The sequence below is a fragment of the Arthrobacter sp. TJ-217 genome, from assembly GCF_058269255.1.
Genome location: NZ_JBZCNJ010000003.1, coordinates 56398 through 168600, shown reverse-complemented (window position 1 = coordinate 168600; position 112203 = coordinate 56398). Strand labels below are relative to the sequence as shown.

107 protein-coding genes, 5 tRNA genes, 1 other RNA gene, 2 pseudogenes and 1 riboswitch (1 of these 116 only partly in view) are annotated in these 112203 nt (G+C 67.3%); of the genes and pseudogenes, 64 read left to right on the top strand and 51 right to left on the bottom strand.

Annotated elements, in window-relative coordinates; translation table 11 throughout:
* Both AC4D2R_RS06640 and AC4D2R_RS06635 read right to left on the bottom strand, forming a co-directional pair.
* Positions 1 to 740, bottom strand: the 5' portion of a protein-coding gene (locus AC4D2R_RS06640; RefSeq protein WP_490938665.1) for a spermidine synthase. It extends 58 nt beyond the left edge of the window; the window shows 740 of its 798 coding nt (coding positions 1-740); it begins with the start codon at positions 738 to 740; the stop codon falls past the left edge of the window.
* A gap of 10 nt (positions 741 to 750) precedes the next feature.
* Positions 751 to 1989 (bottom strand): aminotransferase class I/II-fold pyridoxal phosphate-dependent enzyme, encoded by a 1239-nt coding sequence (locus tag AC4D2R_RS06635; RefSeq protein ID WP_490938663.1) that lies wholly within the window; start codon positions 1987 to 1989, stop codon positions 751 to 753.
* Positions 1990 to 2058: 69 nt separating this feature from the next.
* Here AC4D2R_RS06635 and coaD point away from each other — a divergent pair.
* Together coaD and AC4D2R_RS06625 are read left to right on the top strand one after the other, a co-directional pair.
* Positions 2059 to 2581 (top strand): annotated as a pseudogene (coaD, locus tag AC4D2R_RS06630) (pantetheine-phosphate adenylyltransferase).
* A gap of 59 nt (positions 2582 to 2640) precedes the next feature.
* A complete protein-coding gene (locus tag AC4D2R_RS06625) occupies positions 2641 to 2874 on the top strand; it encodes a hypothetical protein (protein WP_490938661.1) in 234 nt (77 codons plus the stop codon).
* Positions 2875 to 2955: 81 nt separating this feature from the next.
* Here the strand turns inward: AC4D2R_RS06625 and AC4D2R_RS06620 are convergent, their stop codons facing one another.
* Genes AC4D2R_RS06620 through AC4D2R_RS06605 form a run of 4 tightly spaced genes read right to left on the bottom strand, consistent with a single transcriptional unit; the run spans position 2956 to position 6027 of the window.
* Positions 2956 to 3993 (bottom strand): sulfate/molybdate ABC transporter ATP-binding protein, encoded by a 1038-nt coding sequence (locus AC4D2R_RS06620; RefSeq protein ID WP_490938659.1) that lies wholly within the window; start codon positions 3991 to 3993, stop codon positions 2956 to 2958.
* A complete protein-coding gene (locus tag AC4D2R_RS06615) occupies positions 3990 to 4835 on the bottom strand; it encodes an ABC transporter permease (protein WP_490938657.1) in 846 nt (281 codons plus the stop codon). The genes AC4D2R_RS06620 and AC4D2R_RS06615 overlap by 4 nt, the downstream gene beginning before the upstream one ends.
* Positions 4832 to 5620: a molybdate ABC transporter substrate-binding protein gene (gene modA / locus AC4D2R_RS06610; protein WP_490938655.1), complete on the bottom strand. Its 789-nt coding sequence runs from the start codon at positions 5618 to 5620 to the stop codon at positions 4832 to 4834. Before modA ends, AC4D2R_RS06615 begins: the two co-directional genes overlap by 4 nt.
* On the bottom strand, positions 5617 to 6027 hold the full coding sequence (locus AC4D2R_RS06605; protein ID WP_490938653.1) for a TOBE domain-containing protein: 411 nt from the start codon (positions 6025 to 6027) through the stop codon (positions 5617 to 5619). Before AC4D2R_RS06605 ends, modA begins: the two co-directional genes overlap by 4 nt.
* Positions 6028 to 6310: 283 nt before the next feature.
* On the opposite strand from AC4D2R_RS06605, the gene AC4D2R_RS06600 reads away from it, so the two are divergent.
* The 5 genes from AC4D2R_RS06600 (at position 6311) to AC4D2R_RS06580 (ending at position 10019) form a co-directional block, all read left to right on the top strand.
* A complete protein-coding gene (locus AC4D2R_RS06600) occupies positions 6311 to 6877 on the top strand; it encodes a YceD family protein (RefSeq protein ID WP_490900475.1) in 567 nt (188 codons plus the stop codon).
* Positions 6878 to 6879: 2 nt separating this feature from the next.
* On the top strand, positions 6880 to 7083 hold the full coding sequence (gene rpmF / locus AC4D2R_RS06595; protein ID WP_120165325.1) for a 50S ribosomal protein L32: 204 nt from the start codon (positions 6880 to 6882) through the stop codon (positions 7081 to 7083).
* A gap of 63 nt (positions 7084 to 7146) precedes the next feature.
* Positions 7147 to 7845 carry a ribonuclease III gene (rnc, locus tag AC4D2R_RS06590; protein ID WP_490938651.1) on the top strand — a complete coding sequence of 233 codons (699 nt, stop codon included), beginning with the start codon at positions 7147 to 7149 and terminating at the stop codon, positions 7843 to 7845.
* A gap of 7 nt (positions 7846 to 7852) precedes the next feature.
* Entirely contained in the window at positions 7853 to 8818 is a 966-nt protein-coding gene (gene mutM / locus AC4D2R_RS06585; protein ID WP_490938649.1) for a bifunctional DNA-formamidopyrimidine glycosylase/DNA-(apurinic or apyrimidinic site) lyase, read from the top strand.
* Between the two features lie 123 nt (positions 8819 to 8941).
* Positions 8942 to 9119, top strand: a riboswitch (cyclic di-AMP (ydaO/yuaA leader).
* 3 nt (positions 9120 to 9122) lie between these two features.
* Positions 9123 to 10019: a C40 family peptidase gene (locus AC4D2R_RS06580; RefSeq protein ID WP_490938647.1), complete on the top strand. Its 897-nt coding sequence runs from the start codon at positions 9123 to 9125 to the stop codon at positions 10017 to 10019.
* A 56-nt stretch (positions 10020 to 10075) separates the two neighbouring features.
* Here AC4D2R_RS06580 and AC4D2R_RS06575 read toward each other — a convergent pair whose 3' ends face one another.
* Genes AC4D2R_RS06575 through AC4D2R_RS06565 form a run of 3 tightly spaced genes read right to left on the bottom strand, consistent with a single transcriptional unit; the run spans position 10076 to position 14747 of the window.
* Positions 10076 to 11050 (bottom strand): NAD-dependent epimerase/dehydratase family protein, encoded by a 975-nt coding sequence (locus AC4D2R_RS06575; RefSeq protein WP_490938645.1) that lies wholly within the window; start codon positions 11048 to 11050, stop codon positions 10076 to 10078.
* Positions 11047 to 13728, bottom strand: a complete 2682-nt coding sequence (locus AC4D2R_RS06570; RefSeq protein ID WP_490938643.1) for an alpha/beta fold hydrolase — start codon at positions 13726 to 13728, stop codon at positions 11047 to 11049. Before AC4D2R_RS06570 ends, AC4D2R_RS06575 begins: the two co-directional genes overlap by 4 nt.
* Positions 13722 to 14747 (bottom strand): 3-oxoacyl-ACP synthase III, encoded by a 1026-nt coding sequence (locus AC4D2R_RS06565; RefSeq protein WP_490938641.1) that lies wholly within the window; start codon positions 14745 to 14747, stop codon positions 13722 to 13724. Before AC4D2R_RS06565 ends, AC4D2R_RS06570 begins: the two co-directional genes overlap by 7 nt.
* Before the next feature lie 223 nt (positions 14748 to 14970).
* Between AC4D2R_RS06565 and smc the strand changes: the two genes are divergently transcribed.
* Positions 14971 to 18567, top strand: a complete 3597-nt coding sequence (gene smc / locus AC4D2R_RS06560; protein WP_490938639.1) for a chromosome segregation protein SMC — start codon at positions 14971 to 14973, stop codon at positions 18565 to 18567.
* Between the two features lie 18 nt (positions 18568 to 18585).
* Here smc and AC4D2R_RS06555 read toward each other — a convergent pair whose 3' ends face one another.
* A complete protein-coding gene (locus AC4D2R_RS06555; protein WP_490939068.1) occupies positions 18586 to 19857 on the bottom strand; it encodes an MFS transporter in 1272 nt (423 codons plus the stop codon).
* 101 nt (positions 19858 to 19958) lie between these two features.
* On the opposite strand from AC4D2R_RS06555, the gene ftsY reads away from it, so the two are divergent.
* The 3 genes from ftsY (at position 19959) to AC4D2R_RS06540 (ending at position 23043) form a co-directional block, all read left to right on the top strand.
* Entirely contained in the window at positions 19959 to 21161 is a 1203-nt protein-coding gene (gene ftsY / locus AC4D2R_RS06550) for a signal recognition particle-docking protein FtsY (protein ID WP_490938637.1), read from the top strand.
* A gap of 239 nt (positions 21162 to 21400) precedes the next feature.
* Entirely contained in the window at positions 21401 to 22708 is a 1308-nt protein-coding gene (locus AC4D2R_RS06545) for an ammonium transporter (RefSeq protein WP_490938635.1), read from the top strand.
* Entirely contained in the window at positions 22705 to 23043 is a 339-nt protein-coding gene (locus tag AC4D2R_RS06540) for a P-II family nitrogen regulator (RefSeq protein WP_490899982.1), read from the top strand. The genes AC4D2R_RS06545 and AC4D2R_RS06540 overlap by 4 nt, the downstream gene beginning before the upstream one ends.
* Before the next feature lie 85 nt (positions 23044 to 23128).
* On the opposite strand, the gene AC4D2R_RS06535 is transcribed toward AC4D2R_RS06540, so the two are convergent.
* Complete coding sequence (locus AC4D2R_RS06535) at positions 23129 to 24571, bottom strand: glucose-6-phosphate dehydrogenase (RefSeq protein ID WP_490938632.1); 1443 nt, start codon at positions 24569 to 24571, stop codon at positions 23129 to 23131.
* A 128-nt stretch (positions 24572 to 24699) separates the two neighbouring features.
* Here AC4D2R_RS06535 and ffh point away from each other — a divergent pair, with 128 nt between their 5' ends.
* From ffh to AC4D2R_RS06475, 12 genes are all read left to right on the top strand, one after another.
* Positions 24700 to 26280 (top strand): signal recognition particle protein, encoded by a 1581-nt coding sequence (gene ffh, locus AC4D2R_RS06530; RefSeq protein ID WP_490938630.1) that lies wholly within the window; start codon positions 24700 to 24702, stop codon positions 26278 to 26280.
* A 76-nt stretch (positions 26281 to 26356) separates the two neighbouring features.
* Positions 26357 to 27052, top strand: a complete 696-nt coding sequence (locus AC4D2R_RS06525; protein ID WP_490938628.1) for an alpha/beta fold hydrolase — start codon at positions 26357 to 26359, stop codon at positions 27050 to 27052.
* 77 nt (positions 27053 to 27129) lie between these two features.
* Entirely contained in the window at positions 27130 to 28050 is a 921-nt protein-coding gene (locus AC4D2R_RS06520) for a VOC family protein (protein ID WP_490938626.1), read from the top strand.
* A gap of 130 nt (positions 28051 to 28180) precedes the next feature.
* Positions 28181 to 28588: a 30S ribosomal protein S16 gene (gene rpsP, locus AC4D2R_RS06515; RefSeq protein WP_490899987.1), complete on the top strand. Its 408-nt coding sequence runs from the start codon at positions 28181 to 28183 to the stop codon at positions 28586 to 28588.
* A gap of 1 nt (position 28589) precedes the next feature.
* Positions 28590 to 28835, top strand: a complete 246-nt coding sequence (locus tag AC4D2R_RS06510; RefSeq protein WP_490899988.1) for an RNA-binding protein — start codon at positions 28590 to 28592, stop codon at positions 28833 to 28835.
* A 192-nt stretch (positions 28836 to 29027) separates the two neighbouring features.
* Entirely contained in the window at positions 29028 to 29606 is a 579-nt protein-coding gene (gene rimM / locus AC4D2R_RS06505) for a ribosome maturation factor RimM (protein WP_490938624.1), read from the top strand.
* Positions 29606 to 30403 carry a tRNA (guanosine(37)-N1)-methyltransferase TrmD gene (gene trmD, locus AC4D2R_RS06500; protein ID WP_490938622.1) on the top strand — a complete coding sequence of 266 codons (798 nt, stop codon included), beginning with the start codon at positions 29606 to 29608 and terminating at the stop codon, positions 30401 to 30403. Before rimM ends, trmD begins: the two co-directional genes overlap by 1 nt.
* Positions 30404 to 30611: 208 nt before the next feature.
* Entirely contained in the window at positions 30612 to 30971 is a 360-nt protein-coding gene (rplS, locus tag AC4D2R_RS06495) for a 50S ribosomal protein L19 (RefSeq protein ID WP_490899991.1), read from the top strand.
* Between the two features lie 87 nt (positions 30972 to 31058).
* Entirely contained in the window at positions 31059 to 31664 is a 606-nt protein-coding gene (gene lepB, locus AC4D2R_RS06490; RefSeq protein ID WP_490938620.1) for a signal peptidase I, read from the top strand.
* Positions 31665 to 31752: 88 nt separating this feature from the next.
* Positions 31753 to 32568, top strand: coding sequence for a signal peptidase I (gene lepB, locus AC4D2R_RS06485; protein ID WP_490938618.1), 816 nt, complete (start codon positions 31753 to 31755; stop codon positions 32566 to 32568).
* Positions 32565 to 33293 carry a ribonuclease HII gene (gene rnhB / locus AC4D2R_RS06480; protein WP_490938615.1) on the top strand — a complete coding sequence of 243 codons (729 nt, stop codon included), beginning with the start codon at positions 32565 to 32567 and terminating at the stop codon, positions 33291 to 33293. The genes lepB (AC4D2R_RS06485) and rnhB overlap by 4 nt, the downstream gene beginning before the upstream one ends.
* A 7-nt stretch (positions 33294 to 33300) precedes the next feature.
* Positions 33301 to 33627, top strand: a complete 327-nt coding sequence (locus tag AC4D2R_RS06475) for a DUF2469 domain-containing protein (RefSeq protein WP_490899995.1) — start codon at positions 33301 to 33303, stop codon at positions 33625 to 33627.
* A gap of 70 nt (positions 33628 to 33697) precedes the next feature.
* On the opposite strand, the gene AC4D2R_RS06470 is transcribed toward AC4D2R_RS06475, so the two are convergent.
* The 3 genes from AC4D2R_RS06470 to AC4D2R_RS06460 all read right to left on the bottom strand — a co-directional run bounded on the left by AC4D2R_RS06470 (position 33698) and on the right by AC4D2R_RS06460 (position 35245).
* On the bottom strand, positions 33698 to 33919 hold the full coding sequence (locus tag AC4D2R_RS06470) for an Rv3202a family protein (RefSeq protein ID WP_490938613.1): 222 nt from the start codon (positions 33917 to 33919) through the stop codon (positions 33698 to 33700).
* Positions 33920 to 33969: 50 nt separating this feature from the next.
* Positions 33970 to 34488 (bottom strand): VOC family protein, encoded by a 519-nt coding sequence (locus tag AC4D2R_RS06465; protein ID WP_490938611.1) that lies wholly within the window; start codon positions 34486 to 34488, stop codon positions 33970 to 33972.
* A gap of 238 nt (positions 34489 to 34726) precedes the next feature.
* On the bottom strand, positions 34727 to 35245 hold the full coding sequence (locus AC4D2R_RS06460; protein ID WP_490938609.1) for a hypothetical protein: 519 nt from the start codon (positions 35243 to 35245) through the stop codon (positions 34727 to 34729).
* Between the two features lie 274 nt (positions 35246 to 35519).
* Between AC4D2R_RS06460 and AC4D2R_RS06455 the strand changes: the two genes are divergently transcribed.
* The 6 genes from AC4D2R_RS06455 (at position 35520) to AC4D2R_RS06430 (ending at position 41121) form a co-directional block, all read left to right on the top strand.
* Positions 35520 to 35876, top strand: coding sequence for a YraN family protein (locus AC4D2R_RS06455; protein WP_490938607.1), 357 nt, complete (start codon positions 35520 to 35522; stop codon positions 35874 to 35876).
* 2 nt (positions 35877 to 35878) lie between these two features.
* On the top strand, positions 35879 to 37417 hold the full coding sequence (locus tag AC4D2R_RS06450) for a YifB family Mg chelatase-like AAA ATPase (protein WP_490938605.1): 1539 nt from the start codon (positions 35879 to 35881) through the stop codon (positions 37415 to 37417).
* Between the two features lie 2 nt (positions 37418 to 37419).
* Positions 37420 to 38607 (top strand): DNA-processing protein DprA, encoded by a 1188-nt coding sequence (gene dprA, locus AC4D2R_RS06445; RefSeq protein ID WP_490939066.1) that lies wholly within the window; start codon positions 37420 to 37422, stop codon positions 38605 to 38607.
* A gap of 99 nt (positions 38608 to 38706) precedes the next feature.
* On the top strand, positions 38707 to 39351 hold the full coding sequence (locus AC4D2R_RS06440) for a methylated-DNA--[protein]-cysteine S-methyltransferase (RefSeq protein ID WP_490938604.1): 645 nt from the start codon (positions 38707 to 38709) through the stop codon (positions 39349 to 39351).
* A gap of 36 nt (positions 39352 to 39387) precedes the next feature.
* Positions 39388 to 40341, top strand: a complete 954-nt coding sequence (locus tag AC4D2R_RS06435) for a tyrosine recombinase XerC (protein ID WP_490938602.1) — start codon at positions 39388 to 39390, stop codon at positions 40339 to 40341.
* Positions 40342 to 40617: 276 nt separating this feature from the next.
* A complete protein-coding gene (locus AC4D2R_RS06430; RefSeq protein WP_490938600.1) occupies positions 40618 to 41121 on the top strand; it encodes a DUF3145 domain-containing protein in 504 nt (167 codons plus the stop codon).
* Between the two features lie 127 nt (positions 41122 to 41248).
* On the opposite strand, the gene fabF is transcribed toward AC4D2R_RS06430, so the two are convergent.
* The 6 genes from fabF to aceE form a co-directional block, all read right to left on the bottom strand.
* Entirely contained in the window at positions 41249 to 42484 is a 1236-nt protein-coding gene (gene fabF, locus AC4D2R_RS06425; RefSeq protein WP_490900004.1) for a beta-ketoacyl-ACP synthase II, read from the bottom strand.
* Positions 42485 to 42603: 119 nt separating this feature from the next.
* Positions 42604 to 42849, bottom strand: coding sequence for an acyl carrier protein (locus AC4D2R_RS06420; RefSeq protein ID WP_133402200.1), 246 nt, complete (start codon positions 42847 to 42849; stop codon positions 42604 to 42606).
* A gap of 77 nt (positions 42850 to 42926) precedes the next feature.
* Positions 42927 to 43988, bottom strand: coding sequence for a beta-ketoacyl-ACP synthase III (locus AC4D2R_RS06415; protein WP_490938598.1), 1062 nt, complete (start codon positions 43986 to 43988; stop codon positions 42927 to 42929).
* Positions 43985 to 44950: an ACP S-malonyltransferase gene (locus tag AC4D2R_RS06410; RefSeq protein WP_490938596.1), complete on the bottom strand. Its 966-nt coding sequence runs from the start codon at positions 44948 to 44950 to the stop codon at positions 43985 to 43987. The genes AC4D2R_RS06415 and AC4D2R_RS06410 overlap by 4 nt, the downstream gene beginning before the upstream one ends.
* A 99-nt stretch (positions 44951 to 45049) precedes the next feature.
* A complete protein-coding gene (locus AC4D2R_RS06405; protein ID WP_490938594.1) occupies positions 45050 to 46294 on the bottom strand; it encodes a PucR family transcriptional regulator in 1245 nt (414 codons plus the stop codon).
* A gap of 147 nt (positions 46295 to 46441) precedes the next feature.
* Positions 46442 to 49192 carry a pyruvate dehydrogenase (acetyl-transferring), homodimeric type gene (gene aceE / locus AC4D2R_RS06400; protein WP_490938592.1) on the bottom strand — a complete coding sequence of 917 codons (2751 nt, stop codon included), beginning with the start codon at positions 49190 to 49192 and terminating at the stop codon, positions 46442 to 46444.
* Between the two features lie 358 nt (positions 49193 to 49550).
* Here aceE and AC4D2R_RS06395 point away from each other — a divergent pair, with 358 nt between their 5' ends.
* From AC4D2R_RS06395 to AC4D2R_RS06380, 4 genes are all read left to right on the top strand, one after another.
* Positions 49551 to 49970 carry a DUF3052 domain-containing protein gene (locus tag AC4D2R_RS06395; RefSeq protein ID WP_490938590.1) on the top strand — a complete coding sequence of 140 codons (420 nt, stop codon included), beginning with the start codon at positions 49551 to 49553 and terminating at the stop codon, positions 49968 to 49970.
* A 1-nt stretch (position 49971) separates the two neighbouring features.
* Positions 49972 to 50445 (top strand): redoxin domain-containing protein, encoded by a 474-nt coding sequence (locus AC4D2R_RS06390; protein ID WP_490938588.1) that lies wholly within the window; start codon positions 49972 to 49974, stop codon positions 50443 to 50445.
* The gene (locus AC4D2R_RS06385) at positions 50442 to 51377 is read left to right on the top strand and encodes an NAD-dependent protein deacetylase (RefSeq protein ID WP_490938586.1); all 936 of its coding nucleotides are present in this window, start codon (positions 50442 to 50444) and stop codon (positions 51375 to 51377) included. The genes AC4D2R_RS06390 and AC4D2R_RS06385 overlap by 4 nt, the downstream gene beginning before the upstream one ends.
* Before the next feature lie 93 nt (positions 51378 to 51470).
* Positions 51471 to 51546 (top strand) — tRNA-Val (locus AC4D2R_RS06380).
* Between the two features lie 180 nt (positions 51547 to 51726).
* Here AC4D2R_RS06380 and rlmN read toward each other — a convergent pair.
* Positions 51727 to 52953 carry a dual-specificity RNA methyltransferase RlmN gene (gene rlmN, locus AC4D2R_RS06375; RefSeq protein WP_490938584.1) on the bottom strand — a complete coding sequence of 409 codons (1227 nt, stop codon included), beginning with the start codon at positions 52951 to 52953 and terminating at the stop codon, positions 51727 to 51729.
* 202 nt (positions 52954 to 53155) lie between these two features.
* Here rlmN and gnd point away from each other — a divergent pair, with 202 nt between their 5' ends.
* Positions 53156 to 54592, top strand: coding sequence for an NADP-dependent phosphogluconate dehydrogenase (gnd, locus tag AC4D2R_RS06370; protein WP_490938582.1), 1437 nt, complete (start codon positions 53156 to 53158; stop codon positions 54590 to 54592).
* A 121-nt stretch (positions 54593 to 54713) separates the two neighbouring features.
* Here the strand turns inward: gnd and epsC are convergent, their stop codons facing one another.
* The 3 genes from epsC to msrA form a co-directional block, all read right to left on the bottom strand.
* Positions 54714 to 55301 carry a serine O-acetyltransferase EpsC gene (gene epsC / locus AC4D2R_RS06365; protein ID WP_490938580.1) on the bottom strand — a complete coding sequence of 196 codons (588 nt, stop codon included), beginning with the start codon at positions 55299 to 55301 and terminating at the stop codon, positions 54714 to 54716.
* Between the two features lie 40 nt (positions 55302 to 55341).
* Entirely contained in the window at positions 55342 to 56277 is a 936-nt protein-coding gene (gene cysK, locus AC4D2R_RS06360) for a cysteine synthase A (protein ID WP_490938578.1), read from the bottom strand.
* A 111-nt stretch (positions 56278 to 56388) separates the two neighbouring features.
* A complete protein-coding gene (msrA, locus tag AC4D2R_RS06355) occupies positions 56389 to 56913 on the bottom strand; it encodes a peptide-methionine (S)-S-oxide reductase MsrA (protein ID WP_490938576.1) in 525 nt (174 codons plus the stop codon).
* A gap of 104 nt (positions 56914 to 57017) precedes the next feature.
* Here msrA and AC4D2R_RS06350 point away from each other — a divergent pair, with 104 nt between their 5' ends.
* The 3 genes from AC4D2R_RS06350 (at position 57018) to AC4D2R_RS06340 (ending at position 59712) form a co-directional block, all read left to right on the top strand.
* Positions 57018 to 57908 (top strand): Nif3-like dinuclear metal center hexameric protein, encoded by an 891-nt coding sequence (locus tag AC4D2R_RS06350; RefSeq protein ID WP_490938574.1) that lies wholly within the window; start codon positions 57018 to 57020, stop codon positions 57906 to 57908.
* An 89-nt stretch (positions 57909 to 57997) separates the two neighbouring features.
* Entirely contained in the window at positions 57998 to 58738 is a 741-nt protein-coding gene (locus AC4D2R_RS06345) for a zinc ribbon domain-containing protein (RefSeq protein WP_490938572.1), read from the top strand.
* A gap of 80 nt (positions 58739 to 58818) precedes the next feature.
* Complete coding sequence (locus AC4D2R_RS06340) at positions 58819 to 59712, top strand: reverse transcriptase-like protein (protein ID WP_490939064.1); 894 nt, start codon at positions 58819 to 58821, stop codon at positions 59710 to 59712.
* Positions 59713 to 59731: 19 nt separating this feature from the next.
* On the opposite strand, the gene AC4D2R_RS06335 is transcribed toward AC4D2R_RS06340, so the two are convergent.
* Positions 59732 to 60496, bottom strand: coding sequence for a YaaA family protein (locus tag AC4D2R_RS06335; RefSeq protein WP_490938570.1), 765 nt, complete (start codon positions 60494 to 60496; stop codon positions 59732 to 59734).
* Positions 60497 to 60564: 68 nt separating this feature from the next.
* On the opposite strand from AC4D2R_RS06335, the gene rnpB reads away from it, so the two are divergent.
* An RNA gene (gene rnpB, locus AC4D2R_RS06330) (RNase P RNA component class A) lies at positions 60565 to 60963 on the top strand.
* 151 nt (positions 60964 to 61114) lie between these two features.
* Positions 61115 to 62386 (top strand): MFS transporter, encoded by a 1272-nt coding sequence (locus tag AC4D2R_RS06325; RefSeq protein ID WP_490938568.1) that lies wholly within the window; start codon positions 61115 to 61117, stop codon positions 62384 to 62386.
* 4 nt (positions 62387 to 62390) lie between these two features.
* Here the strand turns inward: AC4D2R_RS06325 and def are convergent, their stop codons facing one another.
* From def to orn, 4 genes are all read right to left on the bottom strand, one after another.
* On the bottom strand, positions 62391 to 62963 hold the full coding sequence (gene def, locus AC4D2R_RS06320) for a peptide deformylase (protein WP_490938566.1): 573 nt from the start codon (positions 62961 to 62963) through the stop codon (positions 62391 to 62393).
* A 51-nt stretch (positions 62964 to 63014) separates the two neighbouring features.
* On the bottom strand, positions 63015 to 64169 hold the full coding sequence (locus tag AC4D2R_RS06315; protein WP_490938564.1) for an acyl-CoA dehydrogenase family protein: 1155 nt from the start codon (positions 64167 to 64169) through the stop codon (positions 63015 to 63017).
* A 142-nt stretch (positions 64170 to 64311) separates the two neighbouring features.
* A tRNA-His gene (locus tag AC4D2R_RS06310) sits at positions 64312 to 64384 on the bottom strand.
* A gap of 147 nt (positions 64385 to 64531) precedes the next feature.
* Entirely contained in the window at positions 64532 to 65134 is a 603-nt protein-coding gene (gene orn, locus AC4D2R_RS06305; protein WP_490938562.1) for an oligoribonuclease, read from the bottom strand.
* A 370-nt stretch (positions 65135 to 65504) separates the two neighbouring features.
* Here orn and mptB point away from each other — a divergent pair, with 370 nt between their 5' ends.
* The 3 genes from mptB (at position 65505) to AC4D2R_RS06290 (ending at position 67682) form a co-directional block, all read left to right on the top strand.
* On the top strand, positions 65505 to 67007 hold the full coding sequence (gene mptB / locus AC4D2R_RS06300) for a polyprenol phosphomannose-dependent alpha 1,6 mannosyltransferase MptB (protein ID WP_490938560.1): 1503 nt from the start codon (positions 65505 to 65507) through the stop codon (positions 67005 to 67007).
* A gap of 83 nt (positions 67008 to 67090) precedes the next feature.
* Entirely contained in the window at positions 67091 to 67510 is a 420-nt protein-coding gene (locus tag AC4D2R_RS06295; RefSeq protein WP_490938558.1) for a DUF3224 domain-containing protein, read from the top strand.
* A gap of 99 nt (positions 67511 to 67609) precedes the next feature.
* Positions 67610 to 67682 (top strand) — tRNA-Arg (locus tag AC4D2R_RS06290).
* A gap of 62 nt (positions 67683 to 67744) precedes the next feature.
* Here the strand turns inward: AC4D2R_RS06290 and AC4D2R_RS06285 are convergent.
* The 3 genes and pseudogenes from AC4D2R_RS06285 to AC4D2R_RS06275 form a co-directional block, all read right to left on the bottom strand.
* Positions 67745 to 68119, bottom strand: coding sequence for a VOC family protein (locus AC4D2R_RS06285; protein WP_490938556.1), 375 nt, complete (start codon positions 68117 to 68119; stop codon positions 67745 to 67747).
* A 73-nt stretch (positions 68120 to 68192) separates the two neighbouring features.
* On the bottom strand, positions 68193 to 68366 hold the full coding sequence (locus AC4D2R_RS06280) for an SGNH/GDSL hydrolase family protein (RefSeq protein WP_490939082.1): 174 nt from the start codon (positions 68364 to 68366) through the stop codon (positions 68193 to 68195).
* 58 nt (positions 68367 to 68424) lie between these two features.
* Positions 68425 to 68964: pseudogene (locus tag AC4D2R_RS06275) on the bottom strand (SGNH/GDSL hydrolase family protein); the annotation flags it as partial.
* 199 nt (positions 68965 to 69163) lie between these two features.
* Between AC4D2R_RS06275 and AC4D2R_RS06270 the strand changes: the two are divergent.
* The 4 genes from AC4D2R_RS06270 (at position 69164) to ettA (ending at position 72651) form a co-directional block, all read left to right on the top strand.
* A complete protein-coding gene (locus tag AC4D2R_RS06270; protein ID WP_490938554.1) occupies positions 69164 to 69748 on the top strand; it encodes a single-stranded DNA-binding protein in 585 nt (194 codons plus the stop codon).
* A gap of 112 nt (positions 69749 to 69860) precedes the next feature.
* Positions 69861 to 70409: a GNAT family N-acetyltransferase gene (locus AC4D2R_RS06265; protein ID WP_490938552.1), complete on the top strand. Its 549-nt coding sequence runs from the start codon at positions 69861 to 69863 to the stop codon at positions 70407 to 70409.
* Positions 70409 to 70918, top strand: a complete 510-nt coding sequence (locus tag AC4D2R_RS06260; RefSeq protein WP_490938550.1) for a hypothetical protein — start codon at positions 70409 to 70411, stop codon at positions 70916 to 70918. Before AC4D2R_RS06265 ends, AC4D2R_RS06260 begins: the two co-directional genes overlap by 1 nt.
* A 50-nt stretch (positions 70919 to 70968) precedes the next feature.
* Positions 70969 to 72651 (top strand): energy-dependent translational throttle protein EttA, encoded by a 1683-nt coding sequence (gene ettA, locus AC4D2R_RS06255; protein WP_490900031.1) that lies wholly within the window; start codon positions 70969 to 70971, stop codon positions 72649 to 72651.
* 291 nt (positions 72652 to 72942) lie between these two features.
* Here the strand turns inward: ettA and AC4D2R_RS06250 are convergent, their stop codons facing one another.
* Complete coding sequence (locus AC4D2R_RS06250; RefSeq protein ID WP_490938548.1) at positions 72943 to 73839, bottom strand: acyl-CoA thioesterase; 897 nt, start codon at positions 73837 to 73839, stop codon at positions 72943 to 72945.
* Positions 73840 to 74063: 224 nt separating this feature from the next.
* Here AC4D2R_RS06250 and AC4D2R_RS06245 point away from each other — a divergent pair, with 224 nt between their 5' ends.
* Both AC4D2R_RS06245 and AC4D2R_RS06240 read left to right on the top strand, forming a co-directional pair.
* A complete protein-coding gene (locus tag AC4D2R_RS06245; RefSeq protein ID WP_490938546.1) occupies positions 74064 to 74525 on the top strand; it encodes an acyl-CoA thioesterase in 462 nt (153 codons plus the stop codon).
* A gap of 6 nt (positions 74526 to 74531) precedes the next feature.
* Positions 74532 to 75197, top strand: a complete 666-nt coding sequence (locus tag AC4D2R_RS06240) for a DUF8185 domain-containing protein (RefSeq protein ID WP_490938544.1) — start codon at positions 74532 to 74534, stop codon at positions 75195 to 75197.
* A 57-nt stretch (positions 75198 to 75254) separates the two neighbouring features.
* Here the strand turns inward: AC4D2R_RS06240 and AC4D2R_RS06235 are convergent, their stop codons facing one another.
* The 4 genes from AC4D2R_RS06235 to pepN all read right to left on the bottom strand — a co-directional run bounded on the left by AC4D2R_RS06235 (position 75255) and on the right by pepN (position 79474).
* Positions 75255 to 75683, bottom strand: a complete 429-nt coding sequence (locus AC4D2R_RS06235) for a globin (RefSeq protein ID WP_490939062.1) — start codon at positions 75681 to 75683, stop codon at positions 75255 to 75257.
* A gap of 62 nt (positions 75684 to 75745) precedes the next feature.
* Complete coding sequence (locus AC4D2R_RS06230) at positions 75746 to 76387, bottom strand: mechanosensitive ion channel family protein (RefSeq protein ID WP_490939060.1); 642 nt, start codon at positions 76385 to 76387, stop codon at positions 75746 to 75748.
* A 56-nt stretch (positions 76388 to 76443) separates the two neighbouring features.
* Positions 76444 to 76917 carry an OsmC family protein gene (locus AC4D2R_RS06225; RefSeq protein ID WP_490938542.1) on the bottom strand — a complete coding sequence of 158 codons (474 nt, stop codon included), beginning with the start codon at positions 76915 to 76917 and terminating at the stop codon, positions 76444 to 76446.
* Between the two features lie 4 nt (positions 76918 to 76921).
* Positions 76922 to 79474, bottom strand: coding sequence for an aminopeptidase N (gene pepN / locus AC4D2R_RS06220; protein WP_490938540.1), 2553 nt, complete (start codon positions 79472 to 79474; stop codon positions 76922 to 76924).
* Positions 79475 to 79673: 199 nt separating this feature from the next.
* On the opposite strand from pepN, the gene AC4D2R_RS06215 reads away from it, so the two are divergent.
* Both AC4D2R_RS06215 and AC4D2R_RS06210 read left to right on the top strand, forming a co-directional pair.
* Positions 79674 to 80147, top strand: a complete 474-nt coding sequence (locus AC4D2R_RS06215; protein WP_490938538.1) for a ribose-5-phosphate isomerase — start codon at positions 79674 to 79676, stop codon at positions 80145 to 80147.
* A 41-nt stretch (positions 80148 to 80188) separates the two neighbouring features.
* Positions 80189 to 81079, top strand: coding sequence for an Fpg/Nei family DNA glycosylase (locus AC4D2R_RS06210; protein WP_490938536.1), 891 nt, complete (start codon positions 80189 to 80191; stop codon positions 81077 to 81079).
* Between the two features lie 90 nt (positions 81080 to 81169).
* On the opposite strand, the gene AC4D2R_RS06205 is transcribed toward AC4D2R_RS06210, so the two are convergent.
* Positions 81170 to 81243: transfer RNA gene (locus tag AC4D2R_RS06205), tRNA-Gly, on the bottom strand.
* A 111-nt stretch (positions 81244 to 81354) separates the two neighbouring features.
* On the opposite strand from AC4D2R_RS06205, the gene AC4D2R_RS06200 reads away from it, so the two are divergent.
* From AC4D2R_RS06200 to AC4D2R_RS06175, 6 genes are all read left to right on the top strand, one after another.
* Positions 81355 to 81428 (top strand) — tRNA-Pro (locus AC4D2R_RS06200).
* A gap of 90 nt (positions 81429 to 81518) precedes the next feature.
* On the top strand, positions 81519 to 82952 hold the full coding sequence (tig, locus tag AC4D2R_RS06195; RefSeq protein WP_490939058.1) for a trigger factor: 1434 nt from the start codon (positions 81519 to 81521) through the stop codon (positions 82950 to 82952).
* Between the two features lie 226 nt (positions 82953 to 83178).
* Positions 83179 to 83802 (top strand): ATP-dependent Clp protease proteolytic subunit, encoded by a 624-nt coding sequence (locus tag AC4D2R_RS06190; protein ID WP_490900039.1) that lies wholly within the window; start codon positions 83179 to 83181, stop codon positions 83800 to 83802.
* A gap of 49 nt (positions 83803 to 83851) precedes the next feature.
* Positions 83852 to 84526: an ATP-dependent Clp protease proteolytic subunit gene (locus AC4D2R_RS06185; protein WP_490900040.1), complete on the top strand. Its 675-nt coding sequence runs from the start codon at positions 83852 to 83854 to the stop codon at positions 84524 to 84526.
* 147 nt (positions 84527 to 84673) lie between these two features.
* A complete protein-coding gene (gene clpX, locus AC4D2R_RS06180) occupies positions 84674 to 85966 on the top strand; it encodes an ATP-dependent Clp protease ATP-binding subunit ClpX (RefSeq protein ID WP_490900041.1) in 1293 nt (430 codons plus the stop codon).
* A gap of 122 nt (positions 85967 to 86088) precedes the next feature.
* A complete protein-coding gene (locus AC4D2R_RS06175; protein WP_490938534.1) occupies positions 86089 to 86703 on the top strand; it encodes a mycothiol-dependent nitroreductase Rv2466c family protein in 615 nt (204 codons plus the stop codon).
* A gap of 83 nt (positions 86704 to 86786) precedes the next feature.
* Here AC4D2R_RS06175 and valS read toward each other — a convergent pair whose 3' ends face one another.
* Complete coding sequence (valS, locus tag AC4D2R_RS06170; protein ID WP_490938532.1) at positions 86787 to 89408, bottom strand: valine--tRNA ligase; 2622 nt, start codon at positions 89406 to 89408, stop codon at positions 86787 to 86789.
* Between the two features lie 81 nt (positions 89409 to 89489).
* Between valS and AC4D2R_RS06165 the strand changes: the two genes are divergently transcribed.
* The 6 genes from AC4D2R_RS06165 (at position 89490) to AC4D2R_RS06140 (ending at position 97383) form a co-directional block, all read left to right on the top strand.
* Complete coding sequence (locus tag AC4D2R_RS06165) at positions 89490 to 90290, top strand: SDR family oxidoreductase (RefSeq protein WP_490938530.1); 801 nt, start codon at positions 89490 to 89492, stop codon at positions 90288 to 90290.
* A 381-nt stretch (positions 90291 to 90671) separates the two neighbouring features.
* Positions 90672 to 93992: an isoleucine--tRNA ligase gene (gene ileS / locus AC4D2R_RS06160; RefSeq protein ID WP_490938528.1), complete on the top strand. Its 3321-nt coding sequence runs from the start codon at positions 90672 to 90674 to the stop codon at positions 93990 to 93992.
* On the top strand, positions 93989 to 95365 hold the full coding sequence (locus tag AC4D2R_RS06155; protein WP_490938526.1) for a bifunctional folylpolyglutamate synthase/dihydrofolate synthase: 1377 nt from the start codon (positions 93989 to 93991) through the stop codon (positions 95363 to 95365). Before ileS ends, AC4D2R_RS06155 begins: the two co-directional genes overlap by 4 nt.
* A 4-nt stretch (positions 95366 to 95369) precedes the next feature.
* Positions 95370 to 95813, top strand: a complete 444-nt coding sequence (locus tag AC4D2R_RS06150; protein ID WP_490900047.1) for a DUF4233 domain-containing protein — start codon at positions 95370 to 95372, stop codon at positions 95811 to 95813.
* A 79-nt stretch (positions 95814 to 95892) separates the two neighbouring features.
* Positions 95893 to 96309 (top strand): nucleoside-diphosphate kinase, encoded by a 417-nt coding sequence (ndk, locus tag AC4D2R_RS06145; protein ID WP_490900048.1) that lies wholly within the window; start codon positions 95893 to 95895, stop codon positions 96307 to 96309.
* 96 nt (positions 96310 to 96405) lie between these two features.
* Positions 96406 to 97383, top strand: coding sequence for an aldo/keto reductase (locus AC4D2R_RS06140; protein WP_490938524.1), 978 nt, complete (start codon positions 96406 to 96408; stop codon positions 97381 to 97383).
* A gap of 250 nt (positions 97384 to 97633) precedes the next feature.
* Here AC4D2R_RS06140 and AC4D2R_RS06135 read toward each other — a convergent pair whose 3' ends face one another.
* The 9 genes from AC4D2R_RS06135 to AC4D2R_RS06095 all read right to left on the bottom strand — a co-directional run bounded on the left by AC4D2R_RS06135 (position 97634) and on the right by AC4D2R_RS06095 (position 107794).
* A complete protein-coding gene (locus AC4D2R_RS06135; RefSeq protein ID WP_490938522.1) occupies positions 97634 to 99757 on the bottom strand; it encodes a 3-hydroxyacyl-CoA dehydrogenase NAD-binding domain-containing protein in 2124 nt (707 codons plus the stop codon).
* Positions 99754 to 101040 carry a thiolase family protein gene (locus tag AC4D2R_RS06130; RefSeq protein ID WP_490939056.1) on the bottom strand — a complete coding sequence of 429 codons (1287 nt, stop codon included), beginning with the start codon at positions 101038 to 101040 and terminating at the stop codon, positions 99754 to 99756. Before AC4D2R_RS06130 ends, AC4D2R_RS06135 begins: the two co-directional genes overlap by 4 nt.
* Positions 101041 to 101186: 146 nt before the next feature.
* The gene (locus AC4D2R_RS06125; RefSeq protein WP_490938520.1) at positions 101187 to 102545 is read right to left on the bottom strand and encodes an HRDC domain-containing protein; all 1359 of its coding nucleotides are present in this window, start codon (positions 102543 to 102545) and stop codon (positions 101187 to 101189) included.
* A gap of 32 nt (positions 102546 to 102577) precedes the next feature.
* Positions 102578 to 103213: a DUF3000 domain-containing protein gene (locus AC4D2R_RS06120; RefSeq protein ID WP_490938518.1), complete on the bottom strand. Its 636-nt coding sequence runs from the start codon at positions 103211 to 103213 to the stop codon at positions 102578 to 102580.
* A 124-nt stretch (positions 103214 to 103337) separates the two neighbouring features.
* Complete coding sequence (locus AC4D2R_RS06115; RefSeq protein WP_490938516.1) at positions 103338 to 104408, bottom strand: threonine aldolase family protein; 1071 nt, start codon at positions 104406 to 104408, stop codon at positions 103338 to 103340.
* Between the two features lie 24 nt (positions 104409 to 104432).
* A complete protein-coding gene (locus AC4D2R_RS06110) occupies positions 104433 to 105185 on the bottom strand; it encodes an SDR family NAD(P)-dependent oxidoreductase (protein ID WP_490938514.1) in 753 nt (250 codons plus the stop codon).
* A complete protein-coding gene (locus tag AC4D2R_RS06105) occupies positions 105182 to 106576 on the bottom strand; it encodes a DUF6421 family protein (protein ID WP_490938512.1) in 1395 nt (464 codons plus the stop codon). Before AC4D2R_RS06105 ends, AC4D2R_RS06110 begins: the two co-directional genes overlap by 4 nt.
* Before the next feature lie 274 nt (positions 106577 to 106850).
* The gene (gene msrB, locus AC4D2R_RS06100; protein ID WP_490900056.1) at positions 106851 to 107288 is read right to left on the bottom strand and encodes a peptide-methionine (R)-S-oxide reductase MsrB; all 438 of its coding nucleotides are present in this window, start codon (positions 107286 to 107288) and stop codon (positions 106851 to 106853) included.
* 14 nt (positions 107289 to 107302) lie between these two features.
* Positions 107303 to 107794, bottom strand: a complete 492-nt coding sequence (locus tag AC4D2R_RS06095; protein ID WP_490938510.1) for a hypothetical protein — start codon at positions 107792 to 107794, stop codon at positions 107303 to 107305.
* A 125-nt stretch (positions 107795 to 107919) separates the two neighbouring features.
* Between AC4D2R_RS06095 and AC4D2R_RS06090 the strand changes: the two genes are divergently transcribed.
* Positions 107920 to 109197: an alpha/beta hydrolase family protein gene (locus AC4D2R_RS06090; protein ID WP_490938508.1), complete on the top strand. Its 1278-nt coding sequence runs from the start codon at positions 107920 to 107922 to the stop codon at positions 109195 to 109197.
* On the opposite strand, the gene AC4D2R_RS06085 is transcribed toward AC4D2R_RS06090, so the two are convergent.
* Together AC4D2R_RS06085 and AC4D2R_RS06080 are read right to left on the bottom strand one after the other, a co-directional pair.
* A complete protein-coding gene (locus AC4D2R_RS06085) occupies positions 109178 to 109618 on the bottom strand; it encodes a SufE family protein (protein ID WP_490900059.1) in 441 nt (146 codons plus the stop codon). The two genes, AC4D2R_RS06090 and AC4D2R_RS06085, sit on opposite strands and share 20 nt — an antisense overlap.
* Complete coding sequence (locus AC4D2R_RS06080; protein ID WP_490938506.1) at positions 109615 to 110568, bottom strand: sulfurtransferase; 954 nt, start codon at positions 110566 to 110568, stop codon at positions 109615 to 109617. Before AC4D2R_RS06080 ends, AC4D2R_RS06085 begins: the two co-directional genes overlap by 4 nt.
* A 185-nt stretch (positions 110569 to 110753) precedes the next feature.
* Here AC4D2R_RS06080 and zapE point away from each other — a divergent pair, with 185 nt between their 5' ends.
* Complete coding sequence (zapE, locus tag AC4D2R_RS06075; RefSeq protein ID WP_490938504.1) at positions 110754 to 111782, top strand: cell division protein ZapE; 1029 nt, start codon at positions 110754 to 110756, stop codon at positions 111780 to 111782.
* An 84-nt stretch (positions 111783 to 111866) separates the two neighbouring features.
* Here the strand turns inward: zapE and AC4D2R_RS06070 are convergent, their stop codons facing one another.
* Positions 111867 to 112121 carry an antitoxin gene (locus AC4D2R_RS06070; protein ID WP_490938502.1) on the bottom strand — a complete coding sequence of 85 codons (255 nt, stop codon included), beginning with the start codon at positions 112119 to 112121 and terminating at the stop codon, positions 111867 to 111869.
* Positions 112122 to 112203: the final 82 nt, after the last annotated feature.

Here is a 112203-nt window from a genome sequence, read left to right as displayed (position 1 = left end):
GTTGCGGGGTGTGGTCCTGCCGCAGTGAGCAGACCGGTCCAGGCCGCGGGCCAAGCTTCCGTGGTTGCAGCGAGCACGATGTTTCCCGGGTAACGGCCGCTGAACATCCCGCTCTCGCCGAGGGCCGCGTAACCGCCGGCCACTTCGGCCAGCGCCCGCGCCTGACGACGGACGAACGCCAGCGGCGGATCATCTCCCACGTTCACCAGCACCACGCCCCCCGGTGCGGTGAGCCCCAGCAGTTCCCTGTAGAACGGGGCGCCGGTCAGGTGCGCCGGGGCGTCGGCACCGGCAAAGACATCAAGCACGACGACGTCGAATGCGCCGTCCGGAAGATCTGCGACAGCCGCGGCGGCGTCGTCGACGATGATCCGGCAGCGGGTGCCGTCGGCCAGCGGCATGTGCTCGAGGACGAAGTCGAGGAGCTCCCTTTCAATTTCAACCGCCGTCTGCTCCGACCCGGGCCTCGTGGCCTCGACGTAACGCACCAGGGTCAGGGCACCTGCCCCGAGGTGGAGCACCCGCAGCGGCTCACCGGGCTGCCCGGCGAGGTCGATCACGTTCGCGATCCGGCGCAGGTACTCGTAGAAGACGCGGTCGGGCCGGGCGAGGTTCACGTGCGACTGCTGCGCGCCCCCGATGCTCAGGATGTAGGCCCCTTCGATGAACGCGTCCTCATCGAGCTCGGCGTGGGCGCCTGCAGCGCGCAGCCAGCGGGACGGGACGGAGGAGCGTTTCACGGCTTGGTCCTCACAGCTGATCCCTTACGGCTCCGAGGCGGGCCACCGCTTCTTCGAGGACGTCGTGCTTCTTGCAGAAGGCGAAACGCAGGAGCGTGCGGGTTTCGCGGGCGCCCTCGGCATGGCAGAAGACGGGTACCGGAATTGCCGCAACTCCGGCGAGGGCGGGCAGGCGGCGGGCGAACTCGGTGGCGTCGGTGACGCCCAGCGGGGCCGCATCGGCGACAACGAAGTAGGTGGCCTGCGAGTCGAAGACACGGAACCCGGCAGCTCCCAGCCCCGCGGTGAGGAGGTCGCGTTTGGCGGCAAGCACCTGGGCGATGCCGTCGAAATAGGAGTCGGGCAAGGCGAGGCCGAGTGCGACGGCGCCCTGGAAGGGGGTGCCCGAACTGTAGGTGAGGAATGACTTCACCGTCCGCACCCGGCCCACCAGGGAGGCGGGTCCGCTGAGCCAGCCGATCTTCCAGCCGGTCACCGAAAACGTCTTCCCGGCCGAGGAGACGGTGAGAGTGCGCTCGCCGGCGCCCGGGAGGGTTGCCACAGGCACATGCTGCCGGCCGAAGGTGAGGTGCTCATACACCTCGTCGGTCAGCAGGATGGCATCGTACCTGGCCGCGAGTTGAACAATCCGCTCGAGCGCCTCCCGGGAAAACATCGAACCCGTGGGGTTGTGCGGATTGTTGATGAGGATGAGCTTGGTGCGTTCACTCAACGCAGCCTCGAGGGCATCGAGATCCGGTTGGAAGTCCGGGGCGCGGAGGGGCGCCGTGGTGTGCGTTGCACCCGAAAGGCCGATCACTGCCCCGTAGGAGTCGTAGAACGGCTCGAAAGTGAGCACCTCGTCCCCCGGCCCCGCAAGGGCAAGGACCGCCGCGGCGATGGCCTCGGTTGCCCCGGTGGTGACGATGATCTCCGTTTCGGGATCGGGTTCGAGACCGTAGAACCGTTGCTGGTGGGCGGCGATCGCTTCGCGGAGGGCAGGCACTCCCTTTCCCGGCGCATACTGGTTCGCGCCGGAGGCGATTGCCGCGCGCGCGGCCTCGAGGATCGCGGCGGGCCCGTCCTCATCCGGGAACCCCTGGCCGAGGTTGATCGCACCTTCGCGGGCAGCCAGGCCCGTAATCTCCTCGAAGATCGTAATGCCCAGCTCGCCGCCCGGCCCGAGGATATTGGCGCCGCGGGCGGTACGCTCCCAGGCCTCGGGTTGGCTCTTGGGGCCCGGCCCCTGGGCGGTGCGGAAGGAGGTCATAACTTCAAGTATCACCGCTGCGTGGAGTGCCTTCCCGCATCAACCCTCACAGGTGGGTAGTTTAGAGGAATGCGCCGTGCCGTCTGCCCCGGATCCTTCGACCCAATCCACAACGGGCATGTGGAGGTGATTGCCCGGGCCGCAAGCCTTTTCGACGAGGTCATCGTTGCCGTTTCAACGAACTACTCAAAGAAGTACCGCTTCGACCTCGAGGAACGGCTTGAAATCGCCAGGGAAACCCTCACCTACCTGCGGGGCGTTTCTGTGCTCCCATTGGGCAACGGGCTGCTCGCCGAGTTCTGCCGCAGCCATGGCGCAAACGTCATTGTCAAAGGCCTGCGGTCGAGCCACGACCTCGACTACGAGCTCCCCATGGCGACGATGAACCGCCAGCTTGCCGGCGTCGAAACCGTTTTCCTTCCCGCCGAGAGCAGCTACATCCATCTGTCCTCCACGCTGCTCAAGGAAGTTGCAGCGCTCGGCGGTGACATCTCTCCTTTCGTCCCCAAAGCGGTGCTCCGGCGCCTGCGTCAACAGGAGTCCGCCTAGCACCGCCGGTGCTAAGGGTACTGAATGTCGCCGGCTCCTTTAGTGCGTATGATCGGGTCTTCACGTTTGCCTGCTTTTTTCACAAGAAAGAGAGTTCACGCTGTGGGAGATCGGACCCGGATTTCGCCTGATGAGGATTTCCCTGAGGAACTGGAAACGCTCCAGGACGAAGAAGTCGAGGTCCTCAACAGCAAGGTGCACCGCCAGCTCGACAAGGAATATGTCGAAGAGGGCGAGCCGGACCCGGAAACCGACGCCCGCCACGAAGAACTCACCGAGGAACTCGACCGCCGCGAAGGCGAGGAATCCGGCGCCGGGGAGAAGTCGGCGGTCTGACCTGCTCCCCGGTCCCCCGCACCAAGGGCACCCAACGCGCTGAGTATGCGCGGCCGCGCGGGTCCGTCCGGGCAGCGGGGGCTAGAGCGGGTAAAGGCTGACTGCGGCCGCCTTCACAACGAACCAGGCAGGCGAGCCCGGCCCGAGGTCCAGTTCGGCTGCCGCCGCCGCGCTCACCTCCGCGCTCAGGTGCCCGGCATGCACGATGACGAAGCTGCCCCGGGGTTCGAGGTCGGTCACGGTGACCGGGAGGACATTGCGCGGGCTGCCCGCCGGTGGCGCAAGGAAAACCGAAACGGACCGCGGGCTGAACACCGCGGCTGCCGGTGACCCTGGCCGCAGGAGGGGCTCCGCACCCGCTTCGATCGCGACGCCGTCCTGGCCTCGAAGTCCCGGACCTGTGCTCTGGCCCGAAACGAAGTTCAGGCCTGCAAGCCCCGCCGCGAATGCGCTGCGCGGACGCTCGAGCACCGCCCGGACATCGCCTGCCTCGGCGACCCGGCCCTTCTCCAGCACGGCCAGGGTGTCGGCGAGCATCAGCGCGTCGAGGACATTGTGCGTTGCGATGATTGCCTTGCGTCCCGTGAGGACCCGGCGGAGCATCCTCCGCAGGGCGGGGGTGACGGCGGCATCCACCGAGGCGAACGGCTCATCGAGAAGCAGCAGTTCGGGTTCGGCGGCAAGGGCCCGTGCTACGGCGACGCGCTGGGCCTGGCCGCCAGACAGTTCCGCCGGCCGTCCCTCTGCGAGGTCGAGCGCTTCGGCTTCGCCCAGCCAGTGCAGGGCCCGCTCCCGTGCCGCCCCCCTCGATGCCCCGGCGCTCCGCGGGCCGAACGCAACATTGTCGAGCACGCTCATGTGAGGGAAAAGCAGTGCGTCCTGGGACAGCAGGCAGATCCCACGTTTGTGCGGCGCCCGGAAGAAGTGGCCGTCAAAGAGGGTAAGCCCGTTCAGTTCCGCCCGGCCGGCGTCGGGGCGCAGGAGTCCCGCTGCGACGGCAAGGAGCGTGGACTTGCCCGCACCGTTGGCACCCAGGAGGGCAAGGGTCTCACCGTCCTCAATTGAGAACCGTACGTCGAAGCTCCGTGCGGCAACAGAGGCGGAGAAGGTAAAACTCACTGCCGGCCTGCCGCAGCGGACCGGTGGACCAGTGACACGACGATTCCCGCAACGACGACAAGCACGAGCGACAGCGCAACGGCCGCGTCAGGATCGGTTTCGCGCTGCAGGTAGATTTCGAGAGGGAGGGTGCGGGTGACCCCCTGCAGGCTGCCTGCGAATGTCAGGGTCGCGCCGAATTCGCCAAGCGCACGGGCGAAGGAGAGGACCGCGCCCGAGAGCAGGCCGGGCAGGACGAGGGGCAGGCTCACCCTGCGCAGGATCGTTGAGGGCGAGGCTCCCAGCGTCGCGGCCACTGCCTCATACCGGCCGCCTGCGCTGCGCAGCGCCCCCTCGAGGCTGAGCACCAGAAAAGGCAGTGCGACAAAGGTCTGGGCAAGGATAACGGCGGTGGTTGAGAAGGCGATGTCGATCCCGAGTGCCCCGAACGTCCCGCCCAGCAGCCCCTGGCGCCCGAAGACGTAAAGGAGGGCGATGCCGCCCACCACCGGGGGCAGCACAAGCGGGAGCAGGACCAGCGACCGGAGGATCTTCTGGCCCGGAAACGTGCTCCGCGCGAGCACCAGGGCCATGGGGGTTCCAACGACCACGCAGAGGACGGTCGCCGCAGCCGAAGTCTTTGCGCTGAGCACCAGGGCGGCCCGAGAGGATTCCGAGGTCACCAGGGGGATGAACCGGCTCCAGTCGACCTGCAGCAGCATCGCGGCGAGGGGAAGGAGGATGAACAGTGCGCCGAGTCCGGCTACGGCGAAGACCCATCCTGGGACGCCCGGGGCCCGGGTGCGGGCCGGGGGAGGAGCGCTGCCGTCCCGGTAGCTGCGGCTGAAGCCGCGAGCCCTCATCCGGATTCCTCCGGCGGCCGGAAGCCCGCCTCGCGAAGCAGCCGGTCACCTGACGGGCTCAGGACGGCGGCAATGAAGCGGCGCGCGTCTTCGGTGTTTCCGCCGCGCACCGCCGCAATCGGGTAGGTGGTCCTCCCCGCTGCGGAGTCGGCCAGCTTCACCTCCTCGACCTTCGTTCCGGCCGTGGCCACATCGGTCACATAGACCAGGCCGGCGTCTGCCTCACCGGAGACGACCTTGCCGAGGACATCAGTGACCGAGGACTCCTCGCTGACGGGCGAGAGCGGCACTCCCTGCTGCTGCTGCACCTTTTGAGCAGCGGTGCCGCACGGCACCTGGGGGGCGCATGCCACCACCTTCACCGCGGGACGCGCGAGGTCCGCGAAACTGGTGATTCTCTTCGGGTTTCCGGGCGGAACAGCGATGGTCAGGGTGTTGCCGGCGAAGTTGGAGGGCGGCCCGTCGATCAGCCCTTCGTCAACGAGGCGCTGCATGACCGCCGTATCGGCCGCAGCAAAGACGTCGGCCGGTGCCCCGGCCGTGATTTGGGTTGCGAGATCGGACGAACCGGCGAAATTGAGGACCACGTCAGCCCGGGGATTGTTCTCTTCGTAGTTGGCCGCCACCTGCTCGAACACTGCGCGCAGCGATGCCGCGGCGAAGACGTTCACCGGGCTCCGCTCACCATTTCCTGATGGCTCCGGGCCGGCGGCGCAGCCCCCGGACGCCAGGGCCGCCACGAGTCCGGCGGCAAGGACGCCGCGGCGCAGTCTGCGGGCTGTCACGGCCGCCGCTGCCCCAGCGGAGTTTCGACGATGACTGCGGTTGCCTTCACGACGGCCACTGCGACGCTCCCCGGTTCAATGCCCAGTTCCCGGACTGCTTCGGAGCTCATCAGGGACACAACGCGGTGCGGCCCGCACTGCAGTTCGACCTGGGCCATGACGGTGTCTGCGGTCACCTTCGTGACCAGGCCGACGAACCGGTTGCGCGCGGAGCTTCCCCCCTGGGAGGGGTCGCCGAGCACCACGGCCCGTTTCCGCGCTAGCGCGGCAAGCTCCACACCGTCGACCTCCAGGATTCCCGACCCGGACCGGCGGGCCTGGAGGGTTCCGTCCTCGACCCAGCGGCGGACGGTGTCATCGCTCACGCCGAGGTAGTTCGCTGCGTCGCGTATCCGTATATGCGGCATGGAAAGGACATTACTCCCTCAGATCAGGCGAGGTAAGGCGGTGGGGCATCTATTTCGGGGCCGTGCCGTATCCTCGGGAGGAGGCGGTGACGGGCAAGAAGTGGCGCCCGTGCCTCCGAAGCCGCCCATGGCTATTCGAGCCGGTCGACCGCCGGCCGGTGCGGGATGGGTGGGGCTGGGCCGGAGAGTACGCGTTTTGGGCTGAGGGAGCATGTCAGGCTAGGATGATATGTCGGTCATATGTTCTACAGGAGTCACCATTAAAAGCGATCTCAGTTCGCCTTTGATCTTTAGTGTCAAAGACCTCGGGCGCAGCCCGGGAAGCATGCGGACAATCGAAGAACATGTACCCGCACCCAAGGATTTCGGCGTGGCGCTGATCGGCGTGCAGGAAGGTTCCACAATGGAACTGGACCTGCGGCTTGAAGCGGTTCATGAGGGAATTCTGGTATCGGGCACCGCGGACGTCGAGGTAACGGGCGAATGCGGCCGCTGCCTGACTCCCATCCGATACACAAGTGATGTGGAGATTCAGGAACTCTTCTACTACGGCGACTCCGAGTCGCTCGACGCTGAAGATGAAGAAGAGCTGCACCGGGTTGAGAGCGATGCGATCGATCTTGAACCAGTGCTGAGGGACGCAGTTGTTACATCGCTGCCGTTCCAGCCGGTGTGCCGGGAGGACTGCAAGGGCCTGTGTTCCGAATGCGGAGCGCGCCTTAATGACGACCCGGACCATCATCACGAAATTTTGGATCCTCGCTGGTCCGCCCTTGCAGGGCTGGCCGGCACTGTCGCTGAGAATGATGCGGCACCACGTACAGAGTCAGACGAGAGAGAAGAGAGTTAGTCGTGGCTGTTCCCAAGCGGAAAATGTCCCGCGCCAATACACGCGCACGCCGGTCCCAGTGGAAGGCAACTGCCCCCAAACTGGTGAAGACCGTTGAGAACGGCCGCGTCACCTACAGCCTTGCCCACCAGGCAAAGGTAGTAACCGACTCCGCCGGCACCCCGCTGTTCCTTGAGTACAAGGGCCGCAAGGTAGCCGACGTCTAACATGGTCGCTGCGACCGGCCCGCATCAGGGCTTTATCGAGTCGCTGCGGAAGCGCAGGTAGACGTGCCTCCCATCGAAGAACTCGCGAAGCGTCTCGGCGTCGAAATCGACGCCGAGACGCTTCGTCTTGCACTCACGCACCGCTCCTATGCCTATGAGCAGGGAGGAATCCCCACCAACGAGCGTCTCGAATTCCTTGGGGATTCGGTGCTCGGGCTGTCGGTGACCGATGCCCTCTACCGGGACAACCCGGAACTCTCCGAGGGCGATCTGGCCAAGCGCCGCTCCGCCGTGGTGAGTACCCGCGCCCTTGCCGGCGTCGCGCGCGGCTTGAACCTTGGCCAGCACATCCTGCTCGGTCAGGGGGAGAAGCTGACCAACGGACGCGACAAATCCTCGATCCTTGCCGACACCATGGAGGCCGTCATCGGCGCCGCCTACCTTAGCCACGGCATAGAGACGGCACAGGCCCTGGTGATGCGCCTGATCGGACCGCTGCTCAAGGACTCCGATGCGCTCGGGGAAGGCACCGACTGGAAGACCCGCATCCAGGAGACCGCCGCGGCACGGCGCCTGGGGCTGATCGACTACCAGGTCACGGGCACCGGGCCCGACCACGCGCGCTCCTTCGAGGCGCTGCTCGTCATCGGGGGCACCCCCTACGGAACCGGAACAGGCCACTCAAAGAAGGAAGCAGAGCAGGCAGCAGCCGCCGCTTCCTGGAAGATCCTCGGCGACACCGCACCGGTCGAAGGGCGCTAGGCACAGTTTGCCCGAACTCCCGGAAGTTGAAGTCGTCCGGCGGGGTCTGGCCCGCTGGGCCCTTGGTCGCTCCGTGGAGCGTGTGGAGGTCCTCGACCCCCGTTCCCTGCGCCGCCACCCATTGGGGCCCGAGGACTTCGCCGGGAATCTGACCGGCGCACGCATTGTCGACGTCGTCCGCCGGGGGAAGTTCCTGTGGATGCCGCTGCTCCCCGCCGACGCACCCGAGGACAAGACACCCGACGTGGCGCTCATGGCGCACCTCGGGATGAGCGGCCAGATCCTGATGCAGGAACCGTGGGTACCGTCCGAAAAACACCTGAAGGTCCGGCTCGAGCTTTCGTCCGCCGTCGACGGTCTGGGTGCGCCGCTGCCCTCGGAACTGCGCTTTGTGGATCAACGGATCTTCGGTGGGATGTTCCTCACCGACCTCGAGCCCACCCAGGACGGACACATTGGCGGAACGAGTGAGATTAATCTCGCCCTGATTCCCCGTGAGGCTTCTCACATCGCCCGCGATCCGCTCGATCCAGCCTTTTCATTCGACGCCTTCCACGAGCGGCTTCGGAAGCGGCGGGTGGGCCTCAAGCGGGCGCTGCTCGACCAGGGGCTCATCTCGGGAATCGGGAACATCTACGCCGACGAAGCCCTGTGGGCAGCCCGCCTCCACTTCGCGCGCCCCACCGAGACAATGCGCAGGCCAGACACGCTTCGGCTCGTGGAGGCGGTGCGGGATGTGCTCCTGCGGGCCCTCGATGCCGGGGGCACAAGCTTCGATTCCCTCTACGTCAACGTCAACGGGGAGTCGGGTTACTTCGTCCGCTCACTCAACGCCTACGGACGGGGCGGGCAGCCCTGCAGGCGCTGCGCGGCGGAGGGGGTGGCCTCCCTGATCCGGCGCGATGCCTTCATGAATCGCTCTTCCTACACCTGCCCGCGTTGTCAAAAAGCCCCGCAGAGGCCGCGTCGTTAGTCAACGTTTACCGGGCTGTGATCCAAATGTGACAATCCGATATCTCGCAGGTAGCCTTGAGTCTGCGCCGGGCCACTCGGCATCGGCGCCCTTCGTCAGACTGCCTAACCCTGTCGGTGACTGAAGGACCGTTCGCTTAACATTTCCGACAGGGGCGGGGGAACCGATAGCGGACCTTTCTTGAAAGGTCCTTGGGGTTAAGACGCATGACGGACATCTGCTGGGGAGATGTCCAACTTCGTGTGTCCGGGTGTCCCATCCGAACCCGACAGCTAACTCCGCAGGCATCGGGAGAGGCAACATCATGTCGAAGAATCGTTCAATCGCGCGCCACCGTGCAACCCCGGTCCGCTCGAATCCCCTTAAGACAGCATCACGTGCAGTATCCGCTGGCGCCAGTGTCGCGGGTCGCCCCGCAGCCGTTGTCGTCGCTGCATCGGGCATCATGCTTGGCGCCGCGCTTCCGGCAAGCGCCGCAGGCGAGGTCAACCTGTCGGCCCAGGCCGCACCGGCACCCGTCCAGCAGGCAGCTCCGGCTCCCGCCCCCGCACCGGCTCCTGCCAACGGCGGCTCAGTGACCCACACTGTCCGCGCCGGTGACACCCTCGGCCTCATTGCGGCCAACTACGGCGTCAGCCTCGATGCGATCTTCGCAGCGAACGGCCTCAGCTGGTCATCGGTTATCTACCCGGGACAGTCCGTTGTGATCTCCGGTGAAGGTGTCGCAGCGGCACCGGCTCCGGCCGCTCCGGCCCAGCCTGCAGCTCCGGCACAGCAGGCTGCGCCGATCCAGACCGCCGCAGTCACCACTGCCGGCCAGATGGGCATCAGCAGCCAGAGCGCGAACATCCAGCCCATCGGCGTTGCAGCCAAGAGCGGCATCGTCGCCACGGCCATGCAGGGCGTCGGCGCAGGCTACGTGTACGGCGGCACCGGGTTCGGTACCTGGGACTGCTCCAGCTTTGTCCAGTGGGTCTACGCCCAGCACGGCATCGACCTGCCCCGCACCACCTGGGCCCAGTTCGCTGCCCTGAAGCCGACCAGCAACCCGCAGCCCGGTGACCTGGTCAGCCAGAACGGTGGAGGCCACGTTGGCATCTACCTCGGCGGCGGCAAGATGATCAGCGCCCTCAACCCCTCGCAGGGCACCCTCGTCCACGACGTGAGCGCCATGCAGGTTGACGGGTACTACACCCGCTAAGCGCACGGAATGAAGCAAGAAGGCCGGTGCCCCTGGGCGCCGGCCTTCTTTGTGTCTTATCTGGACCGGCTGTAGTAGCCGGCGAGCCTTTCAAGGCCCTGATCGATGGATACGGCCGGCGTCCAGTCCAGCAGCTTCCGGGTCCGCCGCTGGTCGAACCAGTGGGCGGTCGAGAGCTGCTCGGCGAGGAAGCGGGTCATCGGCGGCTCGGAGGTCCAGCCGGCTCCCTGCCACAGCCGCTCCACGGCCGACCCGGCGGTACGCGCCAGGGAGCCGGGCACGTGCCAGCGGGGAGGGCTCACTCCACCGGCGGTGCAGATTCCGGCGATCAGCTCCCCGATCGGCCTCGGTTCGCCGTTCGTGACGACGACGGCTTCGCCCTCGACGTGCTCGATGCGGTGCAGTGCGGCAACGATCGCGGCGGCGGCGTTGTCGACATAGGTTGTGTCGATCATCGCCATCCCGGCGTCGAGCCGGGGGAGCCGGTGGGCGCGGGCGCGTTCGAGCACCCGTTCCACGAGCTGCGTGTCGCCGGGACCCCATACGACGTGAGGGCGCACCGCGGCAACCCGGAGGTCCGGCCCCGAGCCTTGGAGCGCGAGGAGCTCCGCCCGCGCTTTGGTACGGGCGTAATCGCCCCGCACCCGCTCCGGCGTCGCAGGGGTTGTACCGATGCCCATGAGGGAGGTTCCGGTGTGCGCGACCGAGGGTGAGGAGACGAACACGAAGTCCCGTACGCCGGCCCGCCGGGCCGCTTCAAGGACAATGCGGGTGCCCTGGACGTTGATCTCCTCGAACTCGGATGGCTTCCCGGCGAAGGAGACCTTGGCGGCGAGGTGGATCACCGCATCCGTTCCGCGCACGGCCCGCTCCGCCGCCGCCGGGTCGGTTACCGAGCCGAGCAGGTCCTCAATGCCCTCAAGTCCCGCGGGGCGGCGCTGGAAGCTGCGCACCGTGTGCCCCTGTGCCCGCAGCAGCACGGCGACGGCGCCGCCAAGGAGGCCGCTCGCGCCGGTCACGAGAACCCTCATGGGCGGGTGACGCGGCCGCCGGCGAGCGTTTTGGCGGCCCAGCGGGCCAGCCGTGAGCGGTCGAGCTTGGAGTTGTGGCGGATGTCCACGGGCAGCGACGGCACCGTCAGCACGGCCGCGACCTGCGTGCCCGCCGCAAGGGCGGCCGCACGCACCTTGGCGGCGAGGGCCGACGGGGCGAGGGCTGGTTTGTCCCGGCGCCGCGCCGGTTCGGCCAGTTCGACGACGGCGACGACGGCCTGGGTGCCCTCGGGGCCCACACCGACCGCTGCCGCGAGCCGGACGTCGTCAACGGCCTCGACCGCGTGTTCGATACCGACGGGCGTGAGCACGCCGTCAGGAGTGGTGATGATGTGCCCGAGGCGTCCCTCGACCCACAGCCGTCCGGCGGCGTCGAAGTGCCCGACGTCCCCGGTGCGGTGCCACGGCGCAGTCCGCGAGGACTCGTGCTCCGTCCGCCACAGGCGGTAGTAGCGGTCCTTCACGTGCGGAGCGTCAACAAGGATTTCGCCGGTGACCCCGGGCTCGGTCGATGGTTCGCCATCCGCCGAGCCGTCTGCGGAAAGGGGGCTGACCGCCACCCTGGCGCCGTGGACGGCCGTTCCAACGCACACACCGTTTCCCGCTCCGGGCATGCCCGAGGCGGCGTCGGCTTCGGCCGCGCGGATCTGGAGGAGGTCGACGTCGGTGACCGGCAGCGCCTCCGTCATGCCGTAGGGGGTGTGGAGGGAGGCGGCCGGAAGCAGTTCCTTGACGGATTCCAGCAGCGGGGCAGGGATGGGAGCACCGGCCGAAAGCAGCAGTTCAACATTCCGCAGGGCTTCAGCGCCCGAGGGGTTCAGGTCCGCCGCGGTTGCAAGGACGTTCCGCAGCGCTGCCGGGGAGGCAAAGACGGCGGTAGCTCCGACGGCCGCAGCGGCGTCGGCCAGGGCGGATGCCGTCAGCGTGCGCGGCGCCGTCACGTCCATATCGGGGGTCACCGATACCAGGCCTAGGGCGGGCCCGAGCAGGGCGAAGGGCGCGAATCCTGCGACGAGCGCGCCGCCGGGGGCAAGCCCGAACGTCTCGGCAACGGTGTCGCGCATCGCCGAGAGCTGCCGGTGCGTGTAGACAACGCCCTTCGCCGGGCCGGTCGAGCCGGAGGTGAAGAGGATCGCTGCGTCGTCATCGGGGCCCGGTGCAGACGGGCCGGAGCCTACAGTGTCGGCCGGCCGCGGCACCTGACGCAGTTCCTGCAGCGAGGTTTCAACCCCGAGCGCCCCGCGACGGGGCGCATCGAGCTTTTCGATGCTGACCCGGCGGCCGGGCCAGCCCAGGACGCGGGCCGCGGTGAGGGCCCGGTCGATGCCGATCAGGAGATCGGGGGAGCTTCCCTTGACCGCGCGCGAAAGGCCCCGTGTGCCAAGCCCTGCATCAGCGACGACGACGACGGCGCCGATGCGCAGGCACGCGTAGAGGACAACGGTGAGGTCGACGCCGGGGGGAACCATGAGGCTGACGCGGCTGCCGGCGCCCACGCCGAGTCCCCGGAGGCCGGCGGCCACGGTTTCAACTTCGCCCGCCAGCTCCGACCAGGTGAGGGTGCGGCGGACGGCTCCGTCGGCGCCCATCTCTGCGACGGCAGGGGTCGCCCCTGCTGCCCCTGCTGCTGCCTGGAGGAGCCTGTGCTCCAGCGGGGTGAACCCGGTGCCGCCCGTAGCTCGTCGTGCTGCGCCATCACCATCCGGGGAAGGGGCTTCCGCCGTGGCACCGGCTGTGGTGCCGAGCCGCGTGTGAAGCCAGGAGAACAGTGTTCCTGCGACGTCGGCGTCCTCGTGGACGAGATGGCCGGCGTCCTCGAACCGGTGCACGTCGGCATCCGAAAGCCGCTGTGCGAGGTCCTCGAGGTAGGTATCGGAGAAGATGGGATCGTGGGGGCCCCACAGCAGCAGCGAGGGAACCTCGAGGCTCCGGATGCCCTCGGCGATTTCCGCAAGGGCGGGATAGCTGGGGTGGGCCTCGTTGCGGGGAATATCGGACACGAAATCCGCTATGCCCGTGCGGTCGGCCGACCTTCGGTAGGGCGCCCGGAAGGCCGCCCTCACTTCCGGGTCCAGCTTCGGCCGGGCGAGGGCGAGCGTCACATCGAGGAAGGCGGAGGTTGAACGGGTTCCGGTCCGGTGCACCCCGGGCAGCAGTGCGAGCCTCAGCGGAGCGGGAATGGGCCGGGCATCACTCTGGTGCACGGCGGTGTTGGTCAGGATTACTCCGCGCAGGCGCTCGCGGTTGCGGTGGGCATATCCGAGACTGACCACTCCGCCCCAATCGTGGCCGGCGGTGACGAGCGGCCCCGACAGCCCGAGCGCCGTGGTGAAATCCTCAAGGTCGCCCACCCTGTCGGCAAGCCTGCGGAACACGCCGGTGCGGGCGGAGAAGCCCATGTTCAACTGGTCGACGGCGACTACGCGCCAGCCGGCTGCCGCCCCGGGGGCCAGCAGCGACCTCCACAGGTAGGACCAGGTGGGGTTTCCGTGGACGCAGAGGATCGTTCCCCGGGGAGTAGCACCGGATGCCTCGAGGAGCGCCGTGTTGTCCAGGTAGTGCCAGGTGAAGGAGCTGCCGGAGGCATCGGCCGGGCTTGAGGAAGGCACGTCGATGTACCGTGACCACGACGGGTCAAGGCCGGGAAGTGCTACCACGCAATCTCCATCATGGAGGTGTTGAGCCCCGAGCCAACTCCGAGGCACAGGACGCGGTCGCCGGCGTTGAGCGACTGCCCCTCCTGGGCGAGGGTCATGGGCAGGGAGGCGGGCCCTACGTTTCCCCACCGGGGGAACGTGATCGGCACGCGGTCGCGCACGAGGTTGACCGCCTTGATGATGGCGTTCGTGTAGGAGTTGGATACCTGGTGGGTCACGTAACGGTCCATGGCGTCCCATTTCCACCCGTCGGCCTGCGCCTCGTGCCAGGCGGTCACCACCAGCTCAAGGCCGCCGTCGAGAAGGCCCTTGGTGTCGGTGTACATCCCGTCGACGCCGCCCACGCACAGCTCGTGGTGCTGGGTTCCGGCCCGCGACACACCGCCGAGGATCCGGTGCGAACCGGGATGCAGGTCTGCAGGGCCGATGACGGCGGCCGCAGCGCCCGAGCCGAGGGTCAGCGTGGCGAATTCGCTGAGGAAGTCCTGGCGGGTCGAATCGGGACGGTTCAGCCGCGCGAAGGTCGCTTCCTGGGTGCCCTGCGCATCCTCGCCGGCAACGATCAGGGCGTACTTGATCTGCCCCGAATCGATCATGTTCGCAGCGAGGGTGATGCCGTTGACGAAGCCGAGGCAGGCGTTGGCGAGATCGAAGTTCATCGCTGAGGAGGGAAGGCCAAGCGAGTGATGGATCTTCACCGCCACCGAGGGTTCGAGGTTCCGCCGGGTGACGGATGTGTTGATCAGCAGCCCCACCTCTCCGGGTTCGATGCCGGCCTCGGCCATCGCCTTGGCGCCTGCCTCGATCGCCGCATCATCGAATCCCGTCCCGGGGGACCACCAGCGGCGTTCCGTCACTCCGGCAACGCGCTCAAGCAGCCTCTTGGACAGGCGCAGCCGTTTGAGGCTGGGCGCCAGGCGTTCGTCGAACTCCGCGGAACTGACGACTACCGGGGCCTCCACGCTCGTGACGGCAAGCAGTGCCGTGTTCTCATGTCGAAACGTCGCGTTACCGGTCAAATTTCCTGCCTCATCAACTGTTCAGCTCCCTGAAACGGACGCCGTGACCCGCGTGCGGGCCGGCCAGGGAGCTCGGGATTCTTTCGAACCTTTGGAAAGCCTACTTCGTAATTTGTGCCATTGTTCGATTTTCGTTGGCACGCTCACACTGTGAATGCCGCTTGTTGGTCTCACGACCCAGTAGATTGGGGAGACCCGCCCCCTCCTGGAGATCCTGACCACTGTGCATTTGAAGAGTCTAACCGTGCGCGGCTTTAAGTCCTTCGCCTCAGCGACGACTTTCAACTTCGAACCCGGCGTTACCGCGGTCGTTGGGCCCAACGGCTCCGGAAAGTCCAACGTTGTCGACGCACTTGCCTGGGTTATGGGCGAACAGGGGGCGAAAACCCTCCGCGGCGGGAAGATGGAGGACGTCATTTTCGCCGGTACGTCAGGGCGCGCGCCGCTCGGCCGTGCCCAGGTGACGCTGACAATTGACAACGCCGACGGCGCCCTGCCGATTGAATATTCAGAGGTGACGATCTCCCGGACGTTGTTCCGCGCGGGAGGTTCGGAATATGCGATCAATGGCAGAAACTGCCGATTGCTTGACATTCAGGAGTTATTGTCGGACTCCGGCCTCGGCCGTGAGATGCATGTGATTGTGGGGCAGGGCCAGCTCGACCGGGTACTTCATGCAACACCCGAGGACCGGCGCGGATTCATCGAGGAAGCCGCAGGTATCCTCAAGCACCGGCGGCGCAGGGAAAAGACCGTGCGGAAGCTCGAGTCGATGCAGGCCAATCTTGCCCGGCTCACAGACCTCACCGGTGAACTGCGCCGGCAGCTGACGCCGCTGGGCAGGCAGGCCGACGTCGCCCGGCGTGCCCAGCAGGTGCAGTTCGAAGTGCGCGATGCGCGGGCGCGCCTTCTTGCCGACGAGCTCGTCGGACTCCGCGCCGATGTCGAGAGGGAAGCCGCCGAGGAGGCGGCGCTGAAGGAGCGCCGCGCCGACGTCGAGCTGCAGCTCACCGGTTCCCGGACGCGCCTGGCGGAGCTGGAGCGTCTCGCGGCGGAGGCCACACCCGCCGTCAACGGAGCCCGTGACACCTGGTACCGCCTCACCTCCACCCGCGACCGCTTCGCGTCGCTGGGAACGCTGGCGGCCGAACGGCGCAAACTGCTTGGCTCCGCGGATGCCCCGGCCGAATCCGGGCGCGACCCGCAGGAACTCGAACGGTCTGCCGCACGGCTGCGGGCCGAGCAGGCGGAGCTCGCCAAGCGGGTCGATGAACAGCGTTCCGGGCTCCAGGAAGCGGTACGGCGCCGCACCAACGCCGAGGCCGCCGCGGCGGACGAGGAAAAACGGCTCGCCGCGCTCCTTCGCGCTGCCGCCGACCGCCGCGAAGGCGTGGCCCGCCTCGCCGGGCAGGTGGGCGCCGCGCGGTCGAGGGTTGAATCCATCGAAGCCGAACTGGGCCGCCTGCGCAGCTCAATCGCCTCGGCGGGGGAGCGGAAGAACGCCGCCAAGGCCGAATATGCGGCCCTTGAGGCGCAGGTGGCCGGCGCCGAGGAGGGCGAGGAAGGGCTCGACGCGGAATACGAGGAGGCACGGGCAGCCGTCGATGCCCTTGCCGCCCGGACCGCCGGGCTGCGCGAGGAAGCGCGATCCGCCGAGCGGGAACGTGATGCGCTCGCGGCCCGGCGCGAGGCCCAGCTGGAGGGCCTGCAGCAGCGCGACGGATCGGGGGCGCTCCTTGCCTCGGGGCTCTCCGGGGTCCTTGAACCCTTCGCAGGCCTGCTCCGGGTTGAACCCGGATTCGAAACGGCTGTCGCGGCGGCGCTCTCCGGCCTCGCCGAAGCCGTCGCCGTTGCCGATCTTGCCAGCGCCGTCGAGGCGCTCGACCTGATGAAACGGGAGAACTCGGGCCAGGTTGCGTTGATTGTCGCCGACGAAGCCGCAGCAGCGCCCGGGCAAGGAAACCCGGCCGGTCCCGCCGGAACCGCCGCGGCTGGAATCGGCCGCCGAGCCACCGACCTTGTCACCTGCAGCCCATCCCTCGCCCCGGCCCTCGCCGCCCTGCTGGCGGACATCGTCGTCGTCGAGGACGGCAGCGAAGCCCGGGCGGTGGTTGAGGCCAACGGCGTGTTCACCGCGGTCACCCGTGACGGCGACATCGTCTCCGCCCACACCGCGCGCGGCGGATCGCCCGGTGCACCCGGTGTCCTCGAACTGCGCGCAGCCGCCGAGGAGACCGAGAACCGCCTCCGCAACGCCTCCGGGCAGCTTGAACAGCTGAAGTTCCGGCTCGCCGCAGTGGCCGCCGAACGCACCGAAGCGGAGTCGCGGGCCACTGCTGCCCTGGAGCGGCTCCACGAATCCGATGCGCGCCTTGCCGCCGTGTCCGAGCAGCTTGGCCAGCTCGGGTCGGCCCTCCGGTCCGCCGACGGTGAGGCGGAGCGGCTCGGACAGCTCGCCCGTGCCGCCGAGGTGAACCTTGCCGCCGAGCAGTCGAAGCTCCACGATGCGGCTGAACGCCTCGCCGCGGTCCAGGACCTGCCGGCCGACCCGGACCCCTCGGTCGCCGAAAGGGACCGGCTCGCCCAGGCAGCGGTGCAGTCCCGCCAGGCCGAAATGGACGCCCGCCTTGCCCTGCGCGGTTCCGAGGAGCAGCTGAACGCCCTGACGAACCGCGCAGCCTCGCTTGAACGTGCCGCCGCTGCGGAGCGCGCCGCACGCGAGCAGGCCGCCGAACGGGCGCGGATCCGCGCCCGCCAGGCCGCCCGTGCCGCCGCCGTTGCGGCGGCCGTCCAGCAGATGCTTCCCTTCATCGAGCTTTCAATCGCCGAAGCTGCTGCCAAGCGCGACGAAGCCGAGCGGATCCGCACCCAGTGGGATGCCGAGCTCGGCGCGGTCCGCACCACTATCGACGGACTTGCCGCCGAACTGGCCCGGCTGACCGAGTCGGTGCACCGCGACGAACTTGCCCGGGCCGAGCAGCGCCTGCGCATCGAGGCGCTTGAGAACCGTTCGATCGAAGAGCTCGGGCTCACCCCGGAACACCTCACCGCCGAATTCGGTCCCCACCTTCCGGTGCCGGCCGGCGCGGCCGAAGGCGACAAGTGGGCCGAACTGCGCGCCCCTGTCGACGAGGACGGCACACCGATTCCCGAAGGCATCCCCTTCGTGCGGGCCGAGCAGGAAAAACGGCTCAAGAAGGCCGAACGGGATCTCAGCGCCCTCGGCAAGGTCAATCCCCTCGCCCTTGAGGAATTCGAAGCGCTTGAGGAGCGGCACTCCTTCCTCACCACCCAGCTCGAAGACCTCAAAGCGACACGAAAGGACCTGCTCGACATCATCCGGCAGGTCGACGAGCACGTCGAGCAGGTCTTCACCGCTGCCTACCGTGACACCGCGATCCAGTTCGAGCGGGTCTTCGCCACGCTCTTCCCCGGCGGCGAGGGGCGCCTGGTGCTCACCGACCCCGACGACATGCTGGCCACCGGCATCGAAGTCGAGGCCCGCCCGGCGGGGAAGCGCATCAAACGGCTGTCGCTGCTGTCAGGCGGTGAGCGCTCCCTCACGGCGGTCGCGCTCCTCGTCGCGATCTTCAAGGCCCGGCCGTCGCCGTTCTACGTGATGGACGAGGTCGAGGCCGCCCTCGACGACACCAACCTGGGCCGGCTGATCTCCATCTTCGAGGAGCTTCGCGAATCGAGCCAGCTCATCATCATCACCCACCAGAAGCGCACCATGGAGGTCGCCGACGCCCTGTACGGGGTGACCATGCGCGGTGACGGCGTCTCAACGGTGATCAGCCAGCGCCTGGTCGAGGCCTGAGCGGCCCCGCCGAAGGGGTCAGCTCTCCGTAGCAGGAGAGGCCGGGCCGGCCGGCGGCGCAGCGGCCGCCCGCCCGGGCAGGGTTTCCCGCGCGGCCACCCAGACGGCGAACGCGACGGCGCCGGTGGCTCCGGTGACGGCAAACGCCAGCCCGTACGAGCCGTAGGGGAGGACATCGATGATGACCCCCGCAAGGATCGGGCCGAGGATGGCCCCGGTGTCGGCGCTCATCTGGAAGGCGGCGAGCACCTTTCCGCCGCTTCGCGTATTGCCGACGACGTCGGCCACTGCCGCCTGCTGGGCGGGATTCAGGATCCCAGCACCGAGCCCCCCGATCGCACACACGGCGAGGAAGGCCGGGACGCTGCCCGTGAAGCCCAGGGCGGCCATGGCAAGTCCGTTGACGGCAAGGCCGGTGAGGATCAGCGGCCGCCGGCCAACCGTGTCGGCAAGGCGTCCAGAGAACGGAAGGGCTATCGCGGTTCCGGCGGCGAAGAAGGCAAGGGAGATGCCGGCGATTTCGGGTCCGGCGCCCAGCACGGCCGTCGCGAACAGCGGCACCAGCGCCATGCGCACCCCGAAGGACGACCACCCGTTGGTGAAGGCGGAAACCAGGGATGCCCGGTACGCCGAATCCGTGAGCGCCTCGCGGAACGGCAGCACCGCCGGCGCCTCACCCGACCGCCGCTCGGCGAGCGTTGTGTCCTTCAACCTGAGGAACACGACCGCCGAGGCAAGGAGCAGTGCGGCGGCGTAGACAAGGAACGGCACCCGCAGCCCGAAGCCGGCGAGCAGCCCGCCGAGGAGCGGGCCGCCGATGCTGCCCAGCAGGAAGGCCGACGCGTAGGCGCTTGAAACGCGGCCCCGGATGCTGGGCGGTGCCAGCCGGACGATGAGGCCCATGGCCGACACGGTGAACAGGGTTGATCCGATACCGCCGAGGCCCCTAAAGACAAGCAGCTGCCAGTAGCTGCCGGCGAAGGCGCAGGCCGCCGTCGACAACGCAACGATCAACAGCCCCATCACGTAGACCGGGCGCTCCCCGAGGCGTTCGATGAGACGCCCGCCGGCCGGGGCGAACACGAGCCGGGTGAACGCGAAGGCGCTGACGATGATCGAAGAGGCCGCCACTCCCACATCGAAGCTCTGGGCGAACTGGGGGAGGACCGGGGCAACAAGCCCGAAGCCGAGGGCGATGACGAAGGCCGCCGCGATGAGGACCCGGATCTCCTGCGGAATACGCACCGCTTCGGGCTTCCCTCCGGCACCCGGGGGTGCCGCTCGGAACATCGCAGGGAAGGGGAGCCGCCGGGGAAGTCTGACCATAATGCATTGAGTCTTTCATTGGGTGCGGGAAGATGCTCAATCGGCTCGTGTGAGAAGCTGGAACCGTGAATGAGACTCTCCAGATCGTAATCTTCGTAGCCCTTGCCATCGCGGTTCTCGGCTCCCTGGCGGTGCTTCTTCTGAAAGGCCGCAGGACGCCCCCGGGCACCTATCAGGCAGTCCGCGACGCAGACGACACGGGCGGGCTCAAGGCGTCCGGATCGACGTCGACGGCCCTGCTGGACAACCCCTCCGACACCGACGCACCGCCGCACGTTGTTGTCCCCGATGACCTGAGCGACCTCGACGAGGCGATCGCCGAGCCGATCCCCGTCGACGTACCGGACCCGGTGCAGGGCAGGCTGGCACGGCTGCGGGCCCGCCTCATCCGCTCCAACAACGCCCTGGGCAAGGGACTGCTCGCCCTCCTCTCACGCGACACGATCGACGAGGACGTGTGGGACGAAGTCGAGGAGACCCTCCTGTTGGCCGACCTCGGCACCGAGCCGACCCTTGAGCTTGTCTCGGCCCTGCGCCAGCGGGTCAAGGTGGCGGGCAGCAGGAGCCCCGCCGAGGTCAAGAGCATGCTCCGCGAAGAGCTCATCCGCCTCGTCGACCCCTCCATGGACCGAACACTGGCCACCGAGCGCCACCTTGACCGCCCCGCCATCGTCATGGTCGTCGGCGTCAACGGTGTCGGCAAGACGACGACCGTCGGCAAGCTTGCCCGGGTGCTCGTCGCCGACAACAAGGACGTCCTGCTCGGGGCAGCCGACACCTTCCGCGCCGCCGCCGCGGAGCAGCTGGCCACCTGGGGCCAGCGCGTCGGGGTGCCGACGGTGAAGTCCGATATCGACGGCGCCGACCCTGCCTCAGTTGCCTTCGAGGCCGTGAAGGCGGGAATCGACCAGGAGGTCGACGTCGTGATGATCGACACCGCCGGACGCCTCCAGAACAAGATCGGTCTCATGGACGAACTCGGCAAGGTCAAGCGCGTCATCGAGAAGCAGGGGACGGTCGATGAGGTTCTCCTCGTCCTTGACGCGACAACCGGGCAGAACGGGCTCAACCAGGCGAAGGTCTTCTCCGAGGTCGTGAACATCACGGGCATCGTGCTGACGAAGCTCGACGGCACAGCCAAGGGCGGGATCGTCGTGGCGATCCAGCGCTCCCTCGGGGTACCCGTGAAGCTGGTGGGCCTTGGCGAGGGCGCCGACGACCTCGCGCCCTTCGACGCCGAAAGTTTCGTTGACGCACTGCTGAACTGAGCCCCGCCGAACCGGCTCTCCGCCGAACCGGCTCTGAGCTCGACTTGCTGGACTGACCCGGCCGGACCTGCACGGGAGGCCCGGCGCACGAAACACCGCCGAAACAACCGCGTCATCGGCCTTTAACGTTACCCGCGGGTACGTAACGTGGCCGCAATCAAAGCTCCTCCGGGCTGAAACACCGGAGCGTCACTCTGGGAAGTGCGGGAAGTGCCCGCCACCTCTGAGAGGACGTGAAAATGGATCTGACAGCAGGTCACGTCTGGGTAATGGTTTCGGCCGCCCTGGTACTGCTAATGACGCCGGGTCTTGCCTTCTTCTACGGCGGCATGACCCGTGCCAAGGCTGCATTGAACATGATGATGATGAGTTTCATCGCGGTCGGCCTCGTGGGAATCGTGTGGGTCCTGTGGGGGTACTCAATGACCGGCGGTGAGGGCGTAGCCCAGCTGTTTGGAAATCCCTTCGCCGCTTTCGGCCTGCAGGGACTGATTGGTACCGAGGACCTCATCGGAGCCGGTTACGGTGTGACGTTCGCGATCATCACCGTCGCCCTGATCAGCGGGGCGATCGCCGACCGGGCGAAGTTCGGGGCATGGTCCCTGTTCGTCCCCATCTGGGTGACTGCCGTCTACTGCCCGCTTGCCTTCATGGTGTGGGGCGGTGGACTGCTCAGCGCCGACGGAGCCATCGGAGGCGCCGTCGGTGAAGCGATCGACTTCGCCGGCGGAACGGTCGTCCATATCAGCGCAGGCGTAGCCGCACTCGTCCTCGCCGTGATCCTCGGCAAGCGCCAGGGATTCGGCAAGGACCCAGCACAGCGCCCGCACAACATCCCCCTGGTGATGCTCGGTGCGGCCCTGCTCTGGTTCGGCTGGTTCGGGTTCAACGGTGGAGCGGCCGGAACCGCAGAGGAAGCGGGACTCATCTGGGTCAACACCATGGCAGCTCCTGCCGCGGCAATGGTCGGCTGGCTCGTCACCGAACGGTTCCGCGACGGCCGGCCCACCTCCCTCGGTGCCGCCTCCGGCATTGTCGCGGGCCTTGTTGCGATCACACCGGCATGTGCCAACGTCAGCCCGATCGGCGCCATCTGCCTCGGCCTCGTGGCCGGCGCCCTGTGTGCGCTCGCCGTCGGCGTCAAGTACAAGCTCGGCTTCGATGACTCCCTCGACGTCGTCGCGGTTCACCTCGTGGCGGGCATCGCCGGCACCCTGGCCCTGGGCTTCATCGCCCTTCCGGTCGACGGTGCGGGCGGAGGCATCCTCTACGGCGGCGGCGGTGCTCAGCTCCTCGCCCAGTCCGTCTCGGTCCTCGTCGCGATCACCCTGTCGGCCGTCATGACGGCGATCATCGGCCTGGGCATCCACAAGACCATCGGGTTCCGCATCACCTCCGACAACGAGGTGGCAGGCGTTGACCTGTCGGAGCACGCGGAGACGGCCTACGAGTTCGGCGGCCTCGGCGTCGGCGGGTCCTTCCACCCCTTCGCGGATCAGTTCCGCGAGAAGAAGCACATCGAGCAGACGGAGAGCGTAAACTCATGAAACTCGTGACAGCGATTGTCCGTCCGGACAAACTCGACAACGTGCGCGGCGCCCTTGAGGACTATGGGGTGCAGGGGCTTACGGTCAGCGAGGCCAGCGGCTACGGACGCCAGCGCGGGCACACCGAGGTCTACCGGGGTGCCGAGTACACAGTCGACCTGCTGCAGAAGGCGCGGGTTGAGGTCCTCGTGGCCGATGACTGGGTCACCGACATCGTCAACGTGCTTGTCTCAACCGCCAATACGGGAAACGCCGGCGACGGCAAGGTCTGGGTTATTCCGGTCGAGGACGCCGTGCGTGTCCGCACCGGAGAACGCGGCGAGGCCGCGATCTGACGGATCCCTACGCAAGACAGGCCACCCCCGGCCGCATGGGTCCGTTCGGCTCCTGCGGACCGGGGGTGGCCCGCGTGGGCCTCGGTCAGAGCGACGCGCAGCTCTGCCAGTCCGTGGGGCCGCGCGTGCCGGCCGGATATTCCTCCATTGGCACCTCGTTGGCAGCCCACGCCGCAAGGACGGGCTCAACGATCCGCCAGCAGTCCTCGGCGATGTCCCCGCGCACCGACAGGGTCGGGTCGCCGGCGAGCACGCCGTCAAGGACCTCGCCGTAGGGCAGCAGGTCGGTGGCGTTCAGCTCGGCGGTGAGGGTGGCCCGGTCGAGGGAGAAGATGTCACCGGGCCCGTTGACATCAAGCTCGAGCTGCAGGGTGTCGGGGCCGAATCCGATGCGCAGCCGGGTGGGGGAGTCCTGGCCGGTGAAGCCGGCGGGGACGTGGCTGACGGGTTTGAAGGTGATCACCGCCTCCTTGCGCCTGGTGCCCATCCCCTTGCCGGAGCGGAGAATGAAAGGCACTCCGGCCCACCGCTGGTTGTTGATCGACACAACAACCTCGGCGAGGGTCTCGGTTCCCCGGCTGCCGTCGACGCCCGGTTCCGCGACGTAGTCGGGAACCTCGCGGCCGTTGATGCTGCCCGCTGTGTACCTGGCCCGCCGGGTGTTTCCCGGGACGGAGACGTCGATCGAGCTCGCCCGAAGCACCGAACCGATGTGGTCGCGCAGGTCCCGCTCGTGCAGGGTTGACGGAGCGTTGAGGGCCAGCAGCGCCATGACGTGAAGCAGGTGGCTCTGGATCATGTCGCGCAGGGCGCCGGCTTTGTCGTAGTAGCGCGCACGGTTCTCGAGGGCGAGGTCCTCATCGAAGATGATCTCGACCTTCTCGATGTGGAGGTTGTTCCACACCGGCTCAAGGATCCGGTTGGCGAAGCGCATGCCAAGGATGTTGAATACCGTCGCCTTGCCCAGGAAGTGGTCGACCCGATGGATGTGCTCCTCGGGAACCATCATGGCCAGGTTCTGGTTGAGCGCGTGGGCCGAAGCCTGGCTGGTGCCGAACGGCTTCTCCATCACCAGCCGGGTTCCCACGGGCAGCCCCAACGGGGCCATGGCAGCACAGGCCTGCTGGCTGATCGCCGGGGGGAGCGCGAAGTAGATGGCGACAGGCCCTTCAAGGGTCTGGACCAGCTCGCCGAGCGCACCCGGCGCGGTGACGTCGAGGGCATGGTAGGTGCTTGCGTCGCGCACCTCCTTGAGGGCGGCCCGTCCGGCGTCGTCACTCTTGCCCATGGCAAGGGCGAAGGAGGAGTCGAGGCGTTCGCGCCACTGCTCGTCGGTCCAGCTGTCCGACCCAGCGCCCACCAGGCGCAGTCCGGGAGCACGGCCGAGGCGGATGAGCCGCGCGAGCCCGGGAAGCAGGAGACGCCCGGTGAGGTCCCCCGAAGCACCGAGGATCAGGAGGGTTTTCACCCGGCGCTCGGTGCCTCCGCGGGGAAGGGTCTGGGGTTCGGCTAATGAAGTAGTATCCACCCCTTTAGACTGCCACTTTCGCCCGCCAATGTCCCACGATGTCGTCGCCTTCGGGTTTCGCCGTGGCCACCAGTTGATACCCTTGAGCTTGAGTTCCTCCAACCTCCGATGAAAGTAGTTTCCGGCCCGTGTTCAATTCACTCTCCGACCGGCTGACCACGACGTTCAAGAACCTCAAAGGCAAGGGGCGCCTGAGCGAGGCGGACATCGACGCAACAGTGCGGGAAATCCGCCGCGCGCTCCTTGACGCCGACGTCGCCGTCCCCGTGGTGCGCGCCTTCACCGCCAGCGTGAAGGAACGTGCGCTCGGCCTTGAGGTGTCCCAGGCCCTCAACCCGGGCCAGCAGGTCGTCAAGATCGTCAACGAGGAACTGGTGGGGATCCTCGGCGGTGAGACCCGCCGCATCCGACTCGCGAAGACGGCCCCGACCGTCATCATGCTCGCCGGCCTCCAGGGTGCCGGCAAGACGACGCTTGCCGGAAAGCTCGCCAAATGGCTCAAGGGCCAGGGCCACAGCCCCCTGCTCGTCGCCGCCGACCTCCAGCGCCCCAACGCCGTACGCCAGCTCCAGGTCAACGGTGAGCGCGCCGGCGTACCCGTCTTCGCGCCTCACCCCGGGGTGAGCTCCGAGTTCGAGTCGGCCACGGGCGATCCCGTCGCCGTCGCCCGCCAGGGCGTCGCCGAGGCGCGGACGAAACTGTACGACGTCGTCATCGTCGACACCGCCGGACGCCTCGGCGTCGACGCCGAACTGATGCAGCAGGCTGCGGACATCCGGACCGCCATCAGCCCCGACGAGGTGCTCTTCGTCATCGACGCCATGATCGGCCAGGACGCAGTGAACACGGCGCTGGCGTTCAACGAAGGCGTCGACTTCACCGGCGTCGTGCTGACCAAGCTCGACGGCGATGCCCGCGGCGGCGCCGCACTCTCCGTGGCCTCGGTTACGGGCAAGCCGGTCATGTTCGCCTCCACCGGCGAGGGCCTTGGCGACTTCGAACTGTTCCATCCCGACCGCATGGCCTCGCGCATCCTCGACATGGGCGACATCCTCACCCTGATCGAGCAGGCGGAGCAGTCCTGGGACAAGGACGAAGCGGCACGGATGGCGAAGAAGTTCGCCGACCAGGAAGACTTCACCCTCGACGACTTCCTCGCCCAGATGCAGCAGATCCGCAATATGGGTTCAATGAAGAAGATGCTCATGATGATGCCCGGCGCCGCCGGCATGCGCGAGCAGCTCGAGAACTTCGATGAGCGCGAAATCGACCGGGTCGAAGCCATCGTGCGCTCCATGACACCGCACGAGCGCCTCGCACCGAAGATCATCAACGGTTCCCGCCGTGCCCGCATCGCCCGTGGGTCCGGGGTGCACGTCTCCGAGGTCAACGGCCTGCTCGAGCGGTTCGGCCAGGCCCAGAAGATGATGCGCAAGATGGCCTCCGGTGGCGGAATCCCGGGCATGCCGGGCATGGCCGGTCCCGGCGGGTTCGGCGGCGCGCGCAAGAAGGCAGTCGCGGCGAAGGGCAAGAAGAAGGCCCGCTCGGGAAACCCCGCCAAGGCAGCCCAGGAGCTCGCAGCAGCCGAGGCAAAGCGGAGCGCAGCCCGCTCCGCCGCACCGACGGGCGCCGCGTTCGGCGGACAGAACGACTTCGACCCGGCGTCCTTGAACCTCCCCAAGGGCTTCGAGAAGTTCCTCGGCAAGTAGCGGACCCCCTCCCGGGGACGGCCGGTGGTTCGTCCGCCGGTGGACCGTGCAGTGAGCGATGGCAAAGATTGGCAGCATGACGCAGGAACGCATTGTCTTCGTTCACGGCAGCGGCGCGTTCGGCTCCGCAGCCTGGCCGCGCCAGCACGGACTGTCCCTCGATTACGACAGCCTGTTCCTTCGGCGGCACGGCTTCGACCCCGTGGCCGAGCCGCTTCCCACCGACTACGGCGAAGACCAGCGCATCGTCATTGAGGCGCTCGGTACCGGCGGGCACGTCGTCGCCCATTCGCAGGGAGCAATCGCAGCGATGCTTGCAGCGGTGGAGCGGCCCGACCTTGTCACGTCCCTGACCCTCGTCGAGCCGGCGTGCTTCTCGCTGACCGCCGATCTGCCTGCCACTGCCGCACACATCGACCTCGTGGCTCCCCTCTACGCCCGTCGGGACACCCTTTCCGACGAGGGATTCCTCCGCCAGTTCGTCCGGCTGGTGTTCTCGGCCGAGGCGGAGCGGCCCGCCACCGAGGACGCCCGCCGCACCGCCCGGAGGCTGCGCCTCCAGGCGCCGCCCTGGTCGGCGCCGCTCCACATCGTCCCCGGCGTGCCGACCCTTGTCCTCACCGGAGGCTGGGAACCCCTGTATGAAGAGATTGCCGAATACCTCGCCGGCACGGGAGCCGTGCACCGGGTGACGGGCGGGGGACACCGGCCCCACGACACAGCGGAGGGCAACCGGGTCATCCGCAGTTTCCTCCGCACCGGGCAAGCCTAGACGCTGGGCGCCCTTCCGGAATAAGTTGAATCTTCAACTAGTTGTACCGGTAAGGACGTCACCACGAGGAGGATTTCATGCTGAACCAGGATCTGCTGCCCGCCGGAACCGGAATGGGCACTGTTTCGCTCAAGGTCGGCAACCGGAAGATCATGACCGACTACTACACGGAGGCGCTGGGGCTCGAGCCCGTCGCCGAAACCGCTGACGGTCTTTATCTGGGCCGCGGCGACACGGCCCTCGTGCATCTCGCGCCCGCCGAGGGGCTGCGCCTTCCCGCCCCGAGCGAAGCCGGCCTGTTCCACACCGCACTGCTGTTCGCCGACCGCGCAGGGCTCGCCGCCACCGTGGCCTCCGCTGCCCGCCACAACGCGGGCCGGTACGTCGGAAGCGCCGACCACCTCGTCAGCGAGGCCTTCTACTTCGCCGACCCGGAAGGCAACGGGGTTGAACTCTACTTCGACAAGCCCCGCGATACGTGGCAGTGGACCGGTTCCGGGAAGGAGCGCACGATCGTCATGGACAACGTCGCCCTCCCACCCCGGCAGTACCTTGAGGAACACCTGACCGAGCAGGCAGTTGCCGACCTGACCGGGTCGGCAGCCGATGTCGGGCACGTCCACCTCCAGGTGGGGGACATAGACACGGCCCGGAAGTTCTACGTCGAAACCCTCGGCTTTGAGCGGACGGCCGGCTGGCACGATCAGGCCCTTTTCGTTTCCGCCGGCGGATACCACCACCACATGGCGATGAACATCTGGAACAGCAGGGGAGCGGGGCCCCGCCGCGACACCCTCGGGCTGGGCGAGGTGCTCATCCGCGTGCCCCGCGCCGAGGAGGTCGATGCCCTGACCGACCGGCTGAAGGCGGCCCGGATCGAGCACCTTCACACCGGCAGTGAACTGCGCTTCGCAGACCCGTGGAACAACCGGATCCGGGTCGCGGTTGGCGCGCCCGGCACAGGAATCGCACAAATGACCGACGGTCTGGCACAATAGATTCGTACTCGATCCGTGCAGCCCCTCTCTCTGCGCGTGAATTGTGTCCTTTGAACCCCTCTGATTGGCCCGCCCCACGGGAGCAGGACGAGGGGTTCGCCCCTTTCATTTACAAGGAGTGACCACACAAGTGGCCGTAAAGATTCGCCTGAAGCGCATGGGTAAGATCCGCGCACCTTTCTACCGTGTCGTCGTCATGGATGCGCGCGCCAAGCGTGATGGCCGTGCCCTCGAGGAAATCGGTAAGTACAACCCCACCGAGGAGCCCTCGTTCATCGAGATCAACTCGGACCGTGCGCAGTACTGGCTCGGAGTCGGCGCACAGCCGACCGAGCAGGTCTCCGCGCTGCTGAAGATCACCGGCGACTGGCAGAAGTTCAAGGGCCTTGAAGGGCAGGAGGGTACCCTTCGGACGAAAGCACCGAAGGAAGCCTTCGTTGCTCCCGAAAAGGGTTCGGTGATCGTTCCTGAGGCAATCACGCCGAAGGCCAAGAAGTCCGACGCTGACGACGCCGCGGAAACCACCGAGGCCGAGTAAGTTGCTTGCCGAAGCGCTGGAGCACCTCGTCCGCGGCATTGTGGACAACCCTGACGACGTTCAGGTTTCCGCAAAGAGCAACCGCCGGGGCGAGACCCTCGAAGTGAGGGTTCACCAGGAGGACCTTGGGAGGGTGATCGGCCGCCAGGGCCGCACCGCCCGGGCGCTCCGCACCGTTGTCTCAGCGCTTGCCGACGGCGAACCCGTCCGCGTGGACGTCGTCGACACGGATCGCCGCCGCGGTTAGCCGCGATCCACCAGCTTCACGATCTGCCGGTTTTTCCGGTACATCTGCTTCGCCGTTCGGCCCCGCACCAGAGGATGGTGGTGGGGCCGAACTGCTTTCCGGGGCGTCCGGCGGGGCCCGGCCGGACGCCCTGAACATCTCTTCGATTTCCCCCTTCCCTCACTTTTCTTCAGAGCAGCAGGAGCAGCGCACATGGACGTACTTGTCGCAAGGATAGGCAAGCCCCACGGAATCCGCGGGGAGGTAACCGTCCAGCTGTTCACCGATGCCCCCGAGGACAGGTTCGAACCGGGAGCCGTTTTCCGTGCCGAAGGCATTCCCACCCCGGAGCTCACCGTCACCAGCGCGCGGTGGAACAAGGAGATCCTGATCGTCGGATTCGAGCAGGTGCCCGACCGGAATGCGGCCGAGACGCTGCGCGGCGGAAACCTGTTCATCGACAGCGACGACGCCGATGATGACGACGATGACGCCTGGTACGAGCACGAACTGGTCGGGCTGGAGGCGCGCGTCGAAGGCAAGAGCGTTGGCAAGGTGACCGCCCTGCGCACCATGGCCGTCCAGGATCTGCTGATCGTGGAGTTGGCCGACGGACACGAAGTGCTTGTTCCCTTCGTCGGCGAGATCGTCCCCGAGGTGAACCCGGAGGGCGGTTACGTGACGATCGTTCCTCCCGCCGGCCTGCTCGAACTCAACCTGCCCGGTTCCAACTCCGCCCCCGACGACGGGGACGAACTGGCGGGCGGCGGCGCCGGGGCGGCCCGGCGCTGATGCGTATCGACATCGTCACCATCTTCCCCGAGTACCTTTCCGCCCTTGACGTCTCACTGATCGGCAAGGCGCGGCAGGACGGCCTGCTCGACGTGAGGGTGCACGACCTGCGTGGCTATACGGTGGACAAGCACCGCACCGTCGACGACACCCCCTACGGGGGCGGAGCCGGAATGGTGATGAAGCCCGAGCCCTGGGCTCAGGCCCTCAACGCGATCGCGGGGGAGAGCCCCGGAGGCGCCCGCCCGGTGCTCATCGTGCCTTCACCCGCCGGGGCAGTGTTCAACCAGGCGATGGCCCACGAGTTCGCCGGGCGCGAGCATCTGGTCTTCGCCTGCGGACGGTACGAGGGCATCGACGAGCGCGTGCTCGACTGGGCCTCCGAGGCCTATGACGTACTGCCCGTCAGCCTCGGCGACTATGTCCTCAACGGCGGTGAGGTGGCGGTGCTCGCCATCGTCGAGGCCGTCGGGCGGCTCATCCCCGGGGTCGTGGGCAACCCCGTATCCCTCGTCGAGGAGTCCCACGCGGACGGGCTGCTCGAATACCCCGTCTACACGAAACCGTCATTCTGGAGGGGCCGGGGCATCCCTCCGGTGCTGCTGAGCGGCAACCACGCCAAGATCGCCCAGTTCCGGCGCACCGAGCAGTTCCTCCGGACGGCAGCCCGGCGCCCGGACCTGCTCGAGGCCGTGGACGCCGCCTCCTTGAGCAAGGATGACCGCGCCGCGCTGGAACGGGCGGGCATCGACGTCGTTGACGGGCGGCTTGTTCCGCGGGCCGAGCCGCGGGATTAGCTCCTCCCGCGGAGGGTGTGGAATAATTGGGGCTTGTGCCTGCTGGACGGGCCCCTGCCACAGGGGGAGCGCAGTCAACAGCCAGGCACGCCGGCCCCGAGCATCGGCGCAGCCGGTATCTCTTCTTCGGCGGTAATTGCCCTGCTTCACCGGCCTTGACCGCTGTGACCAACGTGAATGACCTGTGGCGTTCACCAGGAGTATAAAAATGCATATTCTCGACATGGTCGACACCGGATCACTCCGGAACGACATCCCGGACTTCCGCGCCGGCGACACCATCAACGTCCACGTGAACATCATTGAAGGCAAGAACACCCGTGTTCAGATCTTCAAGGGCTTCGTTCTCGGACGCCAGGGTGACGGCATCCGCGAAACCTTCACCGTCCGCAAGGTCAGCTTCGGTGTCGGTGTGGAGCGTACCTTCCCGGTTCACTCCCCGGTCCTCGACAAGATCGAGGTCGTCTCCAAGGGTGACGTCCGCCGCGCAAAGCTTTACTACATGCGCGATCTCCGCGGCAAGGCTGCCAAGATCAAGGAAAAGCGCGACCCCAAGACGGTCAAGTAATTCTCTTTGGCACCCGAAGAATCAGTTTCCCGGCATTCCGCCGGGGAACACGCAAAACGCCGGCCCAGGTTTCGGGGCTGGCGTTTTGTGCTACCGGCGGCCGTTCTCGCCGTCATCCTGGCCGGAATCCTGCGGATGACGGTCATCGACGTCTACTTCATCCCCTCGGCGTCGATGGAGCCGCTGCTCGCCGAAGGCGACCGGGTGCTGGTCAGCAAGACCGGGGGCAGCGACGGCGGAATCCACCGGGGTGACGTTGTGGTGTTCGATGGGAGGGGATCGCTCGCTCCGATCACCGAGGACCGCAGCCCCGCCGCGAAAGCCGGGGCGGCGCTTGGGCAGTGGCTGGGGATCAGCGGCAGCGACACCGTCTACGTCAAACGCGTCATTGGAGTGGCAGGTGACCGGGTTGCGTGCTGCACCGATGACGGCCTGGTTTCCGTCAACGGGCACGCCTCCGAGGAACCGTACGTTTATGCCGGTGATGCGCCAAGCGAAATACGCTTCGACGTTGTGGTCCCAGAGGGTAGGTTGTGGTTGATGGGTGACCACCGCTCCCAGTCCGTCGACTCGCGGTCCCTCCTCGGAGCGCCCGGCGGCGGGCTTGTCTCAACCGACCGGGTTCTGGGCCGGGCCGTCCAGCTCATCTGGCCGCCCGACAGGGCACGGCCGATCGACCGGCCCGCGGGGTAGGAAACTTCTTGAAACGAATTGAGCACGGACAGTGAGTATGGACGACGGTACGGCAGCCCAGCCGGCCACTGAGCAGAGGAATCAGCGCATGGCACGACACTTCCAGGGGAAGTCCCCCGATGATGCCGACGCTTCGCAGCCGGCGGATTCCTCCTCCGCTGCTTCCGAGCCGACCGCCGCGTCGGCGAAGGGCGGATCGCGGAAGGGCGGGGCCGCCCGGGGCTTCGGGAGCTGGCTCAGGGAAATCGCCACGATCGTGATCATCGCCCTCGTTCTCTCCTTCCTCATCAAGACCTTCCTCTTCCGTGCGTTCTTCATCCCGTCGGGGTCGATGGAAAACACCCTCCAGATCGACGACAGGATCTTCGTCAACCAGCTTGTCCCGGAGCCGTTCGGTCTTCAGCGCGGCGACATCGTGGTCTTCCGCGATACCGAGGGCTGGCTCCCGGACCAGGTGCAGCAGGAAACCGAGCAGAACTGGCTCGCCGAAGCGCTGGTCTTCGTCGGCCTGGCACCCGACCAGTCCCAGCAGCACCTCGTGAAGCGCGTGATCGGGCTCGCCGGCGACCGGGTTGTCTGCTGCGACGCGGACGGAAGGGTCACCGTCAACGGGGAACCCCTCAACGAGCCGTACCTGTTCACCGGAGCAAGCCCCTCCGACGTTCCGTTCGACGTGACAGTTCCCGAGGGCAAGATCTGGGTCATGGGCGACCACCGCAACGCATCGGCCGATTCGCGGGCCAACCAGGACAAGGAAGGCGCCGGATTCATCGACGTCGACGACATCGAAGGCAAAGCGGCAGTGATTGCCTGGCCGCTGGGCCGTGCGGGAGTTCTGGGGAACTACCCCGAGGTCTTCGACGGCATCCCCGAACCAGCGGAAGCGGCGACAGGCGCGAAGTGAGCCCGATCCGCACCGCCGCCCGGACCAAGGCCCCAAGCCTGACCCTCGAACGCTCGTTCACCCAGGCCGGCCACCGGTACATCGCCGGGTGCGACGAAGTGGGCCGCGGTGCGCTGGCCGGACCCGTATCGGTGGGCCTCGTCGTCATCGACCTCGAGGCGGTGAAAGGCCTGCGCGGAGTGCGCGACAGCAAACTGCTCGCACCGGCTGAGCGCGAAGCCCTCGTACCGCGGATCCGCAGGTGGGCGGCCGCCTACGGCGTCGGCCACGCCAGCGCCGCGGAGATTGACGCCGTAGGGCTGATGGAAGCGCTGCGCGCAGCCGGGAACCGGGCGTGGACCCAGGTGCTCGAGACGGTGCGTCCGCAGGCAGTGATCCTCGACGGCAACCATGATTGGCTTTCGGCGAACGGCCAGGGTTCCCTCTTCGGTGAAGCCGATGCGAGCCCCGGCTGCGACGCTCCGGTGCACACTCGGATCAAGGCCGATCTCCAGTGCCTGAGCGTTGCCGCAGCAAGCGTTTTGGCGAAGGTGGAACGCGATGCGATGATGATCGCGCTGGCCCGGGACCATCCGGGCTACGGCTGGGACGTCAACAAGGGGTACGCGACCGCCACGCACCGCGCGGCAATCGACGCCACCGGAGCCAGTGAATACCACCGCAGGTCGTGGCGGCTGGGAAGTACCGAAAGGCCGGACCTGCCGAGCCTCGGAATTGGGGGATGATTGACACATGAGCGCCGAAGATCTTGAGAACTACGAAACCGACATGGAGCTCCAGCTGTACCGGGAGTACCGCGACGTCGTCGGTCTGTTCAGCTACGTCGTCGAGACGGAGCGGCGGTTCTACCTTGCCAACCACGTCGACCTTCAGGCCCGGTCCGCTGACGGCGAGGTGTACTTCGACCTGACCCTTCAGGATGCATGGGTGTGGGACGTCTACCGTTCAGCCCGCTTCGTCAAGAATGTCCGGGTCATCACGTTCAAGGACGTGAACGTCGAGGAGCTCGCGAAGTCCGACGATATTGCCCTGCCCAAGGACGGCACCCTGGGTGGTTAGCCCGGTTTCAATGACCGCGTCTCGCGGGTTTCAGTAGTGGGCGTTCCTTTGGTCCATAACTGTCTTGCGCTTACGGCTCGTCTTCGTCGCCGCGCGGGTAGTCGCTGTCCCCGTCGTCCGGGACTGCGGCCGCCTGCTCAAGCAGATCCGCCTCGGAGCCGCCGGTGCCCAGACCGGTCGCCTCGCCCCTGACGCTGTACGTGTCGTCGGCGGAATCCGGAACGGCCGGTTCCTGCTGCTCAAGGTTGTCGGCCTCGGATCCACCGGTGAGCTTGTCGCCAATCGGAGTCATTGCCTTTCCTTCCTGCAGTTGGCGGAGGGGATTGATAGCCAGCAAGCGTACTAGAGACCCGCCTCTTCCGGACCCCATTCACCGGAGCCGCTTGCCTCGGAATCCGCCGCCTTGGAATCCCCGTCCACGGCGTCCCGGGGGCCGGAATGGTCCGCGGGTTCATCGAGTTCCTGGAAGAGCGTGAGCTGGAGGCCGCCCGGGGCGTTGAGCCGGGAGTTCAGCGACCGCCACGGCGTTTCCCGCGGGGCGGCAACCAGTTCCGCCCCGGAGTTCACGGCGTCGCGGGTCGCCGTCGCCGAGTCCGCCACCTCGAGTGCCACCCGAAGCTTCCGGCTGGGCTGCCCCTCCGCCTCCACTCTGTCGATGAAGCGCACCTGGGCCGGATTGGAGAGTTCGAGGGTGGCCCGGCCGGCGTCGAGGATGGTGACGCGCGCGCCGTCCTCGCCCTCGAACGCCTCTTCCTCGGGAAGGCCAAGGACATCACGGTAGAACGCGAGGGCCTCCTCGTAGTCCTCGGCCTCGACGACGAGGCGAAGCTGCCGGACACGGGGCGGGGGCGGTGTGCTCATGATTCACCCTAAGACTCGTTCAACCACAGACCTGTTCACCTTCTGACTTGTGCATCCGGCGCCCGCGACTCTTGATGCGGCGGCCCTCGGTCCTAATCACCAGTCGGTGCCGCAACGGGTTTACTGGCACGGGCCTGCTGAACCGGCGGCCGGAACCGGCGGAATTGCCGCCAGGGCCCCTCCCGAATCGCTGGAGGGGCCCTGACGGAAGGGCGGCTGCCCTGGTATGGAAAGCGGATCAGCCGCCTTCGGTCTCGGTTTCCGCCTCGGCGGTCTCGGCGCCGGTGCCGCCGGTTTCGGTGCCGCCGGGGCCCGTCGCATTGCTGATCGGCTGGCACGCATCAACCACGTCACCGCCGTCACCGGTGCCTTCGGTTGCCGCTTCCGTGCTGCCTGCTTCAGCACCACCGGTCTCGGTACCGCCCGTTCCTTCGCCGCCGCGTGGTTCCCCGCCTTCGGTCCCGGTTCCGCCGCCTTCACCGTCTTCGCCGGTGCCTGGGGACTCGGTTACCTCAGTCTCCGGTGCCGGTCCCCCCAGCCCGGTTTCTTCGTCCGTGGCTTCGGTCTCGGTTCCCGCTCCGGTGGTCGGCCCGCAGGATGCGGTTTCCGTTCCATCAGGGGTCTCGAGGGTTGTCGTCTGCTGCTGGGGCGCTTCCTCGGCCGGTGCATCTTCTCCGCCGCCTCCGCCGCAGCCCACCAGAAGGAGTGCGCTGATGCCCAGGACCGCCGGCATGCTCTTCAGGTTTCTTCTGTCCATGAATTCACCTCCCCCGATCCTCGCTCCGTACCCCTCAACGGTAGGCAGGGCAAAAAGTGCGGGCAACGACAAAGACCCCCGCTGCTAATGCTTCCCCGCCCGGAAACCGGGGCGTATAAGGCCGCTGCGAGGAGCGTGCCCGGCGGCCTGCTCTTCACCGGGACGGGTCGACTTTTCCTCCACAGCGGGCTGGTTGCGCTGGTTGTGCACATAGGGCTGTCGGTCCGGCACCGGCGGCGCGGCCGCCTTCAGGCTGGGGTGTGGAGGTGGTGAGATGCTGGCGAAGGATCAGCTGGGCCGGGCGGGTGAGGCGGCCGCCGCGGAGTTCCTCGAGCGGGAGGGCTTGCAGATCGTTGACCGCAATTGGCGGTGCCCGGTGGGGGAGATCGACCTGGTGGCCGTTGAGGGGTCGACGCTCGTGATTGTTGAGGTGAAGACCCGGTCCTCGGAGGATTACGGCCACCCGTTCGAGGCGATCGGCGCCGAGAAGCTCCAGCGGTTGTTCGTGCTGGCCTCGAAGTGGGCCAGGGCACACGGGCAGCGGTTCGCCGGGATCCGCATCGATGCGGTCGCGGTGCTCGATGACGGGTCGGGCCGGCCGCGGATCGATCACCTAAGGGGAGTGGTCTGAGGATGCTGGGGCGCACCTACTCCATTGCCCTCGTCGGACTCAACGGCCACCTCGTGGAGGTCGAGGCCGACATCGGCCAAAGCCTTCCCGCCTTCGTGCTGCTCGGACTTCCAGATGCCTCCCTCAACGAGGCCAAGGACCGGATCCGGGCCGCCGCGCGGAACGCTGGGCTTCCCCTGAGCCGGCGCAAGATCACGGTCAATCTGATTCCGGCGTCACTGCCCAAGCGGGGATCGGCGTTCGATCTGGCCATCGTAATGTCGGCCCTTGCCGCCGCCGGTGATGTCCGCGGGTGCTCGGACACCGTCTTCCTCGCCGAACTCGGCCTCGATGGACAGCTCCGGCCCGTCCGCGGCGTCCTTCCCGCAGTGATGGCCGCGGTCCGGGCAGACCACCCCCGGATTGTCGTGGCCGCTGGAAACCATGCCGAGGCGGCGCTTGTCCCCGGTGCCGAGGTGCGCGCGTTCACTTCCCTCGGTGAGGTCTTCCTCGCCTTCGGGGCCGACCCTGCCACGGTGCACCTTCCGCCGCCCGCCGGGCCGCCCGCGCAGGGCCGGCCTGGGGCCGGGCCACCGCCGCAGCCCCTCCGAGACATGTCCGAGATCGCAGGGCAGGCCGAGGCCCGGTTCGCCGTCGAGGTCGCCGCGGCGGGGGCGCACCACCTGATGATGGTCGGACCGCCCGGTGCCGGCAAAACGATGCTTGCCGAGCGGCTGCCGGGCATCCTTCCCGATCTCAGCGACGAGCACGCGATGGAGGTCACGGCCATCCACTCGCTGAGCGGAGACGTCCCGTGTGATTCCCTGCGCCGCCGTCCTCCCTTCGAAAACCCACACCACACGGCCACCACGGCGGCGATCATCGGCGGGGGAAGCGGGATTCCCCGGCCCGGGGCGGCCTCACGCGCCCACCGGGGCGTCCTGTTCCTCGACGAGGCACCCGAGTACGAGCGCCGCGTTCTTGAAGCGCTGCGGGAGCCGCTGGAGAGCGGAACCCTTGTTCTGCACCGCTCCGCCGGCACGGCCGCCTACCCGGCCCGGTTCCAGCTCGTGCTGGCCTCCAATCCATGCCCCTGCGGTCTCGCCCACGGCAAGGGGGTGGAATGCATGTGCACCGCACAGCAGCGCAGGCGGTATTTCCACCGGTTGTCCGGTCCGTTGCTCGACCGCGTCGACCTGCAGCTCGTTGTGCACCGGGTCGCGTTGAACGACTACGTGGGCGGCGGCACCGCCGAGACAAGCGCTGTCGTGGCGCGGCGCGTTGCCTCGGCGCGAGCGGCGCAGGCGCAGCGGCTTGCACCGTGGGGCTGCTCGACCAACGCCGAGGTGCGCGGACGCGTCCTGCGAACCGACCTCGGGCTCGCCCGCTCCGTCACTGCGGCCCTGGACCGGGCCCTCGAACGCAACCTGGTGAGCGCCCGGGGCTGGGACCGCGTACTGCGGGTCGCCTGGACCATCGCCGACCTCGGCGGCCACACCTCGCCCGATGCCGATGACGTCGGCCTGGCCCTCGGGTTCCGTCTGCAGGAGCAGGCGGCGTGAATATGTCCCCGGATCCTTCACCGCTCACTGCCAGGGCTGCCCTCTCCCGGCTCTTCGAACCCTCGGACGCCGTCGGACTGGCGCTCACGGCCGCCGCAGGGCCCGTCGACGCGCTGCGGATAGCCACCGGCGCCGCGAAGCCGGGCCGCGAGTTGCAGCGCGAACTCACCGAGTACCTTTCCCCCGGGGTTGGCGCCGGGAAGATCCTGGCCGAAGCGCTCGAACGCTGGGCACCGCGGCGCAGGGATCTGGCGCCGGAGCGCGACCTTGCCACCCTGGACAGGCTTGGCGGCAGGCTGCTGACCCCGGAGTCGGCGGAATGGCCTGAGGCGCTGGCCGACCTGCAACTCTCCGCTCCGCTGTGCCTCTGGGTTCGCGGGCGGGCGGCGTTGCCTGCCCTGAACCGGACGGTTGCCCTGGTCGGCTCGCGCGACAGCACGAACTACGGAACGGCCGTGGTCGCGGACCTCGCGGCCGGACTGGTTGGCCGCGGATACTCAGTGATGTCCGGCGGCGCCTACGGCATCGATGCCCAGGCGCATCGGGCGGCCCTCGCCGTGGCCTCCGGTCCAGCACGTCCGCCGACACTGGCCGTGCTGGCCTGCGGGGTTGACCGCTACTATCCGGCCGGGAACGAGGAGCTGCTGCGCGGCATTGCGGAGGAGGGGCTGCTCGTGTCCGAGGTACCTCCCGGATCATCACCCACCCGGTGGAGATTCCTCCAGCGGAACCGGCTGATCGCGGCGCTCAGCGCGGTGACCGTCGTCGTCGAGGCCCGCTGGCGCTCCGGAGCCCTGAACACCGCCCACCATGCGGCAGGGCTGGGACGCTCGGTTGGTGCCGTTCCGGGATCGGTCTATTCCGCCAACTCCGCCGGGTGCCACCGCCTGCTGCGCGACGGCAGCGCCGTCTGCGTCACCGACGCCGCGGAAGTGGCCGAGCTCGCCGGTCCGATCGGGGCCGCGCCGGCACCGGAACCTGACACCCCACCCCGGGACCATGACGGACTGACAGTGCCGGACCTGCTCGTCCTCGATGCGCTGCCGGTCCGGGTGTCCTCAACCGTTGAGAAGCTCGCAACAGTCGCAGGGGTGAGCGAAAGGGATGTCCTCGCAGGCCTCGCCCGGCTGGAAATTGAGGGACTCGCCTCACGGAACGCGGGCGGGTGGCGAAGAACAACGAGATCCTGACTAGCCCCCATCCGCCCGCTTCATGAATGCTTCGATCCGCGGCACGGGGCTCCCCATTCGCGGCAGCGGAGAGCCACACATCACAGAAGGGAAAACGACATGAGGGAACACCGCAGAATCCAGAGCCCGGTCGGCGACCTCTTCCTCGTCGCCGCCGAGGGAAAGCTCGTGGGCATCTACCACCTGCGGCACGACCCGCCACCGGGGGAGGTCCTCCTCGGGAAACGACTCGACGACGGGCCTCCAACGGCCGCCGCCGAGCTGCTTGCGGCAGCGGCCATCCAGTTGGAGGAGTACTTCTCGGGTGCCCGGCGGCGCTTCGATCTGCCCATGGACCCGACCGGAACGGGCTTCCAGCACCGGGTGTGGGACGCCGTCCTTGAGATTCCCTACGGCGAGACACGCACCTATCGAAGCGTGGCTGCCCTGCTTGGGAACCCCGCCATGGGCAGGGCTGTCGGAGCAGCGATACGCCTGAACCCGCTGTCCATCCTCATCCCCGGACACAGGGTCGTCTCCGGCAGGGGCACCTTGACCGGCTACGCCGCCGGGGTGGAGGCCAAACAATTCCTCCTCGTCCTTGAATCCGCGAATTCAATTCCGGGGCAGCATAATGACCCTGAGCCGAATAATAAAACTCAGCGGCACAATATGGCGTTGCGTGGCACCACCTTCCGGAATGGAACAATGGGAACCACAGTGAACGTTCCGGCCTTGCCCGCACCCCGCCCCACGCCGCGCTGAAGCTTCGACACCGCCTCGAGACCCGAAAGGAGGGACATGGCCGCTCCACCCTCCAGCAGCGACGTCGCTGTACCGGCCCTGCCGACCTCCTTTCGGGAGGCGGTCGACGCCTACCGCCTTCACTTGTCGGCAGAGCGGAACCGGTCGGCCCACACGCTGCGGGCCTACACAACCGATCTCGAGCAGCTGTTCCGCTTCGCCCAGGCGCAGGGTGCCGAGCGGCTCGAGGACATCGAACTGCGGCACTTCCGCGGATGGCTTGGGAGCCTCGACGGTTCCGGGCTGGCGCGGGCAACCATTGCCCGCAGGGCCGCGACGGCGAGAAGCTTCATGGCGTGGGCCGTGAACGAGGGTCTTCTTGAGACGAATCCTGCCCTGCGCCTGAGGGCACCCAAGCGGGAAAAATCGCTTCCGCACGTCCTGACCCGCGCCCAGCTCGACAGCATCTTCGCGTCGCTGTCCGCGGCGGCCGAAGAGGGCGAAGGCGGCGCACTGCAGGCACGGGCCCTCGTGGAGATCCTCTACGGCACCGGCATCCGGGTCGGAGAGCTGACGGGGTTGGACATCGACGACCTGAATATGGAACGGCGCACGCTGCGGGTCATTGGCAAAGGGGACAAGGAGCGGACGGTTCCCTTCGGCGTGCCGGCCGCCCATGCCCTCGATGCGTGGCTGCGCCGGGGCCGCCCGCAGTTCTCCACCTCCGCAAGCGGGCCCGCCGTCTTCCTGGGGCTCAGGGGAGGGCGCATCGACCAGAGGACGGTTCGGCACCTGCTGCAGAGAATCTTCGCCGACCTTGGCGGAACGTCAGCCTCGGGACCCCACGCCCTTCGGCACAGCGCGGCTACCCACCTGCTTGACGGCGGGGCGGACCTGCGGGCTGTTCAGGAAATTCTCGGGCACAGCAGCCTCGCCACCACCCAGCTCTACACCCATGTCTCAGTGGACCGGCTCCGCCGGAGCTACGAGCAGTCGCATCCTCGCGCCTGATCACACTTCCGTCAACAACGCACCCGAACGCCCGAAATTCAACAGCGCATAATAGTGAGCGCATTGACTTTGACAGGGTCCCAAACGAAAACCAAGTAGTTTTTCGATTTTGGCGAGTAGTTACAGTGGCGTTATCGGAACTTGTACGGCACAATGAAGACTAGTCATCCGGCGTCTATCAATTTCGGATGTCGACACCACTGGAAGCGAACAGCAAACCATTACTTCAGCATGAGGGTCGTAGGGGAAGACGTACCTAAAGCTATGGAGGATGGAATGTCTGTTGTGATGGCGCGCGGCGTTTTGTACGTGCACTCGGCTCCTTCTGCGTTGTGCCCTCATGTCGAGTGGGCCATTGGCTCGGTCCTCGACAAGCGGGCCGACCTCGAGTGGAGGCCGCAGCCTGCCGCGCCCGGAATGCACCGAGCCGAGCTCTCCTGGGTCGGACCCCAGGGCTCGGGAGCGCAGCTGGCCTCCGCCCTCCGCGGGTGGGCCCACCTCCGCTACGAGGTGACCGAGGAACAGAGCGCCGGGGTCGACGGAGGACGCTGGTCCCACACCCCCGAGCTCGGGATCTTCCACGCCACAACCGACGTCCACGGGAACATCATGGTGTCCGAGGACCGCATCCGTTACGCCTATGAAGCCGGAGCGGGCGACCCCTCGGCCGTCTACCACGAACTCTCGCTCGCGCTTGGAGAGTCCTGGGACGAGGAGCTCGAGCCCTTCCGGCACGCCGCCGAGGGTGCCCCGGTCCGCTGGCTCCACCAGGTCGGCTAGCACCGCCACCAGACAACCCGCCATCCCCGCCGGCCGGTGATACGTCCACCGGCCGGACACAGAAAAGGCGCCCCCGCTTCCGGGAGGCGCCTTTTCTGTGTCTGTTCCCTGTGTCCTGTTGCCGGTCCTAGACGTTGCGGATGACGACAACGGCGTTGTGTCCGCCGAAACCGAACGAGTTCGACAGAGCCACGATGTCGCCCGAAGGCAGCTTCCGCTCGGAGGTCACGACATCGAGGGGGATCTCGGGATCCTGGGTCTCAAGGTTGATCGTCACAGGTGCGCTCCGCTCGTAGACGGAAAGCACTGTCATCACCGCTTCGACGGCACCGGAAGCGCCAAGGAGGTGCCCGGTCTGGGACTTCGTGGCGGAGACCGCGATGTTGCCGACGTGGTCGCCCATCGCCGCCTTGAGCGCGGTGTACTCCGGCTTGTCGCCGACCGGCGTCGACGTTGCGTGCGCGTTGACGTGAACCACGTCGGAGGGCAGGGCCCGCGCGTCGAACAGTGCCGCCTTCAGGGCGCGTGTGGCGCCAAGCCCCTCCGGGTCGGGTGCCGTGATGTGGTACGCGTCGGCGGTCACCGAGGTGCCGGCGAGCTCGCCGTAGATGCGGGCACCCCGGGCCAGGGCGTGCTCCTCGGCTTCGATGACCAACGCACCGGCGCCTTCACCCATGACGAAGCCGTCACGGTTGACGTCGTAGGGCCGTGAGGCGTGCTCGGGGTCGTCATTGCGCCGTGAGAGGGCCTGCATCGAGGCAAACGCGGCGATCGGCATGGGGTGGATCGCCGCTTCGGCGCCACCGCACATCACGACGTCGGCCTTGCCGGAGCGGATGAGCTCAAGCCCCTGGTGGAGCGCCTCGGTGCCCGAGGCGCAGGCCGACACCGGGGTGTGCGCGCCTGCGCGCGCCCCAAGGTCAAGGCTCACCGCAGCGGCCGGACCGTTGGGCATCAGCATGGGCACGGTCATGGGGAGCACGCGGCGCGGGCCCTTGTCCCGAAGCGTGTCCCAGGCGTCGAGCAGGGTCCAGACACCACCGATGCCGGTGGCGAAGGCGACGGCGAGGCGGTCCTTGTCGACCTCTTCGATGCCGGAATCACGCCAGGCCTCCCGTGCCGCGACGACGGCGAACTGGGTGGAGGGGTCCATCCGCTTGGCTTCGACCCGGGAGAGCACTTCGGTGGCGGGCGTTGAGATCTGCGCGGCAAAGGTGACGGGGAGCTCGTACTGCTTCACCCAGTCGGCTTCGATGGTCCGGGCACCCGAGACTCCCTTGAGGGCATTGGCCCACATCGTGGGAACGTCACCGCCGATCGGCGTTGTTGCACCGAGACCGGTGATGACTACTTTGCGTGGCATGGTGTCACTCTTTTCGAAGCGTTTGGTTAGCACCGTGCGAAACGGGTGCTGGGTGTAAAGAAGGCGGCCGCCCCGGTTGGTTTGCCGGCACGGCCGCCGATGCTCCCGCGGAGCAGGTACTAGGCCTGTGCGCCAGCGATGAAGGTTACGGCGTCGCCTACGGTCTTCAGGTTCTTGACCTCTTCATCGGGGATGCGCACGCCGAACTTCTCCTCGGCGTTGACCACGATGGTCATCATGGAAATGGAGTCGATGTCCAGATCGTCGGTGAAGGACTTGTCCATCTCGACGGACTCAGGAGCGAGGCCTGTCTCCTCGTTGACGATCTCTGCCAGACCGGCCAGGATTTCTTCGTTGCTAGCCATTGTGGCTCCTTTTCTGTTGATGCCGGCGAACCCCGGCGTGGTTGGTCAACCGCGCTCTGCGGTCTGTGCGTGTAAACCTAGGGAAGTACTACAACCTGCGCCCCGAAGACGAGACCCGCACCGAACCCGATCTGCAGGGCAAGGCCGCCGCTGAGGGAGGGTTCTTCCTTGAGGAGGCGGTGCATCGCCAACGGGATTGAGGCCGCCGAAGTATTGCCGGCATCGACGATGTCGCGGGCGACACTCACATGCTCGGGCAGCTTCAGTTGTTTGACCATCTCATCGATAATACGGATGTTCGCCTGATGGGGCAGGAACGCAACGAGGTCATTGGCGGTGATTCCGGCGGCGTCCAGTGCCTGCTGGGCCACCTTCGCCATTTCCCAGACCGCCCACCGGAAGACAGTTGGCCCGTCCTGGCGCATCGTTGGCCACAGGTCGGAGCGCCCGTCGGCTGAGTCCCCGGCGCCGTCGTCGTCGGCCGCGGCGGTGCCGAGGGCGAAGTCGCGCACATCGATGAGCGAGCGCGTCATCCGGATGGACTCGTGCTTGCTTCCGTCCGAACCCCACACCGACGGGCCGATGCCCGGTGCGTCGGCAGGGCCGACAACAACCGCTCCCGCGCCGTCGCCGAGCAGGAAGGAGATGGTGCGGTCGGAGTTGTCGATGAAGTCAGACAGTTTCTCGACGCCGACAACGAGGACGTACTCGGCGGTTCCGGCGTGTACCAGCGCATCGGCCTGCGCAATCCCGTAGCAGTAGCCGGCGCACGCGGCGGAGATGTCGTATGCCGGAGCGGGGGTCGCACCGAGGCGGTCCGCAAGCTGGGCGGCGGCCGAGGGGGTGGCGTACGGGTGGGTCACCGTCGAAACGAGGACGGCGCCAAGCTGCTTCGGGTCGACTCCGGCGCTGGCCAGGGCGTCGCGGGCGGCCGCTTCGGCCATGTCGATGACGCTGACCTCGCGCGGGGCGCGGTGCCGGGTGACGATGCCGGTCCGTTGGCGGATCCACTCATCAGAGGAGTCGATCCACTGGACGATGTCGTCGTTTGTGACGATCACCTCGGGACGGTAGGCGCCGACGCCGTGAATGCGTGTGTGTTCACGCAGGGGAGCCTGCTGTATCACCGGAGTGCTCACTGATTTCCTTCTGCAATAAGGGATGAATCCGAATCCAAGGTGCGCCAGTGTTCGTCGAGGAACGCGCGCGCCGCTTCTAGGTCCTCCGGAGATTTTACGGGCAATGCCGCGGTACCGCGCATTCCGCGTTTGGCAAGGCCGGTGAGCGTGCCCGCCGGGGCCAGTTCAACCAGCCCGGTGACCCCCATTTCCAGCATTGACGCCATGCACAGGTCCCAGCGAACCGGACGCGACACCTGGGCGATCAGGCTGTCAAGGTTCTTTTCACCGGTGCTTACCGGCTGGCCGTCGTAGTTCGAAAGGAGGGTTGGCACCGGATCCGCGGGGGAGAGGGATGGGCGCAGTTCCTCAAGGGCCGTCATCGCCGGCTCCATGTGTGCCGTGTGGAACGCTCCCGCCACCTTCAGGGGGATGACCCGGGCCTTGGCCGGAGGATGGGCTGCCAGTGCTGCAAGCTGTTCGAGGGTGCCGGCGGCCACCACCTGCCCGCCTCCGTTGGCGTTCGCGGCGGTCAGGCCGAACCCGGCGAGGGTCCGCTCGACGTCGGCTGGATCGCCGCCGAGGACGGCGCTCATGCCCGTCGGGACGGCCGCGGCGGCAGTGGCCATCGCGGTTGCGCGGGCGCGGACGAAAGCGATCGCGTCGGCTTCGGACAACGCGCCGGCGATCGCGGTTGCGGTGAGCTCACCGACCGAGTGGCCGGCCACAACGGTACCGGCGGTCATCGAACGGCCCTCGAGCAGCACGCGGGCGGTCACCAGCCCCGCCGCGACGATCAGCGGCTGGGCGACGGCGGTGTCCTTGATCGTCTCTTCGTCGGAGGTCGTGCCGTGGCGGACGAGGTCGACGCCGGCCCTGTCACTGAGGGTTGCGAGGTGCTCGGCGACGCCCGGCAGTTCGAGCCACGGGCTGAGGAATCCTGGTGACTGGGACCCCTGGCCGGGGCAGACGATTGCGAGCACGTTTCCACCTTTCCAAATGAGGTGTGCTTTCTCGGGTGTTTACTCGAACGAAGCTCTTTGGCCCGTTTTGTAGGAAGTCTACAAGGTGGGCCGGCCGCGCTAGCGTTGGGATTGGCGTTCGGAAGGGGTTGCCCCGGGCTGGTAGAGCCGTCCGACGACAAGCGCCGTCTGCAGCACGTATGCCTCCCGGGGGAGCAGCGGATCCCATCCGGTGACGTCGCACACCCTCCGCAGGCGGTACCGGACTGTGTTGGCGTGGACGAAGAGTTCGCGCGACGTGGCCTCGAGTGAGTGGCCGAGCGCGAGGTAGGCCGAGAGGGTCTCTTCGAGGCCGTTTGAGGCGTTGACGAGGGGCCGGTAGATCTGGCGCACCAGCGCTTTGCGCGCGGTGTCGTCGCCTGACACAACCCGCTCCGGCCAGAGGTCCTCCGCCGAAACAGGGCGCGGGGCCGAGGGCCAGGCCTTTGCCGCGGTCAGCCCGGCGAATGCCGCCTGCGCGGAACTGCTCGCGGCCACCAGGGATTCAGCTTCGGGCCCGTAGACAACCGGCCCCGGCCCGAACAGTTCGCTGAGGCGCGCGTAGGCAACATCCCGGTCGTGGATCCCGCCGAGTACGAGGATCAGGCGGTCGCCCTGGATGCCGACGAGCGTGTCTTCAGCCAGCCGCCCGGTGATGCGGCGCAGTTCGTTGAGGAATGCCGCGTTGGGCTCCGGCGGGGAACTGCCCACCATAACGGTGATCCGGCCCTGTGACTTCCAGCCGACGGCGGCAATCCGGGACCGGAGGGCGTCGGAGCTCTCGCCGCGCAGGATCGCGTCGACAACGAGGGCCTCGAGGCGGGTGTCCCACGAGCCGCGGGTCTCAGCCGCCCGGGCGTAGACATCGGCAGCGGCGAAGGCCACCTCGCGCGAGTAGCGCAGGACCGCCTCGCGCAGGGGTGCCTGATCGGCGACCGGCGCAAGGAAGGGGACCTGGTCCTCGACGACCTGAACGACGACGCGGATGAGCTGGAGCGCCTTCTGGAGGCTGATCGAGCGCGTGAGTTCGGTGGGGGCGGTGCCGAAGACATCGCTGAGCACCCAGGCGGGGGAGACCGGACGCTGGTACCAGTTGACGAAGGAGGCAATTCCCTTCTGAGCGACCATCCCCAGGGCAGACCGCTCGTCGGGACGGAGACTGCGGTACCACGGGAGGTCCGACTCGAGCTGCTTCAACGTCGCGGTCGACAGGGCCCCGATTTTACCGCGCAGCCTTTCGACGGTATCTGGATCGGGAGCCGCAGCGGACCCGCCCGCTGCGCCGCCGTTTCGGGACGGGGTCACTGGCGTTTGGGAGAGCGGCATGCACTGAGCATACGGTTTTCCCTGGTGAAGCTCCATTTGTGCGAAGGCTACAAAAGAAGCCGGTGGACAACGACGGCGGGGAGCGGGCTTCCGCCCACTCCCCGCCGTCGTTCCCGGCGCGCTTTGCAGCCGCCGGTCAGTGGCTGATCAGCTTTCGCCGCCAGCGTTTCCGGTGGTTCCGGCGTTGACATCGAGAAGCGAGTACTTTTCGATGGCTTCTCGCGGCGCCTCGGCGTCGACTTCACCGCGGCGGGCAAGCATCTCCAAGGCCCGCACCACCACGGAGTGGCTGTCGATCTTGAAGAAGCGGCGTGCCGCGGCGCGGGTGTCCGAGAAGCCGAAGCCGTCGGCGCCGAGGGTGGCGAACTCGTTCGGCAGGAACTGCCGGATCTGGTCCGGCACGGCCTTCATGTAGTCGCTGACCGCAACGATCGGGCCCGTTGCGCCCTCGAGCTGCTGGGTGACGAAAGGCTTGCGCGCTTCACCGCCGGGGTTGAGGAAGGCCTCCTCCTCGGCTGCGAGGCCGTCCCTGCGCAGTTCGTTCCACGAGGTCACCGACCAGACGTCCGCTGAAACGCCCCAGTCCTCGGCGAGGATCTGCTGCGCCTCGAGAGCCCACGGCACAGCGACGCCCGAGGCGAGGAGCTGCGTGCGGGGGCCGTCGACCTTGGCCGGGGCCAGCAGGTAGATGCCCTTGAGCAGTCCGTTGACGTCGAGTTCCTCGGGTTCGGCCGGCTGCACGATCGGCTCGTTGTACACGGTGAGGTAGTACATGAGGTTCCGTGAGGACTCAGGCCCGGAGTTCTTGCCGTACATGCGCTCGAGGCCGTCGCGCACAATGTGGCCGATCTCGTACCCGTAGGCCGGGTCGTAGGTGACAACGGCCGGGTTGGTCGAGGCGAGGATCGGGGAGTGTCCGTCGGCGTGCTGCAGGCCCTCACCCGTCAGCGTCGTCCTTCCGGCGGTGGCTCCGATGATGAACCCGCGGGCCATCTGGTCGGCGGCCGCCCAGATGGAGTCGCCGGTGCGCTGGAAACCGAACATCGAGTAGAACACGTAGACCGGGATCAGCGGCTCGCCGTGCGTGGCGTAGGCGGTGCCGGCGGCGGTGAAGGCCGCAACGGAACCGGCCTCGTTGATGCCCGCGTGGAGGATCTGGCCCTGGATCGACTCCTTGTAGGCCAGCACAAGGTCGCGGTCGACCGACAGGTAGTTCTGGCCCTTTGGGTTGTAGATCTTCGCCGTCGGGAAGAACGAGTCCATGCCGAAGGTCCGTGCCTCATCGGGGATGATGGGCACGATGCGGTTGCCGAACTCCTTGTCGCGCATAAGGTCCTTGAGCACGCGCACGAACGCCATGGTGGTGGCGGCCTGCTGCTTGCCCGAGCCGCGCTTGGCAACCTCGTAGGCCTTCTCCGGCGGCAGCGCGACCTCCGCGTGCTTGGTCCGGCGCTCCGGCACGAAACCGCCGAGCTCCCTGCGGCGCTCAAGCAGGTACTTGATCTCCGGTGCGTCGGGGCCCGGGTGGTAGTACGGCGGGTTGTAGAGGTCGTTGTCGATCTGCTCATCGGAGATGGGGATGCGCAGGTGGTCGCGGAACTTCTTGAGGTCCTCGAGGGTGAGTTTCTTCATCTGGTGGGTCGCGTTGCGGCCCTCGAAGTGCGGGCCCAGGCCGTAGCCCTTGACGGTCTTCGCGAGGATGACGGTCGGCTTGCCCTTGAACTCGGTTGCGGCCTTGTAGGCGGCGTACACCTTGCGGTAGTCGTGGCCGCCGCGCTTCAGCTTCCAGATTTCGTCGTCGCTCAGGTCGGCGACCATGTCCTTCGTCGCAGGGGACTTGCCGAAGAAGTGCTCCCGGACGAATCCGCCCGACTCGGCCTTGTAGGTCTGGTAGTCGCCGTCGGGGGTGCTGTTCATGATCTCGACGAGCGCACCGTCGGTGTCCTTCTGGAGCAGGGAGTCCCACTCGCGGCCCCAGACGACCTTGATGACGTTCCATCCGGCGCCGCGGAAGAACGCTTCGAGCTCCTGCATGATCTTGCCGTTGCCGCGGACGGGACCGTCGAGGCGCTGCAGGTTGCAGTTGATGACGAAGTTCAGGTTGTCAAGGTTTTCATTAGCGGCGAGCTGCAGGAGGCCGCGCGATTCGGGCTCGTCCATTTCGCCGTCGCCGAGGAATGCCCAGACCTGCTGGTCCGAGGTGTCCTTGATCCCGCGGTTGTGCAGGTACCGGTTGGACTGCGCCTGGTAGATGGCGTTCATCGGGCCGATGCCCATCGACACGGTGGGGAACTCCCAGAAGTCCGGCATGAGGCGCGGGTGGGGGTAGGAGGACAGTGCGTGCCCTTCCTTCGACTTCTCCTGGCGGAACCCGTCGAGGTCCTCCTCGGTGAGCCTGCCTTCAAGGAAGGCGCGGGCGTACATGCCGGGGGAGGCGTGGCCCTGGAAGAACACCTGGTCGCCGCCGCCGGGGTGGTCCTTGCCGCGGAAGAAGTGGTTGAACCCTACTTCGTAGAGTGTTGCGGCGCCGGCATACGTCGAGATGTGCCCGCCGACTCCGACCTCAGGGCGCTGGGATCGGTGCACCATGACCGCGGCATTCCACCGCAGCCACGCCCGGTACTTGCGCTCGACCTCCTCGTCGCCGGGGAACTCGGGTTCCTGGTCCGCCGGGATGGTGTTGACGTAGTCCGTGGTGGTCACCATCGGAACACCAACGCTCTGGGCACCCGCCCGCTGAAGCAGCGAACGCATGATGTACTGCGCGCGCTCCGTTCCCTGGGTCCGGATCAGCTGGTCGAGGGACTCGACCCACTCTGCCGTCTCCTCAGGATCCGCATCCGGCTTGCCCACGGTCAGACCGCTGAGAATATCTGCCGTACCTTGTTCTGCAGCCACGCGAAAACCTCTCCACTTGTCGCCGATTATGTCTGCGACGCTTATGACTTTGTGCTTCGGATCGATTGCCCGAAAGATTGTGCAGGTCCGGCCGGGGGCTGTTGAACCGAGGCCGTTCACCGAATCACTCTATCTCCGGTACGGCAATGATGCGTAGCCGGGAGTTCGCCGCCCCCGGTGAGTGGGATGGATGTGACTGCTGAGTAGGGTTGCCTGCGCCTTCGAATCCCATGGGTTCCCCAATTGGTCGTGCTGGCTTGATGCGTGGCGTATAAAGGTGTTGGCTGGTAGTAATGCATGACTACCTTTTTGTGGAACCGCCATCTGGGCGGTTCCCGTGTTTCTCAGGAGGAACTAAGTGAGCGAGGCCGAAGCCGCCACTGCAGTAACCGTGGCGGGCAAGTTGGGTTTCAAGTCCGGCGACCTTGTTCAGGAGCTCGGATACGACGAGGATGTCGACTTCGACTTCCGCGACGACCTCGAAGCGGATATCGCCTCGGAACTGCTCACTGAAGATGATCAGGAGGTCGTCGACGGGGTGATCCTGTGGTGGCGCAGTGGCGACGGCGACCTGGTCGACGCTCTTGTTGACTCGCTCACCGCCCTCGACGTCGGCGGCGTCGTCTGGGTCCTGACCCCGAAGCCCGGCCGCGAAGGCTACGTAGCGCCGTCCGAGATCCAGGAGGCCGCACCCACCGCGGGCCTGTACTCGACGTCGTCTGCCGGTGTCTCAAAGGAATGGGCGGCCACCCGGCTGGTGCGAGGGCGGAAACAGTAACGTGCCGCGGCTCCCTTCCCGGGGTGAGCGTGCTCCCGAAGTCGAGCTGCTGAACCAGCACGGCGAACCCGTGGAATTGTCCGGGCGCCGCGGGGAGCGAGTGCTGCTCGTCTTTATCCCCTTCGCCTTCTCGCGGATCTGCACGGCGGAACTTGCCGACCTTCAGGCAAAGGTCCGCCCGGCGGCCCTACCAGGGGTCCGGCTTGTCGCCGTCTCAACCGACTCGAAGTACACGCTGCGCGCTTACGCGGAGGCCGAGGGCCTCAGCTTCGATCTCTGCTCCGACTTCTGGCCGCACGGCGCAGCGGCACGGGCCTATGGCGTGTTCAACGCTGAGTCCGGCCATGCGGAGCGATACAGCTTCGCGATCGACGAGAACGGTATCGTCTCCTCGGTATTCGGCTCGGCGCCGGGTGAACCGCGGAAGGTATCGGACTACACCGACGCCCTCGCCCGGTTGGACGGTGCCGCATGAGCGGGGCGCCGGAAACACCCGGGCCCGAGGCGAATCCCGGCTTCGGCCTCACCGGGTTCAGGACATCGGGACCGGCAGTGCCGGCACCGCTCGAGCCCCGGATACGGGAGCGGCTCGATGAAGTGGTTGAACTGCTGTCCGGCCGCCGGCTCGCAGTGCTCACCGGCGCGGGCCTGAGCACAGATTCCGGCATCCCCGACTACCGCGGGCCGACGGCGGTGCCGCGAAACCCGATGACCTACCAGCAGTTCGTCGGCGACGAAGTCCTCCGCCGGCGCTACTGGGCGCGCAACCACGTCGGATGGCGGCACCTGCGCCACGCGGACCCCAACGCGGGCCACGCGGCGCTCGTGAAGCTGGAACAGCGCGGACTGATGGTCGGGCTCATCACGCAGAACGTCGACCGTCTCCACTCGACCGCAGGCAGCACGGCCGTGGTCGACCTCCACGGCACCTACGACACAGTGATCTGCCTCTCCTGCGGCTCATCCTTCCCGAGAGCGCGCATCGCTGAACTTCTCGAAGAGCTCAACCCGGGCTACCTCGAGCGGGTCTCCGATGCCGGTGATATCGCCCCTGACGCCGACGCGGACATCACCGAGACCGAAGACTTCGTCGTCGCTCCCTGCCCGGTCTGCGGCGGGATGCTCAAGCCGGACTTCGTGTACTTCGGCGAGAACGTTCCCAAGCCCCGGGTCGCGACCGCGTACCAGATCGTCGACGACGCCGACGCGCTGCTCGTCGCCGGCTCCTCCCTGACCGTGATGAGCGGGCTCAGGTTCGTCCGCCACGCGGTGAAGACGGGCAAACCGGTGGTGATCATCAACCGGGGCAAGACGCGGGGCGATGACCTCGCCACGCTGCTAGTTGACGCCGGCGTTTCCGAGGCGCTGACCTATCTCGCCGAGAAGCTTCCCGACCTCGAGGCCTAGCCGATTGGCGCCGTCGGCCGTTGATCGGGTAGAGTCTTCCTTCGGAATGAGGCGTGTTTCGGGGAAATCCCGGGCGGCGCTGAAACTCTCTTCGGGTCTTTAGCTCAGCTGGTAGAGCGCCACGTTTACACCGTGGATGTCATCGGTTCGATCCCGGTAGGACCCACCACCGCAAAACCCCGCCGCTCCAGGCCAAGGCCTTGGAGCGGCGGGGTTTTTGCTTTCAGCCGGCGCACCACCTCGCGGTGAACGCACCCTTAAACGGGCGAGCGCACCCTTAAACGACGGACGCACCGGAAGAATCCGGTGCGTCCGTCGTTATCGGGTGCGCTGGGCGCTCCGCGGTGAGTTAGTCGGCCGCGGCGAGCTGCCCGCAGGCGCCGTCGATCTCCTCGCCGCGGGTATCGCGCAGCGTCGTGGGGATACCGGCGGCCCGGAGCCGGTTGATGAATTCGGCGGTGACGTCCTTCTCCGAGGCCGTCCAGATGGAGCCGGGGGTCGGGTTCAGCGGAATCGGATTGACGTGGACCCAGCCGCGGCCGCGCTTGTTGAGCTTCTTCGCCAGGAGGTCGGCACGCCAGGCGTGGTCGTTCATGTCCTTGATCAGGGCGTACTCGATGCTGACCCGCCGGCCGGTGGTGGCGTAGTAGTTGTACGCGGCGTCGAGGGCCTCATCCACCTTCCACTTCGTGTTCACCGGAATGAGCTCGTCGCGCAGCTCGTCGTCGGGCGCATGCAGGGAGAGGGCGAACGTCACGGGGACTTCCTCCGCGGCAAGCTTATTGATGGCCGGCACCAGGCCCACTGTCGAGACGGTGATGTGGCGCGCAGACATGCCCAGGCCCTCGGGGGAGTCGTCGACGAAGCGGTGGACGGCGGCCATCACGCGCTTGTAGTTGGCCAGCGGTTCACCCATGCCCATGAACACGATGTTGGTGACGCGGTCGGCGTCGTGGCCGCCGTCGGTGCGCTTGCCACCGAGGGCACCCTCGGCGAGGGCGCGGTTGGCGGCGACAACCTGGTCGACGATCTCCGCCGTGGACATGTTCCGGGTGAGCCCGGCCTGCCCCGTGGCGCAGAACGGGCAGTTCATGCCGCAGCCGGCCTGGGAGGAAACGCAAAGGGTCACCCGGCCCGGATAGCGCATGAGGACCGACTCGACCAGGGCGCCGTCGAAAAGCCGCCAGAGGAACTTGATCGTGTCGCCGTTGTCGGTGGTCAACCGCTTCACCTCGGTGAGCAGCGGCGGGAACACGGCCTTGACCAGTTCCTCGCGTCCGTCCTTGGGCAGGTCGCTCATCAGCGCGGGGTCGGTGGTGTAGTGGCTGAAGTAATGGGTCGAGAGCTGTTTCGCCCGGAAGGCCGGGTGTCCCAGTTCCTTCAGCCGCTCCTGCCGCTCAGCAAGGGTCAGGTCCGCCAGGTGTACCGGCGGCTGCTTGACCCGGGAGGACTTGAACTGAAGGAGCGGGCGGCCGTCGGTTGCGACAATAGGCGTTGCACCTTCCACCTCCGGGCGAACCTGGGGACGGGAAGAGGCGGGGGCGGGGGAGAGCGTTACATCAGACATTGCCTCCATTGTTTCATGGACGGCGCAGGGGCGGGTGAGGGCGGTCCAGGGTGTGCTGGTCGGCTTCCCGCTGGAATGTTACTGAGCGCACAGTGCGCGTTATGGCTTCAGGCTGACGGTCGGTAATAGGCTGAGTTTTACGGGATGGGCGCGTTGAGGCGCACATCCAGCACAGGCGCGTATGAGGCGCCCCGACTCATCGGAGAGATCATTGAGTGCACAAATTGGTGTGACCGGACTGGCTGTCATGGGCGCAAGCCTTGCTCGCAACCTTGCCCGCAACGGGTACACGGTGGCCCTGCATAACCGATCGGTCGAAAAGACCGACGCCCTGCTTGAGAAGCACGGCCATGAAGGGAACTTCATCCGCACCGAATCCCTCCAGGAGCTCGTGGATTCGCTCGAAAAGCCGCGCCGGGTCCTGATCATGGTCAAGGCCGGCAAGCCCGTTGACGCGGTGATCGAGCAGCTGGTGCCGCTGCTCGAGCCTGAAGACATCATCATCGACGCCGGCAACTCGCACTACGAAGACACCCGGCGGCGCGAAGCTTCCCTTGCCGAAAAGAACCTCCACTTCGTCGGTGTCGGAGTCTCCGGCGGTGAGGAGGGGGCGCTGCTCGGGCCCTCCATCATGCCCGGCGGATCCCGCAAATCCTATGACTCGCTCGGACCGATGCTCGAGAAGATCTCCGCGAAGTACAAGGGCGAGGCCTGCTGCTCCTGGATCGGCACCGACGGCGCCGGCCACTTCGTCAAGATGGTCCACAACGGCATCGAGTACGCCGATATGCAGGTCATCGGCGAGGCCTACGACGTCCTCCGCTCGGCAGCCGGCATCGAACCGGCCGAGCAGGCGGAGATCTTCAAGGAGTGGAACAAGGGAACGCTTTCCTCATTCCTGATCGAGATCACGGCCGAGGTGCTCGGGCACACCGATGTGCGCACCGGAAAGCCCTTCGTTGACATCCTCGTCGATGCCGCAGGCCAGAAGGGAACCGGCCGCTGGACCGTCGTTTCCGCACTTGAACTCGGCAGCCCGACGTCGGGCATCGCCGAATCGGTGTTCGCGCGCGGGCTGTCCTCCCAGAAGGAACAGCGCCTTCAGGCCCAGGAGGCACTGCAGGGCAGGGAGGCGGAGGTCGAGCTTCCGGAATCGTTCGTCGAAGACGTGCGCCTTGCCCTCTACGCCTCGAAGCTCGTCAGCTACGCGCAGGGCATGGATATGCTGGCCGCTGCCGCGAAGGAGTACGGCTGGGAGCTCAAGCTCGATGAGATCGCCGCACTGTGGCGTGCCGGGTGCATCATCCGCGCCGAACTGCTTGACGACATCATGAAGGCCTACAAGGGCGGTGACCACCCGGTGAACCTGCTGCTGGCTCCGGCGTTCACCGCGGCGATCGCCGAGGCAGTCCCGGCCTGGCGCCGGGTCATCGCGACAGCAGTCCAGCTTGGGATTCCGGTGCCCGTCTTCTCCGCATCCCTTGCCTACTACGACGGACTGCGCCGCAAGCGCCTCCCCGCGGCCCTCACCCAGGGCCTCCGCGACCTCTTCGGCGCCCACACCTACAGCAGGGTCGACGCCGAGGGCACCTTCCACACCCTGTGGGGCGAGGACCGGTCCGAGGTCGAAGCGGTCGACACCCACTAACCGAAGGCGTGCCGCATCCCCAGCGGCACGTCCATGAAACGGCGAAAGGCCCCGGTTGCCCGGGGCCTTTCGCGTTACCGCCTTCGCGTGTCATGAGGGAGCGGAGCGGGATCCGCCGGCGCTAGATGTAGATCGCGGGGTCCACGTATTCGGCAGGGTCGACGGCAGGGAGGTTCTCCCGGGTCGAGTCGCGGTGGCGGTGCGTTGCCGGTATGCCGGTGATGATCGAATCCGGCGGGGCGTCCTTGACGACGACGGCGTTGGCACCGACGGCGCTTCCGGTCCCGATCGTGATCGGGCCGAGCACCTTGGCGCCGGCGCCGATGGTGACCCGGTCGCCGATCGTCGGGTGGCGCTTGACCTTCTCAAGGGAGCGCCCACCGAGGGTGACGCCCTGGTACATCATGACGTCGTCGCCGATCTCTGCGGTGCCGCCGATGACGACGCCCATGCCGTGGTCGATGAAGAACCGCCGGCCGATCGTGGCGGCCGGATGGATTTCGATGCCCGTGGCAGAGCGGGCCAGCTGGGCAAGGACCCGGGCCGGAAACCGCAGTCCGGGACGCGACCACATGCGGTGGGTAAGCCGGTGCGTCCAGATGGCGTGGAGCCCCGAGTAAACGATCGCGTTCTCCACCGGGCCGCGTGCGGCGGGATCGTGGTCGCGCGCGGTCTGAAGATCCTCGCGGAGTCTGCTGAAAAAGCTCACCGATGCATCCTGTTCGCTGGTGGTCGGTCGGCCGGGCTGGTCAGCCGCGGATATCGTCGAACAGTACCGTGGAGATGTAGCGCTCACCGAAGTCGCAGACAATGGCGACAATGAGCTTGCCCGCGTTTTCCGGCCGCTTGGCGAGCTCGAGTGCCGCCCAGACGATCGCGCCGGAGGAGATTCCGCCGAGGATTCCCTCCTTCGTCCCGAGGGCACGCGCGACGCGCACCGAGTCCTCGACGGAGGCGTCAATGACTTCGTCGTAGATGGAGGTGTCGAGGATATCCGGAACGAAGTTCGCCCCGAGGCCCTGGATCTTGTGCGGGCCGGGAGAGCCGCCGTTGAGGATCGGCGAGTCGGCCGGTTCGACGGCGACAATCTGCACCCCGGGCTTGCGCTCCTTGAACATCTGGCCGACGCCAGTCACGGTTCCACCGGTGCCCACTCCGGCGACGAAGATGTCAACCTCGCCGTCGGTGTCTTCCCACACCTCTTCGGCGGTGGTGGTCCGGTGGATCTCGGGGTTTGCGGCGTTCGCGAACTGCTGCGCCCAGATTGCGTTCTCGGTTGTCGCGACGATTTCCTTCGCGCGTTCGACCGCCCCGCGCATTCCTTCGGAACCGGGGGTGAGGATGATCTCGGCCCCGTAGGCGCGGAGCATCACGCGCCGCTCGGTGGACATGGTCTCGGGCATGGTCAGGATGACCTTGTACCCGCGGGCCGCTCCGACCATCGCGAGCGCGATCCCCGTGTTGCCCGAGGTGCCCTCGACGATTGTTCCGCCCGGACGCAGCGCGCCCGACTTCTCTGCTGCGTCGACGATTGCGACGCCGATCCGGTCCTTGACGCTGTTCGTCGGGTTGTAGAACTCAAGCTTCACCGCAACCTGGGCGGGCAGGCCCTCGGCCAGGTGGTTAAGGCGCACCAGGGGAGTGCGTCCGACCAGCTGCGTGACGTTGTCGTAGATACGTGCCATGAGAAAGCCTGCCTAAGGGAGGTGAGCCGAGGGACGGTGGCTTCGGCCGGGCACCGTCATCCGGTGCCCGGCCGTGCCCATGGTCAGCTTAACGACGCCGGTCTTGACAGCCTATGCGACAAGCCATTCAGCGTAATATTTGCGCGCCTTGGCCAGCTTCGGGTTGATAATCACCTGGCAGTAACCCTGCTCGGGATGTTTCGCGTAGAAATTCTGGTGATATTCCTCAGCGACGAAGAACTCGGGAAGCCGCGAGATTTCCGTCACGATTGGATCGTCCCAATTCTTCTGGTTGCGCTGCAGGGCCGCTTCGAAAAGCGCCTTCTGCTCGGAGTCCTCGTAGTACATCGCTGAGCGGTACTGGGTTCCGACGTCGTAGCCCTGCCGGTTCAGCGTTGTGGGGTCGTGGGAGACGAAGAACATGTCGAGGATCACGTCTTCGGGGATGACCGTCTCGTCGAAGGTCACAGCCACGACTTCAGCGTGGCCCGTGATACCCGAGGAAACGGTTTCGTAGTTGGGGCTCCGGTCGTGTCCGCCCGTATAACCGGAAAGAACTTCCTTCACACCGACGGTTTTCTGATAGATGGCGTCGAGGCACCAAAAGCACCCGCCGCCAAGCACAAATGTCTTCATGCTATATACAATGCGCCTGCCCTCCGGAACATTCCCCATCGGGGGCCCAGATGACCTTCCGGTTAATTGGTCGGCGGTGCGGAGCCCGGGGTACAACTGGTGCTATGGAAGATGACCAGCAGACATCCCCCGCCGCCCCGTCCGGCCCCGGGGCGGTTCCGACGGTCGGAGAAGTTCTCCTCGCGATCGAAGAGCTGTGGCCTGAATCGCTTGCCGAGGACTGGGACTCCGTTGGCCTCGTCGCAGGCAGGGCCGGCGCCGAGGCCGGACGCATCCTATTCGCGGTCGACCCGACCACCGCGGTCCTCGACGAGGCGCTCGAGTGGGGCGCACAGCTCATCATCACGCACCACCCGCTGCTCCTGAAGCCCGTGAATTCGATCGCCGCATCGAACCCGAAGGGAGATGTGCTTCACCGGCTCATCGAGAGCGGCTGCGCGCTGGCGACTGTCCACACGAACGGGGACAGCGCGGTCGGTGGGGTCTCGGACGTCCTCGCCGACGCCTTCGGCCTGACCAACGTGCAGCCCCTGGTCCGCGCGCAGGACGGCCTGCCCGAGGAAGGAATCGGCCGGGTGGGTGACCTCCGGGAGCCCACCACACTGGGTGGCTTTGCCGAGGCCGTCTTCTCGATCCTTCCCGCCGTCGCCGGCGGCGTACGCGTTGCGGGCGACAAGGACGGCCTGGTGCGCCGCGTTGCGGTGTGCGGCGGCGCCGGCGACTCATTGCTGGGTCAGGCGCGCCTCAGCCAGGCCGACGTCTACGTCACCGCGGATCTGCGCCACCATCCGGCCTCGGAAGCCCGCGAAGGCGCAATCAGCGGACGTCCCTACCTCATCGACGTCTCCCACTTCGGCAGTGAGTGGCTGTGGCTGACCCCCGCCGCGGCGGCGCTCGGCAACGTCCTCACCGACCAGGGCTTCGCCTCCGACATCCGTGTCAGCTCCGTCAACACCGATCCATGGGACTTCGTGCTGACGCCCGGCCGCTCCTAAGCGGGGGCGCTCCGGCGCCGACCGGTTCCGCCTGCCGCCCGGTGCAATAGGCTAGAAGGAAAGTCATCGTCCACAACGCGGAGGTACACGTGGCTAAGGCTGCACCAGAGGAACAACTGCGCCTGCTCGATCTGCAGGCGCTCGACTCGCGCCTGAACCAGCTCCAGCGGCAGGCGGCAACGGTCCGCAACAACCCCGAAATCGCGGCGCTCGCAGCACGGGCCGCAACAGCGGACGGTGAGCTCGTGAAGGCGACGACCGAGCTCGCCGATCTCGAGCGTGAGCTCACCCGTGCCGAGGACGACGTCCAGGCCGTTGTGACCCGGTTGGAGCGCGATGAGCAGCGGCTCAACAGCGGCACCGGCACCTCGAAGGACCTCACGGCCCTCCAGAGCGAGGTCGCCTCCCTCACGCGCAGGCGCTCGGCGCTTGAGGACGTTGAACTCGACGTCATGGAGCGCGTTGAGGCTGCGCGTGCGCGGCAGGAAACCGTTCGACAGGCCACCGACGGCGTCCGCAGCGAACTTGCTGCCCTCGAAGCGGCGCGTGACTCCAAGCTCGAGGCCCTGAAGGTGCAGCGCGACGAGGTCCAGGCGCAGCGCGACGAGCTTGCCGGGAGCTTCGAGGCGGGCCTGCTTGGCCTCTACGAGAAGACGCTCGCCAAGCGCGGCGTCGGCGCCGCCCGGCTGTTCCACGGGAAGTCGGAAGGCTCCGGCATGCAGCTGAGCCCCGGCGACCTCGCGGACATCTCCCGGTCCGCACCCGACGACGTCGTCATGTGCCCCGACTCCGGGTGCATCCTCGTCCGCTCAAGCGAGTGGGGACACTGAAACCGGTGACGGCCGACCCCTTCCTCTTCCCCGCCGCCTACGGGAACGACACCGCGGTCGCGGCCGCCCAGGACGCCCCCCTGCTCGTTGTCGAGGCGGACGGCGGCTCCCGCGGCAACCCCGGCCACGCCGGATACGGCGCCCTCGTCCGTGATCCGGCCACGGGCACGATCCTCGTTGAGAAGGCCGAATACATCGGCAAGGCGTCGAACAACGTTGCCGAATACTCGGGCCTCGTTGCGGGCCTCGAACTCGCGCACGAACTCAATCCGGCGAGCCGGATCCACGTCAAGATGGACTCGAAGCTCGTTGTGGAGCAGATGTCGGGCCGCTGGCAGATCAAGCACGCCGACATGCGGGTGCTGGCAGCGAAGGCGCGGAAGATCGTCGACCCCCGCCGGGTGACCTACGAGTGGATCCCGCGGGAGCGCAACAAGGACGCCGACCGGCTGTCCAACGAAGCGATGGACGCCGGCATGGCCGGGGTGCCCTGGGCTCCCAAGGGCAACGCCGCAGCGAAGGCGGCGAAGACTCAGGTCCCGGATCAGGGTGCAACTGAGGTGGCGGAACCGGCCCGCGCCCGCGGCAGGCTGCACCACGTTGAGGTGTGGGTGCGGGACCTCGAAGCAGCGAAGGCCAGCCTCGGCTGGCTCTTGGAGCGGCTCGGATTCATCGTCAAGGACACCTGGAAGGACGGCCTGAGTTATGCGGGGGACGGGTGCTACATCGTCCTCGAAGCCGGGCCCGACGTCGCGGCCGAGCTGCATCAGCGGCGGCGCCCCGGAGTGAACCACCTTGCATTCGACGCCGGAACCCGCAGCGAGGTCGATCTATTGGCCCGGCGCGCGGCCAGCCATGGGTGGACGCTGCTTTTCGCGGACCGCCATCCGTACGCCGGGGGGGCCGAGCATTACGCGGCGTACCTCGAGAACGCCGACGGGTTCGAGATCGAGCTGGTTGCCGGAACGTCCTGACCCGGGGCTTCCCGCCGCTTCAGGGGGCCAGGATGATGTTCAGGCGGGCGGGCTTGGTGGCCGAAGCCGGCTCAAGTTCCGCCGTCCACCGCTCCTGCGCCGCCTTCAGCAGCTGGGCTGGCGTTGACGGCGCCTTGCCCCGCCGTGTGAGCAGGTGCCGGGCGAGCTCGCCGCGGGTGTGCTTGGCAAAGTGCGAGACGACTGTGCGTTTCCCGTTCCGCTCCTGGAAGACGTGCACCGCCGCGGTGCCCTCGGCAGGGGGAGCCCACGCCTGCGCGTAGGTGCTTGAGCGGCAGTCGACGATGAGGTTTCCCTCGGAGTGGGCGCGCAGCGACCCATCCAGTTCCCGCTTCCAGAACGCGCCGAGCCTCCCGGTGCCCGGAAGGTCAACCGACATCGACAGGCGGTACGCGGGGATGGGGTCCCCGAACCGGACGGCGCCCCAGAGCGCCGAGACGACGACGATGTGTTCGCGTGCCTTCCGCCGCTGGGCCGGCGTCATCCCCTGGTAGTCGAGGGCGTCGTAGAGGACGCCGGAATACACGCTGTGGGCGGGGGCGGCCGGTTCGGCCTCGAGTTCTGCGTTCCGCAGGACCTCGGCGTGAAGCGTGGCTCCGACTCCCAGGACTGCGAGGGCGTCGGGGGCTTTGCTCGCCCGTTGAAGTGCCGTGAGCACCACCCGGCGTGCGGCGTTGAGCTCCGGGAAGTGGAGGTCCTCAAAGGACAACGGGAGCCCCCGGGAGGCTGCGGTTTTTCCTTCGGACGGGGGCAGCAAAATCAGCACTGGTCCACTTTACCTTCCGGGCAGCGTGCCTCTTCCCGCTCCACCGGCAACGTAGAATGGCTTTCGGATGGGTTGACCAGGCGGTCGCGTTGGGCCCCGGTTGCAAGACCGGAACGCCCACCGAGGAACGTCCGGGCTCCGCAGAGCAGGGTGGTGGGTAACGCCCACTCGGGGTAACCCGCAGGCCAGTGCCACAGAAAAGAGACCGCTTCCTCTCGGTTCCGCCGGGGTGGAAGTAAGGGTGAAACGGTGGTGTAAGAGACCACCAGCGTGCCGGGTGACCGGCACGGCTCGGTAAACCCCACCCGGAGCAAGGCCAGACAGGACGCGCTTGAGGGCTGCTCGCCCGAGTGTCCGGGTAGGCCGCTGGAGGGCACCGGCAACGGTGTTCGTAGATGGATGGCCGCCACTCCCGCGCCGGCAACAGCGCGGGATGACAGAACCCGGCGTATCGGTCAACCCATCCACCCAAACACCCCGGAAACCTGCGTAAAACCGGCGCAGATATGACTGCGGAGCTATCAGCAAGAATGACCGCCGTCAATACTGCATCAATCGGTGCCGGGAGAATCGTCGTGGGGCCCTTGAGGAACACCGGCGCTCCGCTACCCTGTGTCAATGACCGACACCGTAGCGCCGCGGAGGCACCTTCTGCTCCGCAATACGGACTTTCGGTCGCTCTGGATTTCAGGGACGGCAGGAGTGTTCGGCAACGCGGTCGCCTCCGTCGCGCTCCCGGTGATAGCGGCGGTGGAACTGCGCGCCAGCGACTTCGAGGTGGCCGCCCTCGCGGGCATGGTTTTCCTCCCGTGGCTGCTCTTTGGCCTGGTGATCGGCGTGTGGGTCGACCGGCTTCCACGCAAGCCGGTGATCCTCTGGTCGCTCGTCCTGCGGATCGTTGCGCTGCTGTCCCTGCCGCTGGCCTATTGGTACGGCGTGCTGAGCACCCCGCAGCTGTTCCTCGTCGCCTTCCTCGCGGGGGTGTCCTCCGTCTTCTTCAACCTCGCCGACCAGGCACTGGTTCAGCAGGTCGTCACCAAGGAGGAATTGGTTGAGGGCAATGGGTTGATGACCGGGTGGGGGGCCGCCGCCGACGCCGCGGGCAGGGCCGTAGCCGGCTGGCTCACCAGTGCCGCCGGGGCGTCGAACTCGCTGCTGGTCCAGGTGGGCGCCTCGGGGGTGTCCCTTGCCGCCGTGTCGAGCCTGAAGGTGAAGGAGGTTCCGCCGCCTCCCACCAAACGCAAGCTGCTCCGGGAAATGGCCGACGGGATGGCCTACACCTTCAGCACGGGCCCGCTCCGGGCGATCCTTTTCAACGCGGCGCTGTGGAACCTCGGCGGCAACATCGCGGCGTCGCTGATCGTGCTGCTTGTCCTGCGCACACTTGGGGAGTCGGAGATCTGGCTCGGATTCCTGCTCGCGGGGGCCTCGGCCGGCGGTGCTGTCGGCGGCATCACGGCCAAGGCAATGAGTGAGCGCCTCGGCTCGGGCCCGTTGTGGCGCTGGTCCATGGTGCCCGGCGTGCTCGGGTACGCATCGCTGCTGGTCATGACCCCCGGCCTGGGCATGCTGCCCGGCGTCGCCGGGATGTTCGTGATGGGCGCGTGCGTCGCATGGAACATCGTTGTCGGAACGAGCTTCCGCCAGCGGGTGTGCCCCCCCAACATGATGGGCAGGCTGGGAGCGGCATCGCGCACGGTGAGCTGGGGCATGCTTGCCGTCGCCAGCTTCTCGGCAGGAATCCTCGCCGAGGCCTTCGGGGTCAGGACGGCGGTCCTGATCGGCGTGGTGATCGCCTTCGGGGCGCCCCTGATCGCCATCTTCGGACCACTGCGGAAGGTGCAGCGGCTCGAGGACCTTGAACCTGCCCCGTCGCCCGGAGCAGCCTGAGGCGCTAGTGCCCGAAGGGGTCGGGGTCGACGCCGGGCAGCCAGGTCAGGCCCGGAACGCCCCACCCGTGGGCTTTCATCGCCTTGCGTGCCTTGCGGCCCTGGCGGTTGTTGAGCCGGTCGATGTACAGCTTGCCGTCCAGGTGGTCGTACTCGTGCTGCATGCAGCGCGCGAACCAGCCGGTTGCCTCGAACTCGACCGGCTGCCCATCGCCGTCGAACCCCGTGACCTTGACCCACTCGGCCCGCTTCAGGGGGAAGGACTCGCCCGGCACGGAAAGGCAGCCCTCGGACTCCTCGTCCGGGTCCGGGTCCGCGCCCGAGATCTTCGAGGTGACAAGCGTCGGATTGACCAGGACGCCGCGGGGCGGCACGCCGTCGTCATTGGCCATCCCGTACACGAAAATACGGAGGCCCACACCGATTTGGGGTGCTGCGAGGCCCACCCCGTTGGCTTTGTCCATTGTCTCGAACATGTCCGCTATCAGGGTGCGCAGCTCGTCGTCGAACGCCTCGACGGGCGCGGCCCGGCGGTGCAGCACGGGTTCGCCTGCGATGGTCACGGGGTGGACAGCCATGGTTCCTTCCGGTGGTCGGGTAGACAGGGGATCGGGCGGGCGTGCGGTGGGTCAGCGGGCGATTGAACGGCCGACGGTCTCGCGCATGATTTCGCTCGTGCCGCCGAAGATCGTGAGCAGCCGGGCCGCAAGGAACGCCTGGGAGACCGGGTACTCGAGGATGTACCCGTAGCCGCCGTGAAGCTGAAGGCAGCGGTCGGAGATCGACTTGACCCGTTCGCTGGCCCACAGCTTGGCGCGGGCGGCGGCGACAGCGTCGAGCCTGCCCTCGTTGAACGCCGTCATCGCGGCATCGACGTAGGCCTCAGTGACCTCGACTTCGGTGAGGATGTCGGCAAGTTCGAACCGGGTGTTCTGGAAGTCGATGACCCGTTCGCCGAACGCATTGCGCTCGCGGGTGTACGTCACGGTCTGCTCATACACGGCGCGGGCCAGGGCCGATGACGCAACGGCAATGCCGAGCCTGCCCTGGGGAAGCTGCTCCAGGCTGTACCGCAGGCCGGAGCCCACCTCGCCCACGAGGTTGTTTCCCGGAACCCGCACGTTGTCGAAGAACAGTTCGGCTGTATCGGACGCGCGAAGGCCCATCTTGTCCAACTGGCGCCCGGTGGTGTAGCCCTCGGTCTTTTCGACCATGAACAGGGAGAAGGAGTCGCTGGCACCGCGCCCCGTTCCCCCGTCGGTCCGGGCAAGCACCAGGGACGCGTCGCCGGTGATGCCGTTGCCGATGAAGGTCTTCTGGCCGCTGAGCAGCCAGTCGTCCCCGTCGCGGACGGCTTTGGTGCGGATTCCGCGCAGGTCGCTGCCGGCGCCGGGTTCCGTCCATGCCACCGAGGTCACCTTTTCCCCCGACACCATGGCCGGCAGCCACCGCTCCTTGAGGTCCTCGGAGCCGTAGGCGAGCAGGTGGGGCAGCACCATGTCGTCGTGGAGGTGGAAGGCGAGCCCGACGGCGAGGTGGTTGCTGCGCGCGAACTCCTCGTCAAGGACGGCGCGGAAGCGGTAGTCGCCCATGCCGGCGCCACCGAACTCCTCGGGTACGGCCATGCCCAGCAGTCCCTGTTCCCCGGCGGCCTCCCAGACCCGGCGCGGCATCCGGTGCTCTGCATCCCACTGGGAGTAGAAGGGGGAGACTTCGCGGGAGTTGAACTCCTGCGCTACCTCGCGGAATAGCTCGTGATCTTCTTCGAACACTCGGCGCTCCATGCGGCAGACCTCTCAAAACGTGGTCGGTGATAACTGGAAACCTGGGGCAGGCCGCCGCGGGGCGGCCGTAAAAAACACCAGCCGTCCCGGAGAGTCTCCGGAACGGCTGGTGTTGGCGGATCGCTGCGCAATCCGCCGTGCGGGTGAGTAACGGGGGTTGAACCCGCGACCTCCTGGACCACAACCAGGCGCTCTGCCAACTGAGCTATACCCACCATGCAGCCTCGCTGGACCCGCACCCTGATCCTGCTGGGAGCCGGTCCGTTGTGTAACGGCAGCGGAAACAAGTTTACACACTTTTCCGGATGCTTTTGCCAGCGGCCCGGTCCGGGGTGTCGCCGCGCCTGCGAAGGCGGCCCGGATCAGGCGTCGAGCTGCTGGGCCAGGGCCTTGCTGGCCGCCGAATCGGGGCCGGGGCTCGGAACGAACACGGCCTGCCGGTAGTAGCGCAGCTCACGGATCGAATCCTGGATGTCACCGAGGGCGCGGTGGCCTCCGACCTTCGCCGGGGCGTTGAAGTAGGCGCGGGTGAACCAGCGGCGGGCCAGTTCCTTGATCGTCGACACGTCGATGACCCGGTAGTGGAGGTGGGCGACTACTTCCGGCATATCCCGGACCAGGAAGTTCCGGTCGGTGCCAACGGAGTTCCCGGCGAGCTGGGCTTTGTTCGGCTCGGGCACCCAGGTGCGGATGTACTCAAGCACTTTTTCCTGGGCTTCCTGCATGCTGATCCCGTCGGCAAGCTCATCGAGCAGCCCCGAGGTGGTGTGCATTGTGCGGACGAAGTCGCCCATCTGGGCAAGTGCCCCGGGATCGGGCGCGATGACGACGTCGACCCCTTCCCCCAGGATGTTCAGCTCCGAGTCCGTGACGAGCACGGCAACCTCGATGAGGGCGTCGGCCTCGAGGTTGAGGCCCGTCATTTCGCAATCGATCCACACGATGTGTTCATTTGATATCGGCACCCGACAAATGTACCGCGCAGCTGGGCCGGGCCAGCCGGTGCCTTGGGATTACGACGCGTGCCACCATGCGTCTGGCGGTATGGATCTTTCCGGCCCGGTGCGGCCTCCGGCCGGCCGTCCAGGGCCCGGTGCTAATATCGAGGCAGTTTGGATGCGTTCAGCGAAGGCCATCTTTGACCGGTCTTGGCCGGGCCAATCCCGTTAACCGCGGTCCACCGGGGGACGATTGGTTGTGCCGGCGGACGCTCACAGGCAGTGCACGCCGGTCCGGTCCGTGTTCCGGCGTGCAGTGCGCGGCGGCCTGAACGGGCCGACCGCCTGCCCATGCCGCATAACGATTGGATACCCGTACATGACCGCCCAGGTCCCCGTGACTGAGCCATCGTCCGCACCGCGCGCCGACCGGCCCAACACGGCGATTCTCCAGGGGTTCATCGGGTCGCTCCTGATGTGGGTCGGGTCCCTCGGTGTTGGCTGGCTCTCGCTTGCCTCGGTCGAGCTGCGGCGCGTGCCGGTCGTCATCTGGCTGCGCTTCGAGCCGGCCGGCGCCCTGTTCTCGGTGCTCATGCTCGCGCTCGGGGGCATGCTGCTCGTGCGGTCCTGGCTGCGCCTGGGGCAGCGGCTTGGCGGGTGGGGCCCGGAGTCCCGGCCCCACGTGCTGCGCGCCATCGTGGCGTGGGCAGCTCCGATGTGCCTGGCACTCCCTCTGTTCAGTCGTGACGTGTTCGCCTACATCGCCCAGGGCCAGGTGATGGTCGCGGGACTGAATCCCTATGTCGACGGATATTCGCAGATCTCCAACTACCTGCAGATCGGTGCCGACGACTTCTGGGCGCAGAGCCCCACGCCGTATGGGCCGGTGTTCCTCTGGCTCGAGGAACTGGTCGTCCGCGCCACCGGCGGGCAGCCGGACTTCTCGGTTGCACTGTTCAGGGCCCTGGCCCTGATCGGGGTTGCGCTCTGCGTCTACTTCGTGCCGAAGCTCGCCGAACTCCACGGCATCAACCCGAACCGCGCCCTGTGGTTAACCGCGGCCAACCCGCTGTTCCTCATCAACTTCGTGGCCGCCATCCACAACGACTCGCTGATGGTGGGCCTGGCTCTGGCCGGGCTCTACCTGACCGCAACCCGCCGCCCGCTCCTCGGCATCCTGCTGGTGACCCTCTCCGTGGGAATCAAGCCCATCACCCTGATTTTCCTGCCCTTCCTGGGGCTGATCTGGGCAGGGAAGGGAGCCTCCTGGGGGCGCAAGATCCGGTACTGGGCCATCACCGCAGCCCTCTCGCTCGGGCTGTTGGGAATCATGGGGATGCTCAACGGGCTCGGATTTGGCTGGGTCGGCGCGCTCAGCACACCCGGCAGCGTATGGATCTGGTACGCGCCCGTGGGCTTCCTGGGCATGCTGATCGAGTCCCTCGCGAACGCGGCCGGTCTACCCGGAGCGGTCCTTGCCGCAGGCATCCACAAAGCCGGAACCTTGGCGTCGGTCGGGATCATCCTCTGGCAGGTGTTCCGCGGGCAGCACAGCCGGATCGTCCGGAGGCTGGCGCTGGCCCTGTCCGCCGTCGTCCTCCTCGCACCAATGATCCAGTCTTGGTACGTGGTGTGGCTTATCCCACTGTTCGCGGTCACCGGGATCCGCGAGGACTGGCAGGTCAAGACCCTCTACTTCCTCGTATCCTTCTTCATGGTCTACGCCATTTCCGACCAGCTCGACATCTTCCCCTACTTCGAACTGAGCCTCATCGTGGCCCGTCAGGTCGCGGGTGTGGTTGCCCTCAGCTTCGCCCTTTACCTCGTGTTCCTCGACCGGCGCACCAAGGTCCTCTTCCGGCGCCGGTACCAGGCGAAAGCCCCCGGGCAGCTGCGCTGACAGGTGCCGGATTCCGCCCGGACGGGAGTGCCGCCGGGTCCGGCCGGCATGCACACCGCCCGGTTACCGGCAATACTGGGGGGATGATGGATTCTGGAGAAACACTGTTCCACGGCGAATTCGAGATCACCGAGTGGGATGCGCAGCCTTGGGAAGTACAGGGAGGCACGGGAGAATTCTCACGGGTGCGCGCCGTGAAGGTGTTCACTGGTGAGATCTCCGGCACAAGCACCGCGGAGCTGCTCATGACCGGCAACGACGTCGGCGCGGGGTACGTGGCTTGCGAGCAGTTCACCGGATATGTCGGCGAACGCTCGGGCTCGATGACCGTTCAGCACTGGGGCGTGGCCGAGGGAACGGCGGCCGCGGCCTCCGGGCACATCATCCCCGGCTCGGGCACTGACGGCCTGGCCGGGATTGCCGGCAAGGCGATCTATTCACAGGACCCCGACGGGCAGCACCGCCTTGAACTGCGGGTCAGCTTCGGATCCCTGCCCGAGTAGCATCGGCCGCGCGGCCGCTGCCGTCGGCTGCGGAGCCGGCCCCAGCGGTACAGAGATGATCAGCAGCCGGCTCGGAGGGCATAGTAAACTGGCGTTGATGCCTCCGTAGCTCAGGGGATAGAGCAGGGGCCTTCTAATCCTCTGGTCGCAGGTTCGAATCCTGCCGGGGGCACACGAAAAAGCGGTTCCGGCCAAGCACAGCGCTTGGCCGGAACCGCTCGTCTAAGAGCCCGTCTACTGCCCGGCCGTGGCGTGGAGGATGATTCCATTGCCGTCAGGGTCATCGAACTGGGCGAATCTTCCCCAGGGCGCGTCCTGGATGCCTTCGGGGATCGCCACGCCGCTCTCACGCATCCGGGCTACATCAGCCTCAAGATCGCCGGTTTCGAGGACAATTCCCTTCAGCGATCCCGGCGGCATCGTGGGAAACCATGTCACCAGGGTCATCGCCGTCTGCGCTCCCGCGGGCGCCACCATCAGCCAGCGCATGTCCGGGCCCATCCTGGTGTCGGCAAGGAGCTCAAGACCGAGGACGTCAACGTAGAAGTTCCGGGCGCGGTCCTGGTCGGAGACGGGGATGGAGAAGAGTTGTACCTTTTCGATGACCATGGGTCAATGATCGCAGGCTTCTGCGCCACCCGCGCCGTTGCGGAAGCCTCAATCCCTGGCTCCCTATGCAGGCTCACCGGGCCAGGGCGGAGAGCTGACTGCGGGCGCTCGCGGCGAGCAGGTCGGAGCCCTTCCTGCTGGAATGGACCCCGTCGTCGGTGAAACCCGCCGACCAGGAGCCGTCTGGCTCCGCAACCGCGGTGTAGACGTCGATCAGGGGCAGGCCCCGGGCCGCAGCCTCCGGCAATTCTGCGGTTCAGGTCGGCGGCCTGTGCCGGCAGCCTTTCCGATGGCGGGACGAGCGCGGCCACCGGTGATGCGCCCCGTTCGGTGATTCCGTCCCACAGGGCACCGACGCCGCGTGCGGTCTCCTCGGGCGACGTGCCGTGGTGAAGGTCGTTGGTGCCCGCCTGCACCACCACGAGATCTGCTCCTGCAACAGCGGCATCGAGCCTGCTGGTGAGATCCGACGTCCGTGCCCCGGGATGGGACTCGAACGGGCCGGACCGCAGTCCGGGCACGGTGCCGGTGACAACCGTCTGCCGCCACCAGGAGTCAGCGCCGTAGGCGTGGGAGTCCGAGAGGATCCCGATGATTCGGCGTGGCGTCGGAGTGCTCCCCGTGACGCCGGTCGGCTGCGCAGTGGCTGACGGGGTGGCGGGCGGGACGGTGGCGGCGGGAACATCCGCAGTCCGCCGGTTTGCCGTGGAGGTGGCGCCGGGTCCGGACGCTGCACCGGGACCGGGATCCCCCCGCAGGCTGACAGCGGCGGCAGCCAGCGCAACAATCAACGCCGCAGCAACGAAGGTGGCGATGCCGAGTCGTGCCCGCACGCTCCGAGCCATGATTCCCCCTGATTCTTCCCGTAGCCGCACCGGAGGTCCCATCATGACAGCCGCCGCCGGCTTCCGCACCGGCCGCACCGTGACCACGTTCGGGGATGTCCACATAGCGCCCCCGGCTCCCATTGGCGGAGCGATTGCGCCTGAGACTTGATGCGGGCCCGTGGCGGGCTGCTGAGCGAGTCAGGCGAGAGGAATTGCAATGAACGAAAACATCACCGTCCGGGGATACGTCGCAACGGACGTGCGGCTGAACCTTGCACCGAGCGGCCTGGCAATCGCGGGCTTCCGAATGTGCTCAACCGAGCGGCGGTACGACCGTTCGGCAGGGGCGTGGGTGGACGGCCACACCAACTGGTACTCGGTGTCGATGTTTCGGCAGCTGGCCACGAACGGCGCCGCGAGCATCAAGAAGGGCGACCGGGTCGTGGTTTTCGGCAGGCTGAGGATCCGGCCCTGGATCAACGACGACGGAAGGACGGGAACCTCAGTGGAAATCGACGCCGAGACGGCGGGGCACGACCTCATGTGGGGCACCGCTGCATTTCGGCGCATCTCGGTGGAGAAGATTGAAAAGACAGGGGATCACGATCCGCAGCGCGATGCCGGTCCGGCACCCGACGGCGTGGATCCCGAAACAGGCCTGATCCTCGAGCCGGAGACTACCAATGACGATGCAGGACTGACCGGGGGAGCGGGCAGCGACGATGCCGAGCCGGACGTCAGCGCGCCCGGTCCCGAGACCGAACAGGACGCCCTGGCGGTTGAGGCACGCAGCGCTTTCTAGGCGGATTGGTGCAGGTGTGAAAAGTCGTTTTCGACGCTTTTGGAATTCACCGAAATGACCGCCCACTGCGGGCCATTAGGACGTCGTGCCTCTGGCGGACATAATTCGGACCATGGCGTTGATCGTTGTTCCCTTTTCCGTGCGCGAGCACCTTGATGAAACCGTTGAAGTTCTCTCCCGGATTCGTCGGTCCGACCCTGCCTATCCGCCCCGCCAGGACGCCGACAGCGATCCGCGCTCCCTGGCCACGTGGTTGATGCAAGGTGCTGGGCTAGGCCGCTGGGTGGGGTTGTTCGATGGCCGGGTCGCCGGGCACGTCCTGGTGTCAGCACCGCATGGCTACCTTCTGGATCATTTCGGCCGGACGAATTATGCGTTCATGGCGCCCAATGGAATCGGCGAGATCGGAAAGTTCTTCGTGGATCCTCAGTCTCAACGTGGCGGAATTGGTTCGGCATTATTCTCAACCGCGGTCGAGTTCGCATGGAACGCGGGACTCCAACCCGCGCTCGCCGTATTGACGGCCTCGGAGAAGGCCCGGCGGTTCTACACGACGATGGGAATGAACAATGCAGGCAGTTTTCTCGGAGTGCACGGCGAGAATCACGTGTTCATAGACGAAACCGCGGCCCGGCGGGCACCTCAGGCAGCGACGCAGTGATGTCCGGTGATGCGATGAACATGACCGCCGCCGCAATGTCTGCCGTGGCGGCTCTGGCTGCCCTCGTTGTGGCGTGGATGAGCCTGCGCCAGTCGCAGCGCGCGTCGGAGGCCGAACGACGCCACAACGCACGTGCGATGGATGACGCGATCCAGTCACGGCTCGACCCGATGTATCCGCATCTCCGCAATGTCCTTGGACACCTCGAAGACGGTGTACCCCGGGAGATCCGGCACGTGCTGATTCCCTTTTTCGTCCTGTTCAGCGACGCGTTCGCGGCCCACCGCGACGGGCTGCTGAACGACCGAGACTGGGCGGGAATCGCCCAGGAGATGGCTTACTGGACCCAGAAGCCCACGGCTCGCCGCGCGTGGGATGCCTTCCGGCAACAGACCTGGACCGACGGGTTCGTGGAGCATGTCGATGATGTCCTCACGGGGCCACCTGTCTATCCCGACCTCGAAGGACAGTTCATCGAACCTGCAGCCACTTGGCCAAAGGGGTCTTAGCAGGCCACCTGAATGTGAGTTATGCCCTGCCACGCACTAGCCTTGGTGGTATGGCGGAATTTATCTACACAATGACCAAGGCCCGCAAGGCTGTCGGCGACAAAGTGATCCTCGACGACGTAAGCATGTCCTTCTTCCCCGGTGCAAAGATCGGCGTGGTCGGTCCGAACGGTGCCGGTAAGTCCACCATCCTCAAGATCATGGCCGGACTTGACACCCCCTCCAACGGAGAGGCCCGTCTGAGCCCCGGGTACACCGTCGGGATCCTGCTGCAGGAACCCCCGCTGAACGAGGAAAAGACCGTCCTCGGCAACGTCCAGGAGGGCGTGGCGGAGATCTACGGCAAGATTCAGCGCTTCAACGAAATATCCGAGGAGTTGGCGGATCCGGACGCCGACTACGACAAGCTCCTCGGTGAAATGGGCCAGTTGCAGGAAGCGATCGACGCCGCCGACGCCTGGGACCTCGATTCCCAGCTGGAGCAGGCCATGGACGCCCTGCGCTGCCCGCCGCCGGACGCCGATGTGTCGGTGCTCTCCGGTGGTGAGCGCCGCCGTGTCGCCCTGTGCAAGCTGCTGCTCCAAAAGCCGGACCTGCTCCTGCTCGATGAGCCCACCAACCACCTCGACGCCGAAAGCGTCCTGTGGCTCGAGCAGCACCTCTCCGCCTACCAGGGCGCCGTGCTGGCCGTCACCCACGACCGGTACTTCCTCGACCACGTCGCCGAATGGATCGCCGAGGTCGACCGCGGACACCTCTACCCCTACGAGGGCAACTACTCCACCTACCTGGAGAAAAAGCGCGCCCGGCTCGAGGTACAGGGCAAGAAGGACGCAAAGCTGTCCAAGCGCCTTACCGAGGAACTTGAGTGGGTGCGGTCGAACGCCAAGGGCCGCCAGACCAAGTCAAAGGCCCGCCTCAGCCGCTACGAAGAGATGGCGGCCGAAGCGGAGCGCACCCGGAAGCTCGACTTCGAAGAGATCCAGATCCCGCCGGGACCGCGCCTTGGCAGCCAGGTCATCGAGGCCAAGAACCTGCGGAAGGGCTACGACGAGCGCGTGCTCATCGACGGGCTGTCCTTCTCGCTGCCGCGCAACGGCATCGTCGGTGTCATCGGTCCCAACGGTGTGGGCAAGACCACCCTGTTCAAGACCATCGTCGGACTCGAACCCCTGGACGACGGCGAGCTGCGCATCGGCGAGTCGGTGAAGATCTCCTACGTCGACCAGTCACGTGGCGGGATCGACCCCAACAAGTCGCTGTGGGAAGTGGTGTCCGACGGACTCGACTTCATCCAGGTCGGCCAGGTTGAAATGCCCTCCCGTGCGTACGTCTCGGCCTTCGGCTTCAAGGGCCCCGACCAGCAGAAGAAGGCGGGCGTCCTCTCCGGCGGTGAGCGCAACCGCCTGAACCTCGCCATGACGCTCAAGCAGGGCGGCAACCTGCTGCTCCTCGACGAGCCGACCAACGACCTTGACGTCGAAACGCTCTCCAGCCTTGAGAACGCCCTGCTCGAGTTCCCCGGCTGCGCCGTGGTCGTCTCGCACGACCGGTGGTTCCTGGACCGGGTTGCAACCCACATCCTGTCCTATGAGGGCACCGACGCCGAACCCGACAAGTGGTACTGGTTCGAAGGAAACTTCGACGCCTACGAGGAAAACAAGATCGAGCGCCTCGGACCCGATGCCGCGAAGCCGCACCGGGTCACCCACCGCCGCCTCACCCGCGGCTAGGGTCCTGCCCAAGACGATTCGAGCCAGGACGATTCGAGCCAGGACGGTCCCGGCCCAGGACCCCTGGCGGAACAGCAGGCCAACGGCAGAGGACGCGCACCCGCGGGTGCGCGTCCTCTTCCGATTAACCGTGCTTCCCGGCGTGGCCGGGAGCGGGCGCTTACCTCTTGAGCGCTGTCCGGCTTCCCGCCGCCGCGATCCGAGTGTCCCCTTCCGCGCTGTCCTGTGCCGTGCCGTGCTGTGCTGTGGCACATCATCGTCCGCCGGGCGCGGTCCTGCTTGGTGCCCCTTCTATTGCCCGCCGGGCGAGGGAACCCGGATCATCCCCTCCTGCGCGACGCTGGCCACCAGGTCGCCGGCCCGGTTGTAGATCTTCCCCGCGGCGAGTCCGCGTGCCCCCGACGCACTGGGCGAACTCTGGACGTACAGCAGCCACTCGTCAACGCGCACCGGACGGTGCCACCACATCGCGTGGTCAAGGCTCGCCACGCTCATGCCGGGATGGATCCAGCTCAGTCCGTGCGGCCTGAGGATCGGCTCCAGCAGCGTGTAATCGCTGGCGTAGGCGAGGGCGGCGCGGTGCAGCGAGTCATCTCCCGGCATCGGACCGAAGGTCTTCATCCACACGGCATTCCTCGGCTCCCGGTCACCGGTGTTGCTGACATACAGCGGGGCATCGATGTGACGCACGTCGAAGGGGCGGTCGAAGGCCCACGCGCGGGCGACGGGGTGGTCGAACCCGCTCAGGAGGTCGGCGGTGCTCGGCAGCGACTCGGGGTCCGGAACGTTCTCGGGCATCGGGTCCTGGTGGAGAATTCCCTCGTCGGGTTCCTGGAAGGAGGCGATCATCGAGAGGATCGGCACACCGTTCTGGTAGGCGTGGGTGCGGCGCGCGGAGAACGACCTGCCGTCTCGCAGCCGCTGCACCCCGAAGGTGATCGGCTGGTCCGCGTCACCGGCCCGCAGGAAGTACCCGTGCATCGAGTGGACCTGGCGGGTCGGCTCGACGGTGCGGATTGCCGCGACGAGGGACTGGGCAAGGACCTGGCCGCCGAAGACACGCTTGCCCGGCTGCGGCGCCGAGGAGCCGACGAAGATGTCCTCATCCGTGTGGGCCCCCTCCGCGCTGCTCAGGTCGAGCAGTTCAAGCAGTGACTGCGTGGGATCGGCGCGGGGCTCTGCGGACATCGGGCGGGGTCTCCTTGCGGTGGAATCTGTTCGGGACCGGCGGCAGCCGTCCGGGCCTACTGCTGACCTTAGACGCACCGGAGGCGCGGCCTCAAGCGGACAGGACGACGCCGCGGGCCGGCGGGGTGCCCGCGGTTCACCGGCCTCGGAGTGCCGGTGCGCCCCCGGCGTCCGCGGCCGCGGCCGAATGGCTAGGATGCCTCCCGGTTTGAGAGGATGAGACCATGCCCCGCACCCTGACCGTCCCGATCCAGCTGCGCTTCGGCGACGAGGACTCCTACGGACACATCAACAACGTCCGGTTCCTCCAATACCTTGAGGACGCACGGATCGCGATGACCCTCGAGCCCACCGACGGGGGCACGTTCCGCGGAGCGACCGACCCCGGAACCTTCACCCTCGTGGCGCGCAGTGAAATCGAGTACCTTGCTCCGCTGAACTACGCTCCAGAACCGGTGCTCGTTGAAGCCTGGGTGGTCAATGTCGGGTCCTCAAGCTTCGAGATCGGCTACACCGTCAAGGACGGCAGTGGCCCGGACGGGGGCACGCTGTGCGCCGTCGCCTCGACAACAATGATCCTGGCCGGCCGGGAGAGCGGACGGCCCGTGCCGCTGAACGCCGGCCAGCGCACGGCCCTTGAGTCATTCTCCGGCCCGGCGGTTCCCTTCCGCCGCAGCGGCAAGTAGGCGGCCGTGACAAGCGCGGCGGGTACAACCCGCCTGCTTTTCGCCGACGCCCAGGTAGCGGCCGACCTGCGCACCTTCACGGCGCGCGCGCGGGCCTCCGACGACGGCGCGGTGCGGCTCCAGGCCCAGGGGAGCGTCCTCGCAGCCTACGTCTGCGTCCTGCGCCCGACGATCCTCGGCGAAGCAACGCCCACCGTGCTGGGCCTGCGCACAATGCCGCTGACCGAGCCCGCCTCGGTCGACGTGACCGTACCCTTGGCTGCGGTGTCCGACCGGCTCGCCAGGATGCACGACGGGGTGGAATTCGCCGTCCCGCCGACAACCGTGCAGCAGAACTGGGCGGGAATCCTTCCGCCGCGCGCGGGTTGGAGCCCGGCCGGCGCAATGAGAATCGACGCCCTCGAGCAGGCGGCCCGCGACGGAATCGCCGAGGTCGCCGGGGGTCTTCCGGACCGCGCCGGCGCCCTGATCGTTAACAACCGGCGCGGAACGGTGTGGGGGAGGGCGATGCCCGGCGCGCCAGCCGCGCTTCCGGCGGGCGCCGCGTTCGGGGCCTTCACCCTGGGATTCCTTGCTCCGGGCGAGACCCCCGCGGTCTTCACCAACGGACGGTGGACGAGGCTGAGCACCTCCCGGGGCCACGTGCTCGTGCGCGCCGCCGCGGTCTTCTAGGGCTGACCTGCTGCTTCCGGGCAGCCCTGCCCTTCCAAGGCTGTCCCGCTCTCGGGGCTAGTCCGCCGCGTTGACCATCGACTGGGCGGCCCGGTCGAGGTAGTCCCACAGCGTTGCCTCGTGAAGCGGCGCCAGCTCAAGGGAGTCGACGGCGTCGCGCATGTGCCTCAGCCACGCGTCCCGCGCCTGGGGCGTGACGCGGAAGGGGATATGGCGCATGCGCAGGCGGGGGTGACCGCGCTGCTCGCCGTAGGTCTTCGGACCGCCCCAATACTGCTCGAGGAACATCAGGAGGCGCTCCTTGGCGGGCCCGAGGTCCTCCTCCGGGTACATCGGCCGCAGGAGCTCATCCTTGGCGACGCCCTCGTAGAAGACGTCCACGAGCTTCACGAACGTGGGGTGCCCGCCGATGGTTTCGTAGAAGTTGTCGGTGAATTCCGGCTGGGTGAAGGACCGGCTGGTGGCGATCAGGCGGTCGGCGGGCAGCGGCGGGCGCTCGCTCCCGGTCCCCAGGGGGATGGTGTCCTGCTGGAACTGCTCCGAGTCGCTCACTTGTCCTTCTCTCCGGAGGTTGCCGCCGGCTCCGCGGGTTCAACATAGTTGCCCTGCGAGCGGTTTCCGACCTTGGTGATATCGCCGTTGCGCACGTACCAGATGGCACCGTCCGCATCGACCATGCGGGTGATCCTCAGTCCGAGGGACTGCACAACGCCCACGGTCTCGCCGATTTCGATGGTGTCACCGATCCCGTACTGGTCCTCGATGGTGATGAAGAAGCCGAGGAACGCGTCACGGATGACCTCCCGGGCACCGAAACCAATGGCGATGCCGACGATGCCGACGCTGGCCAGGATGGGGCCGATGTTCAGGCCCAGCTCCTGCAGCGCCATCATGATTGCCACTACGGCCAGGCTGACGCCGGCCACGCTGATCAGCAGTCCACCGATCGTTTCCGCCCTCTGTGCCCTCCGTGCTCCGTCAAGGGAACGCAGGACGGGCTGGGCCCACCGGAAGTGGGGCTTCTTGAAGACGTTGTAGCCGTTCTGCACGCGCGTCACCGAACGCCTCACAAGGAAGCGGACGAAGAGCCACATGATGAAGGCGGCAAAGAGGACGACCGCCGCGTCGAGGACGCGGCCGCCGAACCCGAGATGCGGGAAAAGGTCCATACCGATGCTGATCACTTCCATACTCACTGCCGCGCGTACATCCCCGCAGGTGGCGGAACGCGGCGCTTCTCCTTTTTCTACGGTTCGTCGACGACGATCGTCGGTTCGTGGTCGACAGGAAAGTTCACCGAGCGGGCGATGAAGCACGCTTCCGATGCTTGTTTGTGGATTGCCTGGGCCGTCTCGGCGTGGTCGGGGGAGGCGACGACGACGCGCGGCCTGAGCACGGCCCGGGTGAACTCGCCGCTGCCGTCCCGGTTGAGCCTAAGCGACCCCTCGGCGGCGTCTTCATAACCGGTAACCACGATGCCCGCCTTCACTGCCATGTGCAGGTAGGAGAGCATATGGCACTGGGACAGCGCCGCAAGCAGCAGCTGCTCGGGATTCCAGCGGTCCTTCTGGCCGTGGAAGGTGGGATCAGCCGTGCCGGGAAGGAGCGGCAGCCCCTCCGCCGTCACCTCGTGTTCGCGGCTGTAGTCCCGGTACCCCGAGGTTCCCTGACCGCGGTTACCGGTCCACTTCACCGAAACGTTGTAGTGGTGGAGGCTCATGACGCTACTTGTCTGCGGCCTGGGCGCGCAGGGCGCGCTGGACGCCGTCCCGGTTTTCCAAGAGCAGGCGCCGCAGTGACGGGTTGCCGTCGCCGAGCTCGGCAAGGAACGCATCGGTGCGGTCGAGTGTGTCCTGCGTTGTCAGGCGGGAGGGGTAGAGCCCCACGACGAGCTGCTGGGCAATCTCGTACGTGCGGGTGTCCCAAATGCCGTTGATCACCTCGAAGTACTTCGGGGCGTACGGCTCAAGGAGGCTGGTGTCGTGGACCCGGGTGAACCCGGCGATCGCCGAGCGCTGGGTGGCGTTGGGAAGGTCCGTCCGCTCCACCAGTGAACGCCAGGCCTCGGCCTTGGCCTCGGGGGTGGGGATCGCGGCGGTAGCCTGCGCGGCGGCGAGCTGCCCGGTCGCCGTCGAATCCTTCTCGAGTTCGGCGTCGATCTGCGCGCGGCCGAACCGCCCGCCGACCACGAGCGAGGTGAGCAGCTCCCACCGGAGGTCCTGGTCCACGGTGAGGCCCTCGGGAACCTGGGAGCCGTTGAGGATGGATTCGACGACGTCGAGGTGGGCCTCGGTCCGGGCCCGCGCGGCGAACGCCTTGAGGAACTGCAGTTGGGAATCGGATCCGGCGTCGGCGGCGCGCGCCAGGTCAAGCAGGCTGTCGGCCACCGCATCGCCCATCGCCTGCCGGTCCTCCGGCCGCACGTAGAACAGCAGGGTGGCGGCGAGCTGGCGCAGGAGCACGAGCACCACCGAGGAATCGGACTCGGAACCGATGTTCTGAACGATCAGTTCGACGTAATCCCGGGCCGGGGTCTCACCGTCGCGGGCGGCGTCCCAGGCCGACCCGAGGACAAGGGTGCGGGGAAGGGAATCCTCGAAGTCCTTGAGGTGCCGGATCGAGGCGCGAAGCGATGCCGGGTCGAGCCGGATCTTGGCGTAGGCGAGATCATCGTCATTGAGCAGGACCAGGGTGGGCCGGCGCAGGCCCACCGCGTCGCGGACTTCGGTCCGCTCGCCGTCGACATCCAGCTCGAGGCGGTGAACCCGCTCGAGGACGCCGTCGCCGGTGAGCTCGTAGAACCCGACCGCAAGGCGGTGCGGACGGATCGTGGGATAGCCCTCCGGGGCGCTCTGGAGGATGGTGAACGAGGTGATTGTCCCGTCGTCGTCGGTGGCCAGCTCCGGACGCAGGGTGTTGACGCCGGCGGTCTCGAGCCACAGCGCCGACCACTGCTGCAGGTCCCTGCCGCTTGCCTTCTCCAGCTCGACGAGGAGGTCCTTGAGCTCCGTGTTCTTCCAGGCATGGCGGGCGAAGTACTCGCGCACGCCCTCCATGAACTTCTCCTGGCCCACCCAGGCCACCAGCTGCTTGAGCACCGAGGCGCCCTTCGCGTACGTGATGCCGTCGAAGTTCACCTGGACATCGTCGAGGTCGTTGATCTCGGCCACGATCGGGTGGGTTGAGGGGAGCTGGTCCTGGCGGTAGGCCCAGGACTTCTCGAGGGAAGCGAAAGTGGTCCACGACTGCGTGAACTCCGTCGCCTCGGAGGCGGCAAGCGTCGACATGTACTCGGCGAAGGACTCGTTGAGCCACAGGTCATTCCACCACTTCATGGTGACGAGGTCGCCGAACCACATGTGGGCAAGCTCGTGCAGGATGGTGATGGCTCGGCGCTCCACGGTTGCGTCGGGAACCCGGGAGCGGAACACGTAGGTCTCGACGAAGGTCACCGCGCCGGCGTTCTCCATTGCCCCGGCGTTGAACTCGGGAACGAACAGCTGGTCGTACTTCTCAAACGGGTAGGGGGTGCCGAACTGCTTCTCGTAGAACGCGAACCCCTGGCGGGTCAGGTCGAAGACGTTCTCGGCGTCGAGGTACTGCACCAGCGACTTGCGGGCGAACACCCCCAGCGGGATGACCCGCCCGTCGGAGCTGGTCAGCTCGCTGCGCACTGCCTGATAGGGCCCGGCAACCAGAGCAGTGACATAGGAGGACATCACCGGGGTCGGCTCAAAGGACCAGGTCGAGCGCGCGGGGGACTCGCCCGTGGCGACGGCGGTGACCGGTTCGGGGGTGGGGGAGTTGGAGATTACGTCCCAGTGCGACGGCGCGGTCATGGTGAAGCGGAACGTGGCCTTGAGGTCCGGCTGCTCGAAGACGGCGAACACCCGCCGTGAATCGGGCACCTCGAACTGGGTGTAAAGGTAGACCTCGCCGTCAACGGGATCCACGAAGCGGTGAAGACCCTCACCGGTGTTCATGTACGGCATGTCGGCTTCGACAACGAGCCGGTTCGACGCGGCAAGGTTCGGCAGTTCGATGCGGTGGCCGTCGGCGACCTCCCCGGGGTCGAGGTCCACTCCGTTGAGGGTGACCCGGTGCACGGTGTCGGTGACCGCGTCGATGAAGGTGCTCGCGCCTTGGGCGGCGTCGAAGGTGACGACGGTGGTTGAACGGAAGACCCGGTCCCCCTGGGTCACATCGAGGGTGACGTCGTAGGTGTGGACTGTCAGCAGGGTCGAGCGGACGGTTGCTTCGCTGCGCGTCAGATTCATACCGGGCAAGGTTGGCCTCCAGTGTGGGTTAACAGGACGCCGCGCGGAGAACCTGTCAGCGCAGCGTTTCGTATTCTCTCACTTTTTCCCTCAGGCCACCTCCCTCGGCAGGGAGCCGGCGGCACCGGCGGCAGCGGAACACGCCGGCCAACCCACTAGGCTTGAAGCGGCATCTAACACCCAGCGAACGGATTGCTTCATGCGTGTCCACCTAGCGACAGACCATGCAGGTTTGGAACTCAGCGCCCACCTGCTCAAGCACCTCACCGCGGCCGGCCACGACGTCGTTGACCACGGCCCCACCTCGTACGATCCCGAGGACGACTATCCGGCGTTCTGCATCGACGCTGCGCTCGCCGTCATCACGGACCAGGAGGCCGGCAGGGAGGCGCTGGGCATCGTGCTCGGCGGTTCAGGGAACGGCGAGCAGATCGCCGCCAACAAGGTGCGCGGCGTCCGTGCCGCCCTCGCCTGGAGCCTCGACACCGCGCGGCTGGCACGCCAGCACAACGACGCCAACGTTGTGGCAGTCGGCGGACGCCAGCACACCGTCGACGAGGCCACGGCCATCATCGAGGCATTCCTTGCCGAACCGTTCAGCGGAGAACCCCGCCATGTGCGCAGGATCGGCAAGGTCGGAACCTACGAAACAACCGGTGAAATTGTCCGTTAGCCCCGCCGCCGTACAGGCGGGAGCCGGCGCAGGGGAAAACCGTGCCTGAGGGACATTCGATCCACCGGCTCGCACGCCAGTTCTCCTCCGTTTTCGCTGGGGAGCGGCTGAACGTGACAAGTCCGCAGGGCAGGTTCGCCCCCGGCGCCGCCCTCCTCGACGGCCAGATCCTCGTGGACGCCGCGGCACACGGGAAGCAGTTGTTCCTGCGCTTCGACAACGAGGCGGTGCTCCGGGTGCACCTCGGGCTCTACGGGGCGTGGAGCTTCGGCGGGGACAGCACCTTCACCGGCGCATCGAGCATCGGCGCGCCACGGCGCATCGGGGAGAGCGAAACCGCAGGGGAGGCCGACCCCTCCGGGCCCAACGACCCTTACCAGGGCCCGCCGGCCCCCGTCGGCGCGGTGCGGGTGCGGCTCGTCTCCGCGCACGGCTGGGCGGATCTGCGCGGGCCCACGGCCTGTGAAGTGATCACCCCTGCCCAGGAGTCCGCGGTGCGCGCCCGTCTCGGCCCCGACCCGCTCCAGCCGGACACCGACCCCGCCGTTTTCGTCAGCAGGCTCGGAGCAGCCGGGAAACCGGTCGGCGCCGCGCTCATGGACCAGTCGGTGCTCGCTGGCGTGGGCAACGTCTACCGTGCCGAGGTTCTCTTCCGCGCCCGGCTCAACCCGTGGCGTGCCGGCCGGGCGGTAGCACCGGAGGCGGCCCGCCTGCTCTGGGACGACACCGTCCAACTGATGAACGACGGCGTCCGCCAGGGGAGGATCATTACGACGATGCCCGAGGACCGCGGGGGAGCCACCGGCGCCCTCGCACCGCACTACGTGTACAAGCGGACCGGGGAGCCGTGCAGGAGATGCGGAACAACCGTGGAGATGGCCGAACTGGTGGCCCGGAAACTGTACTGGTGCCCCGCCTGCCAGGCGGACTGACCGGCGGCGGGCCGCGGAGGCAGCGCATCCGAAAAGCCTCCGGAACGCAAAAACACCCGGCCGTTTTCTGCGGCCGGGTGTTTTTCCCTTTGGAGGGGATGACGGGAATCGAACCCGCGTAATCAGTTTGGAAGACTGAGGCTTTACCATTAAGCTACATCCCCGGGTTCCGGGCCCTGCGGCTCATCGGAACGCATATAACTACACCACAAACCGGCCCCGATCGCCAAATGTGCAACGGCGGGCAAAGTTCCGTAGACTGGCACCTGCACTCTCGGGGTGTAGCTCAGCTTGGTAGAGCGCCTGCTTTGGGAGCAGGAAGTCGCAGGTTCAACTCCTGTCACCCCGACTCTGTATTCTCGAAGGCACCGTATCTTCGGATACTGCACCTTCGTTTTAGATGCAGAAATTATCCCACATCATTCAGGAGTCCTACGCTGTGAAGAGCGCTGTCGAAAACCTTTCGCCCACGCGGGTGAAGCTCAATGTTGAGGTCCCGTTCGAGGAACTCCAGCCAAACATCGACGAGGCCTACAAGACAATCGCCGGTCAGGTGCAGGTTCCTGGGTTCCGCAAGGGCAAGGTTCCCCAGCAGCTCATCGACCAGCGCGTCGGCCGCGGCTACGTCATCGAGACGGCCGTCAACAAGGGACTCGACGGGTTCTACCAGGAAGCGGTCCGTGAAACCGGCATCCGCCCCCTGAGCCGCCCCGAGGTCGAGATCACCGAGGTCCCCGACCCGTCGGCCAAGGAAGGCCAGCTGGTCTTCACCGTCGAGTTGGACGTCCGCCCCGAAATCGAACTGCCCGACTACTCGGGCATCGAGGTCACCGTCGAAGCCGCAACGGCCTCCGACGAAGACATCGACAAGGCTGTTGACGAACTGCGCAGCCGCTTCGGCACGCTCACCGCCGTCGACCGCCCCTCGCAGGACGGCGACTTCCTGACCATCGACCTCACCGCGAAGGTGGACGGCGAAGAGGTCGACTCGGCCCAGGACCTCTCCTACAACATCGGTTCGGGCAGCATGCTCGAGGGCATGGACGAAGCAGTCACCGGGCTCAGCGCCGACGAATCGGCCACTTTCGAAACGAAGCTTGCCGGCGGCGAGCACGCCGGTGCCGACGCCCAGGTCACCGTTGTCGTCAAGGCCGTCAAGGTGCGCGAGCTCCCCGAGGTGAACGACGACTTCGCCCAGCTCGCCAGCGAGTTCGACACCGCCGCCGAGCTCCGCGAGGACCTCGCCAAGCGGGCCTCCGAAAGCAAGGTTGTCGACCAGGGCGTCGAAGCCCGCGACAAGGTCCTCGACACGCTCGTCGAAATGATCGAGGTTCCCGTTCCCGAGACCGTCATCTCGGAGCAGCTCGAGCAGCACTTCAAGCCCGAGAACGCCGGCGCCGCAGGCGACGACCACGACACCGAAGAGCACCGTGCGGAGGTGCGCACCAACACCGAGCGCGCCTTCCGCAACGAGATCATCCTCGACGCGGTCGCCGACAAGGAGGAAGTGGCAGTCAGCCAGAACGAGCTGATCGACTACATCGTCTCAACGGCCAGCCAGTACGGCATGGAGCCGAACCAGTTCGCCCAGATGCTCGACTCCAGCGGCCAGGTGCCGATGATCGTCGGCGAGGTGCGCCGACGCAAGGCACTGGCGAAGGTCCTGGAATTGGCGAAGGTCACCGACACCAACGGCGACGCCGTCGACCTCAGCGACTTCGTGCGCCCCGCCGGTGACGTCGAGGCCGCTGGTGCGCCGGACGACGCCCCCGAGGCCGCCGGTGCGCCGGACGACGCCCCCGAGGCCGCCGGTGCGCCGGACGACGCCCCCGAGGCCGAGGTTGCCGGCGAAGAGTCGGCACCGCGCGCCTAACTCCGGCATTCTTTGGACGCCGCGGCCCTTCCGGGCCGCGGCGTCTTTTGCGTTGCGGCTGTGGCCGCCGACGCCGCGCCACCTGCCCTCCGGGACTGGTGCGCCGTCAGCGAACAGTTACCCGGGCGGGAGCAAAAACGGGCCGGGCCGGGTTAGTGTCCAATGAGAGATAAACGGCCGGGCGGTTCCCCAGGGAACAGGCCCGCCAGAGTGAGAGGTCACAAGAATGGCAATCGAACCAACCACCCCCCGCATGGCGAGTGTCGACGCGGGCAACCGTGATGACTACATCTACAACCGTCTCCTCAAAGAACGCATCATCTGGCTCGGTTCCGAAGTCCGCGATGAGAACGCGAATGCCATCTGCTCCCAGCTCCTGCTGCTCTCGGCCGAGGACCCGGACCGCGACATCTTCCTCTACATCAACTCGCCCGGCGGCTCGGTGACCGCGGGCATGGCGATCTACGACACGATGCAGTTCATCCCCAACGACGTTGTCACAGTGGCGACCGGGCTTGCCGCCTCGATGGGCCAGTTCCTGCTTTCCTCCGGCACCAAGGGCAAGCGCTACGCGACCCCCCACGCCCGCATCCTCATGCACCAGCCCTCCGGTGGAATCGGCGGAACCGCGTCGGATATCCGGATCCAGGCCGAACTGATCCTTCACATGAAGCAGGTCATGGCCGAACTCACGGCAGAGCAGACCGGCCAGAGCGTCGAAACCATCCTGAAGGACAACGACAGGGACAAGTGGTTCACCGCGCAGGAAGGGCTCGACTACGGCTTCTTCGACCACATCTCCGCCCATGCAGGCACTGTGTCCGGCGGCGGCGGCACCCAGCGCGCCTAAGCGTCACCGCCGTTTTCACAATCACGAGACTTTCCACCAGGAGACACCCATGAATTCCCATTACTCGGCCGCGGCTGGATCGCAGGCACCCCAGATGCCCACGAGCCGCTACATCCTTCCCCAGTTCGAAGAGCGCACCCCCTACGGCTTCAAGCGCCAGGACCCGTACACGAAGCTGTTCGAGGACCGCATCATCTTCCTGGGCACCCAGGTCGACGACGCATCGGCGGACGACATCATGGCGCAGCTGCTCGTTCTCGAGTCCACCGACCCCGAGCGCGACATCACCCTCTACATCAACTCGCCCGGCGGATCCTTCACGGCAATGACCGCCATCTACGACACGATGCAGTTCATCCGGCCCGAGGTCCAGACCGTATGCCTCGGCCAGGCGGCCAGCGCCGCGGCGGTCCTGCTCGCCGCGGGCGCCCCGGGCAAGCGCCTCGCGCTTCCCAACGCGCGCGTCCTGATCCACCAGCCTGCGCTCTCGGGCGGCCAGGGCGGCCAGGCATCCGACCTTGAAATCCAGGCCAATGAAGTGATGCGCATGCGCACCTGGCTGGAAGACACGATCGCCCTGCACACCGGGCGGCCCTCCGAGCAGGTCAACCTCGACATCGAGCGCGACAAGATCCTGACGGCCGCGGAATCGGTCTCCTACGGGCTTGTCGATGAGGTGCTGACCTCCCGCAAGATGGTTCAGCCGAAAATCAACACTCCATAATCCGCCGTCCGGAGCCCGCTCCGGAACGGACGACCGGGATGCCCGTGGTGCTTTTCATTGGCACCACGGGCATTTTGATGCTGATTCGCCGGACCATGTGGCCTAGAGTGGAGACAGCAACCAAGTACCACGTAAGGGGACTGACACATGGCTCGCATTGGTGAGAGCACGGATCTGCTCAAGTGCTCTTTCTGTGGAAAAAGCCAGAAGCAGGTCCGGAAGCTGATCGCCGGCCCCGGGGTGTACATCTGTGACGAGTGCATCGATCTGTGCAACGAGATCATCGAAGAGGAGCTGTCCGAGGTCGCCGACCTGGGCACGTTCGAACTCCCCAAGCCCCGCGAAATCTTCGATTTCCTCCAGGAATACGTGGTGGGCCAGGAACCGGCAAAGCGGTCCCTGGCCGTGGCCGTCTACAACCACTACAAGCGCATCCAGTCCGGCGGCGCGCCCCGGCCGGCCGGAACCCTCGCCGGAGCCGCGAGCGGCGAGGATGTCGAGATCGCCAAGTCGAACATCCTCCTGATCGGCCCCACCGGGTGCGGGAAGACCTACCTCGCCCAGACACTCGCCCGCCGGCTCAATGTGCCCTTCGCCGTCGCCGACGCGACGGCGCTCACCGAGGCCGGGTATGTCGGCGAGGACGTCGAAAACATCCTGCTCAAGCTGATCCAGGCCGCCGACTACGACGTCAAGAAGGCCGAGCAGGGGATCATCTACATCGATGAGATCGACAAGATCTCCCGCAAGAGCGAGAACCCGTCCATCACCCGCGACGTCTCCGGTGAAGGCGTCCAGCAGGCCCTGCTGAAGATCCTTGAGGGAACCGTCGCGTCGGTCCCGCCCCAGGGCGGCCGGAAGCACCCCCACCAGGAATTCATCCAGATCGACACAACGAACGTGCTGTTCATCGTCGCCGGTGCATTCGCCGGCCTCGAGGAAATCATCGGCTCGCGTGCCGGGCGAAAGGGCATCGGTTTCGGCGCGCCCCTGAGCTCCCTCAAGAACGAGGAAGTCAGCTACGGCGACGTCATGCCCGAGGACCTCCTGAAGTTCGGTCTGATCCCGGAATTCATCGGCCGGCTCCCGGTCATCACCACCGTGACCCACCTCGACCGCCCCGCGCTGATGCAGATCCTCACCGAGCCCAAGAACGCGCTGATGAAGCAGTACCAGAAGATGTTCCTGCTCGATGGCGTGACCCTGACGTTCGAACCCAAGGCCCTTGAGGCGATCGCCGACCTCGCCCTGGAGCGCGGCACCGGTGCGCGGGGGCTGCGCGCCATCATGGAGGAAGTGCTGCTGCCGGTCATGTTCGACCTTCCCAGCCGCGATGACGTCGCGTCGGTCGTGATCACGGCCGACGTCGTCGCCAAGCGCGCCGAGCCGACCCTGCTCTCGCACGAGGTGGTCGCCAAGCGCCGGAACAAGTCGGCTTAGCAGTTTCAGCCGTCCCCGCCCCCGAGTCCGGGAGCGCGGGGGAAGCAATCAGTCAACGTGGGGGTGCTGCCGGTTTTCCGGCCGCACCCCCGTTTGCTGTGTCGTAATGAAGGAGTATCCCCATGAGTCAAGCCACCCCAGAGCGCGTCAATTTCTGGTTCGACCCGACCTGCCCGTTCACCTGGGTCACCTCCCGCTGGATGGTCGAGGTGGAGACGGTGCGCGCGGTGGAGACCGACTGGCACGTGATGAGCCGGGCCATCCTCAACGAACACGTCGAGCTTTCGGGTGAGGACCGGAAGGATCGGGACGCGCTCTGGGCGCCCGTGCGGGTGATCATCGCCGCCGAGGCGCTCCACGGAAGCAAGCACGTCAAGCCGCTCTTCGACGCGATGGGAACCCGGATCCACGTCGACGGGCGGCGCGACTTCCCGGCGGTCATCGAGGAATCCCTCGCCGAGCTGGGCCTGCCTGCCGAACTCGCGGCGTACGGAGCCAGTGATGAGTACGATGAACGGCTGCGGGCCTCACACCAGGGCGCCATCGACAAAGTGGGGAACGGGGTGGGCACGCCCGTCGTCGCCTTCAACGGCACCGCCTTCTTCGGACCCGTGCTCACCCGAATCCCGCGCGGGGAGGATGCGGGCCGCCTGTTCGACGCCGCGGTCCAGCTTGCCAGCTTCCCCGAATTCTTCGAGATCAAGCGCTCCCGCACCGAGGCTCCGCGGTTCGACTGACAGGTCGCCTGCGGCCACCCAGGCCCCCACAGCAGAACGGCCCCGCAAAGTGCGGGGCCGTTCTCGTGAGGTCGGGAAACCGGTCAGGCCTCCGAGGGGACCAGCTCCACTGCGGAAACCATCAGGTCGCCGTCGCCCTCCGCCAGCTTGAGCTCGCGGGCGTTGCCGGCAGCGAGCAGGTCGGGAAGGCCTGCCCTGATGTGCGAGATGCGTGCCGATGACGCAGTCACCACGGCCGTCGCGACCTCGGTGCGCTGCTTGACCTTCGCCTCGGACTTCGCCTTCCGCACGCCGCCCAGGGCCAGGGCGACCGATGTGAGCAGTTCCGGATCGGCGCCGTCGGCAAGACCCTGCAGGGCGTCCACGGCGGGCCACGGCGCGCGGTGAACCGAGCCTTCCCGCCACCAGCTCCACACCTCGTCGGTGGCGAACGGAAGGAAGGGAGCGAACAGCCGCAGCAGGGCATCGAGGGTGGTGGCCAGGGCGGTCAGCACCGATTCCTTGGCGTCGTCGCCCGCAGCGCCGTAGGCGCGGTCCTTGACGAGTTCAACGTAGTCGTCGGTGAACGTCCAGAAGAACGACTCGGTCAACTGGAGCGCACGCGCATAGTCGTACTTCTCGAACGCCGCCGTCGCCTGGGCCGTGACCTCGCGCAGCTGCGCCAGCAGTGCAAGGTCCAGCGGGTGCGTGACCCGCTGCAGGGCTGCGGGGGAGGCCGAGCTCTCGGTTGCGCCGAGGTTCAGGACGAACTTCGAGGCGTTGAGCAGCTTGATGGCAAGCCGGCGCCCGATCTTCATCTGGTTGATCTCGTAGGCGGTATCGGAACCGAGCTTCGCCGAAGCGGCCCAGTAGCGCACCGCGTCGGCGCCGAACTGCTCGAGCACGTCGGTTGGAACCACCACGTTGCCCTTGGACTTGGACATCTTCTTCCGGTCGGGATCAAGGATCCAACCGGAGAGCGCCGCGTGGCGCCACGGCGCCGAGTCCTGCAGTGCGTCGGCGCGCACCGCCGTCGAGAACAGCCAGGTGCGGATGATGTCGTGGCCCTGCGGGCGCAGGTCGAAGGGGAAGACGCGGGAGAACAGTTCCTCATCCCGCGACCAGCCGCCGACGATCTGCGGGGTCAGCGACGACGTCGCCCAGGTGTCGAGCACGTCCTGGTCACCGATGAACCCGTTCGGCTGGTTCCGGGCGCTCTCGTCGAACCCGGGGGCCGGCTCGCCCGCCGGGTCGACCGGGAGGGACTCGAACGAGGGGACGATCGGGCTCTCGTAGTCGGGTTCGCCGTCGGCGTCGAGGCGGTACCAGACCGGCACGGGAACGCCGAAGAAGCGCTGCCGGGAGACAAGCCAGTCGCCGTTGAGCCCCTCGATCCAGTTCTCGTAGCGGGAACGCATGAACGCGGGGTGGAAATCGATCTCCCGGCCGCGGTTGATCAGCCGCTCGCGCTTCTCGGCGTCGCGGCCGCCATTGCGGATGTACCACTGGCGGCTCGTGACGACTTCGAGGGGCTTGTCGCCCTTCTCGTAGAAGTTCACCGGGTGGGTGATCTTCACGGGCTCACCGTCGAGGTCTCCGCTGGCGCGCAGCAGTTCGACGACTGCTTCCTTGGCGCTGAAGATCGTCTTTCCCGCCAGCGCCGCATAGTTCTCCCGGGCGCGGTCGGTGGCGATCCACTCCGGGGTCTCAGCACGGATGCGGCCGTCGCGGCCGACGACGGCACGGGTGGGAAGCTGCAGTTCGCGCCACCAGGTGACGTCGGTGAGATCGCCGAAGGTGCAGATCATCGCGATGCCGCTGCCCTTGTCGGGCTTGGCCAGCGGGTGTGCCTTGATCTCGACCTCGACGTCGAACAGGGGGGAGGTGACGGTTGTGCCGAACAGCGGCTTGTAGCGCTCATCGTCGGGGTGGGCCACCAGGGCCACGCACGCGGGAAGGAGTTCCGGGCGGGTGGATTCGACGTGGATCTGCTGCCCGTCGGGGGCATGGAAGGCGATGCGGTGGTAGGCGCCGGGCTGCTCGCGGTCCTCGAGCTCGGCCTGGGCCACGGCGGTGCGGAAGGTGACGTCCCAAAGGGTCGGCGCTTCGGCGAGGTAGGCATCGCCGGCGGCCAGGTTCGTCAGGAAGGCGCGCTGCGACACGGCCCGGGAGGTGTCATCGATGGTGCGGTAGGTCAGGTTCCAGTCGACGGACAGGCCAAGGGTGCTGAAGAGATCCTCGAAGACCTTTTCGTCATCGACCGCCACCTCTTCGCAGAGTTGGATGAAGTTGCGCCGGGACACGGCGTCGAAGTCGCGCTGATTCTTGGCGGGCTGCGCCGGCGGGGTGTAGTCCGGGTTGTAGGGGACGGAGGGGTCGCAGCGCACGCCGAAGTAGTTCTGGACGCGGCGCTCGGTGGGCAGGCCGTTGTCGTCCCAGCCCATGGGGTAGAACACGTTCTTCCCGCGCATGCGGTGGAAGCGGGCCAGGACGTCGGTCTGCGTGTAGGAGAACATGTGGCCGACGTGGAGCGAACCCGATGCCGTGGGCGGGGGAGTGTCGATCGAGTACACCTCCCCGCGGGTGGTGTCCCGGTTGAACGCGTACGTCCCGTTGTCCCTCCACTGCTTCGCGAGGCGGGGCTCAAGGCCCTCCAATGCGGGCTTGTCGGGGACGGTGACGGGCTGGTGTGCGGGCGTGTCTGTGCCCTGAGTGTTTTCGGCCATGCGGCCCATTCTTTCATGTCGCCCGGCCGTGCCGGCCGCAGCGCCGGGCGCATGACGGCGGATGCTGGCTAGAGTGGTCAAATGAGCACCGGACAAACACCCTCGACAGCCATCGGATCGCCCTCGCGCACCTCCTCCGGACCCCTGCACGCCGTCGTCACGGGGGCCAGTTCGGGGATCGGGGCCGCCACGGTCCGCGCACTGCGTGCCGCCGGCTGGGAGGTGACCGCCGCAGCCCGCCGCGCCGACCGCCTTGAGCAGCTCGCCGCGGAAACCGGAGCTCGGGCGGCCGTCGTCGACGTCACCGACGAAGAGTCGGTGGAGCGCCTGGTGCGGGAGGTCACGGGGGCCGGCGAGGTGAACGCCGTGATCAACAACGCCGGAGGTGCCTTCGGTATGGAATCAGTGGCCGAGGCGCGCACCGCCGACTGGGAGCACATGTACAACGTGAACGTCCTCGGCTCGATGCGCATCACCCGCGGTTTCCTGCCCGCCGTGCGCGCCAGCGGACACGGCAGCTTCGTGTTCCTGACGTCGACCGCAGCGCTTGCCGCCTACGAGGGAGGCGCCGGCTACGTCGCCGCGAAGGCCGCCCAGCAGGCGCTGGCGCGCACCCTGCGCCTCGAGGAGGCCGAGCACAATGTGCGGGTGATCGAAGTGGCACCGGGCTTGGTGCACACCGAGGAGTTCTCCCTGAACCGCCTCGGCAGCAAGGACGCGGCCGACAAGGTCTATGCCGGGGTGGCGAACCCGCTGAGCGCCGCCGACGTCGCGGACACCATCGTCTATGCACTCAACGCCCCGCTCCATGTGAACGTCGACTCCCTTGTGCTGCGCCCGCTGGCCCAGGCCGCCAACCACAAGGTCATCCGCGCCACCTAAGCAGCCACGGCGTCCGGACACCGGCCTCGTCGCCGTAACCTTGGACCCTTTCGACACTCTTCCCCACCGGCGGCTAGACTTGGACCACAAGCGTCGAACCGGCCATCACCGGGGAGCTTCCGGAAGAACGGCGAGAGGGACCCGGCAGGGGCCGCCTCGCCCAGTAGACCCGGACGGGTGGGCCCGTCAACGCCTGAAAATGAGTGGCAGCCCTGTGGGGCCGGCCTCCTCCGGGAGGCTGGACGCACGGCGGCGGCAAGTGAGGTGGTACCGCGGGTTCCGCTCCCGGTGGCCGGCACAACCGGCCCCAGGTCCAGAGCACGTCCTCGCAGCAGGATGACCGCCCCTTGTTCTGTCTCCACCGTTGTTCAGGATGAATAAATGCCGCAGATCTACCCCAAAGCCACCTCCTCCACCGGCCGCACCCCCGAGGGCACGCAGCCCGAGGGCGCAGGAGCCTCGCCGCGCTTTCCCGAACTCGAAGAGCGGGTGCTGAAGTACTGGGACGCCGACGGTACGTTCCAGTCCTCGATCGATGCCCGCGACGCCGGCGAAAACGGTTCAAACGAGTTCGTCTTCTACGACGGTCCTCCCTTCGCGAACGGCCTGCCGCACTACGGCCACCTGCTCACCGGCTACGCCAAGGACCTCGTGGGCCGCTACCAGACCCAGCGCGGGCGCCGCGTTGAACGGCGCTTCGGGTGGGACACCCACGGCCTGCCCGCCGAGCTCGAGGCGATGAAGCAGCTGGGCATAACCCAGAAGCAGCAGATCGAGGCCATGGGCATCGACAAGTTCAACGAAGCCTCCCGGGCCTCCGTCATGAAGTACGCCGAGGAGTGGAAGGCGTACGTCACCCGCCAGGCCCGCTGGGTCGACTTCGAGAACGACTACAAGACCCTGAACATCGAATACATGGAATCGGTCCTGTGGGCGTTCAAGACGCTCTACGACAAGGGCCTGCTCTACAACGGCTACCGCGTGCTGCCCTACTGCTGGAACGACGAGACGCCGCTGTCCAACCACGAGCTGCGCATGGACGACGACGTCTACCAGGACCGGCAGGACCAGACGGTCACCGTCACCTTCCCGATCCTTGCCGGCGAGTCGGCGCTCTCGCAGGAGCTCGCAGGCACCGCCGCGCTCGCCTGGACCACGACGCCCTGGACCCTTCCCACGAACGCCGCCCTCGCCGTCGGGCCCGACATCCGGTACGCCGTCGTCCCCGACGCGCGGGAGTCGGCCGACGGGGCGGCGCCCGGGCGCTTCCTGATCGCCGAGGACCTCCTCGGCGCCTACGCCAAGGACCTCGGCTACCCCGACGCCGCCGCGGCGGCCGCCGCCGTCACCGCCACCTATCTGGGCACCCAGCTCGACGGGCTCACCTACGAACCCCTGTGGGACTACCTCGCCGATCCCGAAGCCGGCGGCTACCAGAACGCGTTCCGGTTCCTCGTCGCCGACTACGTGACGACGACCGACGGCACCGGCATTGTCCACCAGGCGCCTGCCTTCGGCGAGGAGGACCAGAAGATCTCCGAGGCCGCCGGGATCCAGGTGATCCTCTCCGTCGACTCCGGCGCCCATTTCCTGCCGCTGTTCGGCCGCGGCCCGCTGGCGGAGATCGCCGGCCAGCACGTCTTCGCGGCGAACAAGCCGATCACCCGCGTCCTCAAGGAGCAGGGGCGCCTCGTACGCCAGGCCAGCTACGTCCACAGCTACCCGCACTGCTGGCGGTGCCGCAACCCGCTGATCTACCGTGCCGTGTCCTCCTGGTTCGTGGAGGTCACCAAGGTCAAGGACCGCATGGTGGAGCTGAACAAGGAGATCAACTGGATCCCCGGCAGCGTCAAGGAGGGCCAGTTCGGCAAGTGGCTCTCCAACGCGCGCGACTGGTCGATCAGCCGCAACCGCTACTGGGGCAGCCCCATCCCGGTGTGGCAGTCCGACGACCCCACCTACCCCCGCGTCGACGTGTACGGGTCGCTGGCGGAAATCGAAGCCGACTTCGGCCGCCTGCCCCTGAACAAGGACGGACAGCCGGACCTTCACCGGCCGTTCATCGATGAGCTGACCCGCCCCAACCCCGACGACCCGCGTTCCCCGGAGGAGGGCGGATCGACGATGCGCCGCGTCTCCGACGTCCTCGACGTCTGGTTCGACTCCGGCTCGATGCCGTACGCCCAGGTCCACTACCCGATGGAGAACGCCGACTGGTTCGCTTCGCACAACCCGGGCGACTTCATCGTCGAATACATCGGGCAGACCCGCGGCTGGTTCTACACCCTCCACGTCCTGGCGACGGCCCTTTTCGACCGCCCGGCCTTCCGCAACGTCATCAGCCACGGCATCGTGCTGGGCTCCGATGGCCAGAAGATGTCAAAGAGCCTGCAGAACTACCCCGACGTCTCCGAGGTCCTTGACCGCGACGGCTCCGACGCGATGCGCTGGTTCCTCATGTCCTCGCCCATCCTGCGCGGCGGAAACCTCGTCGTCACCGAACAGGGCATCCGCGACGGCGTGCGCCAGGTCATCCTGCCGCTCTGGAACGTCTGGCACTTCTTCAGCCTGTACACCAACGCCGCCAACGGCGGCGCCGGGTACGAAGCGCGCACGGTGAGCGCTGAGGCCGCGGCGGGGCTGCGCGAACCCCTCGACCAGTACCTGCTGGCCAACACCGGCAACCTGGTCCGGGAGGTCACCGAGGCCCTCGACGCGTTCAACATCAGCGACGCGAGCGAGTCGCTGCGCCGCTACCTTGACACGCTGACCAACTGGTACGTCCGGCGCAGCAGGCAGCGGTTCTTCGATGAGGACACCGAGGCCTTCGACGTCCTCTACACCTGCCTCGAGGCAGTGTGCCGGGTCGCAGCGCCTCTGCTGCCCCTTGTCACCGAGGAGATCTGGCGCGGGCTCACCGGCGGGCGCTCTGTCCACCTCACCGACTGGCCCTCGGCGTCGGAGTTCCCTGGTGCCCCCGAGCTCGTGGAGCGCATGGACCGCACCCGGCAGATCTGCTCGGCGGGCTCGAGCCTGCGCAAGGCCGCGAACCTGCGCGTCCGGCTTCCGCTCTCGGAGCTGATCGTCGTCGCGCCCTCCGCCGAAGGCCTGCAGGGCCAGTTCCAGTCGATCATCGCCGACGAACTGAACATCAAGTCGGTGCGCCTGATCGACGACGCCGACGCCTCGCCGGAGGAATTCGGCATCACCCAGCGGCTCGCCGTCAACGCCCGCGCCGCCGGGCCGCGCCTCGGCAAGAACGTCCAGACCGTCATCAAGGCCGCAAAGGCCGGCGACTGGTCCGTGAACGACGCCGGCACCGTCACCGCCGGCGGCGTGGCGCTGGAGCCCCAGGAATACACGCTGGAGACCGTCGTCGACAGCGCCGACTCCGACGAAAAGGCCGTCGCTGTGCTGCCAGGAGGCGGGTTCCTGGTACTCAGCACCGCCGTCACCGAGGAGCTCGCAGCCGAAGGCACCGCCCGCGACGCGATCCGTGCCATCCAGCAGGCGCGGCGCGACGCGGACCTGTCGATCAGCGACCGCATCACGGCAACCGTCGAAACGGCCGCCGGCAGCGTGAAGGCCCTCGAGGACCACGCCCGGCTCATCCAGGACGAGACCCTCACCAACGAACTGATCGTGCGGGCCGGCAATGGCTCGGGCGAAGACTTCCGCGTCACCGTTGAAAGGCACAAGTGAACCCGAACGACGAAGCGCCCCTTGACCAGTTCTCCGTCGAGAGCGTCTACGCCGAACTGCTGAGTCGCGCCCCCGAGCACAAGATGGAGCCGCGCATGGCCCCGATGTTCCGGGTCATGGAGATCCTCGGGGAGCCGAACAAGGCCTTCCCGATCATCCACATCACCGGGACCAACGGCAAGACCTCGACCGCGCGCATGATCGAGTCCCTGCTGCTGGCGCACGACCTGAGGACCGGCCGGTACACCAGCCCGCACCTGTCCCGGGTCACCGAGCGGATCAGCATCGACGGCGAGCCGGTGCCCGACGAGACGTTCGTGCGGGTCTGGGACGAGATCCGGCCGTACCTCGACATCGTCGACGCCGAGCTAGACACGGCGGGCCAGCCGCGCTTGACCTACTTCGAGTGCGTCACCGTGCTTGCCTTCGCTGTCTTCGCCGATGAACCCGTCGACGTGGCCGTCATCGAGGTGGGCCTGGGCGGGATCACCGACGCCACGAATGTCGGCGACGGCGTGGTCTCGGTGGTCACCCCCATCTCCCTGGACCACACCGACCTGCTCGGCGACACCGTCGAGGACATCGCCTACGAGAAGGCGGGCATCATCAAGCCGGGCGGCTTCCTCATCAGCGCCGCCCAGCCGAGGGACGCCGCCCAGGTGCTGCTGGAGAAGGCCCGGGAGGTGGGCATCGAGTTCCGGTTCGAGGGCGTCGAGTTCTCGGTCGATGCCCGCAGCGTGGGCGTCGGCGGTCAGGTTCTTATCCTCACCGGCATCTCCGGGCGCCGCTACGAGGAAATCCTCGTCCCCCTCCACGGCGAGCACCAGGCGCAGAACGCCGCAGTCGCCGTCGCCGCCGTTGAGGCCTTCCTCGGCGGCGGAGCCCGCGAACTCGAGCCCGACGTCGTGCGTGCCGGCCTTCGCGCGGTCACCTCTCCCGGCCGCCTCGAAGTGGTGCGCACCGCGCCCACCATCCTCGTCGACGCTGCGCACAACCCCGACGGCGCCCGCGCCGCCGCGAAGGCGATCAAGGAGGCCTTCGACTTCCCCCGGCTCGTCCTGGTGGTCGGGGTGCTCGAAGGCAAGGACGCCGCCGGGATCCTGGCCGAGCTGCGCGAAGAACTCGGCGGGGTCCTCGAGGATGTCTGCCTGACGCAGTCGACGTCGGTGCGCTCGATTCCCGCCGCCGACCTGCTGCAGGACGCGCTGGCGGCCGGATTCGCCGAAGAGAACATCAATATTGCCGAACGCCTCGACGACGCCCTGGAATGGGCGGTGATGAAGGCCGAGGAGGACAACGATCTCGCCAGCGGCATCCTCATCACCGGATCCATCACGGTCGTGGGCGAGGCGCGAACCCTCCTAGGAAAGTAGAGCCATGGCCCGTTTGACGAAGGCGCAGCGCGAGTGGCGGCCCGGCATGCCCAAGAAACGCCGTTCGGTGAAGGTCCTCTTCGCCTCGACGGTCCTGGTCCTTGAGGCGTTCGTCGTCCTGTTCGGCACGCTTGCGGTGTTCGGCCTGCGCAGGGACGAGCTTCCCGCGCCGCTCATCCTTGGCGGGGGAGTCCTCCTCAGCCTGCTGCTCGTGGCCACGTGCGCCTTCCTGACCCGGCGGTGGGGAATCGCCGTGGGTTGGGTCCTGCAGCTGCTGCTCATCGCTACCGGCTTCCTCGAGCCGGCGATGTTCCTCGTCGGCGTGGCGTTCGCTGTGACCTGGCTCTACGGCATCCGCACGGGTATCCGGCTCGACCAGGAAAACGCCGAACGGGACCGGGCGCAGGCCGAATGGGAGAAGTCCCACCCCGAGGCTGCCGGCGAATAGGCAGTACGCTGCCTGTCTTTAGTAGAGTCGGGGGCGGAGCAATTCGAATTCTTCCCCAACAAACCTGATGGAGGACCGCGTGAGCATTGAACGCACCCTGGTACTGATCAAGCCCGACGGCGTCGCAAGGAACCTGACCGGCACGGTCCTCGGCCGGATCGAGGCCAAGGGATACACCCTGGTGGACCTCAAGCTGATGTCCGCCACACGGGAGCTTCTTGAAGAGCACTACGCCGAGCACGTGGGCAAGCCCTTCTACGAGCCGCTCGTTGAATTCATGCTCAGCGGTCCCATCGTCGCGGCCGTCTTCGAGGGCCAGCGCGTCATCGAGGGTTTCCGCTCCCTCGCCGGGGCAACCGAGCCCACAACGGCTGCACCGGGCACCATCCGCGGCGACTTCGGCCGCGACTGGGGACTCAAGGTGCAGCAGAACCTCGTCCACGGTTCCGACTCGGCCGAGTCGGCCGCACGGGAGATCGGCATCTGGTTCGGCTGATTCTCGTTGCCGGCACGGCCGGTCCCGCACTTCCGGTCCCGCACTTCGGGTCGGGCGTTGGAGGTTCCGGGCCGCGCCGGCGGTAGCGTTGGGCCTATGACTAGTTACCGCAGATTAGGCAGCTCAGGGCTCAGCGTCTCGACCGTGGGGCTTGGGTGCAACAACCTCGGCCGACCCGGAACGGCAACGGAGTCCCAGGCGGGAACCGACGCCGTCGTCGCAGCGGCCATCGACGCTGGAATCAACTTCTTCGACGTCGCCGACGCATACGGCAGGACGCCCGGGACCAGCGAGGAGATGCTCGGCAGGGCGCTGGGGGATCGCCGCGGCGAGGTGGTCGTCGCCACCAAGTTCGGCGTCGACGTCAAAGGCGCCAACGGCCCGGACTGGGGTGCCCGGGGTTCGCGTCGCTACATCGTGCGCGCGGTCGAGTCGTCGCTGCGCAGGCTTGGCACCGACTGGATCGACCTGTACCAGCTGCACACCCCCGACCCCGGGACTCCCATCGAGGAGACCCTCTCCGCGCTGGATCAGCTGATCCGGGACGGGAAGGTCCGCTACATCGGGCACTCCAACCTCTCCGGGTGGCAGATCGCCGATGCCCACTACACGGCCAGGATCGGTGGCTACCAGGGGTTCATCTCCGCCCAGAACCACTACAACCTGCTCGACCGGCGGGCAGAGAACGAGGTGGTTCCCGCCGTCGAGCAGTACGGGCTGGGACTGCTGCCCTACTACCCGCTCGCGAACGGCCTCCTGACCGGCAAGTATGCGGCCGGGAACGCTCCGGCCGGCAGCCGGCTGACCCACTCCCGAACGGCGATGCTGCAGAAGGTGGATTGGGACCAGCTCGCCGAGTTCAGCAACTTCGCCGCCGCACGGGGCCTGGGCGAGCTGCAGGTCGCGTTCTCGTGGCTCGCCGCCCAGCCCGCCGTCGCCAGTGTCATCGCGGGGGCCACCACCCCGGAACAGGTCGCGCAGAACGCGGCTGCTGTGGCCTGGGTGCCGTCGTCCGAAGATCTCAAGGAGCTCGAAGGTATTTTCCCGCGGATCCCGAAGACCCAGCTGATCTAAGGCGCCGCTCCGCGGCGGGGATTATGGGGGAGGTTCCGCGGCAGGCGACCGGGCGGGGCCCGTCGCCGTCGTCCCCGCCTTCCTCAACAGTCCCGCCTGCCGACGCTGCAGCTCACCACCGTTTGACGTGGTCTTTGCGTGGGGATGTGCCAACTCGGCAGGGGAGCAGAGGCGCGGACGACCACGGCACAACGGCACGCGGCGCAGGGACGCGCGACGACGGCGCGCGGCGGACCCCGCGCCGTCAGCGTCAGCGGAAGGTGCGCCCGTTGACCCGCTCCGAGGCTCCGGTGCGGTCCAGGTACGGGGTGATCCCGCCGAGGTGCAGCGGCCAGCCGGCGCCCATGATCACGCACAGGTCGATGTCCTCCGGTGCGGCGACGACGCCCTCGGCCAGCATCCGGCCGATCTCGTCAGCAAGGGCGTCCTGCGTGCGCCGCAGAATCTCCTCGCTTGTGGACGGCGAGGAACCGCGCTCGAGCAGGGCCAGGGTCGATTCGGGGACGATCTCCTGCCCGGACTCATCCTTCACCCACAGGCCCTTGATTCCAGCGTCGATCAGTTTCTGCTGGTTCGGCGACACATGGAACCGGTCACCGAACGCTGCGTGAAGCGATTCCTGGACGTGCTGGCCTACCGGCAGACCCACGAGGGCGAGCAGGCGGAACGGTGTCATCGGCAGGCCCATCGGGCGCAGCGCATCGTCGGCGGTTTCGGCGTCGGTGCCCTCGTCGAAGACCTTGGTGATCTCGCCGAACATGCGCCCCAGGATCCGGTTGACGACGAACGCCGGGGCGTCCTGCACCAGGACGGCGTTCTTCTTCAGCTGCTTGGCCAGGGCGAACGCCGTGGCGAGGACGGCGTCGTCGGTCTTGGGCGCCCTGACGATCTCCAGCAGCGGCATCGCGGCGACCGGGTTGAAGAAGTGGAAACCGACAACGCGTTCGGGGTGGGCGAGGTCGGCGGCCATGTCAGTGACCGAGAGGGATGAGGTGTTGGTGGCGAGGATGCACTCGGAGCTGACGACCGCCTCAACCTCGGCGAAGACCTGCTTCTTGACGGCCAGTTCCTCGAAGACCGCCTCGATGACGAAATCGGCGTCGGCGAAGACGTCCTTCGAGACCGAGCCGGAGACGAGGGCCTTGGTGCGGTTCGCGGCGTCGGGGGAGAGCCGCTTCTTGGCGAGGAGCTTGTCCACCTCGGCGTGCACGTAGGCCACGCCCTTCTCCACACGCTGCGCGTCGATGTCGGTCAGGACCACGGGCACCTTCAGCTGGCGGGCGAACAGCAGGGCCAGCTGGCTTGCCATGAGCCCGGCGCCAACGACGCCGACTTTCGTCACAGGGCGGGCGAGCTTGGCATCGGGCGCACCGGCCGGACGCTTGGCGCGCTTTTGCAGCAGCTCAAGGAACGCGTAAACGGTGGCGTGGAACTCCGGGGTCTGCATGAGTTCGGCAAGGGCCACGCACTCGGCCTCGGCCGACTGCTCCCGGTTCAGGGTCTTCCCTGCCTCGAACAGGTCGAGGACGCGCGACGGCGCCGGAGCGGCGTTGCCGGTGCGTGACTGGACGAAGGCCCGTCCTGCTGCTGCGGCGGCGTCCCAGTCGGCCTCGGTGTAGGCGGAAAATTCCGCCCGGCGCACGTTCAGGGCCTGCGTTGTCGCCGAGTCACCGGCGACGACGCGGGCCGCCCAGGCGAGGGACTGCTCGAGGAAGTCGGCAGGCTCGAAAAGGGCGTCGGCGATGCCGATGCCATAGGCCGCCCTGCCGTCGAGCATCCGGTTGTTGCTGAGCGGGTTTTCGATCATGACCCGGACGGCCGAGGCCGGCCCGATGAGCCGGGGAAGCCGGTACACGCCGCCCCAGCCGGGCACGAGGCCGATGAAGGCCTCGGGAAGGCCAAGCCCGTTCGCGCCGGTTGAGACCGTGCGGTAGTCCGCCGCGAGGGCAACCTCGAGCCCGCCGCCGAGGGCGACGCCGTTGATGAAGGCGAAGCTCGGCACGCCCAGCGTCCCGAGGAGGTTGTACACCTCGTGGCCGAGTTCGGCCATGCTGCGCCCGTGCTTCTCCGCCTTGAGCGACTTCACGGTGGAGAGGTCGGCCCCGGCGACGAGGAAGTACGGCTTGCCGGTGATTCCGACGGCGGCGATCTCCCCGCGCCCGCTGCGCTCCTTGAGTCCTTCGAGGGTGCGGCCCAGCTCGATGAGGGTGTTTGGGCCCAGCGTGGTGGGCTTGTTGGAATCGAGGTCGTTGTCGAGGGTGATCAGCGCCAGCGTTCCCGCGCCGCCAGGCAGGGCAACGTCCTGAACGTAGGAGTGGGTGACGATCTCGGCGGGAACCAGTGATGCCAGTTCCTCAAAGCGCTCAAAGCTCATGCTGCTTCCTGTCCGTAGTCGGAGTGGCGGGGATTTTCCCAGATGACCGTTGCGCCCATGCCCAGTCCGATGCACATCGTGGTCATGCCGTAACGCACCGACGGGTCTTCCTCGAACTGCCGCGCGAGCTGGGTCATCAGGCGCACCCCTGAGGAGGCGAGGGGATGGCCGACGGCGATGGCGCCGCCGTACCGGTTGACGCGGGGGTCGTCATCGGTGATGCCGAAGTGGTCGAGGAAGGAAAGGACCTGCACGGCGAACGCCTCGTTGATTTCGAACAGCCCGATGTCGTCGATCTCCAGCCCGGCCTGGCGCAGGGCCTTCTCGGTGGCGGGAACCGGTCCGATACCCATGACCTCGGGCTCGACGCCGGCGAAGGCGTAGGCGACGAGGCGCATCCGGGGGGTAAGTCCCAGTTCGGCTGCGGTGTCGGCGGAGGCGAGCAGCGCCGCTGTCGCGCCGTCATTGAGGCCCGCGGCGTTGCCGGCGGTCACCCGTCCGTGCGGACGGAAGGGGGTGCGCAGCTGGGCGAGGTCTTCGGCGGTGGTGCCGGGGCGGGGAGGCTCGTCGACGCTGTGAAGCGCCCAGCCGGCGCCGGGCTTCCGTCCCGCCACGGGGACGAGGTCGGGCTGGATGCGCCCCGCGGCGTAGGCCTCGGCGAGCTTCGTCTGGCTCCGGACGGCGTACGCGTCGGTGCGTTCCTTGGTGATGGCGGGGAACCGGTCGTGGAGGTTCTCGGCGGTGTTGCCCATGTTCAGGGCCGCCGGGTCGACGAGCCGTTCGGAGACGAACCGCGGGTTGGGGTCGGCTCCGGCGCCCATGGGGTGGTTGCCCATGTGTTCGACGCCGCCGGCGATGACGACGTCGTAGGCGCCGAAGGCGATCCCCGAGGCCGTGGTCGTGACGGCGGTCATCGCACCGGCGCACATGCGGTCGATGGCGAACCCGGGCACTGTGCGGGGCAGGCCGGCCAGCAGTGCGGCGGTGCGCCCGATGGTGAGGCCCTGGTCGCCGGTCTGCGTTGTGGCGGCAATGGCGACGTCGTCGATGCGCTCGGGCGGCAGGGAGGGATTGCGCCGCAGCAGGTCCCTGATGCACTTGACGACGAGGTCGTCGGCGCGCATTCCCGCGTAGATGCCCTTGTCTCCGGCCTTGCCGAAGGGGGTTCGCACTCCGTCGACGAAGACGACGTCGCGCACGCTGCGGGCTGCACCGCGCGCAGGGGTGGTTGCTGCTGGTCGGCTCACCTGATGCTCCTCTTTGAGATGTTGGTCCGCCCTCATGTTACTCACCGGTAACTTTGGGTGGCAAGTGCGCCGCGCCACACCGTCACTCCGGAACGCCCGGCGGTGAACCGCTGCCCCCGGGCGCCATGGAAAAGGCTTACCCGGGGGCCCGGCCAGGCCTCCCACAACCTCTTCCGCTGTGCCTACTGCGGGTCCTGCTCCTCATCGCCTCCACTGGCGGAAGATGATGCCGGCTGTCGGGCCGCCTGGCCCTTTTCGGGCAGCGGTTCCGGATCCAGGAAGGCAACGGTGATGATCGCGGCGACGTTCTCGATCTGCCACCGCCGGGCTCCGAGCTCCGCGAGTGCGGCGCCGATGCTTTCGAGCGTGATTTCCGCCGGAGGGCGCCAGGCTATCCTGCGCAGGAAATCGGGCGTGAGCAGGTTCTCGACCGGCATCCCGAGCTTCTCGGCCTGCAGGGCGACCCGCGGGCGGGCGGTCAGCAGGCGTGCGGCAGCCTCCGGATCCTTCTCGGCCCAGACCCGGGGCGGGGGCGGGGCGTTGGTTGAGACGTGCAGCGGCGGAAGGTCGGTGGCGCGCCGGGCCTCGTTGATGCAGCGCAGCCACCGGGTTGCCTCCTTCTGCGCGGCCCGGCCGTGGAAGCCCTTTGTGGCAAGGAGCTGGGGAACGGTTGAAGGCATCGCCTTGGCTGCGGCGACGATCGCGGAGTCGGGGATCAGCCGGCCGGGCGCGACGTCGCGGCGCTGGGCGAGGTCCTCACGCTCATTCCAGATCGCCCGCACAGCGGCGAGCTGGCGGCGGTCACGGATCTGGTGAAGCCCCGAGGTGCGGCGCCACGGGTCGGTGCGGGGTTCGGCCGGAGGGGTGGAGCGGATGTGTTCGAACTCCTCTTCGGCGATGGCGAGCTTGCCGTCGGCGTCAAGCAGGGCGGCGAGCTTGCCGCGCAGCTCGGTGAGCACCTCAACGTCAAGGGCGGCGTACCGGAGCCACGGCTCGGGCAGCGGCCGCGTTGACCAGTCGGCCGCCGAGTGCTCCTTGGCCAGGCCGAACCCGAGCTGGGATTCGATCACTGCGGCGAGCCCCACGCGGGGCAGGCCGGCGAGCCGTGCCGCCAGTTCGGTGTCGAAGAGGCGGTCCGGCCACATGCCCAGTTCGGACAGGCACGGGAGGTCCTGGCTTGCCGCGTGGAGGATCCATTCGACGCCGTCGAGCGCCTCGTCGATGATCCTGAGGTCGGGGAAAGGTTCGGGGTCGATGAGCCAGGTTCCCGCCCCCTCCCTCCGGATCTGGACCAGGAACGCGCGCTGGCCGTATCGGAAACCGGAGGCCCGTTCGGCGTCGACACCGGCGGGACCGGTGCCGGCGGCAAGAGCGGCGGCCGCCCGTTCCAGGCCGGCCTGGGTGTCGATGACGAGGGGAACCCCGTCCCGCGGCTCCGTCAGGAGGGGGAGGGCTTCGATCTCGGCGGCTGCACCAGCAGTGGTGGTGGCGGGATTGCTGGCGGGGTTGCTGGCCGCCTGTTCGGAAGTCTTGGAGCTCATGGTGCCTTCAGTCTATCGCCGGGCGGTTGGAGCTAGCTGCGCCGGTGCGGCAGCGAGAGCACTCCGTCGGGCAGGGGCGGGAGTCCGGCGAAGGTGCACACCATGTCCGACCACGCCTCAAGATGCCTGCGGACATCGGCGTTGTCGGGGGTCCACGATGCCCTCAGTTCTATGTCGATGGTGTCCGAACGCTCGGCAAGGGTTCCGAAGCTTTCGGAGAGGATCCTCGTGGCCGTGCCGCCGGCGCTGTGGTGGGCGGCGCCGTGGTTTTCCAGCGCCTCGACCAGCCAGGTCCACGCCACCGAGCCCAGCAGCCCGTCGTTGCCGAGTTCGGGTTCGAGCTGGGCGCGGATGTAGGTCACCACCCGGAACTTTCCGTCCCACACCGGGGAGCCGTTCGGGTCGAACAGGAGGATGAAGCGCCCGGCTGCAAGCTCCTCGGGTTCCTCGGCGGGGAACGCGGACCGCGCCGGCCCGTGGACCGGGTGCGGCCCCGGCTGGGCGGGCTGGAAGACCTCGGCGCCGAGAGCGACGGCGTAGGGGGCAAGGCGCGAGGGTGCGGGAATCTCGTCGAGGCGCAGTTCGCTGCGGCACCTTGCCTGCCGCAGGCTGGTCAGTGCAGCGTGAAACTCGCGGGGTACCTCCGGGGGGCTGGCGTCTGCGCTCACCACCGCAGGCTATGCCATGGGCTGCCGGGCGGGTACGGTGACGCGCCGCGGTTATCTTTTCGTGACCGGGACCACACGGCGGGCCGGAGTGCCGGCCCGCCGTGTGGTGCCGCGGGGCCCCTGTTTAGGCGCTGACCTCGCGCTTGATCGCTGCGGCGAACGCGTCGACATCCTCTTCGGTTGTGTCGAAGGAGCACATCCAGCGCACCTCGCCCGTTGCCTGGTCCCAGTCGTAGAAGCGGAACTGCTCGCGGATGCGGTCGGCGGCCGCCGGGTCCAGGATGGCGAAGACGGCGTTGGCCTTCGTCTCCTGCGTGAGCTGGACGCCGTCGATGCCGCGCACCGCTTCCGTGAGCCGGGCGGCCATGGCGTTGGCGTGCGAGGCCGAGCGCAGCCATAGGCCGTTTTCGAGAAGGGCGATCAGCTGTGCGGAAACGAAGCGCATCTTGGAGGCGAGCTGCATGTTCATCTTCCGCAGGTACTCAAGTCCCGTCGACGCCGCGGGGTTGAGGACGACGACGCATTCTCCGAACATCAGCCCGTTCTTGGTGCCGCCGAAGGAGAGGATGTCCACTCCCGCGTCGCGGGTGAAGGCGCGCAGGGGGAGGCCGAGGGCCGATGCGGCATTGGCGAGCCGCGCGCCGTCCATGTGAAGGTGCATGCCGCGGGCGTGGCAGTGGTCGGCGATGGCCAGGATTTCCTCGACCGTGTAGAGGGTTCCCAGCTCGGTGGTCTGCGTGATGGACACGGCAAGCGGCTGAGCCCGGTGTGCATCGCCCCATCCCCACGCCTCGCGGTCGATCAGCTCGGGGGTGAGCTTGCCGTCCGGCGTGGCAACCGGAAGGAGCTTGATGCCGCCCACGCGCTCGGGCGCGCCGTTTTCGTCGACGTTGATGTGGGCCGTGGCGGCGCAGATGACGGCGCCCCAGCGGGGCAGGAGCGACTGGAGGGACAGCACGTTGGCGCCGGTGCCGTTGAACACGGGAAAGGCCTCAATGCCGGGGCCGAAGTGCTCCTCAAGCAGTTCCTTGAGCCGGGCGGTGTAGACGTCGTCGCCGTAGGCCACCTGGTGGCCGCCGTTGGCGGCCGCGATCGCGGCGAGCACCTCGGGGTGGACCCCGGAGTAGTTGTCGGAGGCGAAGCCGCGCTCGGTGATGTCGTGCAGCGGGCGGAAGGTCGAAAGAGTCTCAGTCACTGTCCCATTATCCCCTAGCGGTGCTTAGCCGTCGGTCTTGGCCAGCAGGTCGGCCGGTGTCGTCCGCAGGCCGTTGACCTCGGCCGCCGGCACGGCGAACAGGGCCGCCGCGGCCCGGGCGAGGTCGTCGACGTGCGTGAAGCCGGGGAAGCGCCGTTCCGGGTTGGCCTCGCGCATTGCATCGTCAAGGAGGGCCTTGACGACGAGCGGCGTCGCAGCCGCCTGCGATCCGTCGCGGGTGAAGCCGTCGGCCACGGCCCGCAGCCAGGCCTCCACCGAGGCCTTTACTGCGGCGTACGACGCGCCACCCGCCGTGGGTGAGTCGACGGCGGTCGCCGACACGGCGGCGAGCCTGCCCCGCGGAGAGCGCGCCAGCTGGTCGTAGAAGGCCCGGCTGGTGTTGAACAGGGTGCGGAACACCGAGTCGTGGAGGAAGGAGTAATCCTCGTCGGACTGGGTGGTGATGCCCTTGGCGCCGCGCCAGCCTCCGACGAGGTGGACCAGTCCGTCCACGCCTCCGGTGTCGGCCTCGATTGCCGCCGCGAGCCCGGTGACGGCCGCGGCGTCGGTGAGGTCGCAGACGCGTTTGTCGACGCCGTCGAGGTGGCCGAGGGCCCGCTGCAGCCGGTCGGCGTTGGAGCCGACGGCGATGACCCGCGAGCCGCGGCCGGTGAGTTCCCGTGCCACGGCGACGCCCGAGGGGCTCGTGGCACCGGCGACGACGACAGTGAGGCCGGCGAGCAGGTTTCCGCCCGCCGGCTCCGGGGTGCTGGTCATGCCGTGGCCCCGGTGATTCCTGCCGTCGATTCGATGACGGGCTTCATCTTGCGGTCAAGGGCCTCGAAGAACATCGACAGTGGAAACTCGTCGTCGAGGACGGCATCGGTGAGCCCGCGCGGCGGTCCGCTGAGGGGGAGGGCATCGGGGCCCTTGGCCCACACCGAAGCGGGGTGCGGGGTGACGGTCCGGGAGACGAGCTCGTAGGCGGCGAGCCAGTGGGCGGTCTTCGGGCGGTCGATGGAGCGCCAGTACAGCTGTTCGATCTCCTCGCCCAGGGCGACGACGACGTCGGCGACTTCCTCCCAGTCGATGGTGAGCTTGGTGTCGGTCCAGTGCAGGACGCGGTGCTGGTGCATCCAGGCGAACAGGAGCTGGCCTCCCAGGCCGTCGTAGTTGCGCACGCGGGAGCCGGTGATGGCGAAGCGGAAGATCCGGTCGAAGATGACCGCGTACTGCACGAGGCGTGCGTGCTTGCGGGTCTCCGGGGAGGCCTCTTCGTCCTTACTGATGCGCACGGATTCGCGGAAGGCGGTCAGGTCGCAGCGCAGTTCCTCGAGGGAGTAGAGGAAGAAGGGCATCCGCTGCTTGATCATGAAGGGGTCGAACGGCAGGTCGCCGCGCATGTGGGTGCGGTCGTGAATGAGGTCCCACATGACGAAGGTCTCTTCGGCGAGGTGCTGGTCCTGCAGGAGCTCCAGTGCGTCGTCCGGCAGTTCGAGGCGCGTGATCTCGGCCGCGGCCTCAACGACCCTGCGGAACCGCGCGGCTTCGCGGTCGGCGAAGATGGCGCCCCAGGTGAAGGTCGGGGTCTCGCGGACGGCGACGGTCTCCGGGAACAGCACGGCGGAGTTGGTGTCGTAGCCCGCGGTGAAGTCGAGGAACCGGATGGGCACGAACAGGGCGTTCGAGTACTCGCCCGCTTCGAGGTCGGCGATGAACTCGGGCCAGATGACTTCGATGAGGACGGCTTCGACGAGGCGGCTCGTGCTGCCGTTCTGGGTGTACATGGGGAACAGGACGAGGTGGGCCAGCCCGTCGACCCGGTCGCGCTGGGGCTGGAAGGCGAGAAGGGAATCGAGGAAGTCGGGAACGCCGAAGCCGGCAGACTCCCAGGCGCGGAGGTCGGCAACGACGGCCGTAAGGTAGGCCTCGTCGTGCGGGAAGTGGGGTGCGAGGTCCTCGACCGCATCGATGATGATGTGCGTCAGTTCGGAAGCCTTGGCGTGGTCCGTTGGCTCAGGAATCGAGCCGTCCTTCACCTGGAGCGGCTGCAGTGCGCCGGCGGCTTCCTTCAGGCTGATCCATGACGGGTGCTGTGCGAGGGCGGCCGGATTCGAGCCGAACCGGGCCTCAGTGGCGGGGCTGAGCGGAGATACGGTCTGGGACATGGTGCCTGCTTCCTGGTCGCCGTTCCGGGCGGGCCGGTCGGGGAGTGGTGTTCTGGCTCGAAGCCTAGCAACAAAATAGCTTTCCTAATCCATCGTCAGCTCGCACATAAGAACATCTTATGCTTGGAGTGCGAACGCGCTTCCCGGAGAACAAGCACTCCTGCGGCTGCCGGGGTTAAACGCGCCAGCCCCTCCCGCTGAATGCGGGAGGGGCTGGCAGCCGTGCGGAGGGCAGGCGGCGCGCGGTAAGCCGCGGAGTCCCTGCCGTTGCTGCTTAGTCCCGGGGGACAAGCTTCATTGAGATGGAGTTGATGCAGAACCGCTGGTCAATCGGGGTCTGGAAGCCCTCACCTTCGAAAAGGTGCCCGAGGTGGGAGTCGCAGCGCCCGCAACGGACTTCGACCCGGTCCATCCCCATGCTGCGGTCGTGGAGGTACCTCACCTTGTCCTCGGCCAGCGGAGCCCAGAAGGAGGGCCAGCCGCAGTGCGAGTCGAACTTCTCGTTGCTTGTGAAGAGGTCCTGGCCGCATGCCCTGCACTGGTAGGTGCCGGCGGTGTGCGAATCGTGGTACTCGCCGGTGAAGGGCATTTCGGTGCCCGCCTGCCGCAGCACGCGGTACTCCTCGGGGGTCAGCTCCCTGCGCCATTCCTCATCGGTCTTCCGGACCTCGGGCTGGGCCGCGGGCTGGTTTTCGTTTTTTGAAGTGGTCATACTTTTTGCAACGTTTATGACCCGCCGATAAATCCCGAACCCGAGTACAGATGCAGCACGGGGATGCCCAGCTTGTCCTGTGCCTTGTTCGCCCAGTCGGTGTGGAAGGTATCAGCCACGGCGTGCGGGCGGGTGACGACAACGGCCTGACCGGCGTCCTCCGCGGCGGCGGCCTTGACCAGGGCCTCGACCGCGTTGTGCTCGACGGCGTAGCCGCGCGCCCGGAGACCGCCGGCGGCGCAGGCGGCCAGTGACGAGTCAAGGGCGGAGGCAGCAGAGGTCTCGGGCTCGGAACCGGAGTCTTCGCCCCGGTTCAGGTCCCGGAACGCCTGCGCAAGCTCGAGCAGGCTGAGATGGTGGAGGAACTCGCCGACCACGCTCTTCTCGCGGTCGACGGGCACCAGGACCACGAATTCGGTCTCCTCGTCCCCCTCCAGCGCCTGCAGGTTCTTCACGTCGGCGGCATTCAGGGGTTCCTCGGTCAGCACCATGATCGTTTGCGTCATAGGGCAAGACTAACCGCCGGTGCGGCGCAGGAGGAGGCTGGCGGCTGGCCCGGAAAGGGGCCCGGGGGCGCGCTGAGACGGCCGGAAGTGGGCATCAACGCCCCGGGACAGGACAGAATGTTCCTATGCCCTTCCAGCAAGCACCGTTTTTTCGGCCAGCGCCGCCACCTGCCGCCACCGCCCCCTGGGCGAAGTGGACGGCCCTGGGCGTAGGTGTAGGCGCGGTCCTCGCCTCGTCCGTGGCGACGGCGGCGTCCGCGCTCGCCGCGTACTTCGCCCGCCGGGTTGTCACTCCTGCACGCTCCCGGGAAGAGAACCTTGAGATCCTGGCCGTTGTGGGTTCGGAACGCGAAGCGCAGGTGATCCTTCCGGCCAACGAGGACACCACAGTGGAGGGCACCTACAGCCTGTACTTCGACCGGGGGGCCGGGCACGCGCGCATCGGCGCAATCCGGTCGTACAACCCGCGCGAAGGAACAGTGCAGCGCGAGGTCGAAGAGGTCTATGCCGGTGATCTGCGCTCTGCCAGGCGCGGCTGGTGGAGCGGCAGCGTCTTCGAGAAGCCGTCGGACCTCGGTTTCGCCGACGAGGAGCAGCGCCTGCCCGTTGACGGCGGGTTCGCCCCGGCGTGGCTGATCCGCGCCGAGTCACCCGCCCAGACCTGGGCGATCATGGTGCACGGCAGGGGAGCGCAGCGAACCGAAGCCCTCCGCGCGGTGCGCACCGCCCGGTCCCTGGGGCTCACCAGCCTCGTCATCTCCTACCGCAACGACGGCGAGGCCCCGTATGCCCCCGACGGACGCTATGGACTGGGCATGACCGAATGGCGCGACGTCGACGCGGCAATCGACTTCGCGGTTTCCTCCGGTGCCTCGTCCGTGGTGCTGTTCGGCTGGTCGATGGGCGGCGCCATCGCGCTGCAGACGGCCGACCTCTCCCGGCACCGCCGGCGGATCCTCGCCCTCGTCCTTGATGCGCCGGTGGTGGACTGGGTCGAGGTGCTGGCACACCAGGCACAGCTGAACCGCATTCCCGCACCCGTGGGCCGCATGGGCCAGTGGCTGCTGGGCAACGACGCCGCCAAGCGCGTCACCGGCCTTGCGGCTCCGCTCGACCTCAAGAGCATGGACTGGGTGTCCCGGGCGGACCAGCTCACCATTCCCACGCTCATCATCCACAGCGAGGATGACGAGTATGTTCCGGTGGGCCCTTCGGCGGAGCTGGCGGAACGCAACCCGACGTTCGTCACGTTTGCGCGCTTCCACAGGGCACGGCACACGAAGGAATGGAACGTCGACCCGGACAAGTGGGAGGCAACGGTGTCGGGATGGCTCAGCCCCGTCCTCCACCGCGAGCGGCCCGGTGGCCGCAGGGCGGCCGGGGTTACGCCGCCGACTCCCTGACTTTGCGCTTGATCCGGCCGAGCATTGCCGCCATCCCGCGCATGCGCAGGGGCGAGACGGCGCGGGTCAGGCCAAGCCGGTCGGGCATGTCGTCGGGGATGGCGAGCACTTCCTCCGCGGGAAGCCCGTCGAGGCCCTCGAGGAGGATTCCAGCGAAGCCACGGGTGGTCGGAGCCGCAGGAGGCGCCGAGAAAAACAGGTGAACGTTCCTCTCGGCTGTGTCCTCGACCTCAAGGGTGAGGAAAAGCGGGCTCTGGCACTCGACGACCTGCTCAAGCAGTTCCGGGTGTTCCTTGAGCCGTTCGGGAAGCTCGGGCAGCCCGCGGGAGAAATCGAGAAGCAGCTGAAGCCGGTCAGGCTCAGTCAGTGCCTGGAAGTCGTCGACGATCTCCGCCAGCTGCGCAGGCAGCACCTTCGTCACTTGGCCATCTCCTCTCGTACAGCGGCGGTGCCGCCGGATCCCGCGCCGCGCAGGCCGGCCGGGACGGAGCCGCGTTCGGTGCCCCGGACGATCGGAACCCGCACGGCGTTGCCCCACTCGGTCCATGAACCGTCGTAGTTGCGTACCTTGTCAAAACCAAGCAGGTGGGACAGGACGAACCAGGTGTGGCTCGAACGCTCACCGATGCGGCAGTAGGCGACGACGTCGTCGCCGTCCGACAGCCCTGCCTCTCCCCTGTAGATCGCCTCGAGCTCCTCGCGCGGGCGGAAGGTGCCGTCGTCAGCGGCGGCGCGCGCCCAGGGAATCGAAGCAGCAGTGGGAATGTGCCCCCCGCGCATTGCGCCTTCTTCGGGGTAGGCCGGCATGTGGGTGCGCGCACCGGTGTATTCATCGGGGGAGCGCACGTCGATGATGGGGTTGCCGAAGTGCTCAAGCACGTCGGAAAGGTAGGCGCGGATGGGCCGGTCGTTGCGTTCGATCACCGGGTAATCCGTTGGTGCGACGGCTGCGGGTTCCGTGGTGAGTGCGCGTCCTTCGGCGATCCACTTGTCCCTGCCGCCGTCGAGCAGGCGTACGTCGGGGTGGCCGAACAGCTCGAAGACCCAGAGCGCATAGGCGGCCCACCAGTTGCTCTTGTCCCCGTAGATGACGACTGTCGAATCGCGTGAGATGCCCTTGGCTGACATAACCCGGGCGAAGCCTCCGGCGTCGATGAGGTCGCGTGCCACCTCGTCGTTGAGTTCGGTATGCCAGTCGATCTTCACCGCGCCGGGGATGTGTCCGGTCTCGTAGAGCAGGACGTCCTCGTCGGACTCAACGACCACGAGTCCGTCCGCCCCGAGGTGCTGCTCCAGCCACGCGGTGGACACGAGCCGTTCGGGGTGTGCGTACGCGGCGAATTTCTCGGCCGGGTCTGGTGCGAGGGTCATTGAGAGGCTTTCTGCAGAGTTGTTGTTTCCTCTTAGCCTAACCACGCCGGGCCGTTAATACTTCCGGGAAGGGCCATCCGGCATCACCCGGCACGGTGGCGCCGTGACGTATCCTTGCCTAGCGTGGGTACGCCCGCAGCGCGGCTCAATCAACCATTTGCGGCAAGAGGAAGCGGATCGACTTCGTGGCATCGATAGAACACCTGACCGACCGCGCGCCGAAACTATCGGTTGAGGATCTGCTTAAGGGTTTCTACCCGTCGGCCCGCTTCGGAGAGGTGTCCTTCGACAGCTACCGCCCGGACCCCCAGCAGCCGTCGCAGTCCGCAGCGGTGAAGGGCCTGCGGCGTTTCGCCGTCGGTGTCAACGAGCCGGAGCCGAGCGGGTTCCGCAAGTTCTTCGGAGCGAAGAAGGCCGAGTCCAGGGCCGGGATCTACCTCGACGGCGGCTTCGGCGTCGGCAAGACCCACCTCCTGGCGTCGCTGTGGCATGCTTCCCACGGCCCCAAGGCATTCGGCACCTTCGTTGAGTACACGAATCTGGTTGGCGCGCTGTCCTTCCGCAAGACCGTCGATTCGCTCAGCGGCTACCGGCTAGTGTGCATTGACGAGTTCGAACTCGACGATCCCGGTGACACGGTGCTCATGTCGCGCCTGATGCGCGAACTCGCCGACGCCGGCGTGAAACTGGCCGCGACGTCGAACACCCTGCCGGGTTCGCTGGGCGAGGGCAGGTTCGCCGCCGTCGACTTCCAGCGGGAGATCCAGGTGCTCGCCGACCAGTTCGACGTCCTGCGCATCGACGGCGAGGACTACCGCCACCGCGGGCTGCCCCAGGCACCCGAGCCGCTCACCGAGTCGGGGCTGCGCCACCGCATCAAGGATTTCTCGAGCAACGGCGGCGTGATCGCCGAGGACGACTTCGGCGACCTCATCAACCACCTGGCAGGAGTGCACCCGAGCCGGTACCGGGCCATGCTCGACGGCGTCCAGGCCGTGGCATGGCACAACGTGCACACCATCACCGAGCAGGCCGTAGCCCTGCGCTTCGTCGTCCTCGCCGACCGCCTCTATGACAGGGACGTGCCGATCCTTGCGAGCGGGCAGACCTTCGACAAGCTGTTCACCGAAGAGATGATGAACGGCGGCTACATGAAGAAGTACTACCGCGCGGTGTCCCGGCTCACGGCCCTCGCCAGGCAGGGCGAGTCCTAGAGCCTGCTCTGCCACTGCGTCATAACAAAAGCGCCGGCTCCGCCTCTCGGCGGGACCGGCGCTTCTTTGTCGTGCTTAAAGCATCTAGGCCGAAGGTGGCTGAGGGCCGGCCGTGCCGTTGCCCCGAGCGCGGTCGCGCTCGATCTTGTCGACCATGGCTGAGGCTTTGGACTGGACGCCGGCGATGCGCCGGGAGTACTTGTGTCCGGTCCGGCCGTCGATGAACCCGCCGGCCTTGCCGATACCGGCCTTGACCTTGCCCGAGTTCGAACCGATCAGCCCGGCTGCCTTGTCCTTCAATCCACCGGCTTTGCCTTTGAGCCCGTCAAATACAGACACAGACACCTCCTTTCATACCCGGGAACCGTTGTGTTCCCTTGGTCCACAAGTTTAGGGCAGATCTCCCCGACTCTGGAGGGGT

Coding starts and splice junctions, on each gene's coding strand:
- AC4D2R_RS06635 (WP_490938663.1), bottom strand. CDS start 1,989: ATGACCTCCTTCCGCACCGCCCAGGGGCCGGGCCCCAAGAGCCAACCC.
- AC4D2R_RS06615 (WP_490938657.1), bottom strand. CDS start 4,835: ATGAGGGCTCGCGGCTTCAGCCGCAGCTACCGGGACGGCAGCGCTCCT.
- AC4D2R_RS06605 (WP_490938653.1), bottom strand. CDS start 6,027: ATGCCGCATATACGGATACGCGACGCAGCGAACTACCTCGGCGTGAGC.
- AC4D2R_RS06580 (WP_490938647.1), top strand. CDS start 9,123: ATGTCGAAGAATCGTTCAATCGCGCGCCACCGTGCAACCCCGGTCCGC.
- AC4D2R_RS06575 (WP_490938645.1), bottom strand. CDS start 11,050: ATGAGGGTTCTCGTGACCGGCGCGAGCGGCCTCCTTGGCGGCGCCGTC.
- AC4D2R_RS06555 (WP_490939068.1), bottom strand. CDS start 19,857: ATGTTCCGAGCGGCACCCCCGGGTGCCGGAGGGAAGCCCGAAGCGGTG.
- AC4D2R_RS06545 (WP_490938635.1), top strand. CDS start 21,401: ATGGATCTGACAGCAGGTCACGTCTGGGTAATGGTTTCGGCCGCCCTG.
- AC4D2R_RS06540 (WP_490899982.1), top strand. CDS start 22,705: ATGAAACTCGTGACAGCGATTGTCCGTCCGGACAAACTCGACAACGTG.
- AC4D2R_RS06525 (WP_490938628.1), top strand. CDS start 26,357: ATGACGCAGGAACGCATTGTCTTCGTTCACGGCAGCGGCGCGTTCGGC.
- AC4D2R_RS06520 (WP_490938626.1), top strand. CDS start 27,130: ATGCTGAACCAGGATCTGCTGCCCGCCGGAACCGGAATGGGCACTGTT.
- rimM (WP_490938624.1), top strand. CDS start 29,028: ATGGACGTACTTGTCGCAAGGATAGGCAAGCCCCACGGAATCCGCGGG.
- trmD (WP_490938622.1), top strand. CDS start 29,606: ATGCGTATCGACATCGTCACCATCTTCCCCGAGTACCTTTCCGCCCTT.
- rplS (WP_490899991.1), top strand. CDS start 30,612: ATGCATATTCTCGACATGGTCGACACCGGATCACTCCGGAACGACATC.
- lepB (WP_490938618.1), top strand. CDS start 31,753: ATGGCACGACACTTCCAGGGGAAGTCCCCCGATGATGCCGACGCTTCG.
- AC4D2R_RS06475 (WP_490899995.1), top strand. CDS start 33,301: ATGAGCGCCGAAGATCTTGAGAACTACGAAACCGACATGGAGCTCCAG.
- AC4D2R_RS06470 (WP_490938613.1), bottom strand. CDS start 33,919: ATGACTCCGATTGGCGACAAGCTCACCGGTGGATCCGAGGCCGACAAC.
- AC4D2R_RS06465 (WP_490938611.1), bottom strand. CDS start 34,488: ATGAGCACACCGCCCCCGCCCCGTGTCCGGCAGCTTCGCCTCGTCGTC.
- AC4D2R_RS06460 (WP_490938609.1), bottom strand. CDS start 35,245: ATGGACAGAAGAAACCTGAAGAGCATGCCGGCGGTCCTGGGCATCAGC.
- AC4D2R_RS06455 (WP_490938607.1), top strand. CDS start 35,520: ATGCTGGCGAAGGATCAGCTGGGCCGGGCGGGTGAGGCGGCCGCCGCG.
- AC4D2R_RS06450 (WP_490938605.1), top strand. CDS start 35,879: ATGCTGGGGCGCACCTACTCCATTGCCCTCGTCGGACTCAACGGCCAC.
- dprA (WP_490939066.1), top strand. CDS start 37,420: ATGTCCCCGGATCCTTCACCGCTCACTGCCAGGGCTGCCCTCTCCCGG.
- AC4D2R_RS06440 (WP_490938604.1), top strand. CDS start 38,707: ATGAGGGAACACCGCAGAATCCAGAGCCCGGTCGGCGACCTCTTCCTC.
- AC4D2R_RS06435 (WP_490938602.1), top strand. CDS start 39,388: ATGGCCGCTCCACCCTCCAGCAGCGACGTCGCTGTACCGGCCCTGCCG.
- AC4D2R_RS06430 (WP_490938600.1), top strand. CDS start 40,618: ATGTCTGTTGTGATGGCGCGCGGCGTTTTGTACGTGCACTCGGCTCCT.
- fabF (WP_490900004.1), bottom strand. CDS start 42,484: ATGCCACGCAAAGTAGTCATCACCGGTCTCGGTGCAACAACGCCGATC.
- AC4D2R_RS06420 (WP_133402200.1), bottom strand. CDS start 42,849: ATGGCTAGCAACGAAGAAATCCTGGCCGGTCTGGCAGAGATCGTCAAC.
- AC4D2R_RS06405 (WP_490938594.1), bottom strand. CDS start 46,294: ATGCCGCTCTCCCAAACGCCAGTGACCCCGTCCCGAAACGGCGGCGCA.
- AC4D2R_RS06385 (WP_490938586.1), top strand. CDS start 50,442: ATGAGCGGGGCGCCGGAAACACCCGGGCCCGAGGCGAATCCCGGCTTC.
- rlmN (WP_490938584.1), bottom strand. CDS start 52,953: ATGGAGGCAATGTCTGATGTAACGCTCTCCCCCGCCCCCGCCTCTTCC.
- cysK (WP_490938578.1), bottom strand. CDS start 56,277: ATGGCACGTATCTACGACAACGTCACGCAGCTGGTCGGACGCACTCCC.
- msrA (WP_490938576.1), bottom strand. CDS start 56,913: ATGAAGACATTTGTGCTTGGCGGCGGGTGCTTTTGGTGCCTCGACGCC.
- AC4D2R_RS06350 (WP_490938574.1), top strand. CDS start 57,018: ATGGAAGATGACCAGCAGACATCCCCCGCCGCCCCGTCCGGCCCCGGG.
- AC4D2R_RS06325 (WP_490938568.1), top strand. CDS start 61,115: ATGACCGACACCGTAGCGCCGCGGAGGCACCTTCTGCTCCGCAATACG.
- def (WP_490938566.1), bottom strand. CDS start 62,963: ATGGCTGTCCACCCCGTGACCATCGCAGGCGAACCCGTGCTGCACCGC.
- AC4D2R_RS06315 (WP_490938564.1), bottom strand. CDS start 64,169: ATGGAGCGCCGAGTGTTCGAAGAAGATCACGAGCTATTCCGCGAGGTA.
- AC4D2R_RS06295 (WP_490938558.1), top strand. CDS start 67,091: ATGATGGATTCTGGAGAAACACTGTTCCACGGCGAATTCGAGATCACC.
- AC4D2R_RS06285 (WP_490938556.1), bottom strand. CDS start 68,119: ATGGTCATCGAAAAGGTACAACTCTTCTCCATCCCCGTCTCCGACCAG.
- AC4D2R_RS06270 (WP_490938554.1), top strand. CDS start 69,164: ATGAACGAAAACATCACCGTCCGGGGATACGTCGCAACGGACGTGCGG.
- AC4D2R_RS06265 (WP_490938552.1), top strand. CDS start 69,861: ATGGCGTTGATCGTTGTTCCCTTTTCCGTGCGCGAGCACCTTGATGAA.
- AC4D2R_RS06260 (WP_490938550.1), top strand. CDS start 70,409: ATGTCCGGTGATGCGATGAACATGACCGCCGCCGCAATGTCTGCCGTG.
- ettA (WP_490900031.1), top strand. CDS start 70,969: ATGGCGGAATTTATCTACACAATGACCAAGGCCCGCAAGGCTGTCGGC.
- AC4D2R_RS06250 (WP_490938548.1), bottom strand. CDS start 73,839: ATGTCCGCAGAGCCCCGCGCCGATCCCACGCAGTCACTGCTTGAACTG.
- AC4D2R_RS06245 (WP_490938546.1), top strand. CDS start 74,064: ATGCCCCGCACCCTGACCGTCCCGATCCAGCTGCGCTTCGGCGACGAG.
- AC4D2R_RS06230 (WP_490939060.1), bottom strand. CDS start 76,387: ATGGAAGTGATCAGCATCGGTATGGACCTTTTCCCGCATCTCGGGTTC.
- AC4D2R_RS06225 (WP_490938542.1), bottom strand. CDS start 76,917: ATGAGCCTCCACCACTACAACGTTTCGGTGAAGTGGACCGGTAACCGC.
- pepN (WP_490938540.1), bottom strand. CDS start 79,474: ATGAATCTGACGCGCAGCGAAGCAACCGTCCGCTCGACCCTGCTGACA.
- AC4D2R_RS06215 (WP_490938538.1), top strand. CDS start 79,674: ATGCGTGTCCACCTAGCGACAGACCATGCAGGTTTGGAACTCAGCGCC.
- AC4D2R_RS06190 (WP_490900039.1), top strand. CDS start 83,179: ATGGCAATCGAACCAACCACCCCCCGCATGGCGAGTGTCGACGCGGGC.
- AC4D2R_RS06185 (WP_490900040.1), top strand. CDS start 83,852: ATGAATTCCCATTACTCGGCCGCGGCTGGATCGCAGGCACCCCAGATG.
- clpX (WP_490900041.1), top strand. CDS start 84,674: ATGGCTCGCATTGGTGAGAGCACGGATCTGCTCAAGTGCTCTTTCTGT.
- AC4D2R_RS06175 (WP_490938534.1), top strand. CDS start 86,089: ATGAGTCAAGCCACCCCAGAGCGCGTCAATTTCTGGTTCGACCCGACC.
- valS (WP_490938532.1), bottom strand. CDS start 89,408: ATGGCCGAAAACACTCAGGGCACAGACACGCCCGCACACCAGCCCGTC.
- AC4D2R_RS06165 (WP_490938530.1), top strand. CDS start 89,490: ATGAGCACCGGACAAACACCCTCGACAGCCATCGGATCGCCCTCGCGC.
- ileS (WP_490938528.1), top strand. CDS start 90,672: ATGCCGCAGATCTACCCCAAAGCCACCTCCTCCACCGGCCGCACCCCC.
- AC4D2R_RS06150 (WP_490900047.1), top strand. CDS start 95,370: ATGGCCCGTTTGACGAAGGCGCAGCGCGAGTGGCGGCCCGGCATGCCC.
- AC4D2R_RS06140 (WP_490938524.1), top strand. CDS start 96,406: ATGACTAGTTACCGCAGATTAGGCAGCTCAGGGCTCAGCGTCTCGACC.
- AC4D2R_RS06135 (WP_490938522.1), bottom strand. CDS start 99,757: ATGAGCTTTGAGCGCTTTGAGGAACTGGCATCACTGGTTCCCGCCGAG.
- AC4D2R_RS06130 (WP_490939056.1), bottom strand. CDS start 101,040: ATGAGGGCGGACCAACATCTCAAAGAGGAGCATCAGGTGAGCCGACCA.
- AC4D2R_RS06125 (WP_490938520.1), bottom strand. CDS start 102,545: ATGAGCTCCAAGACTTCCGAACAGGCGGCCAGCAACCCCGCCAGCAAT.
- AC4D2R_RS06110 (WP_490938514.1), bottom strand. CDS start 105,185: ATGACCAGCACCCCGGAGCCGGCGGGCGGAAACCTGCTCGCCGGCCTC.
- AC4D2R_RS06105 (WP_490938512.1), bottom strand. CDS start 106,576: ATGTCCCAGACCGTATCTCCGCTCAGCCCCGCCACTGAGGCCCGGTTC.
- msrB (WP_490900056.1), bottom strand. CDS start 107,288: ATGACCACTTCAAAAAACGAAAACCAGCCCGCGGCCCAGCCCGAGGTC.
- AC4D2R_RS06095 (WP_490938510.1), bottom strand. CDS start 107,794: ATGACGCAAACGATCATGGTGCTGACCGAGGAACCCCTGAATGCCGCC.
- AC4D2R_RS06090 (WP_490938508.1), top strand. CDS start 107,920: ATGCCCTTCCAGCAAGCACCGTTTTTTCGGCCAGCGCCGCCACCTGCC.
- AC4D2R_RS06080 (WP_490938506.1), bottom strand. CDS start 110,568: ATGACCCTCGCACCAGACCCGGCCGAGAAATTCGCCGCGTACGCACAC.